A 111,533-nucleotide genomic window follows, 5' to 3' on the forward strand; every position below is an offset into this window, starting at 1 on the left:
TCGGCACTGGCATGGAAGAGACGGTTGCCCGTGACTCCGGGGCCGCCATTTCGGCGCGCCGCGGCGGCGTGGTCGACCAGATCGACGCGTCGCGCATCGTGATCCGCGCCACGGGCGACGTGAATGCGAGCGAGAGCGGCGTGGACATCTACACGCTGATGAAGTTCCAGCGCTCCAACCAGTCGACCTGCATCAACCAGCGTCCGCTGGTGAAGGTGGGCGACGTGGTCAACGCCGGCGACGTGATCGCCGACGGCCCGTCGACCGAGTTCGGCGAGCTGGCGCTGGGCCGCAACGTGCTGGTCGCGTTCATGCCCTGGAACGGCTACAATTATGAGGATTCCATCCTCATCAACGAGCGGATCGTGAAGGACGACGTGTTCACGTCGATCCATATCGACGAGTTCGAAGTGATGGCCCGCGATACCAAGCTGGGGCCGGAGGACATCACGCGCGACATCCCGAATGTCGGCGAGGAAGCACTGCGCAACCTCGACGAAGCGGGCATCGTGTATATCGGTGCAGAGGTCGAGCCGGGCGACATCCTGGTCGGCAAGATCACGCCGAAGGGCGAGAGCCCGATGACTCCGGAAGAGAAGCTGCTTCGCGCGATCTTCGGTGAAAAGGCCAGCGACGTGCGCGACACCTCGCTTCGCCTGCCGCCGGGCGTTGCCGGTACGATCGTGGACGTGCGCGTCTTCAATCGTCACGGCATCGACAAGGACGAGCGCGCGATGGCGATCGAGCGCGAAGAAATCGAGCGCCTGAAGAAGGACTCGGACGACGAGCGCAACATCCTCAACCGTGCGACCTGGTCGCGGCTTCGCGAGATGCTGCTGGGCCAGACCGCCACGGCAGCGCCCAAGGGCCTGAAAAAGGGTGTCGAGATCGACAGCGACCTGCTCGACAGCGTCGACCGCCACGAGTGGTGGAAGTTCGCGGTCGCCGACGACGCGGTTCAGAGCAATCTGGAAGCGGTGAAGGGCCAGTATGACGAGGCCGTGAAGCGCATCAAGGACAAGTTCGAGGACCGCCGCGAGAAGCTGGAGCGCGGTGACGAGCTGCCGCCGGGCGTGCTGAAGATGGTCAAGGTGTTCGTCGCGGTGAAGCGCAAGCTGCAGCCGGGCGACAAGATGGCCGGCCGTCACGGCAACAAGGGCATCATCAGCCGCATCCTGCCGCAGGAGGACATGCCGTTCCTGGAGGACGGTACCCCGGTCGATTTCGTGCTGAACCCGCTGGGCGTGCCTTCGCGCATGAACGTCGGCCAGATCTTCGAAACGCATCTGGGCTGGGCCGCACGTGGTCTTGGCCGCAAGATCGGCGACGCTCTGGACGCATGGCGTGCAGCCAATCCCAACCCGCAGGCCGGCGAACCGCCGGAAGCGGTGCGCGAGCTGTTGAACACCGTGTATGGCGAGAACTATGTCGACGAGATCGCGGCACGTTCCACCGAGCAGCTGGTCGACCTTGCGCAGAATGTCCGTTCGGGCGTTCCGATGGGTACGCCGGTGTTCGACGGTGCCGTCGAAGCCGACGTTTCGGCGATGCTGAAGCTGGCAGGGCTGGATGACTCAGGTCAGGTCGACCTGTTCGACGGCCGCACGGGTGACCGGTTCGACCGCAAGGTGACTGTCGGATACAAGTATGTGCTCAAGCTGCACCATCTGGTCGACGACAAGATCCACGCACGTTCGATCGGGCCGTACTCCCTCGTCACGCAGCAGCCGCTGGGTGGTAAGGCGCAGTTCGGTGGCCAGCGCTTCGGTGAAATGGAAGTGTGGGCGCTCCAGGCTTATGGCGCGGCGTACACCCTCCAGGAAATGCTGACGGTGAAGTCGGACGACGTGGTCGGCCGCACCAAGGTTTACGAAGCGATCGTCAAGGGCGACGACACCTTCGAGGCCGGCATCCCGGAGAGCTTCAACGTGCTCGTCAAGGAAATGCGCTCGCTGGGCCTGAACGTCGAATTGAAGAACTCGGAACTTGGGTTCGACAGCGACGGCGTGCAGATCGCGGCAGAGTAAGAGGAACCGGGGAGCAGCGGTTTACAAAACCGCCGCTCCCCGCCCCTCCTCGACCTGAGATTTATCCTCCCATGAGGAAATGACATGAACGAACTTACCAATTTCGCGAACCCGGTCGCCAAGCCGGAGACCTTTGACCAGATCCAGATCGGCATCGCGTCCCCGGATCGCATCCGTTCGTGGTCGTTCGGCGAGATCAAGAAGCCGGAAACCATCAACTACCGCACGTTCAAGCCCGAGCGTGACGGCCTGTTCTGCGCGCGCATCTTTGGTCCGATCAAGGATTACGAGTGCCTGTGCGGCAAGTACAAGCGGATGAAGTACAAGGGCATCGTCTGCGAAAAGTGCGGTGTCGAAGTCACGGTGTCGAAGGTGCGCCGCGAGCGCATGGGCCATATCGAACTGGCAGCGCCGGTTGCGCATATCTGGTTCCTGAAGTCGCTGCCGAGCCGCATCGGCCTGTTGCTCGACATGCAGTTGAAGCAGCTCGAGCGCGTGCTGTATTTCGAGAGCTACATCGTCACCGAGCCGGGCCTGACGCCGCTGGAGAAGTTCCAGCTGCTGACCGAGGACGAGCTGCTCGACGCGCAGGATGAATATGGCGAGGACGCGTTCTCGGCCGGCATCGGCGCCGAGGCGGTCAAGATCATGCTCATGGACCTCGACCTGGAAGGCGAGCGCAAGGAGCTGCTGGAAGAACTGGCGGTCACCAAGTCCGAGCTGAAGCCCAAGAAGATCATCAAGCGTCTGAAGGTCGTCGAGAGCTTCATCGATTCGGGCAACAAGCCCGAGTGGATGATCCTGGACGTCGTTCCGGTCATCCCGCCCGAGTTGCGCCCGCTGGTTCCCCTGGACGGCGGCCGCTTCGCGACCTCGGATCTGAACGATCTGTATCGCCGCGTGATCAACCGCAACAACCGCCTGAAGCGGCTGATGGAACTGCGCGCGCCGGACATCATCGTCCGCAACGAAAAGCGCATGCTGCAGGAAGCCGTCGACGCGCTGTTCGACAATGGCCGTCGCGGCCGCACGATCACGGGCGCCAACAAGCGTCCGCTCAAGTCGCTGTCCGACATGCTTAAGGGCAAGCAGGGCCGCTTCCGCCAGAACCTTCTGGGCAAGCGCGTCGACTATTCGGGCCGTTCGGTCATTGTGACCGGTCCTGAGCTCAAGCTGCACCAGTGCGGCCTGCCCAAGAAGATGGCGCTCGAGCTGTTCAAGCCGTTCATCTATGCCCGCCTGGACGCCAAGGGTCTGTCGATGACCCTGAAGCAGGCCAAGAAGTGGGTCGAGAAGGAGCGCAAGGAAGTCTGGGACATCCTGGACGAAGTGATCCGCGAGCATCCGGTTCTGCTGAACCGCGCGCCGACGCTTCACCGTCTTGGTATCCAGGCGTTCGAGCCGGTGCTGATCGAAGGCAAGGCGATCCAGCTGCACCCGCTGGTCTGCTCGGCATTCAATGCCGACTTCGACGGTGACCAGATGGCCGTCCACGTGCCGCTCTCGCTGGAAGCCCAGCTGGAAGCGCGCGTGCTGATGATGTCGACCAACAACATCCTGAGCCCCGCGAACGGCAAGCCAATCATCGTGCCGTCGCAGGACATGGTGCTGGGCCTTTATTATCTGTCGATGATGAAGGAGAACGAGCCGGGCCAGGGCATGCTGCTGGGCGACATGGCCGAAGTGCACCAGGCACTCGAGGCCGGCGCAGTGACGCTGCACACCAAGATCATCAGCCGCGTTCCGCAGACCGACGAGAACGGCAAGCAGTATCTGAAGCGCTACGAGACGACGCCTGGCCGCATGCTGCTGGGCGAGACGTTGCCGCAGTCGCACAAGGTGCCGTTCGAGACGGTCAACCGCCTTCTCACCAAGAAGGACGTGGGCGACGTGATCGACGAGGTCTATCGTCACACCGGCCAGAAGGAGACCGTGCTGTTCGCCGATGCGATCATGGCGCTGGGCTTCCGCCACGCGTTCAAGGCCGGCATCTCGTTCGGCAAGGACGACATGATCATCCCGGCATCCAAGGACGCGACGGTCGACGAGACCAAGGCCCTGGTGAAGGACTTCGAGCAGCAATATCAGGACGGTCTGATCACGCAGCAGGAGAAGTACAACAAGGTGATCGACGCCTGGAGCCGTTGCGGCGACCAGGTGGCGAACGCCATGATGGACGAGATCAAGTCGGTGAAGCATTTCGAGGACGGCCCCGATAAGGGCCGCGAGAAGCCGATCAACTCGATCTACATGATGGCGCACTCGGGTGCCCGTGGTTCGCAGGCCCAGATCAAGCAGCTGGCCGGCATGCGCGGCCTGATGGCCAAGCCGTCGGGCGAGATCATCGAGACGCCGATCATCTCGAACTTCAAGGAAGGTCTGACCGTTCTTGAATACTTCAACTCGACGCACGGCGCCCGCAAGGGTCTGGCCGACACCGCGCTCAAGACGGCGAACTCGGGCTACCTGACCCGCCGTCTGGTCGACGTGTCGCAGGACTGCGTCGTCATGGAAGAGGATTGCGGCACCGAGCGCATGCTCGAGATGAAGGCGATCGTGCAGGGCGGCTCGACCATCGCGTCGCTGGGCGAGCGCATTCTGGGCCGGACCACCGGCGAGGATGTGGTCGACAAGGACGGCACCGTCGTCATCCCGGCGGGCACGCTGCTCCACGAGGCGATGATCACGACGATCGAGGCGCTCAACGTGCCGGGCATGAAGATCCGCAGCCCGCTGGTGTGCGAAGCCAAGATCGGCGTGTGCGGCAAGTGCTATGGCCGTGACCTGGCCCGCGGTACGCCGGTGAACATCGGCGAAGCGGTGGGCGTCATCGCGGCGCAGTCGATCGGTGAGCCGGGCACGCAGTTGACCATGCGTACCTTCCACATCGGTGGTGCGGCACAGCTGAACGAGCAGTCGAACCTGGAAGCGCCGGTGGACGGCACGATCCAGTATCGCGACCTGCGCCTGATCACCGACCAGCGCGGCCGCCGCGTGGTGCTCAGCCGTTCGGGCGAGATCGCGATCGTCGACATGGACGGCCGCGAGCTCTCGGTCGACCGCATCCCTTATGGTGCGTACGTCACCGTCGATGATGGCCACATCATCAGCGCGGGCGACCGGATGGCGGAATGGGATCCGTTCACCATGCCGGTGATCACCGAAACCGGTGGTGTGGTGAAGTACCAGGACCTGATCGACGGCAAGACGCTGACCGAGCAGGCCGACGAAGCGACGGGCATCACCCAGCGCGTCGTTACCGAGAACCGCGGCGGCGCAGCCAAGAAGGAGGACCTTCGTCCCCGTCTGACGCTGACCGGCGATGCAGCAGGCGAAGCCGCCCGCTACATGCTCTCGGCTGGTGCGGTGCTCTCGGTCGAGGACGGTGCCACGGTGCAGGGCGGTGACGTTCTGGCCCGTGTGGCGCGCGAGTCCGCCAAGACCCGCGACATCACCGGCGGTCTGCCGCGCGTCGCCGAGCTGTTCGAGGCACGCATCCCGAAGGAAGCGGCGATCATCGCCAAGGTCTCGGGCCGCGTCGTGTTCGGCAAGGACTACAAGGCCAAGCGCAAGATCGGGATCATGCCCGAGGACGGCAGCGAGGTCGTAGAGTATCTGGTGCCCAAGTCGAAGGTGATCGACGTTCAGGAAGGCGACTACGTGAAGCGTGGCGACAACCTGATCGGTGGCTCGCCCAACCCGCACGACATCCTGGAGACGATGGGCGTCGAGCCGCTCGCCGAGTATCTGGTCGCCGAAATCCAGGAGGTCTATCGACTCCAGGGCGTGAAGATCAACGACAAGCACATCGAGGTGATCGTTCGCCAGATGCTGCAAAAGGTCGAGATCACCGACGGCGGCGACACCACGCTGCTGAAGGGCGAGCAGGTCGATCGCGACGAGATGAACGCCGAGAATGCGAAGCTTCAGGCCGGCCAGGCGCATGCCCAGGGCAAGCCGGTACTGCTGGGCATCACCAAGGCGTCGCTGCAGACCCGCAGCTTCATCTCGGCGGCGTCGTTCCAGGAGACCACCCGCGTCCTCACCGAGGCGGCGGTCCAGGGCAAGCAGGACACCCTGCTCGGCCTGAAGGAGAACGTGATCGTCGGTCGCCTGATCCCGGCCGGCACCGGTGCAGGCATGAACCGCCTGCGCGTCGCAGCCTCGTCGCGTGACGCCTCGCTCCGCGTCGCCCAGCGGGCAATGCAGGGTGCAGCGATCATCGCGCCGGATTCCGCCGAGCAGCAGCGTGCGGCCGAAAACGCCCGCACGCCGCGCGAGGACACCGGCACGGGTGACGATGCGCTGGCGAGCGTGGTCCCGAGCGGCCACGGCACCGACGCAGACGCCGGCGAGTATCTGAACGAGGAGTGAGACCCTCCCGTTCGGCGGCTCTGAAGCGCTGAACTGAACAACCGCCGTCCGGGGATGCCCGGGCGGCGGTTTTTCGTTGGTGCGGGTGGGTTGGTGTGGCCCGGTCCGGCACGGAGGCGCGCGACAGGCGGCTGAACGCCGTTATCCGGAAGACCGCTTGTGGGGCCGCCCGTGCCAACCGTCGATGGCGGCCCCGACAGCGGGGACTCAGGGGCAGGTGCGTGATGGCGGGCAGACATCGCCGCGCTTCTTGTTCAATCTTGGCTTGTGCCGGTGCCCTCTAGCGCCGGATGGCAGAAGAAGCGGGATTCCGGCTCGAGGCAGGGATGACGGGGAAATGGGAGCGCCCACGCCTCCCCAGCGGCCTTGAAGGGTCCCTTCCCTCAGCGAGACGCGCAGAAAGCGCGCCGTTCCGGACCGTAGCGACGGTTCGGCAGGGTCAGCGCGGCAGCGTGATGCGAGGAGAATAGTCAGCGAGTGTCATGAACACGCTGTCGACCTTCGTTACCAGCTTGCCCGCGGCTTCCGAGCTGGCGGCGACCGCGCGCCATTCGGGATCCTCGCCAAACGCCTTCCAACTCGCGTCGCGCGCCTGCCGGCTTGGATAGGCCAGCACATAGACCACCCGTCCTTCGGGCGCTTCGCCGGTCGGCTGTTCATTCCAATAGGCGACGTTGTGCATGCCATGCTTCGCGAAGAGCTTGAGCGTGTGCTCGCGGAAACGGGCATTGAGGGCGGAGAGCTTCCCGGGCGCGGGATAGTAGATGCGAAGTTCATAGACGGCGGTGCGGGGATCGAGCGCCGGAGCCGGGGCACTCGTCTGAGTTTGGGCCTGAGCCATCGCAGGGCTGACAGCCATCACGGCAGAACAAGCGGCAACCATCAAGCGCATTGGGCTCTCCCGATCAGAGGTGGAAACAATCCTATGTGCTTGGAAGCTGCCGCGCCAGCTGTTCCGGAGGGCGTAGATCGATGCCCCGCGGCCAATGCTCGGTGCCGTCTCCCCCCCCTGGCTGATACCAACGCGTGCGGTGTGCCCCCTCCTGAATGGTCCCCGTCGGTCGGTCCAGGGATTTCACCACCAGCTCACTGAAGGGGCAAACCGCGACGGGTGGGCGGAAAACCCGCCCATCGCGGCTGACGCCACGCGGCTCACATGTTGGCGGCGGTGGGGCGAACGATCACTTCGTTGATGTCCACGCCGTCAGGCTGTTCGAGCGCATAGCGGATCGCGCGAGCGATCGCGTCGGGCGTCAGCGACTTCTGCCGCCAGCTCTTGAGCGCGGAGGCAAGGTTGGGATCGGTGATGTCGTTGCCGAGCTCGGTTTCGACCACGCCAGGAGAGATAACGGTCGTGCGAATGTCATCATGCTCTTGCCGCAGCCCATCGGTGATCGCCCACACCGCGTACTTGGTCGCGCAGTAGACTGCGGCACTCGGCAGCACGAGATGCGCGGCGATCGAGGCGACGTTGACCACATGACCCGACCGCTGCGCGATGAAGCGCGGGAGCACTGCGGCGATCCCGTTGAGCACGCCGCGAATGTTCACGTCGATCATGCGTGTCCATTCGTCCTGCTTCAGCGCGGCCAATGGCGAAAGCGGCATGACACCGGCGTTGTTGATGAGCACGTCCACGCGCCCGAACCGTTCCTCGGCGGCAGCGGCAAAGGCCGCGAAGCTGTCCGCCTCGGTGACGTCCAGCGCCTGCCAAGCGACGTTCGGTCCGACTTCCGCCGCCAGCGCTTCCAGCCGGGCGGTACGGCGCGCGCCGATGAACAGGCGAGCGCCCGTGCCCGCCAGCTCGCGCACCGTGGCTTCGCCGATGCCGCTGGACGCGCCACTGATCAGTACGGTCTTGTTGATGACGTTCGACATGATGGTTCCTTTCCTGTCGCCCTTTGGGCTTGCGACAAATGGCGTCGGAACACGAAAAGGCGTCAGAGCAATTGCCCGGGATTCTTGCACGATCCTCCACAAAGCGGGTTTCAGCGCTTGCCGAATGCCCGCCTCCGGCCGACACGAGGAAGCATGGACAGGATCGATACACTCGCCGCACTGATCGGGCGCCACATACCCAAGACCGGGATGATCAGCACCGCCGTTGCCCGGCTGTCGCTGTTTCGCGCCGATGAGCCCACGGTTCCCCTGCCGGCGGTGTACGACGCTTCAGTTTGCCTGATCGCCCAGGGATCCAAGCGTGTCGCCTTGGGCGAACAGAGCTTGATCTATGATCCCGCGCACTATCTGCTGGTGTCGGTGGATCTGCCGCTGGTGGGCCATGTCACGCAGGCGAGCCGCGACGCACCCTATCTTTGCTGCAAGATCGATATCGACCAAGCGGCTTTGGCGGACCTGATCCTGGCCCAGGGAAACCGCGCCCCCAAGGCGGATCTGCCGCCACTTGCGGTGTATCGAAGCGACGACGATCTGATCGATGCCGCATGCCGGCTGATACGATTGCTCGACCGCCCAGACAGTATCGCCGCGCTCGCGCCGCTCATCGAGCGGGAAATCCTGTATCGGCTTCTCACCGGCCCGCACGGTCCGTCGCTACGCTACATGGCCGTAGCCGACAGTCACCTCAACCAAGTGAGCCGCGCCATTGCCACGATCCGCGGCGGCTTTCACCGGCAGTTGCGCATCGGCGATATCGCCGCAGCCGCGGGCATGAGCCCATCGTCACTGCACGAACATTTCAAGGCGGTGACCCGCATGACGCCGCTGGAGTATCAGAAGCAGTTGCGCCTTCAGGAGGCCCGCCGCCTGATGTTATCGGAAGGTGCAAGCGCGGGCACGGCAGGGTTCACCGTTGGCTATGACAGCCCGTCGCAGTTCAGCCGGGAATACTCCCGGCTGTTCGGCGCTCCACCACGGCGCGACATCGAGCGGTTGCAGGCCAGCGGCGATCTTCTCACGCCGCTGTGATCGCGGTCGGCGCGGGCCCCTGCGCGGCGCCGCTTAGCCCGGCGTGGGGGGCGACGGCCCTAATCCAAGTAACTGACTTTATGTGGAACCTGCGCTTTGCAGGACGGGTTCTAACGGCGACCAATATGGAGGTGAAGCGTGGCACAGAAGGGCGCAGGCGGTAATCCAGGCGCGATTACCACCAAGGGTGGCGACGGAGCGCGCGGCAGCCTTGGCACCGGGCGAGGCGGCGGATCCGACACCGGATCGAAGAAGACCGCGACGAAGAAGTCTCCCGGCGAGGGCGACAACGCCGGACAGAAGATCAACGGCGCGTAGCGCTACGCAGCTTCTGCATCGCACCGCGGCGGTTCGGCAGCCGGCCGAGATGTCCGGCGAGCCGAGCGCCGCTTTGCACGATCTGCGTTTTTGAGAACATGGCTTGATGTGATCGGTGTGCTTTGGCCACGATCCCTTGCGCGCACATGGTTCGGGGTGCGTGCCCCCCCAGGGAGAAAATAATGCCGCTTCAGGCCGTTCTGTTCGATCTTGATGGCACGCTGGTCGACAGCAACGAATATCATGTCGCGGCGTGGGAGACGGCGTTTCGGGACGCCGGCCATGCCATCCCCGCCGAGCGGATCCGCGAACAGATCGGCAAGGGCGGCGACAATCTGGTGCCGGCATTGCTGCCCGACCTGGATGAAGACGCCGTCGAGACACTTGGCAAGGCGGAGGGCGACATATTCCAAGGGCAGTATATCGAGCGCGTCCGCCCCTTCCCCGGCGCGCGCGACCTGATTGCCCGCGTCACCCAGGCGGGGCTGAAAGCCGTGCTGGCCTCTTCCGCCGGCGACGCCGATATCGAGCATTACACCAAGCTGCTGGACGCCGAGGAACTGATCGCGCTGAGCACCGGCAAGGACGATGTGAAACATTCCAAGCCGCACCCCGACATCTTTGCAGCCGCGGTGGAGAAGGCAGGCATCGCGGCTGCCGACTGCCTGGTGATCGGCGACACACCCTATGATGTGGAAGCCGCCAAGCAGTGCGGGATCGGCACGATCGGGCTGCTGTCGGGCGGGTTTTCGGAAAGCGACCTGCGCGCGGCAGGAGCAATCGCGATCTATCCCGATGCGGCGGCGCTGCTTGCCGGTTATGCGGAGTCGCCGCTGGCGCGCTGAAGGCGGAGGGCTTAAGCGCTGCGCCCATGATCCGTATTGCAGTGATTGGTGCCGGCGCGATCGGCGGCACGCTGGCCGCCTGGCTGGCGCAGCGCGACGCCCACGCCATAACCCTGTGCGTGCGATCGCCGTTAGACGAACTGGTGGTGGAGACCCCGGCCGGCACCATCCGCGCCGCCCCGCGGGTGCTGACCGATCCGGCGCGGGCCGAGCCGGTTGACTGGGTGTTGGCGGCAACCAAGACCTATGACTGTGCCGCCGCCGCGGCATGGCTGCCTGGGCTGATCGGGCCGGAGACCCGGCTGGCGGTGATCCAGAATGGGGTGGAGCATCTGTCGCGCTTTCCGCAGGTGCCGGGCGCGCGGACGGTGCCGGTGATTATCGACTTGCCCGCCGAGCGGACCGCGCCAGGGCGAATCGTCCAGCGGCGCGAGGGCAGCATCCTGGTGCCCGACAGCGACGCCGGGGCGGCGTTCGCGGCGCTGTTCGCGGGCACGATCATCGACGCGCAGACCACCCCCGACTGGCTGACCGCGGCGTGGCGCAAACTGGCGATCAACTGTTCGGGTATCGTCAGTGCGATCACGCGGCGCCCCGCCGAGGTGGCAAACGACGCCGGCGTGGCCGAGGTGATGCGGACACTGGTGCGCGAGTGCATCGCAGTGGGCCGGGCAGAGGGCGCGACGCTGCCCGACAGCCTGGCCGACAAGATCGTGGTGTGGACGACGCGGGCGCATCCGCAGTCGGTCAATTCGCTGCACGCCGACTTTGTGGCCGGACGACCGATGGAACTGGAGGCGCGCAACGGCGTGATCGTGCGGCTGGGGGCACGGCACGGAATCGACGCGCCGATGAACCGGGCGCTGGCGGCGCCGCTTGGGGCCGCGGCGGCGGCGGCTTAGAGCTGGACGATCTGGTTGCCGAGGCGGCGGGCTTCGGCGTGGTCGTGGGTGACGAGCAGGATCGGCAGGGACAGCGCGTCGCGGACGCGCTCGATCAAGCCCATGATTTCTTCGCGGCGGCCACGGTCGAGCGAAGATAAAGGCTCGTCCAGCAGCAGGAAGCGCGGGTTCGACAGGAGCGCGCGGCCGATCGCGACGCGGCGGGCTTCGCCGCCTGACAGCCCGCGCGGCCAGCGGTCGAGCAGTGGGTCGAGCCCCAGCAGCGCAACCGTGGTGTCCACGTCAATGGTGCCGGCGTCCTTACGGTAGCCGTAGAGCAGGTTGGCGCGCACGCGCATGTGCGGGAACAGCCGCGGCTCTTGGAAGACATAGCCGGCGCGGCGGCGTTCGGGGGCGATGTTCACGCGAGTGGCGGTGCTGAACAGCAGGTCCCCGCCGACGCGGACATGGCCGTGATCGGGCCTGCGCAGCCCGGCGATCATGTGGAGCACGCTGGTCTTGCCGACGCCCGAAGGACCGAACAGCACCGTCACCCCGGGCGCGGGCGGGATGACGCACGACACCAGCGCTTCACCGATGCGCGCGGTGACGTCGACGTCAAAGGACATGCAGGCCCCGGCTCGACCGGCGGGCGAGCAGTTCGGACAGGATCAGCGCGACGAGTGCCAGCACGACCGAAATCAACGCCAGGCGCAGGACCAGGGCCTCGCTCCCGGGAACCTGGAGCGCGGAATAGATGGCGAGCGGCAGCGTCTCGGTCTCACCCGGCACGTTTGAGACGAAGGTGATGGTCGCGCCGAACTCGCCGAGCGCACGGGCGAAGCCAAGGACGAGGCCGGCGATGATGCCGGGCAGGCTGAGCGGCAGAGTGAGCGTCCAGAAGACGCGCAGCCGCCCGGCCCCCAACGTGCGCGCAGCCTGTTCGAGGCGCGGCTCGACCGCTTCGATCGACAGGCGCATGGCGCGGACCATCAGCGGCAGCGCCATGACCGCGGCGGCGAGCGCGGCACCGGTCCAGCGGAACATCACGCTGACGCCGAACCAATCGGCCAGCCAGGCGCCAACGGGACCTGCAGGGGCGAAGGCGAGGAGGAGCAGCCAGCCGGTCACCACCGGCGGCACGACCAGCGGCAAGTGGACGATGCCGTCGATCAGCACCTTGCCGGGGAAGCGCCCGCGCGCGAGCAGATAGGCGATGGCGAACGCGACGGGCAGCGCCGCGAACACGGCGACGCCGGCGACCTTGAGCGACAAGGCGACGATGCCCCATTCCTCAGCGCTGAGCGCCGTCACAGCGGCTGGAAACCGAAGCGGGCGAAGATCGCCTTGCCTTCGCGCGACACCAGGAAGCGGCGCAGCGGCTCGGCATCGAGGCTGCGCGAGGCCTTCAGCCGGGCGACCGGATAGCGGATCGCCAGGTGGCTGTTCGCCGGGAACATGCGGAAGGCGCGGACGCGCCGGGAGGTGCGGGCGTCGGTGGCGTAGACGATGCCCCACTCCGCGGCGCCGCGTTCGACCAGCGCGAGGGCGGCGCGGACATTCTCGGCGCGGACCACGCGTGACTGCACGCTGTTCCACAGGCCGAGCCGCCCGAGCGCGGCCTTGCCGTATCTGCCGGCGGGCACGGCCTCCACATCCGCCATGGCGATGCGGCCCTGCGCCAGCACGCGCGCCAGCGGGACGTTCGCGGCGATGCGCGGCGCGCCGGCCGACTGCACCACGACCAGCCGGTTGCCGAGGAACGGCACACGGCTGCCGGGCATGAGCAGGCCGCGCTGCTGGACATAGTCCATCCAGGGTTCGTCGGCGGAAAGAAACAGATCGGCGGGCGCGCCCGAGGCGACCTGCCGCGCCAGCGCGGAGGAGCCGGCAAAGGACAGGATCGGGCGGGCATGCCCCTTGCGCGCCCAGGCATTGGCGGCGGCGTTCATCGATTCCTGAAGGCTGGCGGCGGCGAGCACCAGCGGCGCAGGCGCGACGGCACACGCGGGACGCGCGATGGCCAGGGCGCCGATGCCGGCAAGTAGGCTTCTGCGGTCGATCGACATGGCGATGCTATGGCCCACAGCTTGCGGACGGGGCAACCCGCCGCAGCCGATGAACCGGTGGCCCCGTGGCGGGTTGGGTGTGCGAACGGAGAGCCACATGACCGACTTGCAGACCCCGAACCCCAAGACCGCACTCGTTACCGGAGGATCGAGCGGGATCGGGCTGGAACTCGCCCGCTGCTTCGCCAAGGCGCATCGCCGGGTGATCATCGTCGGCAAGGACGAGGCAAAGCTGGCGCGCGCGGCCGACGACCTGCGCGGTAGCGGCGCGCACGAAGTGATCGCGTGGAGCATCGACCTTGCCGGCGAGGACGGCGGCGCCCGGCTGTTCGCCCGCGCGCAGGAGCATGGCGAGGCGATCGACTATCTGGCGCTGAATGCCGGATCGGGCGCGTGGGGCAAGTTCATCGGCGAGACCGACTGGAAGCTGGAGCTGGAAGGTATCCAGGTCAACAACATCTCGGTGGTGCAGGCGGCCAAGCTGTTCATCCCGGCGATGGTGCAGCGTGGCGAAGGCCGCGTGCTAATCACCTCTTCGGTGGTGGCGCTCGGCCCATCGGCCAAGCTGGCGGTATATTCGGCGACCAAGGCGTTCCTGTACGCCTTCGCCGAAGCGCTGCGCGAGGAGTTGCTGGGCACCGGCGTGAGCGTGACTGCGCTGATGCCCGACCTGACTCAGTCGGACTTCTTCGCACGGGCCAAGGTCGATCCGGATTCGATCACCGCAAAGGAGCCCAAGGCCGATCCCGCGCATGTCGCCGAGATCGGATATGAGGCGATGATGAAGGGCCGCGACCATGTCGTGGCGCCGCATCTCTCGGCGGCGAAGATGGCGGCGGCGTCATTGCTGCCGACCTGGCTCACGACGAAGTTCGCGCGGGCGGAGTAAGCTTCGGGACTCAAGCGGGAAGCACGTGCCACCGCCTGGCCGCGCCGATGGCCTGGCTGGCGAGCAGATCGGGAAGTTGGCGGAGCTTAGGGCGCGGGTGGCCTCGAGTGAAGCTCTGGTGGAGGGCGAGCGTGCCGGCGCGCATCGCAGTGCGAGTCAGGCGGTGCCAGATCTTGACCAGTTCGCCCTCCATATAGGCACGTTCGTCCGCGCTATAGGCATGCTGGGCGAGCAGCGCGTCGCGCAGACGGTTGAGCGTTTCGAACAGCAGGTCGAGGGTTGGGCGGTCGGGTACCGGTGCGCCGTTCATGACATGATGGACGAGCAGCCTGGCGATGTCGGGCGCGCCCTCCCCCAGCAGCGCGCGATGGCGGTCGCGCAGCACGTGCTCGGCATGCGCCACCATGGTGCTGGTATAAACTTGCGACGCGCCGCCGGGATGGACGCGGTACAGCATCAGCACCTCGTCGATCTGATCGATGCGCCCAAAGGCGCGCAGGCGCTGGTACAGGTCGAAATCCTCGACATACCGGCGCTCGGGGCGCTCGAAGGGATCGAGCCGGCGCGCAGCATCGGCCCGGAACATGACGGAGGACCAGGCGATCGGGTTGCGGATCAGCATCAGCCAGTCGATGCGGGCGCGGGTAAGCGGACGGGGCCATTGGCCCGGCTGGCGCTTGCCGGCGACCAGCAGGTCGGCGGCGGTGCTGACCAGCACGGTATCGGGATAGCGGTCGAGAAATTCGACCTGGCGGACGAAGCGCTCCGGCAGGCTCATATCGTCCTGGTCCAGGCCGGCGACATAGCGGCCGCGCACGTCGGCAAAGGCGCGGTTGCGCGCCGCCACCGGCCCGCCATTTTCGGGCGAGCGGATCACCCGGATGCGGGGATCGCCGAACCGTTCGAGCACATCAACGCTGTCATCGCCCGAGCAATCGTCGACGGCGATCAGCTCCCAATCGGTGAAGCTCTGGTCGGCGAGGCTTTGCAGGGTTTCGGGGAGATGGTCGGCGCCGTTATAGACCGCCATCACCACCGACACCGTCGGCACGCGCGTCACGCGACGGCCCGGGCGCCGGGCTGGAGCAGTTGTTCCACGATCATCTGGCCGATGTCGTTCTGCCAGAGCCACAGGCCGTTGGCCTTGCCGCTGAAACTGGCTTCGCCGCCAAGCTTGCCCTCAGGAACATGACCCGAGGCGAGGCCGATGCCGTACACGCCGGCAACCACCTTCCCGTCCGCGTCGAGCACCCGGCATTGCTGATCGACTAGCCGCGGCCTGCCGAGCGCGTCGGCGGCGAGCGCGATACGCGTGCCAGCAGCGTCGTACAGCGGCAGCGCGCGCGGACGGTAACCGAGCGCGCCGATCACTACATCGGCCTGCGCCAGTTCGGCGCGAATCGTCGCTTCGTCCACTTCACCGATCTGACGCAGTGCCATTCGTGGATCAGGCGCGCGGCCGCCGATGCCGAGCATGCGTAGCACCAATTCGCGCGCTTCGAGGCGAAAGCCACCAAGGCGATAGACGAAGCCGCTCAGCGGGCAGATGTCCTGCGGCCCGAAATCCGTAAAGCCATCGGCATGCGCCGCGTCCGCGGAGGGGTAGAAGGGCCGAAGCGGGCGGCGATGGTAGAGCGTGAGCGCACCCATGCCGAGCGGCAGCGCCGGCGCCGCCTTGAGGAGCAGGCAGGCGGCGGCGAGCGCGCTGGTGGAGCCGCCGACGATCGCGATGCGCGGCGCACGCTTGCCGGCGACACGTGCGCGGAGCTGGTCGAGCCCGCCGATGCGCAGGAAGTCGTCGCCCGGCATCAGCCGATCGCCGGCCAGATCGCCCAGGGCGGCGCCCGCGACCTGCTCGGCGCGCAATTCCTCGGACGATTGGTGGCCGCCAGTGGCGATCACCAGGCTGCGGGTGCGCATGCTGCGTTCCTGGCCGGTGACCAGGTTGCGAACGCGCGCGCTCCAGCAGCCATCGGCGGTCTGGCGCGCGTCGACCACTTCGCTGCGCGTCGCGACCACGCCGCCCTTGCCCGTGACGATGGCAGCGAGCTGTGCGCCCGTCGCTTCCAGAAAGGGCGTGGCGCGGGCGAGCGGAACGCCCAGCTTGCCGGCATAGCCCGCGACTTCGCGTCCCGCAGGATGCTGCGTGAGCGCGGCAAGGTCGGCATGTGTGCTGTCCTTAACCGCCGTCAGAAAGGTTTCGGCCGTGCTGTCGGAGGTGATCGCATAACTGCCAAGTTCGCCCCGGCCGAGTACGGGGTCGCGTTCGACAATCGCCAGGCCGCGCTCGGCGAGCGGCGCGAGCGCGCCCGACTTGCTGGCGGCGGTGAGCAGCGCGGTGCCGGCGGGCCCCCCGCCGACGATCAGTGCTTCGTGCACGAAGCTACCGCGGCGCTCACGCCCCAGGCCGTGCAGGCCGGAGCGCGCGCAGGCATGGATCAGCGCCTCACACACACGCTCGACATCGGCCTCCGTCATGCCGTCGGTCACGGGCAGCGACAGGATGCGCGCGACGATATCCTCAGTCACCGGCAGCGGCTCGCTCATGCTTTGCGCGCGGAACCAGGGCTGTTCGCCGAGGTGGGGGCTGAAATACTGGCCTGAGCCGATCCCTTCGGCCTCCAGCAGCGTCATGATAGCGCGGCGGTGGCCGGCAAAGGCGCGCGGCAGCAGCACCGACTGAAACTGCAGCGCCGGGCGGCTGCCGCGCAGATGCTGGAAGTCGAAGCCGTTCTCAGCCGCGAAGGCGCCGAGCCGCGCACGGTACACGCCATCTAGCCGCATGCGGTGCGCGGCCACCGCATCGAGCGCCTCCAGCCGTTCGGCGGCGAGCAGGCCCAGCACCTCGGGCAGCTTGGCATTGAGCCCCGGGCCTTCGGCCGAGCGGCTGCCGGCAAAACGAAATTGGTCATGCGGCGCAGGGCGTCAATCAGTGCGCAGTCGCCAGAATGGACCAGCCCGCCCTCTGCCGTCGCGAAGACCTTGGTCGCGTGCATCGAATAAACGATGGCGAACGGAGCGTCGGTGCCGAATTGACAACCCTGAGCGTCCAGCGCCCCTAGAGACGCGGCGGCGTCCACCACGACGCCGATGCCGCGTTGAGCATAATCGCGGTAGCGCGCGAGATCGATGCCCGCTCCGAAGGTGGCATAGGGAACGGTCACGGCGATGCGGTCGCCATAGCGATCGAACGCGCGGGCCTCGGCCTGCGCGCTGGAGGCCCAATCGAGCGGATCGATGTCGCACAACAACGGCGTCAGCCCAGCCCAAAGCGCGGCATGAGCCGTGGCGGCGAAGGTGAAGGCGGGAATCAGCGCGAAGGCGCCAGTGCCGGCGCGCGCGCCCGCGGCCTGACGGATGGCGATCATCAAGCCAAGCGTGGCATTGGCGACGGCGAGGCAGTCGCCCTTGCCTTCGAACAACCGCGCGGTCGCATCGGCTTCGAAACCGCGCACCACCGGGCCACCATTCGAATAGATGCCGCGGTCCTCAATCGCGCGAAGCTGCGCGGCCATGCCACTCAGCCCGGGCGGCCGGGGCGCAATCAACGGCAGCCGGTCCATCAACATCTCCCCAGCCGGACCGCCGATAACCGCGGTTCCAAGAGCCGGAGACTTGCCCGAAAGCGCCTTAAATTCCGTAAATGGACAACCGCAGGCGCGGGGACCTGCGGTTGGGTTCCATTTATTTGCGGGTCTTGGAGGCCTTGACCGGGGCCGTAGCCGCGACAGCTGCGTCGAACTCCGCCTGCGTCATGCTGACGAAGAGGCCATTTTCATTGGAGCCGATGCCGGCGATCGGCACGCTGACGCTGGCGCCGTTGGCCGTGGCGAGCACGACCTGATCGCCATTTACCTGCTTCACCGTCGCGAGGACCGCGCCCGCCGTTCCGTGCACTTCCGCGCCAGCGACGATCTTGGAGCGCATCTCCTGCGCGGCGGCGGCACCGGCCTGGGCAGCGGCGGCGTCGAGTTCGGTCTTGGTCATGCCGAGCGTCGGACCCTTGGGGCTGGTGCCGAAGCTGGTGAGCGGAATGGTGGCGCGATTGGTGCCGGTGAACACCACGGCATTGCCGCCGCTGATACCTTCGATCTTGCCAACCTCCGCACCCGAGCCGTCATAGACGGTGGAGCCAGTGGTGGGGGCAGTCTGAGCCGCAGGGGCCGCTGCGGGAGCGGGCGCAGCCGCCGGGGCGGGCGCGGTCTGCGCATGCGCTGCGGCGGGCAGCAGGGCGGCGCCCAGTGCGGCAACCGCAATCGATGCGAACTTCGTCATTCGGGGTCTCCTGACTGTTGGGTCTCCTACTTAGTGCCGAACGCGCGATTTTGTTTCACATGCAAGACGACTTGAGCCGCCGGCGGGACGGACCGCATCCTCACCAAGACTGCGCCCGGAGCGCGAGTCGAGGCGTTGTGCGGCGATGCAACCTTCCGCCACGCTTATCGAAAGCTTCGCCGTTCATCCCGCGCGGAACGAGAAGTTCCTCGCCTGGCGGCACGCCTATGGGGAGGCGATCGGGGAAGCGCCCGGGCATTGCGAGACGACGGGGCTGGAGCAGCCCGCCGGGCTCAACCACCTGGTGTCGCGGTTCGAAAGCGACGCCGCTCTGAAGGCGTGGATCAGCTCGGAAGCGTATCGGGCGATGGTGCGCGAGAGCGCTGCCTTTTCGGCCCGGCTGGTGCAGCATGGGACGGGCAACGCGCAGAGCTTCGCAATCCCGAGCGATGCCACGGCGCGCAAATGGAAGCGCTTCGTGGTCGTATGGGCTTCGGTGCTGCCGATCCTGCTGGTGCTCAACACGGCGGTGCGCACGCTGCTGCCGGGACTGCCGCCGCTTGTCCAGCTATGCGTCACCTCTCCCATCCTGACCGCGCTGCTGACCTGGGTGGTGCTTCCGCGGGTGCAGCGCTGGTCGAGCTATTGGACGCTACAGGGCGGAGACGGAAAACTGCGGCGGCATCCTGATTGAACGGGCGGCTTACCGACACCGATGTAAATAAAGGTGGCAGGCCCGCACGATATTCATCTAGACGACAGCATCGCGGTGGAACTTAGCCCCCGTATCGCGGTTCCCACGCGCGAGACGGATTGGGTAAGCCCCCGACCCAAAAAAAACCCGTGCCGGCTTCAGATCCGAAGCCGGTTCGCGGATAAAGGAGAGTACATGCTGGTATCGCTTGTAGCAGTGGCACTTGCGGCGGCCCCGCAGTCGGCGGAGTCGGTGCTTGGCCGGTGGAAGGCAGAGACGCGCAACGGGATCATCGAGATCCAGCGCTGCGGTTCGTCCATCTGTGGTCGCCTGTTGAGTTCGGACGCGCTGCGGACCAACCCCAATTTGAAGGACGCGAACAACAAGGACGCGAACCTGCGCAACCGCAACCTGCGCGGCCTGCAGATCCTGAGCGGTTTCAAGCAGAGCGGCGGCGCGTGGACCGGCGGCAAGATCTACAATGCCGAGGATGGCAAGACCTATACCGCCGACGTGACGCCCGCCGGCGCCAACGCGCTGAAGCTACGCGGGTGCGTGTTCAAGCCGTTCTGCAAGACGCAGACCTGGACACGCGTCCGCTAAGCGGCCCCGACGATCTTTTGTATTCAGAGTAAAAAGGGATCTCCCATGTTCAGTCGTACTACCCTGCTGGCGAGCGCGTCGGCAGCCATCGCCCTGTTCGGTTCGGCCAGTGTTGCGCAGGCCCAGGCCTTCTACCTGCAGGAACAGTCCACGCGTGCGGCCGGCCGTGCGTTCTCCGGCGAAGCGGCGGACACTGGCGCGGCGTCGCTGTGGTGGAACCCGGCGGCGATTGGCGGCGCGACCGAGGGCGACGCGGTGCTGTCCGCCACGCTGATCCTGCCGAAGGGCGATGTGCGCAACAATGGCACTGTGATCCGGCGCCGGCCCGACCAGCCATTCACGCCCGTGGGCGGCGAACAGGTTTCCAGCAACCCGATCAACAATGGCGTACTGCCGGCCGGCGCGATCGCCGTGCCGCTGAACGACCGCGTTGCGGTCGGCCTTGCCGTCACCTCACCGTTCAGCTTCACGACCGATTATAATGACGACAGCTGGGCGCGCTACAGCGCCGACCGTACCAAGCTGCTGACCATCGACATCCAGCCCTCGATCGCGGTGGCGGTGACTGACTGGCTGCGCGTCGGCGGTGGCGCCAACATCGAATATACCGATGCGAGCCTGAGTAACGCGCTGCCGAACCTGCTCCCTGGGCAGGCGGACGGTCGGCAGGAGCTCAAAGGCAATGGCTGGGACTTCGGCTGGACGGCCGGTTTCCAGATGCACAACGAGGTCGCGACGATCGGCTTCAGCTACAAGTCGGCGATCAAGCATACGCTGACTGGCGAGCTTGAGGTCAGTGGGCTTCAGGGTCCGCTGGCAGGGCAGAACCGGACGATCAACGACGCCGAGGCGAGCTTCTACACCCCGGCACAGGCGATCGTCGCCGGCCGCTTCAACGTCAGTGACAAGCTGACGCTGAACGCACAGGCGATCAATTACCAGTGGAGCAAGTTCGACGCGATCCGCCTGGGCGCGCCGCTGAACACCGCGATCCCTGAGAATTACCAGGACAGCTGGAGCCTGGCTGGCGGCTTCGACTATGCCGTGTCGCCGAGCTTCACTTTCCGCGCCGGCGTGCAGCATGCCACCACCCCGACCCGCGATGGCGAGCGTGATGCGCGCGTGCCGGATGCGGACCGCTGGAACTACGGTGTCGGCGCGTCCTATCAAGTGAACCAGCGCTTCGGCCTTGACCTGAGCGCCAACTATGTCGACTTCGAAGACGCGACAATCGACCGTTCAACTATCGGCAACGGCGGTGCGACAACGATCACGACCAACGGCACGCTGGAGAATGCACGCGCGATCGTGCTGTCGGCGGGTGGGCATATCCGCTTCTGATCGACCGGTTGTGTGAAATCGGGGGGCGGGACACACGCGTGTCTCGCCCCTTTTTCTTTGCTCCCTTCGCCCCAAGGGACGGAGAACGGGCTTAAAAGCGCCAGCGCTGGCCTTGTTCGGCGATGTGGAAGCGGACGCCCATGTCGTTGCCGGCGCCCAGTTCGGATAGAATCTGCGCCTGGGGCTGGGTGCCGCTCAGCGCGTATTTGATGTGGCCGATGATGATCGGCAGGTCCTTGAGGCTGCCCTTCCCCGCCAGCGCCTCCAGCTTGTGCAATTCGCCGAGCAGGTGCCGCGGGGTCAGATGACCGAACAGCTTGTCGTCGGGCCGGTCGTTGGCGAACGACACTTCGATAACGATCGCCTTGAGCTGCTTGGCGCGGACACGCCCGGCGACCGCGCTCCAGACGCGCTGGAGCTTGTCGGCATGCTCGACCGCATCGGGCCCGGTATCGCCGAAACATAGCATCGCGTCCCGGTCATGCTCGAGCAGGAACGCGGTCGATTCCATGCCGCCATGGGCAAGCGGAAACGGCGTGACCGTCATCGTCGTGCCGGCCAGCGGCGTCGGCGTGCCCGGCTTCAGGTCCACGACATGATATTTGCCCAGGCGCGGCTCAGCACCACGATCGGTGAAGTTGCTCCACGGACCGGGGCGGAAATAGCTGCGAGCGATCTCGGCATTGACCGAGGGCAGCGCATAGATCGGCTTGGCCGCGTCGTCAGGCGAAGCGATGATCAGCCCCGAGAGATGATCGAGATGCGGGTGGCTGATCAGATAGCCCTTGATGTCGTGCTTGAGCACATAGCCGACCCGGCTGAGCTCCTCGCCCGCCGAAACGCGTACATCCTTGAACGCGCCCTTGGCCTCCGCGACGCGTAGCCCCTGGACCAGCGTGCCGGCGTCGCAAGTGACGCCGCGCGGATCACCCTGAGGCCGGATGAGATAGCTGCTGAGATTGCCGTCCTCGATGCCGCCGCGGGCGCCAAGCACGACCATGTCGAAGCCGGAGGGCGCAGGCGCCGCCGCGGTGGCGAGCAGCGCCGCCAGCGCGAATGCGCGCATCCCTTATTCCTCGCCCATCCGCAGCGCGGCGATGAAAGCTTCCTGCGGGATCTGCACCGAGCCATACTCGCGCATCCGCTTCTTGCCTTCCTTCTGCTTTTCCAGAAGCTTGCGCTTGCGGCTGATGTCGCCGCCATAGCATTTCGCGGTCACGTCCTTGCGCAGTGCCGCGATGGTCTCGCGCGCGATCACCTTGCCGCCGATCGCCGCCTGAATCGGGATCTTGAACAAGTGGCGCGGGATCAAGTCCTTCAAGCGCTCGCACATGCCGCGGCCGCGCGCCTCGGCGGTGGAGGCGTGGACGATCATCGACAGCGCATCGACCGGTTCGTTGTTCACCAGGATGCTCATCTTCACGAGGTCGCCCTCGCGATGGCCGATCTGCTCATAATCGAAGCTGGCATAGCCGCGGCTGATCGACTTGAGACGATCGTAGAAGTCAAACACCACTTCGTTGAGCGGCAGTTCGTAGGTCAGCTGCGCGCGACCGCCGACATAGGTCAGATCGCGCTGGATGCCGCGGCGATCCTGGCAGAGCTTGAGGATCGAGCCGAGATATTCGTCGGGAACGTAGATCACCGCCTTGATCCAGGGCTCCTCGATCATCTCGATCCGGTTGGGATCGGGCATGTCGGCCGGGTTGTGCAGCTCGATCTCACGCGCCTCGGCCTCGCCCGCGGCCTTGGTCAGCTTGAGCTTGTACACCACCGAGGGCGCGGTGGTGATCAAGTCGAGATCATATTCGCGGGTCAAGCGCTCCTGGATGATCTCGAGGTGGAGCAGCCCGAGGAAGCCGCAGCGGAAGCCGAAGCCGAGCGCGGCCGAAGTTTCCATCTCGAACGAGAAGGACGCGTCGTTGAGGCGCAGCTTGGAAATCGATTCGCGCAGCTTCTCGAAGTCGGCGGCGTCAACGGGGAAGAGGCCGCAGAACACCACCGGCTGGACTTCCTTGAAGCCTTCCAGCGCTTGGGACGTCGGCCGCTTGGCGTCGGTCAGGGTGTCGCCGACGCGCGCTTGAGCGACTTCCTTGATCTGTGCCGTGATGAAGCCGATCTCGCCGGGCCCGAGATCAGGCAGCTGCTCGATCTTGGGCCGGAACGCGCCGACGCGGTCGATCAGGTGGGTGGTCCCGGCGGCCATGAACTTGATCTGCTGGCCCTTCTTGATCGTGCCATCGATCACGCGGACCAGGATCACGACGCCAAGATATGGGTCATACCAGCTGTCGACCAGCATCGCCTTTAAGGGCGCGTCGGGATCGCCCTTGGGCGCGGGGATGCGCTCAACGATGGCATCGAGGATCTCCTCGACTCCGATGCCGGACTTGGCGCTGGCGAGCACCGCGTTCGATGCGTCGATGCCGATGATTTCTTCGATCTCGTTGCGGACCTTTTCGGGTTCGGCGGAGGGAAGATCGATCTTGTTGATCACCGGGATGATCTCATGATCATGCTCGATCGATTGATAGACGTTGGCGAGCGTCTGCGCTTCCACACCCTGCGCGGCATCGACCACCAGCAGCGCGCCTTCGCAGGCGGCAAGGCTGCGGCTGACTTCATAGGCGAAGTCGACGTGACCGGGCGTATCCATCAGGTTTAGGACGTGCCCCTTCCATTCCAGGCGCACGGTCTGCGCCTTAATGGTGATGCCGCGTTCCTTCTCGATGTCCATGTTGTCGAGCACCTGGGCGCTCATCTCGCGCTCGGTCAGGCCGCCGGTGCGCTGGATCAGCCGGTCGGCCAGTGTCGACTTGCCGTGATCGATATGCGCGATGATCGAGAAGTTGCGGATCTTGGAGAGTTCGGTGGCCATGATCGCCGCGCGTTAGCAGGGCGGAGCGCCCGTGCGAAGGGGCTGTCAACCGCTTACGCAGAAACCCGGTGCGTCGTTCTCCCGAGCAGCATGGGCGGCGGGATCGAGGTACCACCGCATACAAGACGCCGTGGTTCCCCTCTTACGGTTGTCCCAGGGCCGGCTTCCCCTTTTCTCCCTCTGTGGGAGCCGGCCCATCCTTCCCCTGGAACCAGGCTCGCGCGCCGCGGATTGGCAGCGTGATGGCCACGCATTTCCGCATCGGCACCGCCGCCTGGGCGCTCCCCCGCACGGTGCGCGAGCACTTCCCCGAAGGCGCCAGCAACCTTGCCCGCTATGCCGGGCGGTTCGACGCGGTGGAGATCAATACCAGCTTCTATCGGCCGCACCGCCACGGCAGCTATGCACGCTGGGCAGCGGCAGTCGGCGAGGATTTTCGCTTTTCGGTGAAACTGCCCAAGGCGATCAGCCATGAGGCGAAGCTTAAGGACTGCGGCGCGCAGCTTGCCGAGTTCTTCGCACAGACAAGCGGGCTCGGCGTCAAGTTGGGCGCGGTTCTGCTTCAGTTGCCGCCCAAGCTTGCTTTCGATGCAGGTCTGGCGCTGCGATTCCTAAGGGATTTTCGCGAGGCATCGCACGTGCAACTGGTTTGCGAGCCTCGCCACCCCAGCTGGTTCGACCCCGATGCCGACGCGCTGCTGCGCGAACACCGAGTGGCGCGAGTCGCCGCCGACCCGGCTAGAGTACCGGAAGCGGCACGCCCCGGCGGATGGCGGGAGCTGGCCTATTTCCGGCTGCATGGCAGCCCGCGCACTTACTGGTCGAGCTATGAGCCCGCCGCGCTGGACGGCTGGGCGGCGGCGGCATGCGCGGCGGAAGCATCGCAGCGCTGGGTGATCTTCGACAACACCGCGAGCGGCGCGGCGACCGAGAACGCGCTGTCGCTGCTGGCGCAAAGCGAGGTCCGATGAACTCTGTCACGACGACGTCGTTTTTCCTTGATCGCGGCCTCACCCCCCGCTAGGGGCACCACCCTGCAATGTGTCGGGGCGTGGCGCAGTCTGGTAGCGCACTGGTCTCGGGGTCCAGGGGTCGTAGGTTCGAATCCTATCGCCCCGACCATTGCAGCGTTTTCGTGAACAGCATCGCTTTCGCTGCACGAGCATTCGGCCCCGATAATCCTTCCATTTTCCAAGTACCGATCTGGCTTAGCCAGGTATCCGGTCGCGATAGCGCGCAATCGATTTATCAATATGCCGGCGCGCCGCGCGCCCTGCCGCCGCGGCATTGCGCGCTTCGATCGCGGCGTAAATCGCCTTGTGATCGGCGTTGATCCGGCGGGCGTGCCGCTGGTGAGCCTTGGGATCGCTGTCTTGAAGATACAGCGTACGCGACGGCACCAGGCGCACGCCCAGGAATTGCGTGAAGCGTACGAAGTGCGGATTGCCGGTCGCCTGGGCGAGCGCAGCGTGAAAGCGGGCGTCAGCGGCGAGCGAGGTATCCACGTCGGTGCTGCCTTCCATCGCCTCCAAAGTCTCGCGGATCGCGGCCAGATCGGCATCGGTGCGCCGCGTTGCGGCAAGCTCCGCCATTTCCACTTCGAACCCGCGCCGCATTTCGAGCAGCATCAGCAGGTCACCGATTTCCGCAACCTCCGCCGCCGTCACCTGAAAGGCGCGGTATCGCGCATCATCGGCGACATACGCACCCGAGCCGCGGCGCGACACCAGCAGTCCGCGCGCGGCCAGCCGTGCGAATGCCTCACGCACCACCGTGCGGCTGACGCCCAGATCCTCCGTGACCGCCTTCTCGGTCGGAAATCGGGCGCCGGGCGGCATCGCGCCGCTTTCTATCTGCGCCTCGATGCGCCGCACCAGATCGTCGGCAAGCGACGCCGCCTTGGTGACCGCCATTGCTACACCGTCTCCCCTGCGGCTCGTGTTACCAACTCCACATCGTCCCGTCTTCGAGCCGGTTCACTGGAAGGAAGGCGCGTTTGTACGCGTACGTGCCGGCCAGCGCCTCATCCAGCTCGACGCCCAGGCCCGGAGCCTCACCCGGATGCATCAGGCCTCGTTCGAAGCGATAGGCGTGCGGGAATACCGCGTCGGTTTCCGGCGTGTGCCGCATATATTCCTGGATGCCAAAATTGGGCACCGACAGGCCGAAGTGCAGCGCCGCCGCCATGCTGACCGGGGACAGGTCGGTGGCGCCGTGGCAGCCGGTTCGCACCTGGTACAGATCGGCCAGGCTCGCGATGCGGCGCAAGTGCGTGATGCCGCCGGCATGCACCACGGTCGCGCGGATATAGTCGATCAGCTGTTCTTCGATCAGCTGCTTGGCGTCCCACACCGAATTGAAAACTTCGCCCACCGCCAGCGGCGTAGTGGTGTGCTGGCGGATCAGGCGGAACCCGGCCTGGTTCTCGGCCGGCGTCGCATCCTCCAACCAGAAAAGCCGGTAGGGCTCCAGATCCTTGCCCAGTCGCCCGGCCTCGATCGGAGTCAGGCGATGGTGCACGTCGTGGAGCAGATGCACGTCCCACCCGAGCACCTCGCGCCCGCGCTCGAACAGCTTGGGCGCGTGGCGCAGATATTTGGAGGTGGACCAAAGCGTCTCGTCGGGGACGGAACCCTTGGCCGGCTCGTAGTAGAAGCGCTCGCCCGATACGCCATAGGTGGCGGCCAATCCGGGAACGCCTGACTGGAGCCGGACCGCCTTGTATCCCTGATCCACATATTCCTGCGCGCGATCGAGGGTCTCCTCGATATCGGTGCCGTTGGCATGGCCATAAACCATGCACCCCTCACGCGATGCGCCACCGAGCAGCTGATACACCGGCAATCCGGCGATCTTCCCCTTGATGTCCCACAGCGCCGTGTCGACCGCCGCGACGGCGGACATCGTCACCGGCCCGCGGCGCCAATATGCGCCCTTGTAGAGATACTGCCAGATGTCCTCGATCTGGTGCGCGTCGCGCCCGATCAGGCACGGAATGACGTGATCGGTCAGGTAGCTCGCCACCGCCAGCTCGCGCCCGTTCAGGGTGGCGTCGCCCAGGCCGTACACGCCCTCGTCGGTTTCGATCTTCAGCGTGACGAAGTTCCGCCCGGGACAGGTTACGATGACACGCGCGGCGCGGATCTTGGGCATATTCATCCTCTCTCTATCGGCAGCGTTTTCGGGTTGTGTGACAACTCGGGCGGCTGCGCTGGCGACAGGAACGAAATCCGGCTGCCGCTGTCAAGCGCGATTGGGGCGCTTCGCGCCCAGCCAGCATGCTGCCTTTCGATTTGCAAAACATATGCCGATGCGTGGCAATCACTCCCGAATAACTATGGGTACGCGGCCCGATTGCCTGCCCCGTGAAGACACGCTGCGCCCGACTTCCCGGCAACGGCGATGTGCTTCGTGGAGGAGTACCCACTCCCAGGGTAAAGGTGCCCAATGCCCCACCCGGCGCGCGCACGGTGCAGGCGTCGCATACTCCCTCATGACGTCCCTTTCCTCGTGCCTGGGAGCCAGAGACGTTCGCGCAGGAACCTCCAGCGACACGCGCCGACCCTCCGGAAGAGGCATCGCGCGGCGTTCACGATACCGGCCTATCAAGCTTTACTCCGCGGCATGCTCGCGGCACGTCGATGGGACGCCTTCCGAACTCTGTAACCGGGCAGCCTTCTGCGAATGAGTCGCATCGACAGGCTATTGCAACTCATTATCTCTTCGCTGACGTTGGAAGCGCCGGTGCGCCCGGCGGCACGGCTGCGTTGCGCCACCGCTCCACTGGAACGGCCTCGGCGGCGCCCTCAGCGCTCCTTCGGCGCTGGATCAAAGTCGCGCCCTGCTGGCTGGTTCCGCCGATCGTCGCACGGGTCCGCACCCAAAAGGTATTCGAGCGGAAGCTAGCGCCCCACGGCATGGTGACGTTCTGGTCGGTAAGGTCCTTCAGCGTCAGGAAGCCCTGACGTTTGCGCACCGCCACCAGCCGCTCTGCCACTACCGGATCACGGAACAGGATGCGCAGCATTTCCCCGTCCGCGGCATTGAGGTTCAGCGATGTCTCGCCCGGCAGCGCCGTCACCAACCGCTCCATCCGCTCGGCCACCTTCGCGTCCACGCCGGCCATGCGCAGTGGCCGGAGATCGGTCACAGGTCCACGCAATCGCACATATGCTATCGCGGCGATCATCTGCTCCTCGGTGAGCCCGACTTCCCGGGCAATCGTCTGAAACAGGATCAGCGACGCCGCATCGCCACGCCGCACGGCATTGATGTTGTACCGGCCTTCGGCGTCAGCGATGGCGAGATCGAAGGTGCCGCCTTCGATCGGCGCGCCGGCTTCGGACAGCTTTGCCCACGCCTCGCCGACATGATCGACATCGGGCGAGACCTGCGCATCGCGACGCAATGCCACCAATGCCGACAGTTCGCCGCCTCGCACCACGGCGAGCGCGCGCGACGCCTCCCGTGTCCGCAAGCCGCGGTCGAGCGCGATCTCTTCCCGGCTGATCATCAGCAGCACCAACCCACTGGCGATCGCGACGAACATCAGCACGTTGATCAGAATCAACCCGGCTTCGTCGCCACGGCGCTTCATGGTTGTTGCGCCTCCTCGGCGCGCACCGGGAGTGCGATCACGCGCCGAACCTGCGACGAGCTGCCACCGGGGCCAGCCACCTGCATCTCCAATGCGATCGCGCGGGGCCAGCGTGCCCTCTCTTCCGCGTTTAACGGCCAGCGCTCGACCCAGGCACCATCCCAGAACCGCCAGCGTGCGGCGGATACCCCGCTCAGCACGCGCTGCGGCATCGGACCCAGGCCGCGTATCAGCGTGCCGCCGGTGACTGCATAGCGCAGAGGAACCGACGGCCCGCCCATGCCAGGCGCGGCCCGCGTGAAGGACAGGTTGCTCCCCCCGCCACTGATATCGCCGCCCGCCAGCTGATCCAGGTCGCTCGTGACGACGAACAAGGCGCGCTGAAGGTCGGCAAGCCGGTCGAGCCTGGTTTCGGTGCGCCCCTGCACCTTGATGATGCCATCCACCAGCGCCAGCCCCGCCACGGCGATCAGGGCGAACAGCCCCAGCGAGATCATCAACTCAATCAACGTGAAGCCGGCCTCGCCCTCAGACTTCCGCTCGCCCAAGGCACGCATGATGAAGTCAGGCGCCGGAGCTGGCGGCGACCGGTTCGTATCCGTGCGGCCGCCCGACCAGGATCGCGAAATCGCGCGCGACCGAGCCATCGGTACGAAAGCGGACCGGCCCGGTGACGCAGCGAAAGCCCTTGCTGTCGAGCAAGCCGGTGAAGCCGAGCGTTCCGGCAGCGCGCATCGCATTGGCGATGCCAGCGGCATCATACGCCAGCGCGGCGATGGTTCCCGGCTCGCCACCGTTGCGCGCGGTGAAGGCGCTGGCAAAGGTGCCGAAGGATTGCGGATCGGGACTGGCGATCCAGGCGTCCTGCAAGGCCTCAAGCGCCTCAGGACGGTAATCGAGCCCTTGCAGGGTGGCGAGCAATTGGATGCCGCTGCCCTTCAGATTGCGCGCCGCCGCCAGCACCGCCTCGCCGCTGCCGGGCAACAGCACAGCATCGGGCGCGTCGCCGGGTGTCGGCAGGGGCTGGCCGGCGCGGATCTCCAGCACGCGCACTCGCATGCCGAGTTCGCCTTCCAGCTTGCCCGCCGCCAGTGCGGACGCGGCGCTCCACCCGCTGCCATCGTCGATCACCGCGACCGATTTCACGCCGCGCGACCGGGCATAGCGCAGGATCGCACTGGTCACCTGGGCCGCGGTGATGCCGAAGATGAAGGTGCCGGGTGCACGCAGCACCGTGTCGTTGCTGAAGGCGATGATCGGCACACGGCCAGCAACGGTGCTCGTGACAGCCGGCACTTCCTCCGCACCCAACGGCCCTAGGAAGAGTGCCGGCCGGCGCTTCAGCGCAGTGGCAGCTGCCGCTGCGGCACCCGCTGCAGTGCCGGTGGTGTCGAAGCTCTCAACAAAGCTGCCGTTTTCCGCGAGCAACGCCGCTTGACGCATGCTAAGGCCCAGCCGCGCTCGCGGTCCGGTGAGCGGGACCAGCAGGGCGATGGGACGTTTGTCCTTCTTCGCGGCTGCATGCGCGAAAGAGGGAAGCACGACCGATGCCGCTGATGCGACCAGGCCTGATTGCAGCAACCTCAGCAGGGATCGCCGGTCGGTTACCGATTCCGGATACGGGGCGTGTGGCACGGCGTCCCATTATCGTGTTCGCCGGCATCGGGATAGTAGCCTATGCGCTCGCAATGCTGGCCACCATGCCGGCCAGCGTGGTGCTGAAGAACCGGCCCTGGCGCACCGGCGTCGCCGGCACCGTGTGGAACGGCGAAGTGGGTGTGGCCGGCGGGTCCAAGTTCGAATGGCAGATGGCCCCGCTCCGCTCGCTGACTTCATTTGGTTTCGCCGCGGATTGGAAGGCGACGGGCCCGGATACCGATCTGGGCGGGCGCATGCTGATGCATCCCGGCGGACGCACGGTGCTCGACAAGATGAGCGGTACGGCCGATGGGCGTTTGCTTCAGGCGGTTCAGCCCAATCTTCCTTTCACCTGCGATCTGACGATGCAGATCGACATGGACCGGATCGCCGTTGGCGGTGGCAGCCAGATGCTGGCCGGCAAGGCGGCCAGCGATCCAGGCAGTTGCCGCCCCAAGACCGGCAGCGCCGCGGCATCCCCATTGCCGCCGCTGCTTCTGACCGCCGAACCAATCGGCAATCGTACGACCATCCGCATCGCTCCGGCCACGCAGCGCCGTCAAATCCTGGTACAGGCCGAGCTTTCCGAAGGCGGAACGCTGGATCTTTCGGTCACGCCGGAAGGCGCGGCGATGATGCCGTTCCTGGGCCTGCCACCTGGCGTACGCATCCAGGGCGCGCTCTGACCTTTGATCAGGTAAGGTCAGGCCGGCTTTTGGGCAGCCAGTCGGGTTCTGTTACAAACGGTGCCACCACACAGGGCGAGAGTGCCTGTAACGCAGCCTCGTCCTTGAACACGATGCTCCCGCGCTTGCGGTCGATCATGCCTTCGTGCTGAAGCCGAGTCAGCGTGCGGCTGGCATGGACCGACGTCATGCCGAGCAGGTCGGCGATCTGACCCTGTTTGAGCGGGCAGTCGAATCCGTCGACGTCCGCCATCCCCGCCGCCTGCAACCGGCCGCGCAGGTCCAGCAGAAACCACGCCATGCGTTCCATCGCCGAGGCTTGGCCAAGGATCGCCTTTTCCTGCATCAGCGCGACGCGCTCCTTCTGCACGCTCAGCAGGAAGGTCGCGGCGAAGCGGGGCGACCTTTCGATCAACTGGCCCAGGACGCGGTGCGGCACCGGGGCGACCGCGATCTCGGTGAACGCTTCCAGCGTCTCCGCCGCGGCGCTGAGGCTCATGCTGGGCGAGCCGAGCACATCGCCGGGCAAGTGAATCTTCATGAACTGACGGCGCCCGTCCACAAGGCTCATTGACGAGCCGACCCACCCTTTGGCGAGGAAGTAAACGCAAGTGGCCGGCTCACCTTGCTTGCGGATCTTGGCGCCGGCGGGATAGCGGATCTGCTCCCCTGCCCAGTTATCCAGCATGTCCGCATCGCCTGCACACAGCTTTGCAAATTCTTCCAGCCGGTGCAGCGACATCTTTGGCAACGGTCTCTCCCTATCCCGCTTTTGGGCGCTGCTAATACATTGCCGGGCAGAGCGAAAAGAGAGATTCTGAGGACCGGGGAAGCAGAAGTTTAGAGAGCCAGGCGCGGCAGCTACATCCCGACAAGATTATTGAGATTGATTATCGGGAGCAGAATCGCAAGCACCATCATCAGCACCAGTCCTCCCATCACCAGCAGCACCAGCGGTTCGACGAGCGATACCAGGGTTGACACCAACGCGTCGAGTTCGCGCTCGAGTTCGTCCGACGCACGGCCGAGCGCCGGCGCAAGGCGCCCGCTGGATTCCCCGGACGCGACGATGGCCACCAGCATGCTTGGAAAGACCTGCGCCTCCTGCATCGCCGCGCGCAGGCTGATGCCTTCGCGTACCCGAGTGGCCACCCCGAACGCCTTGGCGCGCACCCAGTGATTCGGCGTCACCGCGGCAGCCGCGTGCAGCGCCTCGACCAGCGGCACCGCGCTGCCGACCAGCGTAGCCAGGCTGCCGGCAAAGCGCGCCGCGTTGAGTTGCCGGCTGAAGCGGCGGAACGGGCGATGTTCGGAAAAGAAACGGTGCACGCGCAGTTTGTTGGCCGGCACCCTCCCCCACCGCAGAAAGCCGAAAATACCCAACGCCAATGCCAGCAGGAAATAAAGCCCGAACTGCTGGATGAACCAACTGATCGCGATGAGGGCGCGGGTGAGCAGCGGCAAATCCGCGCCGCGCGACACGAACACCTTCACGATGTCCGGCACGACATAGACCATCAGCAGCACCATCATGCCAACCGACACCAGCGCGAGCAGCGCCGGGTAAAGCAAGGCAAGCTGAAGCTTTTGACCATTGGCCTGCCGGTTCTCGACGAACTCGGCGAGGTGGTTGAGCACGTCCGGCAACCGCCCTGAAGCTTCGCCGGCGGCAACCGAAGCGCGATAGAATTCGGGAAAGGCCTTAGGATGCTGCGACAGCGCCGCGGCGAAGCTTCGCCCGTCGAGGATCGCACTGCGGACATCGACCATCAGCGTGTTCACCGCCGGCTGCTCGGATTGGGCCGCCACCAGGCGCAACGCCTCTTCGACAGGGATGTCGGAGCCGACCAGCGTGGCAATCTGGCGCGTGGCCGTGGCGAGCGCGCGTGCCGACACGCGATTGCGATTGAAGCCGGGAAGCTGGATCGAGCCCGGTTTGGCATTACGGTCTGCGGCAGCCTCCACCGAGAGCGGCAGCAGCGCCTGCTGGCGCAGTGCCGCGCGAGCAGCAGCGGGCGACGACGCTTCAATGATCCCGCGCTTGTTGCGGCCCGCGCGGTCGGCGGCGCGATAGGCGTAGGCGGGCATCTATAATCCTCCTCGAGCACCGCTCGGGGGAGATTGTGAAAACAGCCTCACGCCTCATCCCTAACGACGCGCGCGACTTCGTCCACGGTGGTCATCCCAGCCCGCACCTTCGCCACGCCGTCGTCCAGCAGGCTGGGATTGTTCTTGCGCGCGATCCGCTCCAGCTCCGCCTCGGACGCACCGTCATGGATCAGCTTCTGAAGCTTCTCGTCCACGGCCACGACTTCGTACAGGCCGGCACGACCGCGATAACCTTCGCCATGACATTCGTCGCAGCCGAGCGACCGGCGCAACCGTTTGCCCGGCTTGAGCGCACCGCCAAGCAGGAGCGAATCCGCCTCGGTCGCGGTGTCTTCCCAGCTGCAGGTCGGGCAAAGCTTGCGGACCAGCCGCTGGGCGACAAGCCCGACCACCATCGGCGCGAGCAGGTAGCGCTCGACCCCCATGTCGATCAGTCGCGTCACCGATCCCACCGCGCTGTTGGTGTGCAATGTCGACAGCACGAAGTGGCCGGTCATCGCCGAACGGACCGCCACCTGCGCGGTCTCGTGGTCGCGGATTTCGCCCACCATGATCACGTCGGGATCCTGGCGAAGGATCGCGCGCAGGCCGCGTGCGAACGTCATATCGGTGCGTGGATTGACTTGGGTTTGGGCGACGCCCGCCAGCTCATATTCGATCGGATCCTCGACCGTCATGACGTTGCGCTTGCGGTCGTTCAGCCGAGTAAGCGCTGTGTAGAGCGTCGTTGTCTTGCCAGAACCGGTCGGACCGGTGACGAGCAAGATGCCATGTGGACGCTCGAGTAGGCGCCCAAAGACGTCGCGGTCGCGCTCGCTCATGCCCAGGCCGCTCAGATCTAGGCGCAGCGATCCCTTTTCGAGCAAACGCAGCACTACGCGTTCGCCGTGCTGGGTGGGGATGGTGGAGACGCGCGCATCGACATCATGGCCGCCGATGCGCAGGGTCACGCGGCCGTCCTGCGGCACGCGCCGCTCGGCGATGTCAAGCTTGGCCATCACCTTGATCCGGCTGACCAGAAGCGGCGCGAGCGCGCGCGGCGGCTCGATCATGTCGCGCAACACGCCGTCGATGCGGAAGCGTACCACCAGCCGCTTTTCCTGCGTCTCGATATGGACGTCCGACGCACCTTCCTTGACCGCTTCGAGCAGCAGCGCGTTGATCAGGCGGATCACCGGTGCATCGTCGCGGGTGTCCAACAGATCGTCTACCGATGCCGCGCTGTCGGCCAGCGCGGCCAGGTCCATGTCGCCCAGGTCGAAATCGGCAGCCGCACCGGCCCGATCGCTGAAGGTCTGGCTGAGCGCAGCGTCGAATGCCTCGTCGGTCACCGCCACAAGCGGGGCTCCCGGCGCGATCCGTTGCACTTCAAGCAACCCGTCAAGGCCCGCACCCGCGCGGTGCACGCACTCGATGCCCGCGGACCCTTGCCGCAGCAGCACACCGTGCTTGCGTGCGAAGCTGTACGGGACGGTGCGCGGCGCGGGCGCGTCCTCGATCATGATCAAGGTCTCGCTCACCCGACAAACTCCACGCTCGCCGAGACCCGCCCAGCCGCAGGACGCCGCTGGATCGACAGCCCCCGCACGCGCAAATTGCTCGTCGCGCTCAGGTCGGCAAGCCATGCCATCAGCGTGTCGTAGCTGGCGTCCGCCACCGTCACGCGTACACCGCCGGGCATTGCCTGGGGCGCGACAGCAAGCCCGAAGCCCGACGCTGACGCACTCACCACCTGCGCCGGCGGCCCCTGACGCCGCTGCGTGCGCGCCGTGGTGAGCGTTCCCGCCGCCCGGATGCGCGCTGTCAGCGTTTCATACGTTCGGATATCCGCCACCGCCTCGGCCCGGGCCGCTTGAAGCGGCTTCACCACGCCAAAGATCAGCACCACGCCCGCGAGCAGCAGGGCGAGCACGCTCAACAGCACCCGCTCACGCCGGCTCAACGCGCTCCACCAGGCGTCGGCGCGCATCAGCGCCGCGTCGAGTGTCGGCAGATAGGTTACGATCACTCTCATGCCGGCCTCGCCGTGATGCGGATGGCCCCGTCCGGCGACTGCGTGACCTGGGCGGGGACCCGCGCCGCGCGCAGCGCCGCGTCGATCCTCCCGACCAGTCCGGCTTCGCCACGCTCCACGTCCATCGTCAATGTGTTCGCCTGAAAACCGACGGTCCTGACGGTAAGGCTGCTCGCGATCGGCCCCAGCGCGCCGGACACGCGCGAGAGCAGCGGCAGGAACAGATCGGGCGCAGCTTCGGCTCCGCTCGGCAGCATGTCGGCCACGCTGGCGGCGAAATCGCCCGATAGGTTGACGCCAGGAGCAGCGAGGGCCGCAGCAGCACGCGTTTCGTCGGCACGCCGCCCGGCGATGGTCTGTAGCATCAGCGTGTCGGCTGCGGCGATCACGACATGCGCCGCGGCTCCCAGCGCAACGATCCAGCCCGTCCGGCGCCACACGTTGGGCAACGACGCACGCCGCCGTGCGTAGAGCCCCTGACGAAGATCGAGCGCGGGCTGAAGCAGCCGCGTTGCCAGGGGCTCCGAAGCCAATCCCGCATCCGCCTGCGCCATATCCTCGGGCATTGGCGCGCCATAGGCGGTGACCGGCGGACGTCCCGCCGCTTCCCACGCGGCCCGCAGCACCGGCGCGGGGCAGGCGAAGCCCGAACCGTCGCCCGAGCGCACCACCGCGCGCTCGGCGCCGAGGTCGACTGCCCACTGCCCTTCCCCCGGCCGCGGCAGCGCCAGCGCGTCGGGCACCATCGCGGCATGGCCCAGCCCGGCATCCTCCGCCGCCTCGACCCAGGCCGCCATCAGGTCGTGCCGCACCACGCCCACCAGATAGCGCTTCGGCGCGATCTCCGCGCCCAACGCCAGATGCACCGATTCGGCCGGCTCGGCGAGTTGCTCCTCGACAGCAAAGGGCAATGCTTCCAACCGCTTGGCGCGTGTGGAGAGCGGCAGGTCGACGGCAAGCAGCCGTACCTGCTCGGTGGACACGAGGACGGTTGCGGGTCCCCCCGGCTCGGCTATGATCAGCCGGCCGCCCGCGAGCGTCCAAACGCCCGCCGCGGGGGCGTCCGTCTGGTCGGGTGCACCAATTGGTCGGGCAGCTTGTGTCACATTTGCTTCATGGGAAGGACGCATGGGGCGGGGATGCGCATAGAATTGAAACAGTTTAGTGACATCGCACCACCGGAGCCGTCGCGCAAGCGCCGTGCCGTGCCAAATGGCGAAGCCGGTCTGACCTTGATCGAAATGCTGATCGTGCTGGTGATCATCGCCGTCGTGGCGGGGCTGATCACCATGAACGTGATCGGCCGCCCGGATGAAGCGAAGGCGACCACCACCAAGGGCAACATCTCCTCGATCGAAGGCGCGCTAAAGATGTACCGCCTCGACAATGGCGATTACCCCACCACCGAGCAGGGGCTCAAGGCGCTGGTCGAAAAGCCCACCGCCCCGCCGGTGCCCGGCAACTGGGCGCAGGGCGGCTACCTATCCGCGCCGCCACTCGACGGCTGGGAACGGCCCTATGCCTATAGCTCGGATGGCATGAGTTTCACGATCCGATCGCTCGGCAAGGATGCCAAGCCTGGTGGCGACGGCGTCAACACCGACCTCGAGGGCAAGGGCTGATCCCATGCGGGGGGGCGTCAGCATAGGCAAAGGGCATGCCGAAGCCGGCATGACTCTGATCGAGATGCTGATCGTGCTGGTCATCATTGGCGTTGCGGCCGGGGCGGTGACGCTCGGCATCGGCGCCGCGACCCGCGCGCCCACCGTCGAGACGGAAGCGCGGCGCCTGGCAATGCGGCTTCAGGCCGCTGCCGACGATGCCATGCTGGGCGACCGGATCATCGCCTTCACCGCTGAAAAGCACGGCTACGGCTTTGCCACGATGGGAGCCGACGGGCGTATGATTGCCCGCACCGACGACGCCCTCGCCTTTCACCGCCTGCCCTCTGGGATCGTCGTGACACTCAACGTGCGCCCGCCGGTAATGCTGGGCGTTGACGGCGCCGGGCGGCCGCTTACGGCGGTGATCGAGCGGGGCGATCAGCGCTGGCGCGTCAGCTACGATGGGCTGACCGCCAGCGCCGTTCCGGCGCCGCGCGCATGAACGACGAGGGTTTTTCGCTGATCGAGGCGCTGGTGGCACTCGCCGTGCTGGCCATCGCCACAGTGGGACTGATGCGCACGGTGGAGTCGCACATCGATTCAACGCGCGGTCTCGAGCGGCGCAGCGCCGCCATGTGGGCGGCGGAGAACCGGCTGGCCGAAATGGAAGCCGGCATCTCGGGCATGAGTGAGCAGGTGCCGATGCTGGGTCAGCAGTGGCGCGTAGCGGTCGAGCGCCGCCGCACCGACGATCCCGAGATTCAGCGGGTGCGCGTCAACGTCTTTGCGCAGAACGAGCGCTCGCCCCTTGCATCGCTCGACGGCTTCGTGGACGGTCGCCGGCGATGATCCCTGCCCTTAGCCTTACTCCGCGCCAAGCCCGTACGCTGCTCGACATCCTTACCGGCGCGATGGTGGTGTCGGTCGCCTTCGCGCTTGCCGGGCTGACCTGGCGGATCGCTGGACATGCCGGCACGGGGGCGATCACCGTGCCATCGGGCCGCAGCGGCCCCGCCGCCATGCCCGACATCGCCCCTGCCCTTGCACTCGCCCCGTTCGGCAAGGCGTCCGCCACCGAGGCTGCGCAGGCCACTAGCATGCCGTTGGAGTTGAAGGGCGTCGTTGCCGCCATCCCGGCCTCGCTGTCGACCGCCTTCATCGCCGTCAGTGGCCAGCCGGCCGCGCCCTTCCATGTCGGAGAGGCCGTAAACGGCGCCACCATCCAGGCGATCCTGCGCGACCGAGTGATCCTGTCAACCGGCGGGCGCAGCGAGTACCTAGCCTTTCCCGATCCGACTTTATCGCCCGAACAGCGTCAGGCTGCCGCAGCCCAGGGCCCGCAACCTGGCGCCGCCGCGCCTGCCGCGCCCGGCGGCACCGCCGCGCCGTCCGCCCCGCCCGCCGCGGGCACTGCCGCGCTGTTGCAGCGCTTCGACGCCAGCCCGGTCAATGGCGGCTATCGCATCGGCGACAACGGCCCGCCGGGCATGGTGCCGGGCGATGTCATCCAATCGGTCAACGGCACGTCGCTGTCCGACCAGACCGCCGCCAACGCCGCTTTTGCCGGCGCCCAGGCGAGCGGCTCCGCCCAGATCCAGATCCTCCGCGACGGTAAGCGCATCACGCTCACCGTTCCGCTGCGTTAAAGAGAACCCCAAGTGTCCAAGCTCCGTTCCACTCTCGCCGCACTCGCGCTCGCCGGCACTGCGCTGGACGCCATGGCGGCAGTCGCGCAGACCGCCGAAACCGAAGCGGCCGACGTCGTGATCAACATGCGCGGTGTGGAGATCGCCGACGTGGCCGACCAGATCTCCCGCATCACCGGGCGCACCCTGATTCTCGATCCCGCAGTGAAGGGCGCAGTGACCGTCACCTCCGCCACGCCGCTGACCAAGGCGGGCGTGTGGGAGCTGTTCCAGTCGGTGCTGCGCGCCAACGGCTTCTCCGCCGTCCGCTCCGGACGCGCGTGGCGCGTGGTGCCTGCCGCCAACGCTGTGCGGGATGGTGGCGTGCCGAGCCGCGCCGCCGGGGGTCAGGAACTGGTTACCCGCATGGTGCGGCTGTCCAACGTGCCCTCCGCCGACGTCGCCCGTGTCGTCCGCCCGCTGGTGGCGACTTTCGGCAGCGTCGAGCCGCTGACCGCGCCCAACGCCATCGTCGTCACCGACTATGCCGACAACGTCCGCCGGGTGGAGGCGATTGCCCGCCAATTGGATGGCGGCAGCGGCCAGAGCTTCGCGACCATCGGCCTGCGCAACGGCAATGCCGGCGATGTTGCCCAATCGCTCCAGACCGTGCTCGGCGATGCACAGGGTGGCACCGGCGCGCGCGTCGCCGCCGATCTACGCTCCAACACTGTCATCATCCGCGGCACCCCCGCGGCCGTCGCCGAGGCACGCCGCATAGCCGTATCGCTCGACCAGCCGGGCGGCGCTACGCCGATCACGCGCATGTTCCGCCTGAACTATGCCGATGCCGAGTCCGTCACCGACGTGCTGCGCGGCGTGCTCGGCCAGGGCGAAAGTGCCGACAATCCAGTGGCTCGCAGCCTGTCGGGCGGCAATTCCAATCCGTTCATGCGGCAGAACCCGTCGCAGATCCTATCCGCTTTGCCGAACAGCTCGGCGGCGACTAGCGGCGGGCTCGGCGCTGCCGCCGCGGCCGGGGGGCTTGGCGGCGGTTTGGGGGGGGGGCTTGGCGTACAGGCCCAGCCTCAGATGAGCAGCGAGCCGGGGCAGCGTCCGCAGGGCTTTTCCACCCCGGAGCTGACCGTGCAGCCCGCGCCCGAGCTGAACGCGGTGGTGGTGCGGGGGACGCCCACCGCGATCAACTCGATCGAAGGGCTGATCACCGACCTCGATGTGCGCCGTCCTCAGGTTATCATCGAAGCTGCGATCGCAGAGATTACCGGTGACGATGCCGAGGCGCTTTCCGTCCAGCTTGGCGCTGCGGGCGCAGTACTCAACCGCGACGGGGCCGGCACATCGTTTGGTGGCCAGGCCGGAGTGTCGCTTGGGAACCTTCTAACCTCGCTCGGCGTGCCGGCGGGTGCCCTGCTCACCGGCGGCTTTGCGGGCAACGTGTCACTGGGCGATGATTTCTCCATTCTGGTCCAGGCGCTCGGCGCCTCAACGCGCGCGAACTTGTTGTCTACGCCGCAGATCACCACCCTCGATAACGTCGTCGGCGAGATCGTCGTCGGCCAGAATGTGCCGTTCGTGACCGGCTCGATCCTGACCAATTCCAGCGACGTGAACCCGTATACCACGATCGAGCGCAAGGATGTCGGTATTACCCTGCGCATTCTGCCGCGGGTTAACGCCGGCGACACGATCCGGCTTCAGGTCAATCAGGAAGCCTCGTCGATCGCCAACGTGTCCGTCTCTGGCGCGTCCGACCTCATCACCAATCGTCGTGCAATCAACACCTCGGTCTTGGCCGACAATGGCGAGACGATCGTGCTCGGCGGTCTCATCAGCGACGATTATCAGGACTCGCGCCAGCAGGTGCCGATCCTGGGCGACCTGCCGATCGTCGGCGAGCTGTTTAAGAGCCGGCGCGAGCAGCACCAGAAGCGCACGCTGTTCATCTTCCTCAAGCCGACGATCCTGCGCGACACCGCCGATGCCAGCGCCGCGACCAAGGACCGCTACAACCGCCTCCGCGCCGACGAGATCGAGAACAACCGCCGCTCCAGCCTGTTGCTCGCCCCGCCGACGCCCAGGCTGACGGTGGAGATCGACGGGATCTACTGAGGCGCCGCTCAGCCGGCGGGCAGCGGGACGCGCGCCTGCTGGCTGCCGCGCGTGAAGAAGGCGGCATCGATCGCCAGTGATGCCAATTGCCAGCCATCCACGCTTTCGCCGACGCGCAGCGTTCGTGTTGCGCCATCGGCGCCCTTGACGAGCGCCACGGCGTCTTCCCCAAGCCTGCCGACTATACCGACAAGCTGCGGCGCATCCGCCGGCAAGGCCGTGTCCGCCTGCTCGGCAGGGGTGGCGAATAGCGGCCGTTCGTACACGGCCTGGAGTGCAGGCGGCGCTGCCGGCGCCAGCGGCGACAGCGGCTGGCCCGTCGCTGCAATGGGCGAGCGTCCACCGGGCAACAACAAGGCGACGGGCATCAGGATCGCGAACGCTCCAGCGCTCAGCAACGGCCACCATGTGCGGGGAATCTTCACTGCCATGGCGCGACGACTTCTCCGGACAGCCGCACGCCGCCGCCGGCGGCCGGCTCGACTCGCCAGCTTCGCAACCGCATCAGCGGGCGCTCGCGCTCCAGCGCGTCGGCAAAGGCCAGGACCGCCTTTTCGGCGCCGGAAGCCCGCAGCCGCACCGCCGCGACGCCGTGGGGCATCGGGACCGCCCCGACGGTCTCCACCAATATGCCGCCGGCCTTGGACAGCCGGTTCACGCGGGTGAGCACCGCAGCGCGCGCAGCCGCTTCATCCGCCGCCGGGATCGCCGCTGCGGGCGCCACGATGGGCGTCACCACATCGGGCCGCTGCGCCTCGGCGGCAAGCCGGGTGTGCGCCGTGCGCGCCGCGCGCAACGTCTCCAACGCGTCCGACACGGTGGGGCTCAGGACCAGCAACGCGGCCGCTCCGAGCGCAGCACCGATCGCAATGGGCGGCAGAGTCATTCCGTCTGCCCCCGATACGACACGATCATCGCCGCATCGCTTCGCTGCTGTCCGATCTCCCGCAACACGGCCAAGGTGGGCACCCGGCGCAGCGCCCCGCGCAGCGCGTCGGGGTCCGGCGTACGCAGTTCCAGCCGCAGCGCGCCGTCCCCTCCCCGTTCGGCCCGCACGATGCTAGCATCCTTCGGCAATCCGCGGGCCAGCGTATCCAGCGTCGCCGCAAGTGTCGGGCTGTTGACGAGCGGCGCAAGCAGGTCGCGCGCCTGCTCCGAGGCAACCTGCCGCGCGACGCGCGGCGCCAGCGCTGTCTCAAGCCGATCCGCTTGTGCGCGCTCGCGTCCCGCCAGCACATGCGCGCCGGTGATCGTCAGCACCGGAGCGGCCGCAATCAGGGCTGCCAAGCCCGCGGCCTCCCTCCACCGCCGCGACGTCGTCGCCGTCGCCGGTGGCGGTCCAGCGCCCCGCAGGGTCCGCAGCACCGTGCCCGCCAGGCTCTCGCCCGGCGGAGGCAGATCATCCTTGTCAGGCTCCCCGGCTCGCATCGCCGCCGCTTACGCGCTGTGCGGCTTTAGCGCAAAGCGTCACATTCACGTCTTGAAAGCGTCACCCGGATGCAACCACAATCACATCATGTCGTAATTCTGCCCTCCCAAGAGCGGGTTAGACCGGGTCGCATTTGACTCGGCGTCCTGGGGGACCGATTCCATGAACGACCTGACCGAGACGCCTTTCGGCTATACCGATGGCGACGTCGACACCAACACCAGCACCGAGATCACGCTGAACGAACTGGCCGACCGCCGCCTTTCCCGCCGCCAGACGCTACGCGGCGGATCGGCGATCGTCGCCGCCACGCTCGGTGCGTCAGCGCTTGCCGCATGCGACAGCAACGACGGCAATGAGAGCGACAACAACGCGGCTCCGACCGTCAACGCCGGCGCGGCGATCACCACCAGCGCGGGCCGCCTGGTCACGCTGAGCGGTGACGCCAGCGACGACAAGGGCGTGGAAGCCCTGTCATGGACCCAGACAGCTCCCACCGGCACGCCGGTCACGCTGTCAAACCCGACCAGCAAGACGCCGACCTTCATCGCGCCTGCCGTTGCCGCCGCGACCACCTTCACTTTCCAGCTGGCCGCCGCCGACGCGCAGGGCCGCACCTCCACCGGCGTCGCGACCGTGACGGTCAATCCCGCGACGCTGGGCTTTACCGCCGTGCCGAAGAACCTGCTCGACGTCGTGAGCGTGCCCGCCGGCTACACCGTTCAGGTTATCAACCGGGTGGGCGATCCAATCGCCGCGAATGTGCCCGCATACAAGAACGACGGCACCGACACGAACTTCGCCCAGCGCATCGGCGACCAACACGACGCTTTGCAGTGGTTCGGCCTAAGCAGCACCGGCACCCGCGATGCGAACAGCTCGACGCGCGGCCTGATCGTGCAGAATCACGAAAACATCGTTCAAGAGAATTTGCATCCGGCTGGCACCAGCTTTGGCGGCGTTCGTCCCGAAGCAGACGCGCTCAAGGAAATCGAAGCGCACGGCGTCAGCATCACCGAGGTAACTGAAGGCGCCAACCGCACCTGGACCACCGTTCAGGGTAGCAGCTTCAACCGCCGCCTGACCCCGAACACGCCGATGGTCTTCAACGGTCCTGCGCGTGGTTCGGACCTGCTCAAGACCGCCTACTCTCCCCTGGGCACCAGCGGCCGCGGCACGATCAACAACTGCGCCAATGGCGTGACCCCCTGGGGCTCTGCGCTAACCTGCGAAGAGAATTGGGCCGGGTATTTCCGCCGCTTTGCCGACGGCACGCGCACTGCCAAGGAACTCGCGTCGCTCAGCCGCTATGGCATCAGTGATCGCGCCAACGGCAATTACGGCTGGTCGACCGTGGTCCCCAGCGACCCCGCCGACACCCGCTTCCGCCGCTGGGATGCGCGCGCGACGGGCAGCTCGGCGACCACCGACTTCCGCAACGAACCCAACCAGTTCGGCTGGGTCGTCGAGTTCGATCCCTACACCCCGAACTCGGTCCCGCGGAAGCGCACCACGCTCGGCCGTCTTGGCCATGAAGGCGCATGGCCGGGGCGTTTCCAGGCTGGCAAGAAGCCTGCCTGGTACACTGGCGACGACTCGGGGGGCGAGCATCTCTACAAGTTCGTCTCGGCGACGGCCTGGGTCGAGGCCGATGCCAACGCCACCGACCGCTTGGCGATGGGCGACAAGTATCTCGACACCGGCACGCTGTACGTGGCCAAGTTCAATGCCGATGGCACCGGCGCGTGGCTGCCGCTGGTCTATGGCCAGAACGGTATCGACTCGACCTACGCCGCCTACCCGTTCGCGGATCAGGCTGACGTGCTGATCAACGCCCGCCTCGCCGCGACCGTTGTCGGCGCCACGCCGATGGACCGTCCGGAATGGACGGCCGTCAATCCACAGACCGGCGAAGTCTATCTGACACTTACCAACAATGGCGGCCGCGCGCTGGCAAACACCGATGCGGCCAATCCGCGCTCGTACACCGATCCGCGAGTCGACAGCGCGCGTTCGTCGAGTGGAAACGCCAATGGCCATGTCATCCGCCTGCGCGAGGACGGCGACACCACCGAAGCCACCACGTTCAAGTGGGATATCTATCTGTTCGGTGCCGGCTCGGATCTCGATCCCGCCAACATCAACGTGTCGGGGCTGACTGCGGATCAGGACTTCTCCAGCCCCGATGGCCTGTGGTTCGCCCGCAACACCAACCCCTCGGGCCAGGTCAAGCCGCTACTGTGGCTGCAGACCGATGACGGCGCCTACACCGACGTCACCAACTGCATGATGCTGGCGGCGATCCCGGGCACCGTCGGCGACGGCGGCGCGCGGACCATCACCAACACCGCCGCGAACGGCGCCACCGCCGCCCAGGCGACCCGCGTCGGCGCGGCACCGACAGCGGCGACGCTGAAGCGGTTCCTGGTGGGCCCTGTCGGCTGTGAAATCACGGGCGTGGACAGCACCCCGGATGGCCGGACCCTGTTCGTCGGCATTCAGCATCCCGACGGGCATTGGCCGGATAGCCAGGCGACCGGCACCGCCACGGCGCGTCCGCGCTCGGCGACGGTGGTGATCACCAAAAACGACGGCGGCGTGGTCGGGCTCTGAGCCCTGCCACCTTGGCTGAACTGAAGGAGGAGAGGTTCCGGTTGGAACCTCCCTTTTTGCTTGGCGGAAGGTCCGCGAGCGCAGGGTGGAGCGTTGGCCCCCACTCCCGCTTTTGCGGGAGGGAGTTAGAAAAGCCTTGGGCCTTGCGTTAGCGGTCCGATCGGCTGACGATATTTGCAGTGCCGTCTGGCGTGACCGTGATCATATGGCTGCCGCCGCCTGAACAGTCCGCGCGCCACAATGGCCGTCCGTCCTGATCCTCAAGCCGCTGCGAGGTCTTCACTGCCTGACACGGCAGCTTCGCATCCAGGATCGCACGGATGAACACGACATTGCGCTGGCGTTCGGGCAAGGCGGCGACCCGCGCGCCGACATCCTCTCCCGAACTGTTGACGTTTACGTTGGCCACGGCATTCGCGGCAGGCTCCTGCGTGCCTTCACTCTGACACCCAGCCAGGGCAAGCGCGGCCCCTGCCATCCATAGATATTGCTTCATTTCGATCTCCCAATGCCTTGCACTGGCAATGCCAAAGCCGCCGCCAAGGTTCCGGGCAAGCCGCAGCCCGCCCGGACCGCCTTAGTGCTGGTACGCCTTGGGCAACGCGCCTTCGCGCGGGTTCCAATAACGATCGCGCAGGCGAGTCTGGCGGCTAGTCATCGGCTGCTCGACGCCGTCGATGAACACCTGCACCGCCGAGGTTCCGATCTCGAGCGGATCGCCGTCCCAGATCACCACGTCACCGCGCCGGCCCGCCCGCAACGAGCCGAACTCGTCGCCCATGCCCAGCGCCTCGGCCGGGCGGGAGGTGATCGTTGCGAACGCCTCGCCCCAGTTCAGTCCACTCGCGCCAGGAATCTTGCCCAGCGCCACCAGGTTGCCGGCATATTGCTTTTCCCAGCGTGCCTGGCGGGCTTCGTCCTGGTTAATCGTGCCGATGCCGACCAGCACGCCCGCCGCCTTCATCCGGCCGATATTGGACTGGGTGGCAGCCAGCTGCTCAAACGAAGACGGCAGGTCGGCCACCGCCGACGCGATCACCGGCACCCCCGCCGCGGCGATCTCACGCGCCACGGTCCAGCCTTCAGTGGCGCCGACCAGCACCAGCTTGAGCCCGGGCACTTCGCGCTTGAGCTGGAGCAGCACCAGGATGTCGGACGCCCGCTCGACATGCGCCAGGAGCAGGGTGCGGCCCTGCACCACCGGCACCAGTGCCTCAGCATCGGCACGGGTCAGCAATGCTTCCTTGCCGCGCGCGTTGAAGCCGGCAGGGCTGCGGATATAATCGCGCACTTCGAACAGCGTGTTCTTGAGCAATGCATAGGCCGCGGAACGGCTGCCCCCGGCAGCACGCGCCCCGGCCTCGCCCCATTCCATGAACTGAAAGGCGCGTGGGCGCGTGACGGCGTCCATGTCGGCGGCGGTGTCGATCACCGCACCCTGCCCCGCAAAGATCGATCCGCTGCTGTTATCCGGCGCAACTACGGCGCGGGTGACACCTTCCAGCCGATTGATCGCCAGCGGCGTGCTTTTCGGGTTCACCGCCGGGGCGACGTCGAGTGCCGCGTCAAAGGGCGAACCGCTTGCCGCGGTGTCGTTGGTCGCCTCAACGCCGTCGACTTCGACGATGCCCATGCGCGTGAAGCCAGCGAAGATCCCGGGCGACACCCAGCGCCCGCCCGCGTCGATCACACGCACACCCGCAGGCACGGCCACGCCGCTGCCGGCGCCAACAACGCGTCCGCCGCGCACGACGACCGTGCCACCCTCGACCGGGGCGGACCCGTCGCCGATCACGAGTTTGGCGTTGGTGATCACGACGTCCTTCGCGCTAGCGGGCGCCGCCAGACCGATCACCGCTGCTGCGGAAAGAAGCAGCGTCTTCATCACTTCACATCCCCTTCGCCCGGCTGGCCCAGCTCAAAGTCCGATACGGGGCGGAGCTTCGGATTGCTGGCGTCATACAGCAGCGCGCCATCGACCCACACCATCTGCGGGCGGGTGTAGACGCTGAACGGATTGCCGTTCCACAGCACCGCGTCCGCCATTTTGCCCGGCTTCAGGCTGCCGGTCTGGCGGTCGATGCCCAGCGCCTTGGCCGGGTTAATCGCGAGCCAGCGCCACGCCTGCGCTTCGGAGATGTCATAGCCGGCCTTGATCCCCGACATGCGCGCCTTGGCAACTTCCTGGTTGAGGCGCTGAATGCCGTTCTCGTCGTCCGAATGGATCATCGCGCAAGTGCCTTGCTTCTCCAAAATGGCAAGGTTCTCGTTCACTGCGTCATAGGCTTCCATCTTGAAGCCGTACCAGTCGGCCCACACCGCCGCGCAGGCGCCGTTTTCCTTGAGCAGGTCGGCGATCTTGTACGCCTCCACCGCGTGGTGGAACGCGGTCACCTTGTACCCGAATTCCTTGGCCATATCCATGACGTTGGCCATCTCGTCGGCGCGGTAGCAGTGATTCTGGATAAGGATCTCACCGTCCAGCACGCCGCGCAGCGTGTCCATGGCGATGTCGCGGCCCGGCATCTCGCCGCCTTTGTCCTCATATTTGTCCCAGCGGCGCTTATACTCGGCGGCGCGCGCCCAGGTCTGGCGGTCGACTGCCATGTTGCCCATCCGGGTCGCCGGCTGGCGCCCCTTCGAGCCATACACGCGCTTGGGGTTCTCGCCGCACGCCATCTTCAGGCCATAAGGCGCACCGGGGAACTTCATCGCCTGCATCGTGCGCGCATAGACATTCTTGAGCACGACCGAGCGCCCACCGAAAAGATTGGCGGAGCCCGGCAGGACTTGCAATGTAGTGACGCCGCCATTGGTCAACGCGCGGCTGAAGCCGGGGTCCTGCGGCCACACGCTATGCTCGGCCCACACATCGGCGGTTACCGGCGACGTGGCTTCGTTGCCGTCGGACAGCGCCGGAACGCCAGGCGAAGGATAGTCGCCCAAATGGCTGTGGATGTCGATCACGCCTGGGGTCAGATACTTGCCCCGCCCGTCGATCACCGTCACATCGGCGTCGCGGGGCAGGTTTTGCCCCACCGCGACGATCTTGGTATCGCGGAACAGCACGGATCCGCCGTCGATACGCCCGCCCTCGCCGTCGAGGATCGTGACGTTGGTGACCAGCGTCGCTGCGCCGGGATAGGCATGGTAGGTCGATGGATAGGGATCGTGCGAATACCCCTTGCCCCGCCCTGGAGCGCGTGCCTGCTCGCTTGAAGCCTGCGGCTTCGTGTCGGCGCTGGTACATCCCGCCAGTGCCACCAGGCTGGCGCCCATCAGCAACGCTTTGATCAAGATACTTGTCCCCAATGATCCGGCCCGCCCTCTTGGGCTTGCTCGATTGATCGCCGGGTTCCTGCGGCATTGCAAGCATGGTTGCCGTCCGGCAGAAATTCGTCAGACAATTAATGGCCTTAGAAAATCTTCTCTGGAATTCTACGGAGTTTCACACATAATGTTAACCAATGTAGTTGCTCATGACAGACCTCGCGATCCTGTGCAGGGGCAGGTGACTTGCGTGTGAACGGTATTGAAATGATCCCGGCGCAGCAGCCGGGAACGAAGAACAGGCCGATTGCCGCGTTGCTTGCTGGCATCGCCGCTATCTGCGCAGCTACGTCTTTTTGCGGCTGGCTTTTCGAGGTCAGGCAACTGCAAACCTTCGGGTTCGACACGTTTCCGATCCGTCCGTTGACCAGTGTCGGCTATGTAGGTGTCAGCCTCGGGCTACTCGCCTCGATCTGCGACCGGCAGCGCGCGGCGACCTTGCTCTGGATCCTCCCGATCGTCGTCGCGGCATCGTACATCGCGGAAACTTTGACGGGTAGCGCCTGGAGCCTGGCCCGATTGATCGGCGAGATCCCGCCGCTCGGCTCGGACCATGGCTACATACCGCGACCGCGCTTGATCAGTGCGGGCATTCTCTTGCTGCTCACGATTTCGGCGTTCGGGTCGCGGATCAGGGGCTGGTTTTCCGCCGAAGCGGTCGGGCTGATCGCAACGGGGGTGCTTTGCTTATCCATGGCTGCCGGCATGATGATCTTGTTCGCCGAGCCGACGCACAAGGTGCCTCAGGTGCTGATCGCCTCCATGCCATCCGCATTCATGGGGATTATCCTCTCGATCACGCTGATCCTCCTCAATGCCGATCTGGCAATTGTGCGCGCGGTCGCGAGGCGCCGTGGCAATTGGTGGATGCTGGCGTTCCTGCCTGCCGCCTTGCTGCTGCCGATCATACCCTCGGTGCTCGAATTGTTCTTTTGGAGCCGCAACGGCATGTCGGCCGCAGCGACCGAGGCGCTGGTCACGCTGTGCAATATGCTGATCGTCGGGATGATAACGTTCTGGGCGATCACACGGATATCGCGTGCTCAGGCCCATGCGCTCGAACTGTCGGATGCGGTGGATTCGGCTACGGTAGCGATCACCACCGCCGACGGAAGGATCGCCTATTGGTCGGGAGGCTGCGAGCGGCTCTATGGATGGACCGCAGCCGAAGCGCGCGGGCAATACAAGTATCTACTGCTGCGGTCGGTTTGCCCGATCTACTCGGTCGAATCCCGTCAATCCGATGGTCACATCCAGGAGTTGATCGAGCTCCACCGCGATGGCCGGGAAGTGTCCGTGGTCGAACGCGGCGTCAATGTCAGCGGTCCGGGACGCGAACCGGTCATCGCGCTCAAGCTCACGGACACCACCGAGCGTCAAAAAGCGATGGAAGCGTTGCGCGACAGCGAGGAACGCCTTGCCGCCGCTTCGCTCGCGCATGAACTGGGCGTGTTCGAATGGGATGTGAAAACCGGACGTATCGAATGGTCGCTCGGCACCGAACAGCGGCTGGGGCTTCGGCCCGGCAGCATCAGCAGCTTTGAAAGCTGGCGCGCGCAGGTCGACCCGTCGGACGTCCAGACTAGTCTCGAAATCATCGCGCGTGCCGTGCAGACCCGCGCGGACCGCTTCAGCTTCCGCTACCGCTTCATCCAGCCCAATGGCGGGGTTCGCGCGGTGGAGGGATCGTCCCGCGCCTTTTATGACGAGCAGGGCAACCTCGTCCGCACGATCGGTGTCATCCTCGACATCACCCAACGCGATGAACATGATTCGGAATTGCGCCGACGCGAAGCCCAACTGCGCTCCATTCTCCAGACCGTTCCCGATGCGATGGTGGTCATCGACAACAACGCCCTGATTCAGCAGTTCAGCGCCGCTGCGGAGCGCCTCTGGGGTTATCGCGCCGAAGATGTGCTGGGCCGCTCCGCAACGATCCTTGTGCCGGAAAACGTGCGTGAAACGCACATGACCGTTCTCCGCCGTTTCCTGGAACATGGTGAAGGGGTGATCGGCGACATTCACACCAGCACGGCGGAATCGGCGGAAGGCCGCTGCTTTCCTATCGAGATCCGCACAGGCGTCGCGCGGATCGATACGCAATTCTTGTTGACGATGTTCGTACGCGACATGAGCGAACGGCTCGCAACGCAGGAACGTCTGAGCGATCTCAGCGCCGAAATCGCGCACGTATCGCGGCAAAGCGCGATGAGCGAACTGGCTGCCGATCTGGCGCATGAACTCAACCAGCCGCTCAGTGCCACCTCCAATTACCTCTCCGCCGCGCGCATGCTCCTGGAGCGTGGGGAGCAGGGGGAAAAGGTGATCGAACTGCTCCGCACCGCCGTCGATCAAACCCAACGGGCAGGCGAGATCATCCGACGCCTGCGCGCCTTCATGGCGCGCGGCGAGGTCGAGATGCGCGCGGAATCGATCGAACGGACCGTGCGCGATGCCGCCGATCTGGTGCAGGTGGGCACGACGCATTTCAACATCCGCACCGCCTTCCAGCTTGATCCGCAGGTCAGGTTCGTCTTCGCCGACCGCATCCAAGTGCAGCAGGTGCTGGTGAACCTCATCCGGAATGCGATGCAAGCGCTGCGCGGCTGCGATCGCCCGGACCGCATCATCACCATAAGTTCGCGGAAACTGGACGACCAGACGGTCGAAATAGCTGTTGCCGATAATGGTCCCGGCATGCCTGCACAGGTGCTGGAAACCATCTTCACGCGTTTCACGACCACAAAAGGCGGACGCGGCGGAATGGGTATTGGCCTTTCGATCAGCAAGCGTATCATCGAAGCCCATGGCGGCTCGCTCAGCGCTGCCAACCAACCAGAAGGGGGCGCGATTTTCCGTTTCACTTTGCCGATGATCGAAGGGGGTCACGATTAAATGACAAGAACAGTATATATCGTGGACGACGACGATGCAGTCCGCGCATCGCTGCACACACTGCTTTCCATCCGCAACGACCTACTGATCCGCAGCTACCGGTCCGGCGATGCATTTCTTCAGGAAGTGAACGACCTCGACCCTGGCATCGTCCTGCTCGATTTCCACATGCCGGGCGCAACCGGTCTGGACGTGCTGACCACCATGAACAAGGATCCGAAATTCGTCGCCATTGTGCTGACGGGTCAGGGGAATGTCGGCCTGGCGGTGCAGGCTATGAAGGCCGGGGCGCTCGACTTTGTCGAAAAGCCCTATGAAGCCGACGTGCTGATGCAACTGCTGGATACGGCGTTCGCGCGGCTGGAACAGGGCAGCGAAGCCGCCGCCCGGGTCAACGCCGCCGAAGCGAAGATCGCAAAGCTTTCGCCCCGCGAAACCGATGTGCTCAAGGGCTTGATCGAAGGGCGCTCGAACAAGATAATTGCCTATGAACTCGATATCAGCCCGCGGACGGTGGAGATCTATCGCGCGAACCTGATGGAGAAGCTTGAAGTCCGCAGCCTGTCCGAAGCGCTGCGTATCGCCTTCGCTGCGGGACTGTTCCCGAACAGCTGAAAAGGACCTCCACCTCTCTCCGCCGCACAACATAGGAGAGAGGTGGTCATCGCCTGCGCTGCGCAAGCACTGCAGTGCACCAGCGCAGTTATGCAGGTCTGCAGGCGCCTCGTCCGACTTAGGTATAAGTCCCTAAATCGTCACATTTACGAGGGCGTTCCGACCCACTCTGAGGTTCCACGCTATAATGACTTGGTTAAGGGCTCATAGCCGCATCACGGCTGCCCGGAACCTATTCACTACAGCGGACCTCACCCATGCTTGAGATGATCAATAACTGGCGGCTGGAAAAGAAACTCGTAGTCGCCTTCACCGTCATCGGGCTTCTGATGGCGGGCGTCGCCGGCGCCGGCATTTACGTCATGTCGGAACTTGGAGCCATTGCGACGCGCCACGTAGAGCGCGGAGTCGCAGGTACGGAAACGCTTGGGAGGTTGATGTCGCACCTGCGCGAACATCGCATCATCGTCATCTCGCAGCTGACGCCCACAAACGATGGGGATCGCCAGAAGTATGTTGACCGCTACGCAGCCAACAAGGAAGCGATCAAGAAGGCAGTCGCGGACTACGAGCCGCTGGCCGGAGAGTTCCTGCCGGAGCTGAAGGCGATCGACGCGGACATCGCCAAGCTCGAAGACGTCAACGAACAGGTTTTCAAGCTGACGCTCAGCCAGGGCATGGCTGTGGCGCTTCCCTACTCCAAATCTGAAGGCAAGGATGCGTCCAGCACCGTGCTCAAGCAAGCCGAAGCGCTGATTGCCCTGCAGCAAAAGCGCTCCACAGCTGCAAATGATGCCGGTCAGGCCTTCGCGTCCAAGGCATTCTGGGCGGTTCTGATCTTGTCCGCGATGGGGCTCCTGGCACTCGCGGCCATCTGGAAGCTCATCGTGAAGACCGTGTCGTCCCCCCTGACCGACGTGTCGAAGGCCACGTCTGTGCTCGCCGCTGGTGGGACCGCCGAAGTGCCTCACCGCAATCGCGCCGACGAACTGGGCGAGGTGGCCAAGGCAGTTGAGCTTTTCCGCGTCGCAGCGGTGGAGCGGGCCGAGGCGGACCGAGTCGCGGCTGAAGCACAGCGGATCGTCACGTCGACGTTGCGCGACGGCTTGTCGTCGCTCAGCCAAGGTGACCTCACCGCTCAGATCAAGGCCGATTACCCGGCGGACTATGCCGAGCTGAAGACCAACTTCAATGAAGCGCTGTCCAGCCTGCGCGGCCTGATCGGATCGGTGAGCGAGAGCGCCATCGCGATCCGCACCGGCTCAGGGGAGATTGCCCAGGCCTCCGAGGACCTGGCGCGCCGCACCGAAGCCAACGCCGCCAGCCTTGAGGAGACCTCTGCGGCGGTGACGCAGATGGACGGCCGCCTCAAGGCCACTGCCGACGCCGCCAACCGCACCGTGGTGCGCGCCGACGGCGCGATCTCCACCGTGGAAGGCGGCCGCACGATCGCCGACGAAGCGGTGCAGGCGATGGCGCGCGTCGCCGACGGCGCCAAGGGCATCGACAGCGTGATCGAAGGGCTCGACAAGATCGCCTTCCAGACGCGCGTTCTCGCCATGAACGCCGCGGTCGAAGCAGGCCGCGCGGGTGAGGCGGGCCGCGGCTTCGCGGTCGTCGCGGACCTGGTGTCGGCACTCGCCATGCGCTCGGAGGAAGAAGCCGCTCGCGCCCGCGATCAGCTCACCGCCACCCAGACTGACATCGTTTCCGCGGTGGAAATGGTGCAGAAGGTCGACGGCGCGCTCGCCAACATCTCGGGCGACGTCGCCGAGGTCCACAGCCTACTCGGCCAGATGGCAGCCGACAATCAGGCGCAGTCCACGGCGATCAGTCAGATCAGCGTGGCGATCGGCACCATGGATCAGTCGACACAGCAGAACGCTGCCATGGTCGAGCAGACCTCCGCCGCTGCCCGCAACCTGACCAGCGAAGTGGCGACGCTCGCCGAACAGGCCGCCAAGTTCGATGTCGGAGCAGCCGCGGCACCCAGGTCGTTCCGCCCGGCAGCGCCTCAGCCGCGCACCAAGAGCGCTGGCTACACCTCGCCGGTGAAGCCGCTGCCAGTGTCGATCTCGGCACAGGCGGAGGACGACTGGGCCTCCTTCTAAGCTCTTTCCGTTCACCCAAGAAGGGCGTCGCGGCATCCCCGCGGCGCCCTTTTCTGCATCCGCCGTTGATCGGCGCAAGCGATCTCAGTCAGCAATGAAATGTTTCAGATGTTTGTCTGCTTCTCAATCTCTGGGGTTCTAAAATCCATCTAAGGAGGGTGCCGGGCTGCCGAAGAACATTTCCCTACGTAAAAATACGGTGGCCGTTGCTCTCCCCTATAATGCCGCATCGGGTCCCGCCCAGATAGGTTGATCCAAATCAAAGGGTTGCCACGGCGCAGGGCGAACAAAGGACGATTATAATGCACTGGTTTAGAACCGACGCCCCTATACGCCAAAAGATGCTGATCGTGTTCCAGACCATGATTGGCTTCATGGTGGCGATTCAGGCGTCGAGCTTTCTCGGCTGGGTGGGGCAAGCGATCAGCGTCGCACTGATCCTGACCGCCATCTATCTCGCTCACCAGTTCCGCAATGCGGTGTGCGATCCCTATGTCACCACCGTGGTACGCATGGAGGGGCTTGCCGCGGGCGACCTCAACAGCCCTATTCTCTTCAACGACTATAAGGATTGTGTCGGCCGGCTTAGCCGGGGCATGGTCGGCTTTCGCGACGCCGCAGTGGCACAACGTCGTTCGGGCGAGGAGCAGGCCGAAGTGGTCCGCATTCTGGGAGAAAGCTTCTCGCGTCTGACGCAGGGCGATCTGACCGCGGACGTCACCGCCGACGTGCCGCCAGCCTATGCCGAGCTCAAGGACAATTTCAACGAAGCGCTGGCAAGTCTGCGCACGCTGATCGGCTCGGTGAGCGAGAGCGCGATGGCGATCCGCACCGGCTCGGGCGAGATCGCCCAGGCGTCGGAAGACCTGGCGCGCCGCACCGAAGCCAATGCCGCCAGCCTGGAGCAGACCTCCGCCGCTATTACCCAGATGGACGGTCGATTGAAGGCCACGGCGGAAGCCGCCACCCGCACCGTGCACCGCGCCGATGATGCCATCGCCACCGTCGATGGCGGCCGTGCGATCGCCGACGAAGCGGTGCAGGCGATGGCGCGCGTGGCCGACGGCGCCAAGGGCATCGACAGCGTGATCGAGGGGCTCGACAAGATCGCCTTCCAGACCCGCGTTCTCGCGATGAACGCCGCGGTCGAAGCAGGCCGCGCCGGCGAGGCGGGTCGTGGCTTCGCGGTCGTCGCCGATCTGGTGTCGGCCCTCGCGATGCGCTCGGAAGAAGAAGCCGCCCGCGCCCGCGATCAGCTCACCGCCACCCAGACCGACATCGTTTCCGCGGTGGAAATGGTGCAAAAGGTCGACGGCGCGCTCGCCAACATCTCGGGCGACGTCGCCGAGGTCCACAGCCTGCTCGGTCAGATGGCGGCCGACAACCGCGCCCAATCGAGCGCCATCGGCGAAATCAGCGTCGCGATCGGTACCATGGATCAGGCCACCCAACAGAATGCCGCCATGGTCGAACAGACCTCGGCCGCTGCCCGCAACCTCACCAGCGAAGTGGTGACGCTCGCCGACCAGACCGGCAAGTTCGAGGTCGGGCACAGCCGCCCCGCCCCGCTCCTTCTCGCCACAATCGGCGCCGCTTCGTGCGAAGAAGAACTATGTCTCGCCGGTGAAGCCCCTGCCCGCCGCGCGCGTGACGCAGGATGATTGGGCAAGCTTCTGACCTGCCACCCTCGCTAAACGCAAGAGGGCGTCACGAGCGATCGTGGCGCCCTTTTGCTGTCAGGCTGATCCGCCACGGCAATCAGCAAGTCGCTTGAGACGAACAGGAATGCGCGCTTCTCACGTGCGGCAAGCAAAAAAGGGGCGCCAGCGATATCCGCTGCGCCCCCTTTCTGTTCGGCCTTGCAGGATCAGGCGGCCAGACGCTGGACCTTCAGCCCGTCCATGACGGTACGGTTCAACGCGATCAGTTCGCCGATCGGTTCGCGGCCAGCCATCACGTCGCTGGTGAAGCGCTGCACCCACAGGCCCAGCGAGATGATCGACGCGCGCAGTTCGACGGGCAGGCTGTTCCCCTCGGCGCCGCAATCCGTCATGAACGCCGTCCACATCTCACGATTGCGGTGGAGCGGGTTGATCAGCTGGGCTCCCTTGAGACCTGCGGATTCCGCGTCCATCATTTCACCGGTAATCTGGCTGAGCAGCCGGTGCTCCGCCGCACGCGGCGTTTCGGCCCGGCTGCGGGCCGCCTGATAGGCAGTAATGGTCATGCTGGCTCCTTTGATGACCCGCTCATTCTAGAACGAAATCACAGGATCGGTCGGGTTCCTTCCTATAAGATTCATGCGTTCACCAATGCGGGCGCGCTTTCAGGGAACCGGCATTTGCCCGACATCATCCTTCCGCACGATCTTCCCACCGCGCTTGATGGTCGCGACGGGCTGAAGCTGCTATCGCTGGATTGCTTCGACACGCTGCTGTGGCGCGACTGCCACGCGCCCAAGGACCTGTTCGGCACGCTGCCCAACACCACGGTGACACAGCGCCAATGGGCCGAGCAGCGCGCTCGGGCTGGCGCCGAGTTGCGCCACGGCCGCGAAGAGGTCACCATCGCGGAAATCTACCGCGAGCTGCTGCCCAACGGCAGCGCGGACGACCGGAATGCGGCGATCCGCCACGAGCTCGACGCCGAAGCCGCGCATTGCTTCGCCTTTGGACCGACAGTCAAGTTGATGCAGGCGGCCAAGCACCGCGGCATGCAAGTCATCATCGTCTCGGACACCTATCTCGACGCGGACCGGCTGCGCGATCTGATCGCCACGGCGGCGGGCGAAGAAGTCGCCAGCCTGATCGACCGGATCTTCTGCTCGTCGGCCTATGGCAAGCCGAAGAGCATGGGTCTGTATGGCGAGGTGTTGAAGGCGCTGAACGTTCGCCCGCAAACAATCCTGCACATCGGCGACAACTTTCGTGCCGACGTTACGGGCGTTTCACCCTTCGGCGTTCATACGCTCCATCTCAAGCAATTTGACCAAGACACAGAACAGCGCCTGCGCCTGGAATCTGCGGTCAACGCCATGCTGCACCCGGTGCAGACCGGTCTCGCCGCCACGCACCAGCCGCACCGCGCAACCTTGTCGGCGGTCGAGCCCACCATCCAGGACCCGGCCGAAGCGTTCGGCTTCGCCACACTCGGACCCGTGCTTCACGGCTATGACCGCTGGCTGGCCGCAGAGGCCGCAGAACTTGCCGCCAGGAACGGGGGCAAGATCCACCACGTATTCCTGATGCGCGATGGGTATCTGCCGCAGCTGGTGCATCAAGCGAGCGGCGGCGACGCCGGCCACGCGGTCGAGATCAGCCGCTTCACGGCCACCGCTGCTTCCTTCGTCGATGGCGAAGCAGTCGAGCGCTACATCCAGATCGAGGAAGAAAGCGAGCCCCGCGTCGTCGCCAAGCAGTTGCTGCTGGCACCTGCCGAAATCGACACGGTCCTCGGGAAGTCGCCGAGCGGCAAGGGTGCGTATGCCGCGCTTGCTCGCGCCGTCCGCACGCCCGCACGCCTGCGCCGTATCACGAACGCTTCTGCGGCGTTCGCTGACCGGCTGATTGCGCATGTCCGCCGCACCGTCGATCCCGCGCCCGGCGACACGCTGATGCTGGTTGACCTCGGCTACAACGGATCAGTTCAGAACGACATCGAACCGCTTCTGCGAGAGCGGCTGGGGGTGCATGTCGCGGGCCGCTACTTGCTGCTGCGCGAACAGTTCCGTGCGGGCTTGGACAAAAAGGGCTTCATCGGCCACGATCAGTATGACGGTAGTACGCTGGAGGCGCTATGCACCAACGTTGCCGTGCTCGAACAGCTGTGCACCGTCGCGCAGGGCTCGGTGGTCGATTACCAACCCGATGGCACGCCGATCCGCAAGGGCAACAGCATCAAGGCGCGCCAAAGCGCGCTGCGCGAGCGTATCCAGGCCGGCTGTGTCCGCTTCAGTCGGTCCCAAGCGAGCATGACGATCCGCCGCGCCGCGCCGCACGAGGCTCAGATGTGGCGCCGCGCCGCTGCGGCCGTACTCGGTCGACTCATGTATCTGCCGATGGCGCAGGAGCTGGCGGTACTGCGCGAGTTCGAGCATGACGTGAACCTGGGCGTCGACGATACCGTGGCGCTGTTCGATCATGCGATCGCGCACCGTGGCCTGCGCCGTCGCGGCCTGTTCTACATGAAGGGTGCCGACCGCATGTACCTGCCCGCCGAACTCCACGGCGAAGGCTTGGCGCTCAAGCTCAGCCTGTTGACGCACAAGCGCTTCGGCCTGGGATTGAAGCATGCTGACTTCGTCGACCGCACCCTCTCGCTGCCGGTGATCGTCGCCGACGGACGTGACGTCTCCACCAGCACCGTGAACGCTACTCCAACGCATGACGGCTATTACCTCGCGGCCATCCCGGTCGGTGATTGCCGCCTGTCCATTGGACTTCAGTTCGGCAAGCTGTTCGATTGGGTACAGGTCGAGAGCGCGGTATTCGTGCCGGCATCACACTTCGGCGACAAGCGGGGCCCCGGGTCGGAAGAAGTCGATGGCCTGCCCTCGCTGGATGGCATGGAGCAGACCGCGCCGCACTTGTTCCGCTGCGCCGATGCGAGCGCCTTCATGATGGTTCCGCCGCCGCCCCGCCGCGACGACCGGCAGATGCTCCTGGCCGTCACCTTCCGCCCCATCGCCCCGCGTCAGGCACCGCCCGCCGCGGCCGCCCATACCCTAGCCCACGCTTCGGGAGTTTCCGCATGAGCCTGTTGATCCATTCCATGTCCGAGTTTTCCGACATCATCCTAGGCACGCTGCACGCCGCCGAAGCGCGCGCGATCACGGAAATCGGCGCCGAATTCGGCGGCATGTCGCAACAGCTAGCCGCCTATGCCCAAGTGCTCGGCGGCAGCCTGACCAGCATCGATCCCGCGCCGAAGCCCGAGTTTCTCGATTGGGTCGCCTCCGCTCCGGCCGTGCGCCACATCGCCGGAACCAGCCTTGAGGTGATGGCCGACTGCCGCGATGTCGATGCCTGGGTGATCGACGGCGACCATAATTATTACACGGTCTCCAACGAGCTTCGCATAGCCGATGAACTGTCGCGCCGCGACGGCAAGCCGCTTCTGCTCATCCTGCACGACATCAGCTGGCCCTGCGCCCGCCGCGACAGCTACTACGCGCCCGAACGTATTCCTGCCGACCATCGTCATCCGTACAGCTTCGATGGTGGCGTCACCATCGGCGACCCCGGCTGCGCGGACGGGCGCGGGTTCCGTGGCATGGGCCAGTTCGCCTGGGCCACCCATGAAGGCGGCCCACGCAACGGGGTCCTGACCGCGGTCGAGGATTTCCTCGCGCAAGCCGATACGCAGGCGCGTCCGCTGTCGTTCGCCAACATCCCCGCGGTGTTCGGCCTGGGCATTGTGTTCGATGCGTCCGCCCCTTGGGCCGCGGAGGTGACCCGCGTGGTGGAGCCTTATCACAACAACAGCCTGCTCGCCTCGCTCGAGCTCAACCGCCTCCAGAACTATCTGGCGGTGATCGACGCGCAGGATCGCCTCGCCGCGTAACTTTAATGGCCGGGAACCCGCCAGCAGGTGGGACCCGTCCTATAATTGACCAAGCACCATGCACTTAGAACAGGTATCGCCATGCTGAACGGCGTCGGTTTCATTATCATCCTCGTCTGCGTCTTTGGCAGCTTCATGATGGCTGGCGGCAAGATGGACATCATCGTCCACGCCCTGCCGCACGAGCTCATGGCGATCGGCGGCGCCTCCATCGGCGCGTTCGTCGTCTCGAACTCGATGGCGACGGTGAAGAAGGCTGGCGGCGGCATCATGCGGTCCTTCAAGGGCAGCAAGTGGAAGGCGCAGGACTATAAGGACCTGCTCACCATGATGTTCGGCATCCTGTCGACCTTCAAGAAGGGCGGCGCCACCGCGCTCGAGCCGCATCTCGACAAGCCTGAGGAAAGCAGCCTCTTTACGCCCTATCCGCGGCTGCTCAAGGATCATCACCTGATCGAATTCACCTGCGATTACCTGCGCATGATGACGGTCAATTTCGAGGATCCGCACCAACTCGAAGCGGCGATGGACGCCGACATCGAAAAGCATCATCATGAAGAGGCCGGTCCGCAGCACGCGCTGCAGATCATGGCCGACGGCCTGCCCGCAGTGGGAATCGTGGCCGCGGTGCTCGGCGTCATCAAGACGATGGGCTCGATCGATCAGCCAACCGAGATCCTCGGTGCCATGATCGGCGGCGCGCTTGTCGGTACCTTTCTGGGCATCCTTCTCAGCTACTGCCTTGTGGGTCCGCTCGCGGCGAAGCTGCTCGAAACGATCGAACAGGACTCCAAGCCCTTCTTCATCGTGAAGACCGCGATTGTCGCTTACGCCCAGAACCAGCCGGTTCAGGTCGCGATCGAGATCGCCCGCCGCATGACGCCGTCGGCCTACGCACCGACCTTCCAGCAACTAGAAACTGCACTCGACGAGGCGAAAAATGGACTCAACCCTGCCACTGCATGACGCAGCACATGACGGGGCGGTGCGCCTGCCGGCGCACGGCACCACCGTTACCGCCGAAGATCTGCGCGTGGGCCTCGTCCTCGCCGCCGACCGCAACGACGCGATCGAGGTTGATGCCTCGGACGTGGAGAGCGTCGGTCAGGCCGTGCTCCAGCTCCTCGTCGCAGCCCGCAACGAAGCCTCGGCCGCCGGCCAGGACTTCCGCATCGTAAACCCCAGCCAAGCCTTTGTCGAACGCGTGACAAGCTGCCACCTGGCGCACGCAGTCGGCCTCGAAACCGGAGACGCCCTGTGAGCAAGTTGATCCTTACCGTCGATGACTCCGCGAGCATGCGCATGCTGCTCAAGACGTCGTTGACCGCGCAGGGCTACCGCATCGAAGCGGCGAACGACGGCCAGCACGGCCTGGAGCGCATGCACGAGGTCAAGCCCGACCTGCTGATCACCGACATCAACATGCCCAAGATGGACGGCTTTGAGCTGATCGAGGCGGTACGCGCCGAGGGCCAGTTCCGCGGCACCCCAATCCTCGTCCTCTCGACCGAATTCTCGGACGAGAAGAAGCAGCGCGCCCGCTCGGCCGGCGCCACCGGCTGGATCACCAAGCCGTTCGAAGCCACCAAGCTGGGGGCGGCCATCCGTCGCGTGTGCCCATGAGCGACGAACTCGACGAAATCCAGGCGATCTTCTTCGAAGAATGCACTGAAGGCCTGGTTACCGCGGAGCAGGGCCTGTCGGCCATGCAGGGCGGCGACGTGTCGGCCGAGACCATCGCCGGCGTGTTCCGCGCGGTGCACTCGATCAAGGGCGGCGCCGGTGCGTTCGGCCATGCCGACCTGACAGCCTTCGCGCACAAGTTCGAGAACGTGCTGGACGAAGTCCGCGGCGGCAAGATAGCCCCGACGCCCGGCGTCGTGAAGGTGATGCTCGCCTCGTTCGACCTGCTGTCCGACCACGTCGAAGCCGCCAAAGGTCTGGCCGGACGTCCCAACGACGCCGCCGCGCTTGCCGCACTCGAAAAGGTGCTGGTGGAACGCGGTGCCGGCGACGGTGCTCCCGCAGCCGCCCCGGTTGCGGCGCCAGCCGCTGCGCCCGCTCCTGCCCCGGCAGCGGCCGAGGACGATTTCGGATTCACCCCCGTGCTCGTCTCGCTCGACGACTTCGAGGCGCCGTCTAGCGCTTCAAGCGACGGCGCGTGGGTTATCCGCTTCAAGCCTTCCCAGGCCGCACTCGCCAATGCCGGCGAGCCGCTGCTGATCATCCGCGAACTCGAGACGCTCGGCGCGACCATCGAGGCGGTCGACGTCACGACCGTCCCGCCGCTGCGCGATCTTGACCCCGAGAACGCATATTTCACTTGGACGCTCAGCATGCCCGCCGACGTTCCCGAGAACGACATCCGCGACTGTTTCGATTTCGTCGCCCCGGATTCGGTGATCGAGATTGAGCGCGCACGCACGGAGTCCGCCGCCGACCCTTTTGATTTCGCGCCCATTTCGGCTCCCGCTGCCGAGGCGGACGAGATGGGCTTCGTTCCCGTCTCCGCTTTGATCGAAAATTTCGACGCGAACATCGACCAAGTCGTTCAGGCGATCGCCAATGCCGGCGCCGCGCTGGCGGCGGCACCCCCGCCTGCCCCGGCCACCGAAGCCGCTGCCACGCCCAAGGCCGTGGAAGCCGCGCAGACGATCCGCGTCGATCTTGCCAAGCTTGATCTGCTCTTGAACCTCGTCGGCGAGCTGGTGATCCGCAACTCGATCCTGGCCGACCGGCTCTCGCCGGCCGATCGCCAGCGCGTGGAACTGCCCGAACTCGCCCGCCTGACGCGTCAGATCCAGGACAACGTCATGTCGCTGCGCGCCCAGCCGATCAAGCAGGCCTTCAGCCGCGTGCCGCGCATGCTGCGCGACCTCTCGGTCGAAACCGGCAAGACGATCAACCTGGAAACGAGCGGTGAAACCACCGAAGTCGATAAGGGCGTGATCGAGAAGATCGGCGATCCCCTCACCCACATGATCCGCAACGCCGCGGATCACGGGCTGGAAAGCGCCCAAGAGCGTATCGCTGCAGGCAAGGAGCCGGCCGGCACGATCTGGCTGTCCGCCGAGCAGAAGGGTGCCCGCATCTTTGTGCGCGTCCGCGACAACGGCCGCGGCATCAATCGCGAACGCGTCCGCGCCAAGGCGATCGAAAAGGGCATCATCAGCGCCGACGCGCAGCTGACCAACGAAGAGATCGATCAGCTGATCTGCGCGCCCGGCTTCTCGACCGCGGAAACCATCTCGAACATTTCCGGCCGCGGCGTCGGCATGGATGTGGTGCGCTCCAACGTCGAAGCGCTCGGCGGCCGTATCGAGATCACCTCGGTTCCTGGCGAAGGCACCACCTTCACGATGGTTCTGCCGCTGACCCTTGCGATCCTGGACGGCATGATCGTCCGCCTCGCCAGCCAGCGGTTCGTGCTGCCGCTCACCCATGTGCTCGAAACCGTTCAGCCCGAGCCGGGCCAGGTCAAGCGCACCTCGCCCGACACCGAAGTGATCGACATGCGCGGCGAATATGTGCCGGTAAAGCGTGCCGTCGACATCTTCGGCCTCAACGACGATCGCGCGATCGAGGAATCGCTGGTGGTGATCGTCGAGAGCGAGGGCCATGGCAAGGTCGGCCTCGTCGTCGATACCATCGATGATCGCCGTGAAGTGGTGATCAAGAGCCTTGACCAGAACCTGCATCCGATCCGCGGTCTGGGTGGCGCGACCATCCTGGGCGATGGCTCGATCGCGCTCATTCTCGACATCGAGGCGCTCGTCGCCGCCTCCGCTACTCGCTTCACGCCAAAAGGACTGGCAGCATGAACACCGAAACCACCAACACCGATTGCAAGATCGTCACTTTCATCCTGGGTCACCAGACCTTCGGCATCGACATGACCGCGCTGATCGAGATTCGTGAGTGGGAAAACCCCACTCCGCTTCCCAACGTACCTGGTTTCATCAAGGGTGTGACAAACCTGCGCGGCAACGTGATCCCGGTCGTGGGCCTGGCCGAGCGCCTGGGCTGGGAGCCCAGCGCGATCCATGCCCGCTCGTGCATCCTGGTCGTGAATATCCTGGGCAAGCAGGCCGGCTTTCTGGTCGATGAAGTCAATGACATCGTCGCCATCAACCGGTCCGAGATCCAGCCGGCTCCGGAAGTCGAGACGATCGAATCCAGTGTGATCGACGGCCTGGTCCGCATCACCACCCGTGCCAAGGACGGCACCCGGGACGAGAACGGCACCATGGTGCTGCTGCTCGACCTCGATGCGCTGAGCCTCACCAAGCATCTGGATCTCGCAGCATGAACGCAGCCGGCAGCGCCGGTCTGGCGCTCGCCGGCTCCTCCGGCAGCGCAGCGGCCCATAATGCAGAGCTGACTCCGCGTGACTTCGCCGCGATCGCAGCGATCATGCACAGCGATGCACGCATCGAGCTGATCCCGGCCAAGACCACGTTGGTGCAGTCGCGCCTGGCGCGTCGCCTGCGCGAGCATGGTCTGGCCCGGTTCTCCGAATATGTCGCAATGGTGCAGTCCAACCCCGAGGAACGGCACGCAATGGTGGTGGCGCTCACCACCAACCACACGCACTTCTTTCGCGAGCCCCATCACTTCGACCATTTCCGCGAAACGGTTTTGCCCGTGCTCAAGCGCAAGCAGGGTCCGATCCGCATCTGGTCGGCAGGATGCTCGTCGGGCGAGGAAGTCTACACCATCGCCATGTGCCTGCTCGGCAAGGACCGCAGTTCGGCGTCGTGGCTGCGCAGTGCCGATGTGCGCCTGCTCGCCACCGACATCGCGCCGCATGTGGTGGAATCGGTCCAGCGCGGCTTCTATGCCGACAACGTCGCGTCGGGCGTGCCCGAACCGTATCGCAGCGCGTGGATGCGCCCCGCCCAGGGCGGCTTCATGATGGCCGACGAGGCACGGCAGATGGTCACGGCAAAGGTGCTCAACCTGTTCCAGCCGACCTGGCCGCTCAAGGCGCAGTATGACGTGATCTTCTGCCGCAACGTGATGATCTACTTCGCCGATCCGGCAAAGGAAGAACTCGAGGCACGCTTCGTGGATCAGCTGGCCCCTGGCGGTCACTTGTATATCGGTCACTCCGAACGCCTGATCGGCGCGGCGGCGGCGAAGATGCAGTCGTGCGGCCACACCATCTATGCCAAGCCGGAGGGCCGAGGATGAGACCCGTCCGTACGCTGATCGTTGACGACAGTGCCTCGATGCGCGCGACGCTGAAGCGAATGCTGTCCGCCGACCCGGAGATCGAGGTTGTCGGTGCCGCCAACGATCCCTTCGCCGCGCGCGACATGATCAAGACGCTCCACCCCGACGTGCTGACGCTCGACGTCGAGATGCCGGGAATGGACGGGCTGTCGTTCCTGGAACGCATCATGCGCCTGCGCCCCATGCCGGTGGTGATGTGCTCCACGCTCACTGCCCGAGGTGCCGAAGTCACGATCGAGGCGCTGCGCCTGGGTGCGGTCGACTATGTCACCAAGCCCAGTGGGACGCCCGACGATATCGAGCGCGACGCCGTGCTGCTGTGCGAAAAGGTCAAGAGTGCCGGCCGTTCCGCCGTGCGATCGGGCCCGCAGCGCATTGCCGATCAGCCGGCACTCGCCGGCGGCGGCGCGGGCAAGCTGATCGCGATCGGCTCGTCCACCGGCGGTGTCGAAGCGCTGTTCTCGGTACTGCCCGCTTTGCCTGCGGATTGCCCGCCGGTGCTGATCGTCCAGCACATGCCGGCAAGCTTCACCAAGAGCTTTGCCGACCGTCTGAACGGCGATTGTCGCGTTCATGTAACGGAAGCTGCGCACGGCATGCAGGTACAGCCAGGAACCGTCTATATTGCTCCTGGAGGGGAAACCCACATGGAGCTGGCTGGCGGGGTCGCGGGCCGCATCATGTTGCGGCCCGGCTCGCCGGTAACGGGACACCGTCCTTCGGTGGATGTACTGTTCCGCTCGATAGTGCCGCTGGGTGCAGCCGGGGTCGGAGTGATCCTGACCGGCATGGGCTCGGACGGAGCCGAAGGATTGCTGGCCATGCGGCGCGCAGGCGCGCGCACGCTGAGTCAGAGCCGCGACACCTGTGTCGTGTGGGGCATGCCCCGTGCGGCCAAGGAAGCCGGCGCGGTGGAAAAGGAAGTTGGTCTGTCTGGCATGCCCGAGGCGATCCTCAAGGCATGCCGCGAAACGAGTAAGGTTGGGAGCGTCTGATGCCTGCTGCTGCAGCAATCAAGGTAATGGTCGTGGACGACCAGACCAGTATGCGTGCGATGATCCGTCGCGCCTTGCAGGACCTGGGCTTCAAGGATGTCCGTGACAAGCCCGGCGCCATCGAGGCGCTGGAATCGATCAAGAGCGACCGGGTGCACCTGGTCATCTCGGACTTCAACATGCCCGACATGGACGGCCTCCAGTTCCTGGAAGCTGTGCGCAAGGATCCGGTGATCGGCAAGACCGTGTTCATCATGCTGACGGGTTCGGCCGACAAGGAGATCGTCCAGAAGGCCGCGGCTCTCGGCGTCAACAACTACGTCGTGAAGCCGTTCGCCCCTGCCGCCCTGAAGGAAAAGATCGAGCGCGTCTTTGGCGAGCTGACCTGATGCGCCGCGTGTCGATCGTTCAGGGTGAGAATGCGATCGTCGCTGAGCCGGAGGTCCTGATCTCCACGCTTCTCGGCAGCTGCGTTGCCGCCTGCCTCTATGACCCCGTCGCCAAGCTGGGTGGGATGAACCACTTCCTGCTGGGCGAGCCTGGGGCGGATCACCGCGTCGGCATGAACGAGATGTCGCGTTACGGGCTGCATGCTATGGAGTTGCTCATCAACGGCATGATGGCGCGTGGCGCGATGCGGAGCCGGTTGCGCGCTCATCTCTATGGCGGTGGCAACATCGTCTCCGGGCTGGGCTCGATCGGCTCTTCCAATGCCGCTTTCGCCCGCCGTTTCATGGCGGATGAAGGCATCGAGGTCGCGCATAGCGACCTTGGCGGAACCTCGGCGCGCAAGGTGGAATTCCTGGCGTATGACGGGCGCAGCCGCTGCAGCCGGGTTGCCGACCGCGTGCCTGAGCTTCCGCCCATTCCCGTATCCCTGCCGTCGTCCGTCGGCGAGTTGGAGCTTTTCTGATGTCGTGCCTGCCCGTCCCAGCCGATACCGTCCAGGCCGAGCCGCTTGTCGGTTACGATCCCTATGCGGACGCGCTGCACAGCGTGATTGCCGGCGAACTGCGGGAAATGCGTGACATGCTCGAAAAGCTGGCCGAAGTGCTCGTCGCGGACGAACAGTTCGCCCATGCGCATATCGAGCAGCTCCAGTCGTTCGATTACCTGATCCAGCACACCGATGAATGCGCGAGCCTGCTCGAGCGGGTTATCGAGGGCCAGGATACTCTGAGCGCGATCAGCGGCGTGCGTCTTGCGGAGGTCCAGGCCCGCCTGCGCGACGCACTCAGCAGCCAATGGCGTGGATTCACCGATGAAGAATGAACGCCCGATCATCATCAAGAGGGTCAAGAAGGTCGCTGGCGGCCATCATGGCGGCGCCTGGAAGGTCGCCTATGCCGACTTCGTGACCGCGATGATGGCGTTTTTCATGCTGCTCTGGTTGATTTCGAACCCGGACAAGGAACGGCTGAAGGGCCTTGCCCAATATTTCTCGCCCAGCGTGGGCGACGGCACGCCCGCCACCCCGGTGTTAGGCTCGTCGGCGGGCATGGGCGGCCAGGCGCGCAACGCGTCGACGGACCGGAGCAAGGCGACGGGCACGCCCACCAGCGCGGCGGCAACCGCCGGCTCGGCGCGCGGCGGCACCGCCAACGTGCCCGCATCGATGCGCGTCATGGCGTCGGAGCTTCAGGTGGCGCTCGACGCCGTCAGCCAGGAGCAGGGCAAGAACACCCAGATCGAATCCACCAAGGACGGTCTGCGCATCACCCTGATGGACACCGACAAGCAGTCGATGTTCCGCTCCAATACGGCCGAGATGAACCCGTTCGCGCGCGGCCTGCTCGCAAAGGTGGCGGAGCGCCTCGCAACGTCGGGCGCGCAGCTCGCGATCGAAGGGCATACCGACGGCGCTGGCGGTCAGAGCGACATGAACTGGCGCTTGTCGGGCGAACGCGCGCTTGCCGCCCGCTCGGCGCTCGTGGCGCTCGGCATCACGCCGGACCGCTTCGCCGAAGTGGTCGCGATGGGCGCTACCAAGCCGGTCTACCCCGACCAGCCGGACCGGCCTGAGAACCGCCGCATCACCGTGCTGGTCAAGGCCGAAGCGTCCGCCCTTCCCTCCGACAGCAGCTTCCAGTTCTAAAGGCATGACGATGAAGAAGGTTTTGTTCCTCCTCGCCACGATGCTCGCGGGCCTAGGTGCTGGTGGCGGCGCGGCCTATGCGACGGTCAGCATCCTGGGCCCGGCCAAGCCCGGCGCGCATGGCGCGGAGGCCGCGGGCGACGCCACCCCGCTCAGCTTCGTTGACGGCGGCAAGATCATGGCGCCGCTCGTCTTCGCCGATGGGCGCCTGTCGGGCTATGTCCAGTTCCAGATCCAGCTTGAGGTGCCGGCCGACAAGGCCGATTCCGTTACGGCGCGCTTGCCCTTGCTGCTGCATGCGATCAACATGCGCACGTTCAAGACGCCGATGGCGGCTGGTCCCGACGGCCAGCTTCCCGACGTGGAAGCGTTCCGCAAGGTCGTGATGGCCTCGGCGCCCGAAGCGTTCGGCGCCGGTGTCATCAACAAGGTGGCGATCACGGCGGCGACGCCTGCGTGACACTCGGTTTTAGTAGTAGTTAGGAGTACCTGGTCGTGAGATCCGACATCGCCGCCCCTCAGAACATGGAAGCTGCCGGTGACTGCCCAGCAACCGTTGAGCGGGCCGAGCGCATCGTCACGACGCTGCTGATCGGCAAGTTGCTCTCGGCCAATGGTCCGGATCAGCTTTGCCGCATTCGCAACATCTCGGCCACCGGCATGCTGATCGAGACGCACCGCCCATTGGGCTTCGGCTCCTGGCTCGCGGTGGAGCTGCGCAGCGGGGAGAAGCTTCAGGGCACGGTTGCCTGGAGCGGCACCGGCCGCGCCGGCGTGCAGTTCTTGACCCCTATCCAGGTCGACCGCATCTTGGCCGAGGCCAAGCAGAGCGCGGCGCCGACGCGGCTGCGCGCCGTGCAGCAGCCGCGCGCACCCCGCTTCGATGTACAGTGTCCGGCCAGCATCAGCAGCAATGGCCGCTATATCGATGTCATGCTCGAAAACGTGTCGCAAAGCGGTGCGTGCGTCTCCATGAGCCGTCCGCCCAAGCGCGATACCGAGGTGATCCTGTCGATCCCCGGCCTCCCCAGCCGCCGGTGCACCACGCGCTGGAGCGACGACAAGGCCGCGGGCCTGCTGTTTTTAGAGGTGATCCCCTATCACGAGCTCGACGCCTGGCTCGAGCATGTCGACGCCTTGTAAAATCCTCCCCGTAAGGGGGGAGGTAGCAGGCGCAGCCTGACCGAGGCGGAGGACTCCGCCACTGATGAATAGCTTACCGCCATCTCTGATGGCTTCGGCGCCACCTTCCGCTTGCGGGGAAGAATGCATAAACAAAGAAACCCCGCCGCATCGCGACGGGGTTTCTTTGTTTTCTCGGTCGCTTCGAACGTCGCTACGTCGCGAAGCTCTTGACCAGCGACCCCGCAACCAGCGCCCATCCATCGACCAGCACGAAGAAGATGATCTTCATCGGCAACGATATCGTCGGCGGCGGCAACATCATCATGCCCATCGCCATCAGCACCGCCGAAACCGCCAGGTCGATCACCAGGAACGGCAGCAGCAGCAGAAAGCCGATCTCGAACGCGCGCCGCAGTTCGGAAATCATGAACGCCGGCGCCAACGTCGTCAGCGGAGTGGCCGCGCGCGTCTCGATCGGCTTGCCCGCCATTTCGGCGAACAGCTTGAGATCGGTATCGCGCACCTGGCCCAGCATGAACTGGCGGAACGGCTCGGCGGTCCGCTCGAACGCCTGGGTCTCGGTGATCTGATTCTTGGTATAAGGCTCGACACCCTGGCTCCAAGACTTCTCAAAGGTCGGCGCCATCACGAAAAATGACAGGAACAGCGCCAGGCTGATGATAACCGGGTTTGGCGGCACGCCCTGCGCACCGATGCCGGCGCGGAGCAAGGACAGTGCCACCACCATGCGAGTGAAGCTGGTGACCGTCATCAGCAGGCCCGGCGCCAGGCTGAGCACGGTCAGCATCAGCACCAGCTGGATAGCCTTGGCTGACATTGCGCCGTCCGCGCCTGCCGCTGCGCCTAGATTGATGGTGGCGCCCTGCGCCTGCGCGTGCGCTGCCACCGGCAGCATCACGAGCAGCGCGGCCGCCCCAAGCAACTTACGCATTCAGTGCCTCGCGAACCGCGCGGCGGTTCCACCGGGCAGTGTCGCGCGGGCGGCGGGTGCGCTTCGCTGCGGGATTGGCGGCTTCCGCTTTGGCCTTGCGGCGCTCGGACAGGTCGACGACCTCGGCCAGCTCTGCGGCGGGCGCTTCCACCACGACGTTGTCCTGCTCGGTTGCCAGGGGCTCGACGGCGATCACCGCGTCCTGCACCTCCGCCACGTCGTCCTCGACAGGCTTGGGCAGCTTGATCAGCTTTGCGAAGTTGGCTGCAAAGGCTGGCAGTTCCGGCATAGCCAGCTTGACCGGCTCGGGCGCGGGCTGCGCGGGCGGCGCGATGATGCCGGTTTCCAGCGTAGCGCTGCCCTCGGGGCCGATCAGCACCAGATGCTCATGTCCGTCCCGGCGGATCAGCGCCACTGACCGCTTCTGGTCCAGCGACAGCCGCTCCACCAGTTCGACGCGCTTGCGGCTGGTGGCCGACACGCGGCCCGGCAGTTTGATGTCGTACCGCTTCACCATCCACAGCGCGCCCGCAAGCATGCCCAGGACGAGGCCCAGCGCACCCAGGGTACGCAGCATCGACAAGATATCCATCAGTGGCGCTGCTTCTTCACGAGGTCGGAAATTTCCAGCGACATCTGGTCGCCATCGACCAGGATGCGGCCTGTGGCGACCAGTTCGCCGTTGACATAGACAAGGCTGGGATCGTCCTGGCCGCAATCCAGGGCAATCATTGCCCCGCGGCTCATCTGCAGGATCTGCCGGATCGGCACTTCGGCGGAGCCGAGCACGATCGACAGGTCCACCATAATTCCATCGAGTACGGACATGCGCTCACCTTTCCCGGACTTTATAGGAAGGATTTTCCGGGGCCTGCGCGGCGGGGCGGCAAAAATTGCCTAGGGAGTTTCACGGGAGCGCGGTGGTGCCGCGGCGCATCCCCACTCCGCACCGGGAGAGGGTCTGGGAAAAGGGAGGTGTTCCCCCTACAAAATCATCGCTCCAAAGGCGCACTCTCACCCTCTTCTTCAGAAAGCACCCCGTCCCCGTACAACCCCGGAGGACCTTTTTTCCGCCCATCCGCCCACCCCCGGCAATTCTTGCCTACAATGGGAGGGAATGGCCGCTCATGGCCCTGGAGCTTATACGAATGGACTTGAAGGCTTCGCTCGGCGTTTCCGCATCCGGCCTGCGTGCGCAGTCGCTGCGCATGCGTGTCATTGCGGAGAACCTGGCCAACCAGGACTCCGTCGCGAACACCGCCGGGGGTGATCCCTATCGCCGCCGCGTCGCCAGCTTCTCAGCCGAGGTGGATCGTGCGACGGGCGCCACCGGCGTCAAGATCAAGTCGATCGAAAACGACAAGTCCGATTTCACTCGCGTGTACCAGCCCGGCCACCCAGCGGCGGACGGCGAGGGCTATGTGCTCAAGCCCAACGTCAACTCGCTGGTAGAAACCGCCGACATGAAGGCGGCCCAGCGTAGCTACGAAGCCAATCTCAATGCCATCGAGGCCGCAAAGAGCCTGACGATGCGCACCATCGACCTTCTCAAGTAACACCTCCTTTCCAAAGGAATATTCTACATGTCCATCGGCGCACTTGATGCGGCGTCGGCCTATGGCCGCGTCCAAGGCCTGGGCTCTGCCCTTGGCTCCTCCTCCGCCCCTAAGATCGGCGGCAGCGACAATGGCGGGGGCTTCGGCTCCATGGTCGAAAGTCTGGTCACGGGCACCGCGCAACAGATGCGCACCGCCGAACACGCTTCGGCCATGCAGGTTGCCGGCAAGGGCGACCTGATCGACGTGGTCACTGCGATCGGCGCTGCCGAGACCGCGCTCGATACCATGGTGGCAGTGCGCGACCGCGTGGTCGGCGCTTACACCGACATCATGCGCATGCAGATCTGATGTCGTCGTCGCAGGTCATCGAACTCACCGAGGCGACGTTGATGCTGGTGCTCACCGTGTGTGGGCCCCTGCTACTGACGTCGCTGATCGTCGGCGTCTTCATCGGCCTGTTCCAGGCACTCACTCAGATCCAGGAAACCACCCTCACCTTCGTGCCCAAGCTGATGGCGATGGGTTTGGTCTTCCTGCTCATGCTGCCTACGATGGGGCAGGCGCTGAACGGCTTCATGCTGAAGCTCAGCGACCTGATCATCACCGGATGATCATACCCGCCGACCTGGAGCTTCAGGTCACCGCCTTCTTCATCGTGTTCGCGCGTGTCGGCGCGGTGCTGATGCTGCTGCCGCTTTACGGCGAGGATGCGATTCCCGGCCGTATTCGGCTGATGATCGCGTTCGCGATGTCGGCGGCGCTTTACGGCATGCTCGGCGCACCGGCGCGTGCGCTGGTGGAGGGTGGCGCGGTGCTTCCCGCGGTGCTGGTCACCGAACTCATGACCGGTCTCGCGATGGGCATGATCGTCAAGATCCTGTTCTACGCGATCTCCATGGCCGGCTCGATCATCAGCCTTCAGATCGGCTTTTCCTCGGCAGTGATCTTCGATCCTTCGCAGAGCGGCCAGGTGCCGATCCTGTCCAAGATGGCGACCATGGCCGCGGTGCTCGTGTGCATGGCGCTTCAGGTCCATCATCTCTGGATCGGCGCGATCGTCCACAGCTATCAAAGCTTTCCCGTCGGCGGCCTGCCTCCGATGCATGACTTCGCCGAGCTGGCTGTGGCGGCGGTCGGCCGCTCGATGACGCTGGCGATCAGCCTCGCCGCACCCTTCCTCGTATACGGCATCGTCTTCAACGTGGCGCTGGGCCTGGCGGCGCGCGTGGCCCCGGCGATCCAGGTCTTCTTCATCGCCCAGCCGCTCAACCTGCTGCTCGGCATCAGCCTGCTCGCCGCGACGATCGGCACGATCCTCACCGTCTTCGCCCAGTCGATGGGTGACGCCATGCAAGGGAGCTGGTGATGGCCGGCGGTGGCGACGATGAGGACAAGACACACGATCCTACAGACAAGAAGCTGGAGGACGCCCGCAAAAAGGGCGACGTACCGATGGCGCCCGAGATGCGCCACGCCGCGATGTTCGTGGCGATGCTGGTCGTCATGGGGGGCCTGGGCGCCTACACCCTGCAACTGATGGGCGGCGTGTTCGTCCGGCTATGGGGCAGCGCGGAGGACTTCCGCATGGATCCCGCCGGCGCGCAGAGCGTCGCCACAGGCCTTTTGGGCACGGTGGCCTCGGCGATGCTGCCCGTCATGGCGGCATTGTTCGGCCTGGGCCTTTTAGGCGGCGTCCTTCAGGGAAGACCGATGATCGCGTGGAGCCGGGTCAAGCCGAAATGGTCCAAGCTCAATCCGGCCAGTGGTTTCGCCCGCATGTTCGGCAAGCAGTCGCTGATGGAATTCGGCAAGACGTTGGTCAAGCTGTGCCTTGTCGTCGGCATCGCCGCGACCATCGCCTGGCCCCATGCCGCTGGCATCGATCGGCTGGTCGGCGCCGACCTGAACTCGGTTGGTGCGGCGATCAACGACATCGTTGACGCGATGCTACGCCCGATCGCAATGCTGGTCGGTGCGCTCGCGCTGTTCGACTTCGTCTGGCAGCGCCGCGCCTTCATGAAGCGCATGAAAATGAGCCTTCAGGAAATCAAGGACGAGTATAAGCAGTCCGAAGGTGACCCGAAGATCAAGGGCAAGATCCGCCAGCTCCAGATGAAGCGTTCGCGCAGCCGCATGATGGCGAACGTGCCAAAGGCAAGCGTAGTGATCACCAACCCGACCCATTATGCGATCGCGCTTCAATATGATCACGGCGCCATGGCTGCGCCGGTGGTGGTGGCAAAGGGCGTCGACGCGCTTGCACTCAAGATTCGTGAGATCGCCGGTGGGCATCATATTCCGCTGGTGGAAAATCGCCCTCTCGCCCGTGCGCTGTACGCCAGCGCCGAGATCGATCAGCCGATCCCGGTCGAACATTATGCCGCGGTGGCTGAAGTCATCAGCTACGTGCTGCGGATTTCAAAGAAGAGCTGATCCGCCGCGCAGGCCTATACCACTACCCGGCGGAGGCCAGGGCCCAGTTGCCATGTCCTTTGCAAAGACAGGATGCATCTGCACGGCGTCAAGACTGGCCCCGGCCTTCGCTGGGGAACCACTCAACCATTCAGCTTTCGTAGCACCGGAACCGAGCCCGGAATCCGTGCCCTCAAGCCTCGACGTCGTACTTCGCCAGCTCCACCCGCACGCGCAGGTCGATATCCGCAAGAATCTGCGCCAGCACCGGCTCGTCGGGCGTATCGAGCGTCTGCGACCACTGCGCGATCTCCCGCAGGCGCTCGACGCTGGGCACACCCACCAGCACTTCCTTGTGGAGATGGTCGAGCATCTCGACCCCGCGCTCGGCCTGGGCGGCAAGTCTCCGGCGACGATCCATCATCGGATCGGCAGCGGCAAGCGTCACCAGCATGGCGACGTTGGGCACCGGGTTGGTGACGTTGGTCTGCTGCTGAAGCGGGAGCGGCGCTGCGGCGGGCGCCTTCTCTTCGCGCGTCACCGAGAAGCTTTCCGCAGCCTTGGGCAACGCAGCCAGCAGGCTGTGCGCCATCAGTTGAGGGATATTCTCGATCCGCACGAAATACAGGTCCTTTGAGCCGCACCGGCCCATCCTTGTCCTATAAGAAGGTTACGGAAGTTTTTCCACTTTCCGAGGGGATTCATGAAGCGTCTGGCCGCACCGTTCCTGCTCCTGATGGCGACCGCCGGCTTTGTGCCGCACGCGGCCGCGCAGACGCGGATCAAGGACATTGTCGACGTCGAGAACGTCCGGGAGAACCAACTGGTCGGCTACGGCCTGGTGGTCGGCCTTGCCGGCACCGGCGACCGCCTGCGCAACACGCCCTTCACCGAGGAATCAATGCAGGCGATGCTCGAGCGCATGGGCGTGAACGTCCGCGGCACGGACATGAAGACGCAGAATGTCGCCGCCGTCTCGATCACCGCCACCATGCCTCCCTTCGCGCGCTCGGGCTCGCGGATCGATGTCCAGGTCGCCGCACTCGGCGACGCGTCCAGCCTCCAGGGCGGCACGCTGATCGCCTCGTCGCTGCGCGCACTCGACGGTGAAATCTACGCCGTCGCCCAGGGCAATGTCGCCGTGTCGGGCTTCAAGGGCCAGGGTGCCGCCGCCAGCGTCAGCCGCGGCGTCACCACCTCGGCCCGCATCGCCGGCGGCGGCATCATCGAGCGCGAAGTGCCCTATGCCCTCGCCTCGGCTACCAGCCTGAAGCTCGCGCTCAAGAACCCGGACTTCGCCACGGCCAGCCGCATCGCGGGCGCGATCAACAATCGGTTCGGCGGCACCGCCAAGGTGCTCGATCCCGGCACGGTGGAAGTCGCGCCAGGCGGCGGCTTTGGCGGCAATGTCATCGATTTGGTCACCCAGGTCGGCGACTTGCCGATCAAGGTCGACCAGCCTGCGCGCGTCGTGATCAACGAAGCCTCCGGCACCGTAGTCATGAACAGCGAAGTCAAGATCAGCCCAGTGGCGATCGCGCAGGGCGGGTTGACCATCACCGTCACCGAAACGCCGCAGGTCTCTCAGCCCGCGCCCTTCTCGGACGGTCAGACCACGGTCGTGCCGCGCACCCAGGTGCAGGTCGACGACGGCAGCGGCGCCAGCCTTGCCATGGTCAACGGCGCCTCGCTGCAGTCGCTGGTCAGCGGGCTCAACACGCTCGGCGTTTCCCCGCGAGACCTGATCACCATCCTTCAGGCGATCAAGACGTCCGGCGCGCTCCAGGCGGAAATCGAGGTACAGTGATGAACGACATCTCTCCTGTCTCCCTGCCCGCCGCGCCGGCCAAGCCGATGCCCAAGGTGGACGCCAAGAACCAGCAGACCGCGAAGGATTTCGAGGCCGTGTTCCTTGGCCAGATGACGCAGCTGATGATGTCCAGCGTCCAACAGGACGGCGACTTCAACGGCGGTGCGGGCGAAGAGATGTTCCGCGGCATCCTGGCCGAAAAGCTGGGAACCGAAATCGCAAAGCGCGGCGGGATCGGCCTTGCCCCCGTTGTCCTAGATCAAATCATCAAGCTTCAGGGTAAATGATGACCGAGCACCTCCTCGACGCCATGGTTTCGCTCACTTCGCTGATGGAGGAGGAGAGCGAGCAGCTGGCCCGCTCACCCTATCTTCCGGTATTGTCCGAAATCGCCAATGCCAAGCTGCGCCTCACCGGTCGCATCGAAGCCGAGGTCGCGCGGCTCAAGCGCGGCAATCAGAATTGGATGGCAGCCCTGGACGAGGAAGCGCGTACGCAGCTCGCCGACGTCACCCGCCTCCTGCTCGACGCGTCGGAGGTCAACAAGAAGGTCCTGTCTCGTCAGATCGAGTTGTCGTCCGAGATGATGGCCGCGATCGCCAAGGAGGCGAAGCGCCTGACCGGCACGCGCAACATCACTTATGGCGCATGCGGCGGGATGGGCGGCATGGACGCTCCGGCCCCGATCTCGATCAACGCGCGGCTGTAAACGCCCTCGCCCGCACGAAGCAAATGGCCCCGCCCTCACCCGAGGTGCGGGGTCATTTCGTTTTCACGTGAGCCGAAGCAAGCCCCTCGTCATACACGAGGGGACGCATCCGGGCGTCCACGGCAGATTTCGGCGCCAGCCGGGGTCTCGCCAAGCGCGGATATGTCGATGTCGGTTTGTGCGTGCGGCACTGCCGCAGCCCCCTGAAGACCGGGCGGCAAGAGGGATCGGCCGCCCGGCCGAAGTCCCGTAAAGTGCGACCCTCGGGGCTCTGGGCCCTATCTGGCACGCCTCGCTCGATCGGGAACTACGCAGTTTCCCTGATTGGTCCCGGATCGGGTCAACCAGGGAGCAGTCGGCGTCAGCTGCGGCCGATCGCGGACTTCATCATCTGCATCTGCTTGCGATACAGGTTGGTCATCGCGGTGAAGTCCGCCTGGACCTCGCCCATCTTGAGCAACTGGTCTTCCAGCGTGACGTTGTTGCCGTCGGGCTTGGTCTCGCTGATGTCCTTGTCGAAGATGATGCCGGCATTCACCGGCTGAACGGCCCCCAGGCTCTTCATCCGCCCGGTCAGCTCGACCTTGGGCTTCTGGATCATGCCGCTGCCGCCGACCAGGCCGGCAAAGCTCGGCTGCTCGACCTCGCGGGCTTTGTAGCCCGGCGTCTCGCTGTTGGCGATGTTGGTCGCGATCACCCGCTGGCGATCCGACAGATTCTGCATCCGCTCGCGAATGCCGGCAAGGATGGGAGGCGTGCTCATGCGTGTCAGAATCCGTAGCTGGTGGTGGCGGGGCTGGAGAGACGATTAAGCGCGGCTTGGTAATTCGCCAGCTGCGCGCTTTCACGCGCCGTAGACGCGCCGCCGCTCCCGGTGTTCTTGACGCCGTCGACCAAAGCCGCCTTGGTATCGTCCCAATAGAGCGAGCGATATGCGGTCTGCGACATGGAAAGGGCCGAGCCGATCTTGGACAAGGCGACCTTGGCATTATCCAGCGTCGAGAGGCTCAGCGCGCTGTTCAGGCCCAAACCGAAATTTCCGCCGGGCCGGACCTTCACGTCATCACTGCCGACCGTGGCCTGCTTGGCTATGCGCTGCGGCTCGATGCCCAGCTTGGCCAGCGCATCCTGGTTCGCTCTGCCGCTGATCAGCTCCAGTTCGTGGCCGGCCTTCATGGTGATGCGCAGCTGCTGCGTGCCATTGACCGTCACTGCCGTGACCGTGCCCTTGGATGCGCCCAGCGTGCTCTGAATGCGCGTGGCGATCGCCTTCAGCGTATCGCCCGCCTGGATCTCCACTCGGCGAAGAGCCCCGTCATCGGCGCGCATCGAGAAGAAATCGCCGGCCCGCAACGTCGTCTGGCTCGCAACTTTCTGCGACGCTTCGGCATTGATGACGCCCCGCGGCAGCCCAAGTGCCGATACCGCGCTCGCACCGCCCCGATCGGCCGCGATCCGCACAGGCTCGGTCCGGATCAGCGGCTGTCCGAACTGCTTGGTGCTCGCGATCGCGCCTGTCGCCGTATCGATTCGGGTGACGAACCCGTCGGTAGGACCGGTCCGCGTGCCCGCCAGATCGCCGGTGGTGCGACCGCCGGCATAGAGCGCGCCGTTCATGAACGCGAGACTGTCGATCTGGTCGTCCGCTGCCGTGCCGACATAGGTAACGCTGGCATTGCCCAGCCCCGCATCGATGCGCGCGACAAAGCCGTCGCGCCCGTCGCTCTTGGCATTGGCTTGTGTGCCCTGCACAGCGGCGCTCGTCGCGCCGCCAACGGCAATGCTGCCGTCCTCGGCCACGGCGATCGCGCGCACATCCGCCGTGCCCAGGCTGATGCTGCCCAGGTCGGTGGAAAGCGCGTTCGCCTGGAACTTCATCACCGACGCGACGCCGTTCGTGGACACGACCGCCAGCAGGTTACCGTCCTGACCGACCGCCAACGCGTTGATGGAGTCCGCCCCCGCACCGGCGATCGTGCGCTGCTCGGCGACCTTGCCGTTGCTGCCGATCCGCGCGACGAATGCGTCGCCGCCATTGGCCGCGGTGCGTCCCGCGACAAAGACCGACCCGTCAGCTCCCACCGTGACGGCCTTGGCCGCATCGGCGCCGCCGGAACGGAGAACGGTTGCGAATTGCTCGTCGCCGTTCGCGGCATATTTGGCGACCACCATGTTGGCATCGGCAGAGGTGATGCCATTGAAGCTGCCGGTCACGTTACCCGCCACGACGATGCTGCCATCGGAACCGACCGAGACTGCGGCACCCGAGGAAGCGCCATTGGCACCCAGGCTTCGCTGCCACACCACCTTGCCTGTGCTGTCCATCTTGGTCAGGTACAAATTGTTGTCGCCGTCGGACCGGTTCGTGCCCAGATCGCCGCTGGTCGTACCGACCACATAGGTGTTGCCTTGCGCATCGGTAGTGGCTGCCGCCGCATCCGTGCTGGCATAGGCGTTGCTGGTCTTGGTGGTGGTCGTCGTCACCTTACCGGCGGAATCAGTCGACGCGGTGGTGACCGTCGTCGTCTTGCCGGAGAGTTCATTCTGCGCGGTTGTCTGCCGATCAAGCGCGGCGATGTTGCCCATCGAGATTTGGACGTTGCCACTTGCCGGATCGTTCAGTCGAAACACGCGCGCGGCGGTCGGGGCGTCCAATGGCGTCTGCCCAGCGGCGACTACCAACGAGTCCTTGGCATCCACTTGCTCCAGGCTAACCTTTTCCAGGCTCAGCGGGGTCTTGAGCGTGATGCCCCATTTGCCATCGCTGGTCTTCTCCGCGACAAAGCTCGCTGACCAGCGCTTCTCCGGCTCGCCCGCGGCGTCGGTCTTGGGCGTGCCGTCTGGATTGTAGACCAACGACGCTTTGATCGCCGCGTTCAGCTGATCGACCACCGAATTGATCGTGGGCGGCTGCGTGCCCTGCGAAAGGTCGACGCTGAGCGTCTCGGTCGAGGTGCCGCGCGTCAGGTTGATCTTGAACTGTTCCTGGCCTGTCAGCCCGGGAACGGCTTCCGTGCGCGTCTTGACGATGCCTTTTCCATCCGCTTCGTAAGGCGACCCGGTGACGAGCTTGGTGGAAGATACAGTGGTGCTGCTGTTCCCGAAGGACAGGTTTACCAAGTCCGATGGCGCTGAGCCGATGAAGCCCTGAAGGTCCGCTAGTCCCTTGGCAAAGGCTTTCTGATACTGCGTGCGTTGCGCGTCGGAGGTCTTGGTCGAGCTCGCCGCCTCGGCAAGCACACGCAGCTTGTCCAGCGCTTTGAACGCCGTGAAGCTCGTCGCCACGTCGTCGGTCAGAATCACGCCCGCGCTGTCGGTGGTGGCCTTGTCGATGATGGTCTTGGAACCGAGGACCGCGCTCAGCTGCGCGGAGATCGACTTGCCGGTCGTTGGATCCTTCCACGGAGGTGTGGTCGTCTGCGCGGCGAACAGCGCCTTAGCGGTGCGCACCGCTTTGCTGTCGAACGCGATGGGCGCGAAACTGGTCATTGAGTTCGTGCCTGTAAGCAGGCTCAGCCCGACCAGACTTCCCGATAAATTAACCGACATCGCGACCCCGCATCCGCATCACCCTCCTATAATAGAGGGACATGTGACCCGCCATGTGCGGCCACGACCATTAATTTTGCGTGAGGGTCCCCGACCATGAGCCTGATGGCGCCGATTGCCGAACCGCCCGAACTCAAGCGTTTCAGCGGCCCGCAGCGCGCGGCCGCACTGATGCTGGCGCTCGGCAAGGAACATGGTGCGCCGATCTGGGAGCAGCTGTCGACCGAAGAGATCAAGGAGCTCTCGTCGAACATCGCTGGCCTTGGCCGCGTGCCATCTACGGTGGTCGAGCATCTGCTGATCCAGTTCACGGGCGAAGTCGCCTCGATGGCCTCGATGCACGGCAGCTATGAAACCACCGAGCGCCTGCTCGGCGGAATTCTGCCCAACGAAAAGGTCCGTGAGATCATGGAGGACATTCGTGGTCCTTCCGGCCGCACCATGTGGGACAAGCTGTCGAACGTCAGCGAAAGCGTCCTCGCAGGCGCACTGAAGCACGAATATCCGCAGACGGTCGCGGTGATCCTTTCCAAGCTGCGCCCGGATCACGCCGCGCGCGTGCTGGCAGAGCTTCCGCGCGAGTTCTCGGTCGACGTCATCATGCGCATGCTGCGCATGGAGACCGTCCAGAAGGATGTGATCAACCAGGTCGAACAAACGCTCAAGAGCGAGTTCATGACCAACCTGTCGCGTTCGCAGAAGCGGGACCCGCACGAGGCCATGGCCGAGCTGTTCAACTCGCTCGACCGCTCGACCGAGGAAGCGATGCTCACGGCGCTCGACAATAAGGCGCCCGAAAGCGCCGAGCGCATCCGCGCCCTCATGTTCACCTTCGAGGATCTGGCCGGCCTGCTGCCCGCCGCCGTCGCGGTGATCGTCCGCAACGCCGACAAGCGCGAAATGGCGCTGGCGCTCAAGGGTGCGCCCGAGGAGCTCAAGAAGCTGTTCTTCGGCGCGATGACCGAACGTGCGGCAAAGCTGATGCGCGAGGACATGTCTGCGATGGGTCCGGTCCGTGCCCGCGATTGCGAAGAAGCACAGTCGACACTGGTGCGCCTGGCCAAGAACCTGGCCGACCGCGGCGAGATCCTGCTGGTCGATCCCAAGTCCGACGACGCGATGATCATCTAAGGAATGGCGACCATGACCTTCCAGACCGTTGAGCGTTTCGCTTTCGACCGCATCTTCTCGCTTGGCGCCGAGGATGCGAACGCCGCCCCCGCGCCCGACCTCGATCTGGAGGTAAGCGCACTCAAGGCCGAGATCGCGCTGATGAAGGCCGATCACGAAGCCCAGGTCGCGCTCGCCCGCGCCGAAGGGTTCGAAGCCGGGCTGCAACAGGCCCGAGCCGAACGCGACGTGGCGCTGCTCAGCGCGGTGGATGCGCTCCAGGCCGGTATCGAAGCGCTCGACGAGCGCTTCGCTGAGGTATCGGAGCGCGTCACCGGCGAAGCCGCCGAGATCGCGCTGGCCGCAGCCGACATGATCGCCGGCCGCGCGCTGGAAACGGCGCCCGCCGACACCATCGACCAGGCGATTGGCCGCGTGCTCGGCACCGTCGCCCGCGGAACCGAGCTGGAGATCCGCGTCCATCCCGACCTGATCGAGATGGTCGAGACCAAAATCGCCGAACGTCAATCCAAGGACCGCCGTCGCCTCGCCCTCACTGTGATCGGCGACGTGACTCTCTCCCCGGGCGACGCGATGATCGGCTGGGACCAGGGAGGGCTCTCGCTCGACGCCGGCGCCCGCCGCCAGGCCGTGCAGGCCGAACTCGCCGCTCTTCTTCCCAGCGCTGCCGACGCCATCAACTAAGCACCCGCAAACCCGGAGGTCACCGCCACAAGCGTACGCTTGGGCCGGTGACCTGTTTTGCGTCGAAGCGTGAAGAACGCCCTCCGTATCTTCACTAGGCAAAAAATTCCCACCCGGCACAAACTGCCGCCCGCCACCCTCCTATAAGTTAACCGAGGGGCATTTCCGCCCCATGGTCCACTTGGCGGGGCGGTTTTGGAAGCGATCAAGAAACTAGTCGGGCAGATTGGCCCGCAGCGGCTGATGATAATGGGAGGCGTCGCGTTCGCGCTGCTCGCCGCCCTGACCTTCATGGCCACCCGCGGCTCGGCTCCCCAGCTCGGCTACCTCTACACCGACCTCGATCCTTCGGCGGCGGCGACCATCACCGAGAAGCTCAAGGCACAGAACGTGGAATACACGCTCTCGGCCGACGGCACGTCGATCATGGCGCCGCAGGACAAGTTGGCCGAACTGCGCATGAGCATGGCCGGCGAGAAGCTGGGCGGAAAGATCGGCTATGAGGTCCTCGACGAGGAACAGCCCTTCGGCGTCTCGGCCAGCCGCGCCAAGATGAACGAGACCCGCGCCGTCGAGGGCGAGCTCTCCAAGTCGATCCAGACCATCCAGGACGTCAGCGCCGCGCGCGTCCACATCGTCATGCCCGAGCGCGCGATGTTCGCGAACGAGAGCCGCAAGGCCACCGCCGCCGTCACCGTCAAGACCAAGGGTCACCTCTCGTCCGAGAGCGTCGCCTCGATCCGCTATCTCGTCTCCTCCTCGGTGCCTGAGCTTTCGCCCGAAGCGGTGTCGGTGGTCGACCAGACCGGCGCCCTGCTCGCTCGCGCCGGTGATGCCAGCACCGCCGGTGCCGGCGATGCCGACGAGCGCCAGGCCGCCGTCGAGACCAAGCTTCGCCAGGAAGTGGAATCGCTGCTCGAGCCGATCGTCGGCCAGGGTAAGGTCCGCGCCGAAGTGTCGGCCCAGATCGACCGTGATCAGACCCGCGAGGAAGCCAATGTCTTCGATCCCGACAAGCAGGTGATCTCGCGCCAGGTCACCGTCGAGAGCGGCGACCAGAACCAGGAGAATGACGCGGCACCCGGCCTCGCCACGGTCGGCGCCCAGCTGCCCGAAGCGCAGGGCCAGGCCAACAATGCGCCCGGCGCCTCCAAGAATTCGCGTTCGAACCAGAATTCCGAAGACACCACCTACGACAACAGCTCGACCAAGACCGTCACGCTGCGCACCCCAGGCAAGATCACCCGCCTCTCGGTCGCGGTGATGGTCGATGGCGGCGAAAAGGGCCTGCCCCAGCAACAGATGCAGCGCCTCCAGCGCCTGGTCGAGAATGCAGTCGGCATGGACTCCGAACGCGGCGACAGCGTGGTCGTGGAAAGCATGCGCTTCACCGGCGACGACAGCTTGGCGGACAAGGACACCGGCTTCTTCTCCACTCTCCCGATGGACAAGATCTGGGGCCTCATCCAGATCCTCGTGATCGGCGCGATTGGCCTGATGGCGATCCGCATGCTGAAGCCCAAGGCCGCCGCGCCCGAACTGCCCGCCCTTGTGGCTGCAGATGGCGGCCAGCTCTCTGCCCAGTCACCCGAGATGCTGGCCCTGGCCGAGCGTGCCGCCGATGGCGACGCCGACGCGATGAAGCAGCTCGAAGCGATGGGCAGCGAACAGCAGCCCCTGCTCGATCAGGAAATCGCCCTCGCTCAGGTAGACGGGCGCATCAAACTCTCCGCGCTCAAGCGCATCGGCGACGCCATCACTGCAAGCCCGCCCGAAGCGGCTTCCGTGATCCGCCAATGGATGAATGCATAAGGACATGGCCATGAACACCGAACCCCATGACATCATCCCCAGCGACGCCTCCGATCCGGCCGGTCCCGTGTTCGAGGACTTCACCGGCGGCGCTGCAGACCATGCCGCTGCGCAAGGTTCCGAAGCACTCGAAGCCGTCCATGACGTGCCCGTAAAGGTTCAGGCGGTGCTCGGCCGCGCCCGCATGCCGGTCGGCGAACTGCTCCAGCTCGGCTCAGGCACGGTGGTCGAGCTTGATCGCCGCGTCGGTGAGCCGGTGGACATCTTCGTCAACGATCGCCTGATCGCCCGCGGCGAAGTGGTGCTGATCGACAACGCGCTAGGCGTCACCCTCACCGAAATCGTGCGGCAGGACCGTTGATGTCGGCCATCCGCATGTTGTTGGTTGGCGTACCCGGCAGCGAGTTTCGGCTTGCCGCCGAACTCGCCCGCGGCTCGGGCGCCGACGTCACCATGGCCGACACGGCTGACCAGGCGCTTGAAATGCTCCGCGCCGAGGGTGCCGACCTGGTCATGATCGATGTCGAGACCGACGTGCCCGGCTTCATGGCGCGTCTGCGCGCCGAACGCTTCCCGGTGCCGGTGCTGGCCTGCGGGATCGAAGCGCCGGCTGAGCGTGCCGTCGCCGCCATCCGCGCCGGTGCCCGCGACTATGTCCCCCTGCCCCCACAGCGCGATCTGATCGCCGCCGCCATAGCCTCGGTGGTGACGCGCAAGCCCTCCAGCAGCATCGGCGCCCATCCCGCGGTGGCCCGCGCCATGGCACTTGCCGGCGCGGTCGCCCCGACCGGCGCGCCAGTGCTTGTGACGGGTGAGAAGGGCAGCGGCAAGGAAACCATGGCCCGCGCCATCCATGACGCGTCCGGGCGGGGCGACCCGCTGCTGGTCGCCGAATGCGCCGGCGTCGCCGCCGAGGTGCTCGAATCCGATCTGTTCGGCCACGAAGCCGGCGCCTTCCCCGCTGCCGCGGCACGCCGCATCGGCCGCCTGGAGCAGGCCGGCACTGGTAGCATCATCCTGCGCGAAGTGGGTGCGCTTGCCCCCACCACTCAGGCCCGCTTGCTCGCCGCGATCATCGAAGGCCGCTTCACGCGGATCGGTGGCACCGAGCCGGTGCCGTTCCGCGCGCGTCTGATCGCCACCACCAGCATGGACCTGGAAGACGCCGTCGAAAGCGGCAGCTTCCGCGCCGACTTGCTCGTCCGGCTAGGGCTGGTCCGCGTCGCCGTGCCGTCCCTGCGCGAACGCGGCGACGACGTGATCCAGTTGGCCAGGCACCTGGCCGAACGCCTCGCCCACAATGACGGCGTGCTCGTCCGCCCGTTCAGCGACGCCGCGCTGGCATTGCTCGCCGGTTATCCTTGGCCGGGCAACATCCGCGAGCTTGAGGATTGCGTGCATCGCGCAGTGCTGCTCGCTGCAGGTACGGAGATCGACGCCGGGGACTTCGTCCTTTCGGACGGCACGCGCCTGATCGACCTTGAACAGAGCGAACCGAACCGCTTTCAGATCGAGAGCCTGGTCGGCCGCACGGTGGAAGAAGTCGAGCGCGAGCTGATCCTGCACACGCTGGTGCGCTGCCAGGGCAACCGCACTTCGGCCTCGAACATCCTGGGCATTTCGGTGCGCACCATGCGCAACAAGCTGCGGACGTTCATCGAAGCCGGCATCGCCGTCTCGCCTGCGATCTGATGGTGGAGGGGCCCTCTCCTTCCCATCTCCCTCTCCCGCCTGCGGGAAAGGGCCGGGGTGAGGGTCAGTCTACCACAGGCGACACGCTCAAGATCACTCCACACACCCTCACCCAACCCTCTCCCGCAAGCGGGAGAAGGCTAGAAGGCTCGAACCGCTGATGCCTCCCGCGATCAACACTCTCTTCCAGCGCATGGGCCTGAACCGCGACCTAGCGCTCGCCGGCGCGGTCATCGCGATCATCGCGATGCTGATCCTGCCGATCCCGGGCTGGCTGCTGGATATGGGCCTGGCGCTCTCGATCACCGTGTCGGTCATGATCCTCATGACCTCGCTGTTCATCGAAAAGCCGCTGGAACTGTCGGCCTTCCCGACGATCCTGCTGGTCGCGACGATGCTGCGCCTTGGTTTGAACCTCGCCTCCACCCGCCTGATCCTGACTCATGGCCATGAAGGCCCCGACGCCGCCGGCGGCGTGATCGGGGCGTTCGGCGAGTTCCTGATGGGCGGCGACGTCATCATCGGCCTCACCATCTTCATGATCCTGATCGTGATCAACTTCGTGGTGATCACAAAGGGTGCGGGTCGTATTGCAGAAGTGGCAGCACGCTTCAGCCTCGATTCGATGCCCGGCAAGCAGATGGCGATCGACGCCGATCTGTCCGCAGGCATGATCGACGAGACCCAGGCCAAGGAACGCCGCGCCGAAGTCGAGGCCGAAAGCGGCTTCTACGGTTCGATGGACGGTGCCTCGAAGTTCGTGAAAGGCGACGCGGTCGCCGGGCTGCTCATCACTGCCGTCAACGTCATCGTCGGCTTGCTCGTCGGCGTCACTTCGCACGGTCTTCCGATCGGCGAGGCTTTCCACACCTACACCGTACTCACTGCCGGCGATGGCCTGGTCAGCCAGATTCCGGCGCTGATCATCTCGATCGCCGCGGGCCTGCTCGTCTCCAAGGGCGGCATCGCGGGCAAGACCGGCGCGGCGCTCGGCGACCAGCTCGGCCGCTATCCCAAGGCGTTCGGCATGGTCTCGTTCCTGATGGGTGCGCTCGCGCTCATGCCGGGGCTGCCCTTCATCCCCTTCGCCGCTTTCTCCGGCGCTGCCGGCTACGCCGCCTGGAAGATGAGCAAGAAGGCCGAAGCCAAGCAGGTCATGGAACGCGTCACCGCCGCCCAGGAACAGGCCGCGGTCGCGTCGGCGATCGTCGAGCAGCCCATCTCCGAAACGCTCGCGATCGACGCGGTGCGCATCGAGATCGGCTACGCCCTCCTGCCGATGATCAATGAAGCCGAGCGTGAGCCGCGGCTCGACGATCAGGTCCGCGCGCTGCGCCGTCAGATGGCGACCGATTTCGGCTTCGTGCTGCCTTCGGTGCGCATCATCGACAATATGGGCCTCCAGCCCAACGAATACGTCATCACCATCAAGGAGACGGAGGCCGCACGCGGCAACATCCGCCTCGACAAGCTGCTGCTGATCAATCCCGGCGGTGCCCCTGTCGGCCTGCCAGGCGAAACGACCCGCGAGCCGGTATTCGGCCTGCCCGCCTTGTGGATCGATCGCGAGCTTCGCGACGAAGCCGGCTTCCGCGGCCTGACCGTGGTCGAATGCGGCACGATCATCACCACGCACCTGACCGAACTGGTCAAGGACAACATCGCCGACTTGCTTTCCTACACCGAAACGCAGAAGCTGCTGACCGAAGTCCACAAGGACTCGGAAAAGCTCGTCGCCGACATCATCCCGTCCAAAGTCTCGATCTCCAGCGTCCAGCGCATCCTTCAGAACCTGCTGTCGGAAGGCATCTCGATCCGCGATGTCCCCACGATCCTGGAAGGCATCGCCGAAGCCGCGCCGCTGACCAACAACCTGACCCAGATGACCGAACATGTCCGCTCGCGTCTGGCCCGCCAGATCAGCGCCAGCCAGGTCCGCGGCGACGCCATCCCGGTGGTCACGCTGTCACCGGAATGGGACCAGGCATTCGCGGAATCGATCCTTGGTTCGGGCGACGAGCGTCAGCTGGCGATGGCGCCGTCGATGCTCCAGAAGTTCATCGCCTCGACCCGCGAGACCTATGACCGGCTGGCGCAGGATGGCGAGATCCCCTGCCTGCTCACCAGCCCGTCGATCCGCCCATTCGTCCGCTCGATCATTGAGCGCGTGCGCCCGGCGACCGTGGTGATGTCGCAGAACGAGATCCATGCCCGCGCCCGAATTCGCGCGCTCGGCACCATCGGGTGATTACTCTCCTATAATGATCAACGTGGTCCCTTGAGGGGCCGGGCAAGAGGCGCCTGAATGCAGATCAACGCTTTCGGTTTTCCGCTTGGGACCAGCATCGCCGGCGGCAACGCCGCGGGTGCGCCGGCCCTGGGTTTTCTTCAGGCGCTAGGCGTCGCCGGCGCGGGTCAGGCCGTTGCACCGACGGGCGGCGTCGCCATCATGCCGGCTACCAGCCTGGGCGACATGGGTCAGACCATCGGTCTCATGGCCGGCGCGCAGCCGGGCACGGGCGTCAACGATGCGCGGCTGCCCGCCGCAGCCTTTTCCGTTTCAAGCGCGCCTAGCCCACTCTTGCCGCAGGGCAACGCGCTGGCCAGCCCCACGACGCTTTCCGCGACGCCAACCGCGCCCACGCTGGCAGCGGATACGGCGAATGCGGCGGATGTGGCGCATGTGACCGTCCTTCCCGCAGCACAGCCTGCGCCTGAAAAGCCGATCCTAGCGTCGCTACAGACGACCACCTCCTTGTCGGGCCTGCTCGCAACTGCGGTGCGACCAGTGGCCGAGGCGCCTGCCGCACCGCCTGCCGCGCCGCCTGCCGCACCGCCTGCCGCACCGCCTGCCGCGCCGCTTGCCGCCGGTACTGCCACGCCCGTGAAACCCGGGTCAGCCCAACCCGTCATCGCCGATGCGGCTCTAGCCCCGGCACCGGCGCAGGTGCCGCTCGACGACAGCGACGCTGTCCTTGCGGCAAATCCGCAGCCCGTTGCCGTGGAAGAGCCCGCAACGCCGGCCAAGGGCAAACCCGCCAAGCCTGCGGATCAGGAAACCGATTCGTTCCTCCCAGCCGAGGGAGCCCCTCAGCCCCTCGTCGCCGCGCCTGTCGCTCCTCATCTCGCGCCGCAGCAGGTGACCGCACAACCGCCGGCCGCGCAGAAGCAGGCTGAGACCCAGCTTCAGGCCGCTGGCCGCCAGCCGCGTGCCCCCGGCACCCAGACCGCTGGTACCGAGGCGCTCCGCAAGCCCGGCGCCGAAACGGCGCAGTTGGACAGCGGAGCCCAGTCGCAGCTCGGCGACGCGGTCGGCGGTGACTTCGCCCGCGCCGTGCAGGCCGCAGCGGGCGACAATAGCGCATTCGCGCAGGACGGGGGCCAGCCCCACGAGCAGCAAGCGAAGTTCGAAGGCACCGCCGCTGCGGTGTCGCAACCCGCCCACACCGCGCCGAGCACCGGCACCACGGCTGCCGCGCCCGCCGCGCCGCTCGCGCAAGAGCCGGTCGTCGCCACGCGCGCCGGTCAGTTTGGCCATGCCATGGGCGTGGAGATCGCGCGCAAGGTCGAAGCCGGGGAGGAAACGCTGCGCGTCCGCCTCAACCCAGACAATCTGGGCCGCATCGAAGTGACGCTTGCCTTTGACGACGGCGCGCTGAAGGCGACCGTGCGCGCGGAGAGCCAGCGTGCGCTCGACTTGCTGCGCCAGGACATGCCCGATCTCGCCCGCACGCTTGACCAGGCCGGCGTCCGCACCGACGCGCAGAGCTTCCGCTTCGAAACGCGTGCCGACACCGGCAGCGGCCAGCAACAAGGGGGCAATCAGCAGCAGCGCGGGCACAACCCGCAGCAGCAGCACGCCCAAGCCGACGATCTCGAACCCGCTCCTGCGTATCGCGCGATCCGCGCCGATGGGCAGGTCGACCTTCTCGCCTGAGGACTGACCATGACGACCGTGAACACCAACGCCGCCGCGATCACCGACGCCAAGACCCAGGCCGCGTCGACGAAGCTCAGCGCCGACTATGACATGTTCCTGAAGCTGCTGACCGCGCAGATGCAGAACCAGGATCCGCTCGATCCGATGGACACCGCGCAATACACCCAGCAGCTGGTGCAATATTCGCAGGTCGAACAGTCGATCGAGCAGACCTCGACGCTCAAGACCATGCTCGCCACCATGGGGACGCAGAACCTGACCCAGGCTTCGTCGCTGATCGGCCGCGCGGTCGAGACCGACAGCGCCACCGCCGGCCTCGCGACCGGCTCGCCCGCCCAGTGGGTGTGGGACGCCCCGCGCAACGCCGCCACCATCACCGCCACGATCAGGGACGACAAGGGCAAGGTCGTCGACACCCGCGACGTCAAGGCCGGCGCCGCCAGCGGCACCTTTGAATGGGACGGCAAGACCAGCGCGGGCAAGGAACTGGCCGGCGGCAACTACACCGTGTCGCTCGACGGTGTCGACGCCTCGGGCAACAAGGTCGCGGTAACGCCGCACGCAGTGGGCAAGGTCAGCGACGTTCAGCTCGAAGGCAACAACGTGCTGGTCACGATCAACGGCATGCAGATCTCTTCCGGCCGGCTCGTCCGCATCGGCTGAACCCTGCCGCCTTTCCGGCTTCCAGGCGCCGGCGGCATGCTCTTGGGGCACGCCGCCGGCGCTTTGCGTTGAGGGGGTTCCCGAAACGGCCCCGGGGCAAACCCGTAGCGGGCATCTGCTGAGCCTGCCGGGCGGTCGCGGGCCTACCGCCTTGCTATAATGAAAGAAGAGAAGCGGGCGGGCCGGTTCATCCCCTCTACGGACCGCCCGCTTCTCCCCCTATCCGTGTTTTTCCCTAGGCACGGCTGTACAAGCGTAGCGCAGGCCGGTTGTTCGCAACCGGCCTGCTTTCGTTTGCGGGTCGCCGATGGGCGCCCTTCTCCCGCGCAGCACGCACGAAAAAGGGCCGCGCAGTTCCCTGCCGGCCCCTTTCAGATCGCAGCTCTCAAGCGGGCGTCAGTGCACTCGCGCCTCCGCGCGGCGGCCCAGCTCGCGGGCATGCGCGCTCACCAGGCACAGCTCGGCATAGAGCCGGTCCCAGAACGGTGCTGGGATATCCAGTGGCATCTCGCCGCCTTGCTTCAGCCCCAGGCAGGCGGCCGGCTGGAGCGCCAGCGCGAAGCGCGTGCCGAACGTCCCATCCACCTGCTCTTCGGGCAGCGCGTGCGGCACGGCGAGCCTGGCGGACATGATATAGCCCGAAAGCACTTCGACCCCATAACCGTCTAGCAGCACGCGCGGTTGGCCGTTCACGTCGGGCCGTTCCAGGACGATCAGCGCGCCCCGGGGATGCTCCTCCACGCTCACCCGCAGGCGGCTGCCGAACGCATCGGTAATTTCACGAATTCGAGGGAACAAGTGTAACACTCCTGTCTCCCTTCCTTATAGAAGAATAAACCATCGCCCGTGCCGCTGCGGCGAACAAAAAAAGAAGGCCGGGATGTTTCCATCCCGGCCTCCAGATAGTCAGGGCCGTAAATCCAGACGGGAAGCCTGGTCTTAACGGAACAGCGACGTGATGGTCTGCGGCGCCTGGTTGGCGATCGACAGAGCCTGGACACCCAGCTGCTGCTTGACCTGCAGAGCCTGCAGACGAGCAGATTCCTTGGCCAGATCGGCATCCACCAGGTTGCCGATGCCGCCTTCGATGGCGTCCGACAGCTTGCTCACGAAGCTCGACTGACCGTCGATCTTGCGCGAAGCCGAGCCGAGCACGCTCAGCTTGGTGTTGACCACCTTCTGCTGCGCGTCGAGGTTGTTGACCATCGTCTTCGCGGTCGCTGCGTCCGTGAACGTTGCGCCGAGAGCGGTGACAACAGCACCGAAGTCCTGGTTCGCAACCGTCAGGGGCGAGGCAGTCGTGTCAGTCGACTGCAGCGCGCTGACGCTGCCGCCGCTGGCCTTCAGCAGGTTGGTTCCGTTGAACTCGGAGGAGTCGATGACCGTATTGATCTGCTCCTTGAGTGCATCGAAATCCTTGCCGATGGCCGTACGGCTGTCGGCATCCAGGCCCGCGTCGGAAGCTTCCGTCGCCTTCGCCTTCATCTGGTTCATCAGGTCCGAGATCTGCTCGGCACCGGCGACTGCGACGTCAGTCGTGCTCTTGGCACGGCTGAGCGACGAAGACACCGCCTTCAGGCCGCCAACGTCGCCACGGAGGGTCTGGGCGATCGTGAACGATGCCGAGTCATCCTTGGTCGACGCAACGCTCAGGCCGGTGTTGATGCGGCTCTGAACCTGCGACAGGCCCTTGTTGGTGTCGTTGAGGCTCTGGAGAGCCGCCATTGCACCGGTGTTCGTGTTGACAGAGAAACCCATGATAATCTTCCTTCTAGGATAAGAACCGCTTCTGCGGTCCGGGTCGGAAGCGCCGACCCTCGACTTGATGCGTCTGCACCTTGCCCTTCCATCATGGGAAGAAATTCATGACCAACCAAATAATCTCGAAAATTTAGATGGTTACCATAAAGTAAACATGCCCGGCTTGTGCTTTGTTACTGTTCCAGCATGGAAAAATCCTCCCCCAAAGGGCGTAGGGATCATGCGCAGCATGGTGGAGGGGCAGGCGCCACAAGCATGCGGGTCACGCGCCTGCCTCTCACCAGCGTCCCGGTCCCCTCGCCTTCCAGAAGAGGATCGCCAGATTGCTCAGCCGGGAGACCACAAACAAAAAGCCCGCCCGGGTCTCCCCGGGCGGGCTTTCCTGTCAGCAGGAGCTGAAAATCAGAACGGAAACAGCGCGTCGTAAATCTGCTGCCCCCAGCGCGCCTGCTGCGCGTCGGTCAGCTGGCCCTTGCCACCATAGATCACGCGTGCCTCGGCGATCTGGCTGTGCTGGATCGAATTGTCGCGGGCGATGTCCTCGGGCCGGATGATGCCCGTGACGATCAGCTCGCGCATCTCGAAGTTCACGCGCACTTCCTGGCGGCCCTTGATCATCAGGTTGCCGTTCGGCAGCACCTGGGTGACGATCGCGGCCATCGTCATGTTGATCGTCTCGGATCGGTTGGTGGATCCGCCACCGGCATATTTCGATCCCGAATTGGTCTCGAACACCTTGCCCGCATCGGCGCCCAGCACGTCGGCGACCGGCTTGATGCCCAGCAGATTGCCCAGCCCGCCATTTTCAGAGCCGCCCCGCGTGCGCGACGTCGTGTTGCCCAGATCGGCCTTGTCCTGGATGTTGATCTTGATCTTCAGGATGTCGCCCTGCTCGCGCGCGCGCTGGTCGCGGAAGAACGCGCCCGCGCCGGTGCGGAACAGCGATGCGCTCGCCTGCTGCTGGGGCGCTGGGCCGGCGATCTGCGCGCCCATGGCACCTGGGCGGCGCGCGCGGTCGGCCGGTGCCGCCAGCGACGCCTCCAGTTCGGGCGTGTCGATCGGCGACATTTCGGACAGCTTCGGCGCCTTGCCGACCTGCTTCAAACGGCCCGCGGCACCGCAGCCCGACAATGTGGCGCCCAGCGCCACGACGAGAATGATCTTGCGCATAAACGAACTCCTTACGGTGCGGAGACCCGGACGACGCCGGATCCATCCACCATGCCATCGAGCGTGCGGCTCGTGCTGTTGGTCACCACGCGGACCATGTCGCCCTTTCCGCCTCCGGTCAGCGCCCGGCCCGATGCGGTGATCAGCAGCGTGCCGCTGGCCAGCTTGATCGTCACCGGCTCGCCGCGGCGGACCAGCTGCGGGGTCATCACGTCGGTGCGGCGCACGATCGTGCCCGGCGCCAGGTTGCGCGTGGCTTCCATGCCCGCGGCATCCTCGATGCCCAGCGCCCCGCGTGCCGCGGCGACGGTACGGCCCTCCATCGTGAAGTCGCCCGCTTCCAGCCGGTCGCCCTTGGACACGGCATGGCCGAGCACCGCGACCTGCACGTCCTCGGCGGGTCCCGCCAGCAGCGCGAGTGCCAGGAACAGGCTCATCAGCGCAGCTGGCTGGTGGTGGCCAGCATCTCGTCTGCCGTCTTCACGACGCGGCTGTTCATTTCATAGGCGCGCTGCGCGGTGATCAAGTTGGTGATCTCGGCAACCGGATTGACGTTGGATGCCTCGACAAAGCCCTGCATCAGCGTGCCCATGCCGGGCTCGCCCGGTGCGGCGACGGTCGGATTGCCCGATGCCGCGGTTTCCAGGAACAGGTTCCCGCCCTTCGCTTCCAGGCCACCTTCGTTCATGAACGTCGCGAGTTCCAGCTGGCCCAGCTGCTGCGGCTGCGCGTCGCCGGCGATAACCGCCTGGACCTGGCCCGACTTGGATACCGTCACGTCGACCACATTCTGCGGCACGGTGATGTCCGGCAGCACGCGGAAGCCGTCATTGGTTACCAGCTCGCCCTGGTCAGAAACGCCGAACGAACCGTCGCGGGTATAGCCAGTGGTGCCGTCGGGCAGCTCGATCTGGAAATAGCCATGGCCCTGGATCGCCAGGTCATAGCGGTTGTCGGTCTGCTGGGTCGCACCCTGCTCGTTGATGCGATAGACTGCGGCGGTCTTCACGCCGGAACCGATCTGGATGCCGGTCGGCACGTTGGTGGTGGCGCTCGACGCCGAACCCGGACGCACGACCTGCTCGTACAGAAGGTCCTGGAACTCCGCGCGCTGGCGCTTGAAGCCAGTGGTGTTCATGTTGGCAATGTTGTTCGAGATGACGTCGACATTGGTCTGCTGTGCGAGCATGCCGGTGCCGGCGATGGAGAGCGTACGCATGGGTCTGTTTCCTCTGATTTAGTGCGCGTCAGCCGACGCGGCTAAGCTTGTCGATTGCCGACTTGCGCATGTCGGCCATGCTGTCGGCCAGGCTCTTGCTGGTCTGGTAGGCGCGCAGGATCTCGACCATGTCGGTCGTTTCCTGGATGGCGTTGACGTTGGATCCTTCGATGCCGCCGCCGCGGATCCGGGTCTCGGCGGACGGCAGTTCGCGGCCGCCCTGGCCACGCAACAGACCGTCGCCGCGCGGGTCGAGCTGCGCTTCGTCGAACGAGGTCACAGCGAGCCGGCCCAGCGGGCCGGTGCGCCCGTTGATCGTGCCGTCCAGGCCGATGGACAGGTTGGGGGCCTCTTCGGGCGGGATCGTGATCGGCTTGCCGCCCTCGCCCAGCACCTTGTTGCCGCTGGAGGTGGCGAGCTCGCCGGTGGGCAGCATCTTGAGCAGACCGGCACGCGTATAGGCAGTCGTGCCGTCCGGCGCCTCGACGCTCAGATAACCCTTACCTTCGATCATCACGTCCAGCGCGTTGCCTGTCGGCTGGAACGTGCCTTGGGTGGCGTCGTGCACGGCGCCGTAATCCAGCACGAACGACGTCTTGTTCGCGGGCTTTATGACGCTGTCGGTCTTCTCGACATATTCACGGAACACCGGCTGCTCGCGCTTGAAACCGGCCGTATTCATGTTCGCGAGATTGTTCGCGGCAACATCCATACGGCGGCGGAGCGCCTGTTCCTGGCTCAGCAATACATAAGAGGAGATGTCCACCGGACCGTCCTTCACTTTTTTGTCGCTAGGCAGAAATTGCCGGGTGACGCCTCTATAATAGGAAGAAATCGGGCGGCTCGGTCGCCGGAACGCAGATTTTCTAGAGGACCCAGGAATGTCGTCTGCCGAGATCGTCGAAGAAGGTGCCACGCCGGCACCCACTAAGAAGTCCAAGAAGAAGCTCATCATCATCGGTTCTGCCGCGGCCGTGCTTCTGCTCGGCGGCGGCGGCGGCGCGGCGATGATGCTCTCGGGTGGCGACGCCAAGGCCGAAGCTTCGGCTGAAAGCGGCCATGGTGAAGAAGCCGCTGCGGAAGAGTCTGCCGAGGGCGATCATGGCGGCGGCGAAGGCAAGGATGCCTTTGTCGACGTGCCCGCGATGGTTGTGAACCTGCGCTCGCCCGACGGCGCCGCGCGCTTCCTCAAGGTTCATCTGATGCTGGTGCCCGGTCCCAAGAGCGACGTGGAGGCACTCAAGGCAAAGCTGCCGCTGATCCTCGACGCCTATCAGCCGTTCCTGCGCGAACTTCGGCCCGAAGATCTGGCCGGTTCGGCGGCGGTGTTCCGCATCAAGGAAGAGATGCTGTCGCGCGCCAACCAGGCGGTCGGCGCCGGGGTGGTCAAGGACGTGCTGATTCAGGATCTGGTGCAGCAATGATCGATCTCGACGATTTCGACCTTCCCGAACCGCCGATGCCGCCGATGGGCGGCGACGGCGATATCGGGTTCGACCAGGCTGACATTGATGCGCTGTTCGGCGATCTCGGTGGCCCGGTGGAAAAGAAGAAGGGCCTGCGCGCCGTCATCGAATCCAAGGTCATCAGCCAAGAGCGTCTGCCGATGCTCGAAGTGGTCTGCGACCGCGTGGTACGTGCCTTTGCCAGCTCGATGCGCAACCTGACCTCGGACGCGATCGACGTCAGCCTCGAGGAAGTGACCTCCATCCGCTTCGGCGACTTCATGAACCGCATCATGCTGCCTTCGATGGTCGGCGTGTTCCAGGTCAAGGAGTGGGAGAATTACGGCCTCATCACCGTTAACTCGGGCCTGATCTATTCGGTGGTCGATGCGCTGCTCGGCGGTCGCGGCGGTAGCGGCAGCGCCCCGGTCGTGATCGACGGCCGCGCTTTCACGACGATCGAGACGGCGCTGGTGTCGCGCATGCTGGAACTGGCGCTGTCGGACTTTGCCGAAGCGTTCACGCCGATCGAGCCGGTGACGATGGAGCTGGAGCGGGTGGAATCCAATCCGCGCTTCGCCGCGATCGCCGGCACCTCGAACATCTGCGCCGTGGCCACCTTCCGCGTCGACATGGAAGGCCGTGGCGGCGAGTTCTCGCTGCTCTTCCCTTATGCCACGCTTGAGCCGGTACGCCACAAGCTGCTGCAACGCTTCATGGGTGAGAAGTCCGGGCGCGACAGCATCTGGGAAGCGCACATGGCCGCTGAGATCCGCAAGACCCAGGTCATCGTCGACGTGGTGCTCGGTGAAAAGGCCATGCCACTCGCCGAATTGAAGGCGCTGGAGGTCGGCCAGACCATCGCGCTGCACAAGAGCCCCGACGACCCTCTCGATCTGGCCTGTGGTGGCGTGAAGCTCGCCCAGACCCAGATCGGCCAGCGCCGCGGCAAGGTCGCCGTGCGCCTCATCACTGACGTTTCCAAGGAAAGGATGCCCGCATGAGCTTCGCGCTTCTCGCCAACGCGCTCACCATGATCTTCTGCATGGCCGTGCTCGTGCAGAGCGTCCGGATGATGCGGAGCCTGCGCACCGTCAAGGATGGCGCCCTGACCGAAACCGTCAACGCGCTTGAAAAGGCCACTGCCGGCGCGCGCGCCGTGCTGGCCGACATGAAGTCGACGCTCGGCACCGATTGCGCCCAGCATGCCCGCCTGGTCGAGCAGGCGCGCGATCTGCGCGACGAGCTGTCCGACATGATCGGCATCGCAGACGGCGCGTGTGAGCGCATCGTCAACGCCGTCGGCCTCGCCAACGCCCAGCGCCCGACTACCGAAGTCGACGCCGACGCCGACGCCGAAGCAAAGGCCGACGCCGAAGCAGAGCACGTCTGATGGCACGCCCCTCCCTCCTCCTGATGACCGCCGCCGCTTCTGCGCTCGCGGTCGTCGCCAACGCTGCCAGCATCGCGGCGCCCGACGCGCAGAACGCGCCCAAGACCCGCCTCGGCAATTCGATCGAGCAGGACCTGAGTGCCAGCGACGCCGCGGCGGCGCGCCGCAAGCGCGGTCTGGATCTGCGCGAACAGGCTGCCAAGGCTGCCGAGGCGCGGCTTCAGGCCGACATGGCGGCGCGTCAGCAGCAGCAGGCCGCCACGACGCAGACCGCCGCCAATGGTGGCCCTGCCGAGGCGCCCGACGCGCAGTTCGACGAACTCGCCCGCATCTATCAGGCGATGAAGCCTGCAAAGGCTGCGCTCGTGTTCGAACAGCTGGAGATGGAAGTGCAGATGAAGGTCGCGCAGCGCATGCGCGAGCGTTCCACGGCACTGATCCTGGCGGCGATGACTCCCAAGGGCGCCGCTGCGCTTTCCATGGCGCTCGCGCGCCGCAGCGCTGGTCGACCGCAAGTCGCGGCAGCCGGGCCCAAGCCAGTCCCGAAAGCGCGCTAAGCCTTTCTGACAACAACGAAAAAAGGCCGGAGCATCCACTCCGGCCTTTGTTGTTTTCCGCGTCGACCAGATAGTGGCTTCAACCCGCCGAAGCCGACACCTCGACGATGAGCACCTTTGCGATGCCCGGGTTGGCTACCTTGATCGCAGCCGTCAGGTCATGATCCAGCCGCTCGGCGTCCACCGCCCGCAGACCCGACGCGTTCAACCGCGCAAACTCCAGCCCCGCAGCGACCGTCGCCTGGCGCAGCATGGGCATCTCCGCGGTGGCCTTGGCCGCAGCCTCGGCATTCGCGGCTTCCAGCACCAGCTTGAACTTGAGCGAACCGCTTACCCGATCGGCGTCGATGATCGGCACGATGACCTGCTCCATCGTCACTAGGTTGAGGCCCTCGGCACTGCCGCCGCCGCCGCCCGAAGCCTGGGCATCGCCGCCCGGCAGCGGCAACACCGCCGACGAAGCCAGCGCCAGCGCTGCCATGGTTCCGTTACGCACACGAATCTCCTGTGAACCCGGCAGCCATTCAGACCGCCAATCCTCTATAATAGGAGAAACTGTTAGCAGGTGTTTCCTTGAGCTTTGATCAACGCCCCGGAAAAATGCGCGTGGTCTCGGACAGCAGCAGCGGTCCGCAGATGCGTCGCACCGATGATTCCTCCGGTGCGCTATCTACTGCGCCTGCCGCTCTGCCGGTGCCCGAGAAGCCGGCGGGGCTGCCCATTCTGGGCGCCGCGCTGTTCGTGATCGCCTGCGCGGTCGGCGGGGCCGTCGTCGCGATTGTCCGTCCGCTGGGACTCGGCTGATGCGCACTGCCCTGCTCGCACTCAGCGCCTCCGCCGCTTCCGTTGCCCCTGCGCCGGTCGGCGGGCTGCCGCCCTTCGCCGCCGAACTCGCCGAGGCTCCACCGATTACCGGCGGTGCCGGCTGGCATGGCCCCGTCGGCGATCAGGCCTGGAACCTGCTCGCCACCGCCGCCCCCAGCAAGCGCCAGGCGGCGCGCTGGAGCTTCGCGCTTGGCCTGCTCGCCAAGGAACGTGGCGCCGAAGCGATCGGCGTGCTCGACGTGATGGCAAAGTCCGATGAGGACTTGAAGCTCGTGCTTCCTTATCAGCTCGCCCGCGGCGTCGCCCTGACGCTGCTCGGCCGCAACATCGAAGCGGTCGAAGCCATGGGCAACCCAGACCTCGCCGGCAATCCCGAAGCCTGCGCTTGGCGCCTACGCGCACTCGCGGCCAATGGCTCAGCGGCCGCTGCGGTCGGCCAGATCAACTGTGCCCTGCCCGCCATCAACGGCCGCACGCCCAATGATCGCGCGCCCTTCGTACTTGCCGCCGCCCGCGCCGCGATCGACACCGGACAGCCCCAGCCCGCTCTTGCCTGGCTCAAGCTCTTCAGCGAGCAAAACCCAGATGCCAATCTGCTGCGCGGCCGCGCGCTGGTCGCCGCGGGCGAACTCGACAGCGGCAAGCTCAGCCTTGAGCGCGCCAAGCGGAGCGGATCGCCAGAGGTCCAGGCCGAAGCCGATCTCGCACTGACGCAGTCCCAGTTCGCCGCGCACAAGATCAACGCGGCAACGGCGCAGAAGCAGCTCGATGGCTTGCGGTATCGCTGGCGCGGTGGCCAGGTGGAGGAACAGGCGCTGCGCTTGTCCTTCAAGCTCGCCGGCGACGCAAACGATCTGGGTGGTCAGCTACGCGCCGGCGCGACCTTGTTCCGCTATTACAAGCTCGGCAAGGAAGCCGCCCCGATGCTGGCGACCGTTCAACGCCAGATGGCCGCAATCCTCGCCCCCGGCAGCGGCGTTCCGCTTGCCGATGCTGCGGGTCTTTATTGGGATTACCGTGAATTGGCGCCGGGGGGCGCCGAAGGCGACCTGCTCGTGCTCCATCTGGCTGACCGGCTTCAGGAGGGGGGCCTTTACGGCCGTGCCGCCGAACTGCTGCAATATCAGCTGACCCAGCGTGCGCAGGATGTCGCGCAGGGCCCGCTTTCAGTAAAGGTCGCCTCGCTTCAAATCCTTGCCGGCCGTCCGGACCGTGCGCTTAAGATCCTCCAAGAGACCGAACAGCCCAGCTATACCGAAGGCATGCGGCAAGACCGCAAGCGAATGGAAGCGGTTGCGCTGCATAAGCTCGGCCGCGACGCAGCCGCCATGGCCGCGCTTGAAGGTGTGCCCGGTGGCGCTTCAGTCAAGGCCGAGCTGCATTGGCGGGCGAAGGATTGGGGCGGCTTCGTCACTGAAAACGAAGCCGCGCTGCCTGCACCGCAGGGAATGAACCAGCCTCAACAAGCTGCAGTGCTGCGTCAAGCCGTCGCGCTGGGCATGATCGGCGACGAGGCTAGGCTGCAAAAGCTGCGCGCGCGGTATTTCGGCGCGTTCAAGCCGCTGCCAAGCGGCCAGGCGTTCGATGTCCTCACCGGCAAGCTCAGCAACATCGATCCCGCAACGCTCAGCGCGGCGATGGGTGCGATCCCGGACGCAAGCCCGGCAGGGTCGCTCGCCGACCTGCTCGACGCCGCCACCTGATCCACCCTCCAATTACTTCAGGTACAAAAAAGCCCCGCGAAAGCGGGGCTTTTTCGTTGCATGCTCAGGTGCTCAGCGCAGGTAGTTCACCAGACTGAGCCCACTCAGCTGCGAGAACACCGAATAGCTCGCCTCAAGAACGGTCTTCTGCTGGGCGAGATCGATCGCAACCTGCCCCAGGTCCGCGTCTTCATTGCTTTCGATCACCGCGCTCAGCAGCACGGCACGCTCATCGTTGCGCTTGGCCAGCGTCTCGACCTGTGCCTGCTTGCGGCCATTCTCGGCGTTCACGCTCCGAGTAGATGCCAGCCCCTTGTCGAGCTGATCCATCGCGGTCTTCAGCGCGGTGATCTGGCCTGCGGTCGGCTCCTCGGAGAAAGGCCCCGCCTGTGCCAACGTACGAAACGCATCATATAGATCCTTGCCGGCCGCGCTCGCGGAGATCCCGTAGGTGATGTCCACGCCATCGGCGATACGCGCCGTGGAACGCACCTCGTCATCCTGGAACGCAGCGGCGCCATCCGCTGCAGCCACGTCGGCCAGTGTTTGGGGCTTGAAAGGACTCCCGTTCGTCTGCGCTCCGCCGAACAACGGTGCGCCACCTTCGGAGAGGTTCAGGGCGCTGCGATATTGGTGGAACGCCGACTGAACCGCTTCCTGCAGACCATCGGCCTTGCCGGTACCGATCGCGCTCAAGATGCTCGTACGCAGATCCCCTGCGGCCGTGTCGATCGCCTCCAGGCTCCCCTGGTACAGCGAAAGGGTGGTGTCGACGCGCTTGGAGACGGTGGCCTGTGCCTGCTGCCGGGACAGCATGCTGTGCGCGGAAAGGTTGCGAACGGTCTCAGTGCCCAAGTCGGCGAACGTCGTCGCCTTTTTGCCCGTAGAAAGCTGGGCCTGAGTGATCGCCAGCTTCTCCTGCGAACGCTGAATGGCGCTGGACATAGTGCGCTGAAGCGGAATGGTAGCAACGCGTGCCATCGATATCTATCCTTGTCAGACCATGTTCAACAGGGTGTCGTACATCTCGCTGGCCGTCGAAATGACACGTGCGGCGGCGGAATAGCTGTTCTGCAACACCACCATCTGAGCGAGTTCCTCGTCGATGTTAACGCCAGCGAAGCTGTCCCGCCGGTTCACTGCATCGTCCATGCGCGCGGCAGAGTCGGTCAGCCTGGAGTCCGCCTGGCTTGCCTCCAAGCCGACGCGGCCCAGAAACAGGCTGGAGAAACGCTCCAGCGTGGCGGTACCACCCTTGCCGAAATCCACCGCTGCATCGAGCTGGTTGACGAAGGCGGTGGCGTTCCGGAGGTCGCCTGCCCCCAACGCCTTGGTGCCGACGGCAGCGTTGGTCTGCAGTTGAGCAAGCGGCAATCGGCCCGGGCTAGACAGGATGTCCGCGCGAACTTGGCTGTCGCTAAGCCCGGAGCTCGCGCCAGTCACGCTCATCAGCGAGGAAAACGTTCGGCCCGTGTCGAAGCGGTTGGTGGAGTCCGCGGGAACGGACAGGTTGGCACCTGCCGACCCGGTGCCCGGCTGGAATTGCAACCGGCCCTTGTCGTCCAGTGCGAAGTCACCGAAGTCGCCAAGCGGGCTGGCGTTCAGATCATCGACCAGATCGCCGAACGTTCCGCCCGCAGCGGGCTCCAGCGTGTGATTGGCGAGCACGCGGCCCATGGCGTCACGCAGTACCATCTGCGTCGTCTCACCCGCGGCAAAGCCATGCTTGTCGCCGAGCGCGAAGCCTGAGGGCACCAGCGAGCTGCTGTCGCTGCGGATCATGTCGTTCAAGCCGAAGAACTGCGACACGCCGACGTCGCCGCGGGCGCTGGGCGAGGTGGCGTCCTGCCCGATGGCCACGCCATTGCCGCTGCCGTTCGCAGTGATCTTCAGCTTGCCGTCGACAAAGCTGGCGGTCGCAGCGCCGCCCACTCCGGTTGCGCTGCCGCCCAGGCCAATGTTGATGGCCGAAACCATGTCATCGATGGTGGCGTTGGGTCCAAGGGCGTCGAAGTCGATGCGCTTCGAGGCGACCAGCGTACCGTCCGACTTTGTCACAGCGAAGGTCGCGGCCCCGGTGAAGCCGAGGCGGTCGCCGCCGACCAGGCCGGTCTGCCGGCCATCCAGGCTTGCGGGCGGCGGCACGGTCGATCCGGCATTCGCCACCTTGTTCAACGACTGCGCCAAGCCGCCGAAGAGCGTCCCCAGCTGGTCGGTGAAAGCCGGCAGGGCGCGGTCGCGCAAATCGATCAACCCGCCCAGTTTGCCGCCAATCGCGGCGCCGTCGATCTTGTCGCCGCTCGCCACGCCAGGGCTGCCGTCCGCGTTCGCAAATCGAATTTCGATGCTGGGGTAGGTAGGTTGCGACGTGCCGCCGCCGGCGGTTGGATAAGAAAGCTGACGCAGCTTCTTGTCGAGCAGCGGCTGGCCAGTGGTGGTTTCGATCGAAACGCGGCCGTCGGGCTGTTCACGGACGGTCACCGCCATCAGGCCGCTCAGTTCCTGGATCGCGTTCATCCGCTGGTCCGCAGCACCGCCGGCATCCTTGCCGAGCCCGGTTGCCGAGGCAACGGTGCCGTTCAGATCGTGGATGCGCGACAGCAGCGAATTGATCTTATCGACCGAATAGCCGACTTCTGCCTCCACGTCGCCGCGCAAGCCCGCGACGTCCTCCTGCATCTGCTGCATGGACGTGATCGCGTCCTGCACATCCGCGTTGAAGACGGCGGTCGTCTGCTCGGATGCCTGAGAACCCGTCATTGCAATCGCGGACTTCGAGATCGAGTCGAGGCGCGCGGGCAGACCCGTGGAAGAACCGGGCTGGCCAAGCAGCGCCTGAAGCCGGTCGAGATAAGTTGAGCTCGCCTCCGCGCGGCCGTAATCACCCGCCCGGCGGTAAACCGTAGCTTCCAGGAACTTGTCAGCGACGCGGGTGGGTTGCCCCACCACGACGCCGTTGACCTGCCCGGACGTCACCCCGGCGGACAGGTCGACGCGCTGGCGCGCGTAACCCGTCACGCCGACATTGGCGATGTTGTTCGAAACAGCGCGCAACCCGGCCTGTGCCGCAGCAAGGCCTGAAGTTGCGGAGCTGAGTATGTCGTTGAGCGCCATCGCCAATCCGTCTCGCTCTAAAAGATTAACGCTTCAGGTCGCTCACTTCGCGGAGCATGTCGTCCACGGTGGTGATGATCTTGGACGACGCGCTGTAGGCGCGCTGGAAGCGGATCATGTTGGTGAACTCGCTGGCGAGGTCGACCGTCGATGCTTCCAGCGAGCTGGAGGCGATATCGCCCGCGCCCAACGAACCCGGCTCGTTCAGCGTGACGCCGCCCGAAGCCTTGCTGACCGTGTAGGCGTTGCCCGACAGGCGGGTAAGGCCGTCCGGGTTTTGGAAGGTCGCGATCGGCAGCTGGAACACCTCGCGGGTGCTGCCATCGTCGAAGATCGCGTTGACGCGGCCCGACTTGCTGACGTCCACGCTCACCAGGTTGCCCAACAGGCCGCCATTGACGTTGGACGACACGACCGACGAGACGCCACCGAACTGCGTGATGCCGTCGATGCCGCCAGGCGTGGGAGTCGCCGCCGTCGGATCACCCGGCGTGCCGAACTGGAGGCTGATGTATTCGGCGTCGGCGTTTGCATTCACCCAATTCGGCTTGATCTGAACCCCGCCGGTTGCGGCGTCTTGGTCGAGCCCCGTGATCGACTTCAAGCTGCCGTCGCCGTTGAACACCATAGTGCCGGTCGCGATCTGGGTCGGCGTAGCATCCGGCGAGCTGATCGTGACCGTCCAGTTATTAGGGGCGGTCTTGGTGAAGGTAGTGGTGAGCGTGTGTGCTCCGCCCTGCGAGTCATACACTTCGAAGGGGCGCGTGAATGTGCCCTCGGGCGTTCCGACGACTGCGTCCGTCTGAAGGTTTGCGCGCATCTGCAGGCGGGTGGTCGGCGAAGCGGTACCCACCAGATCGCTCACGCGAACCGGCTCCAGCTGGTCCAGGCTGCCGGTGTTCTGGTACGAACCCGAATTGTCGATGCGCCAGCCCTGAAGATACAGGCCCGACGAGTTGCGCAGAAAACCTTCTTCGTCCTGCTTGAACGATCCAGCGCGCGTGAACGACACCGAGCTGTCATCGCCGGTGCCGGTGCGGGTCACGAAGAAGCCGCCGCCGTCGATGGCGAGGTCGGTCGAGCTGCCCGAGGCCTGCAGCAGGCCCTGCTTGGAAACCAGTGCGGTGGGCGCAGCGGCCACGCCGCCTGCGGAATAATTGGCCTTTGCCCGGCCATCGGTCACCAGCGTGCGGAACTGGGCTTCGACGCCCTTATATCCGACGGTGTTGATGTTGGTGATGTTGTCGGCGACGGTTGCCATCGCGGCCGACTGTGCACTCAGACCGGACACACCGGCATAAAGAGCGGAATATAGGCTCAAGTTTTTGCACTCCTGACGATCGCCCGCCGTTCCCGCGAGCCATGGTCAGCATAATAGGACGCAGAACGGGTCGACCCAACGAAGCGCGAAATTTGGCTGAATAATAGGCCACCGCTTCCGGATGATTGCGGGGAGTAGGCAAATTTTGCCGCCCGATCGCATCACCGTGCGCACATGCTCCTATAATACTCGCAACACCCAGGAAAAGGTTTGTTCCCATGCTCCGCATCACGCTTCGCGATGGAGAAAAAGCGATCATCAACGGCGCGGTCATCCGCGCGGTCGGCCGCACGCAGTTCGCGGTCGAGAACCAGGTTTCGATCCTGCGCGGACGCGAAGTGATGCGTCCCGAGGAAGCGACCACCCCGGCGCGCCAGCTTTATTTCGCCGCCATGCTCGCTTATATCGATCCGGACAATCGCCAGTCGCATCAGGACACGGTGGTCACGCTGCTCGGTCTGCTGGTCTCCCGCTTTGCTTCCGACGCGGCACGCTCGGCATGCATCGCCTTCGCGCAGGACATCGCGCAGGGCGAATATTACAAGGCACTGTCTGCCGCGCGCGATCTGATCGCGTTCGAAAGCGAAGCCGACGAAGCCGCCCAGGCCGCCTGAGGCTAGACGCTCGTGCAGACGCTCGCCAGCGCAGCCCGCGCCATTCGTGACATGGTGCCCGACCGTCGGTTCGGGCGCGTTGTCGCGGTACGCGGTGCCTTGATCGAAGTCGAAGGCCTCACCGGCGTCGCCCAGATCGGCAGCCGGGTCGAGATCTTCGGCGCGAACGGCAAGGTCGAGGCCGAAGTGACGGCGCTCGACCGCGAAGTGGCGCTCTGCCTTCCCTTTACCGATCCCCAGGGCGTGGGCCTTGGCGCGCGCGCGGATCTCGCCGCCGGCCAGTTCAGCGTCCGCCCCTCCTCCGCCTGGCTCGGCCGCATGATCGATGGCCTTGGCCGCCCGGTTGACGGCTTGGGCCCGCTGCCCAACGGCGCCGATCCCCAGCCGATCAAGGCCTCGCCCCCCGCCGCCTCCAGCCGCGGCCGCGTCGGCCAGCGCATCGAAACTGGCGTGCGCACGCTCGACCTGTTCGTGCCGCTTTGCCTGGGGCAGCGTCTCGGCCTGTTCGCAGGTTCGGGCGTAGGCAAGTCGGTGCTGCTCTCCATGCTCGCCCGCTGGACCAATTGCGACGTGGCGGTGATCGGCCTGATCGGCGAACGCGGCCGCGAAGTGCAGGAATTCATCGAGGACGATCTGGGTCCAGAGGGCATGGCCCGCTCGGTCGTCGTCGTCGCCACCTCTGACGAGCCTGCGCTGATGCGCCGCCAAGCGGCGTGGACGACCATGGCGGTCGCCGAGCATTTCCGCGACCAGGGCCTGAATGTCCTCTGCCTGATGGACTCGGTCACGCGCTTTGCCATGGCCCAGCGTGAGATCGGCCTGGCATCAGGCGAGCCCCCGGCGACCAAGGGCTATACCCCCACGGTCTTCGCCGAATTGCCCCGCCTGCTGGAACGTGCCGGACCCGGCGGTCCCGGATCGGGCATGATCACCGGCCTGTTCACCGTGCTGGTCGATGGCGACGATCACAACGAACCGGTCGCCGACGCGGTTCGCGGAATCCTCGACGGACACGTCGTGATGCGCCGTGCCATTGCCGAACGTGGCCGCTACCCGGCTATCGACGTGCTCAAGTCGGTGTCGCGCACCCTGCCGCACTGCATGAACGACGATCAGAACGCGACGCGCCTCGCCGCGCGAAAGCTGATGTCGACCTTTTCCGACATGGAGGAAATGGTCCGGCTCGGCGCCTACAAGGCCGGGTCATCCGAAGAAGTCGATCGCGCCGTCGCCCTCGCGCCGCAGATCGAGCAACTCATCAACCAGGGTAAGCACGACCCGGGCAATGCTGATGCAGCCTTTGCCGCGCTTGCCGAAATCGTGGCCGCCCAATGACGCCTTTTGATACCGCCCTTCGCGTACATCGCCGGGAAGTCGACGCCCTGAAGGCATCGATCAGCACCGAGGTCGACCGCATCGCCACGCTCGACACGCAGACCCGCGCGCATGAAGCGACGCTGCGCGAAGAACGCGCACTCGCTTACGCCATGCCCTTTGCAAGTGACGCCTACACCGCGCGCATGAAGGCTGAGCGTATTCGCCTGAACGATGCCGCGAACCACGCACAGATCCGCCTTGGCGCGCTGCGTGACCAAACGGTCGAAGTTTATGGCACGATGCGCGCGATCGAAGGTGCCGCCGAACGGTATCAGGACGATGCCGATCGCACCGCCGCGGTCGCCGAACAGGGCGCGATCGACGATATCGCCGCCGCGAAGTTCCTCGCCGCGCGTCGGAAGGTCCGCGGTCGATGATCGCCCGCACCGAACTCGCGAATCTCACGCCCGCCCAGCGCGCCAACGTCATCTTCACCGAAGCGCAGTCGGCGCTCTCGAACCGGCTATGGCGCGCCGCACTGGGCGATGGCGACAGCAAGGGTGACCGCGACGGCGCATCGCTGACCGGCAACCGTATGAACATGGATTCGCTGCTTGGTCTGCTGGGCGGTGACGCCGGCGCGCTGAGCGGGCCGATGGCCGGTGGCGCGGCGCCGCATTGCGCATGCCAGTGCGCCTGTTCCTGCCACACACAGGCCGCTCAGCCCCAAGAGGCTTCCTTCAAGAGTGCCGGTGGCTTTGGCGGCGGATCCAGGCGTGACGACGCGCATCAGCGCAGCCTTGCCGAACCAGCGGCCATACTCTCCGCGCCGGTGGCCGGGGTCGCAAGCGGTGGCCTGCAACTTGGCACCAACGCCCGCTATGCTGGCGTCTTCGCGCTTGCAGAATCGCGCACCGGCATCCCCGCCTCCGCCTTGGCAGCGATTGTCGATGCCGAAGCAGCCAAGGGTTCGGACGGCGCCTGGAACACGCATTCGCGCAATCCGCGCTCCAGCGCCGCCGGGCTCGGCCAGTTCCTCAGCGGCACGTGGCAGGACCTTGCCCAAACGCCGGGTACTTGGCTCAACAGCCACGCCGCTGAACGCGGCTGGCTCGACGGCCGGGGCCGAGTCCAGGTGGCGGCACGCGCCGAACTCCTCGCGCTTCGGTATGATGCGCAGGCATCGATCCTCGGCGTCGCTGATCTCGCCAAGAGCAACCTCAATCGGCTCGAGCAGGCCGGCGTTCGCGTCCAGAACGATGCCGAAACCCTCGCCAAGGCCGCCTATCTGGGCCACCATCTGGGTCTCGGCGACGCCAAGAAGTTTCTGGCGGGCGGGATCGAAGGTGGCCGCGCACGCATGCTGCTGGGCGCGCAGATCGGCAGTTCGGCAGCCGAACAGCGAATCGCCAGCACTGGCGATGCGACACAGGCACACCGCCAATGGCTGCTAGGCTTCATCGAGCGGAAAATTCGGCCCGAACAATTCGCCGCCGCCTGATTTTTCTTCCTATAATGAAACTTGTAAACGCCCTGCGGCCTTGAAAAATCAAGGTAGACTCGGCGTTAATCATCTGTTTGACGGATCTTTTTTCGCCACCGGGAATTGCCCTTACGGGTTTCCACCTAAGCGCGGGTTTATCAGTCCTTTAACTAGTTAACGGCATTTGTCCCCTTGTGAACAGAGCGCGGACGCGTTCGGCACAAACAGGGAAGCCAGCCAGATGTCGAAGACCACGATCGCGCTCGAAGCCGCCGTTGCCGTTGTTATCGAGAACACGCCCAAGGACGTGCCGCAGACCAACCGTCAGCGCGTCTATGTCGACCGTGCCTTCGCTCAGATCCTCAAGCTGATCGCCCCGCGCATCCGCCACTTCGTCCGCCAATATGGCCTGGTCGCGCACTTCGACGATGCCGAGCAGTGCTGCGCCATCGCCGTGCACCGCGCCATCGAAGCATATGACCCCGCCAAGGCGCAGTTCACCACCTTCGTGAACTGGCAGATCCGCGGCGAGCTGCAGAGCCTGCGCTTCCGCCTGATGACCGATCAGCGCCCCTCGGCCAAGAAGGTCGAAGCCACCACGGTGTCGCTCTCCGCGCTCGCCACCGGTCCCGATGGCGAGGAAATCTCGCCTGAAGCGATGATCGTCGACGAGGACGCACTGGAGCGCACGGAATCGGCAGCCTCCGATTATCTCGCCGATGGCGCCATTTCCTCGCTGATCGACGCTTATGTCGATCACCTGCGCAAGGTCGGCATTGAGGCGCTTGCCCGCCGCCCCCGTCCGAAGCGTCAGGAAGCAGCGCTGCGCCGCGAAGGCCCGCGCCTCAAGACCGCCACACACGGCATCGATCCCGCCGAGCTGGAGAAGCTCGAAGCCAAGCTCGAGCGCGACCGTGAAATCGTCGCCCGGCGCGTGTTCCAGACCTCGACTCTCGATGATCTGTCGCTGGAGACGGGCGTGACCAAGGAGCGCGTCCGCCAGATCACCAAGCGCGCCGCCAAGACCATCGCCGAGATCGCCGCCGCCGACCCGCGCTTCGCCGTCATGGCCGAACACGACTGTCCCGCGCCCAAGCGTCGCATTACCGCGGCTGCTGCCGCAACGCTGCTGCCGAACGCGAGCCTGCCGCACAACCGCCTCGCCACCGTCCGCGCAGTGGACGCGAGCGAGCTGAGTGCCGCGGTAGCCGGTGCGGCGACGAGCGTTGACGGTGTCGAACTGGCATTCGCCATTTCCGCGTCCAGCGCGGTGGTGCACTGAGACTGATTAATTGATCGATTGCACGGATCGGCCCGTTCCCGATCTATAATGTGCTCAGGCCTTGGGGAGCCCTGATGCACAACGAAACTGACATGGCCATTGTGACACATGGGTGGACGCCGATGCCCCGCCCGAACCGGCATCTCACTGCGATGGCCAAAGCTGTAGCCCGCCTTGCCCGCCCGCTGCTTCCCGACGAATCCGGACTGCTCATGGGGCTTGAATTGAATGCGTCCGACAGCTTGCGCCTTATCTGGTGGAAACGGGATGATCTCTCCGTGGTAGCGCAGATTAATGCGCAGCCCGAGGGATTCTGCCCCGCGGACACCGAAGAAGGTGCGCTTCAGGAAGCGGCATTCGACCTTCTCGAATATCTCGGCGGCCGCTGGCCGAACCCGCCCGAAACGTTGGGCGTGATCACCGACGGCACCGGTGTCGCCTTCAGCTCCGACCATCCCCAACCCTCCGCATCCGGATGGCTGATGCGCCATGTCGGTGGCGCCGCCCCGCTGCTGGCCATCGTGCCGCTCGATTCGCAGGGCTCGTGCGCGCTGCTGGCCTGTCCGGCGACTGGCGGCTTTCACTAAGCACAGCCCCTTCCGCGGCCCTGCGCGGACGCGTAAGGCCAGACCCATGGGCAAGTTGATCGTAATCGAGGGCGCGGACGGCGTCGGCAAGAACACCGCCGCGTTGGGCCTGTGCGATGCGCTGAACGCTTCCGGACGATCCGCGGTGGTGATCGGCTTTCCCCGCTACGGCGAAACGGTTGCCGGCGTGACCATCGGCCGCTTCCTGGCCGGCGAAATGCCGGTCCCCGTCACCGCCGAAGCTGCCGCGGTGCTTTATGCGCTCGACCGGCGGGAATGGCTGCCGCGGATCATCGAAGCGCGCGACACGCATGATGTGGTGATCTTCGACCGCTACATCGCCTCCAACATGGCCTATCAGGGCGCACGCGTGGAAGCGGCGGCTTCCCGCCCGTTGATGGACTGGATCGCCCGGCTTGAGGTCGAACAATTCGCCCTGCCGAGGCCCGACCTCTCCCTCTATCTGGACACGCCATGGGAGCTCGCGCGGGAGTTGATCCTCCAAAAGGCGCAGCGCAGCTACACCGATCGCAGCTTCGACGAATATGAAGCCGACATCGCGCTTCAGCAGCGCGTGCGCGCGAATTACGAGGCGATCGTCGCCGCCGGATTGCTCGGACCGTGGCGCGTGGTCCAGACGAGCACGGACGGCGCCATGCGTCCGCGGGAAGCCATCGTTCGCGAAATCATCGCTCATATTTGAAAGCGCGCGTACCGGACCGCGCCGGTGCAACTTGACAGCGCAAGGCCGGCGGCAGCATGGTACCGCTATCAAGAACACGGAACATAGGTGAGGATCTTGGAAGCATCGACCGCCGCTGCACTGCTGCCTGACGATCACGCCCAGGCGTTGCTTGTCGGCCGAGTCCTCCTCGACGCCGGCCCTACCCCCGTGCTGGTGCGCGACGGCAAGCTTCATGATGTCTCCGCCACCGCCCCCACCGTCGCCGACCTGCTCGAGCGCGACGATATCGCGTTGATCGACGGGCCGGTGATCGGCGCGGCCGAAGCACTCGGCACCCCCGGCGGCCTTCAGCTGCTCGCCCCCATCGACTTGCAGGTGGTGAAGGCCTGCGGCGTCACCTTCGCGCTGTCTGCCATCGAGCGCGTCATCGAGGAACGCGCCCGCGGCGACGCCGACAAGGCCGCCGAGATTCGCGGCGACCTGGAAGCCAGGGTCGGTTCGGGCATCCGCTCGGTCGTTCCCGGCAGTGACGAGGCCGCCAGCCTCAAGGCCGCGCTGATCGACGCCGGCATGTGGTCGCAATATCTTGAAGTCGCGATCGGCCCCGACGCGGAAGTCTTCACCAAGGCGCCCGTTCTCTCCGCCATCGGCTGGGGCGGCGACATCGGCATCCGCTCCGACAGCCACTGGAACAACCCCGAACCCGAAGTGGTCCTGATCGTCGACCGCACCGGCACGCCCAAGGGCGCGGCGCTTGGCAACGACGTGAATTTGCGCGATTTCGAAGGCCGCAGCGCGCTGCTGCTCGGCAAGGCCAAGGACAACAACGCGTCGACCAGCATTGGCCCGTTCATCCGCCTGTTCGACGACCGTTTCACCATGGACGATGTCCGCGCGGCGGTGGTCGACCTCCACATCACCGGTCCAGAGGGCTACACCCTCACCGGCACCAACAAGATGAGCGAGATCAGCCGCGATCCCACCGAACTGGTCCGCCAGGCGCTCAGCGAGCATCAATACCCCGACGGCTTCGCGCTGTTCCTCGGCACTCTCTTTGCCCCGGTGCAGGACCGCGATCATCCCGGCCGCGGCTTCACGCACAAGGACGGCGACATCGTCCGCATCTCCACGCCAAAGCTCGGCACGCTGGTCAACCGCGTGACCACGTCCAAGGCCGCCGCTCCCTGGGACTTCGGCATCCGCGACCTGATGCGCAATCTCGCGCAGCGCGGCCTCCTCGCTTGAACACAAGGCACTTCACCGACATGTCCCCAGCCGATCTCCAAGCCGCGCCGCTCCCGCGCGCGCTGCGCGCCGTCTATCCTAGCCTCAAGGGCAAGCGCGTGCTCATCACCGGTGGCGGCTCCGGGATCGGTGCGGGCCTGGTCGAGGGTTTCGCGGCGCAGGGCGCCCGCGTCACCTTCTTCGACATCGCCGAACAGGACTCGCACACTCTTGTCCAGAGCCTATCCGGCGCCGAGCACGCCCCGGCCTTCGAGCGTGTCGACCTTACCGATATTCCCGCGCTTCAGGGCACGATCCAGCGCCTGATCGACGCCGATGGCGCGTTCGACATCCTCATCAACAATGCCGGCAACGACGATCGCCACACGA

The 111,533-nt window shown here is 65.6% G+C and carries 112 protein-coding genes and 1 tRNA gene (2 of these 113 running past the window's edge); 69 read left to right on the forward strand and 44 right to left on the reverse strand.

Annotated elements, in window-relative coordinates; translation table 11 throughout:
• Together rpoB and rpoC are read left to right on the forward strand one after the other, a co-directional pair.
• Positions 1-2,027, forward strand: the 3' portion of a protein-coding gene (gene rpoB / locus FHT02_RS09395) for a DNA-directed RNA polymerase subunit beta (RefSeq protein ID WP_184086786.1). Its footprint begins 2,158 nt before the window's first position; only the last 2,027 of its 4,185 coding nucleotides appear in the window; the start codon falls outside the window, past its left edge; it ends in the stop codon at positions 2,025-2,027.
• 84 nt (positions 2,028-2,111) lie between these two features.
• Positions 2,112-6,401 (forward strand): DNA-directed RNA polymerase subunit beta', encoded by a 4,290-nt coding sequence (rpoC, locus tag FHT02_RS09400; protein WP_184086788.1) that lies wholly within the window; start codon positions 2,112-2,114, stop codon positions 6,399-6,401.
• A 439-nt stretch (positions 6,402-6,840) separates the two neighbouring features.
• Here the strand turns inward: rpoC and FHT02_RS09405 are convergent, their stop codons facing one another.
• Entirely contained in the window at positions 6,841-7,242 is a 402-nt protein-coding gene (locus tag FHT02_RS09405; RefSeq protein WP_246352284.1) for an NIPSNAP family protein, read from the reverse strand.
• Positions 7,243-7,553: 311 nt separating this feature from the next.
• The gene (locus FHT02_RS09410; RefSeq protein WP_184086792.1) at positions 7,554-8,279 is read right to left on the reverse strand and encodes an SDR family oxidoreductase; all 726 of its coding nucleotides are present in this window, start codon (positions 8,277-8,279) and stop codon (positions 7,554-7,556) included.
• A 153-nt stretch (positions 8,280-8,432) separates the two neighbouring features.
• Here FHT02_RS09410 and FHT02_RS09415 point away from each other — a divergent pair, with 153 nt between their 5' ends.
• The 4 genes from FHT02_RS09415 to FHT02_RS09430 all read left to right on the forward strand — a co-directional run bounded on the left by FHT02_RS09415 (position 8,433) and on the right by FHT02_RS09430 (position 11,394).
• Positions 8,433-9,329, forward strand: coding sequence for an AraC family transcriptional regulator (locus FHT02_RS09415; protein ID WP_184086794.1), 897 nt, complete (start codon positions 8,433-8,435; stop codon positions 9,327-9,329).
• 138 nt (positions 9,330-9,467) lie between these two features.
• Positions 9,468-9,647: a hypothetical protein gene (locus FHT02_RS09420; RefSeq protein WP_184086796.1), complete on the forward strand. Its 180-nt coding sequence runs from the start codon at positions 9,468-9,470 to the stop codon at positions 9,645-9,647.
• A gap of 182 nt (positions 9,648-9,829) precedes the next feature.
• Positions 9,830-10,492 (forward strand): HAD family hydrolase, encoded by a 663-nt coding sequence (locus FHT02_RS09425; RefSeq protein WP_184086798.1) that lies wholly within the window; start codon positions 9,830-9,832, stop codon positions 10,490-10,492.
• 26 nt (positions 10,493-10,518) lie between these two features.
• Entirely contained in the window at positions 10,519-11,394 is an 876-nt protein-coding gene (locus tag FHT02_RS09430; RefSeq protein ID WP_184086800.1) for a 2-dehydropantoate 2-reductase, read from the forward strand.
• Here the strand turns inward: FHT02_RS09430 and FHT02_RS09435 are convergent.
• From FHT02_RS09435 to modA, 3 genes are read right to left on the reverse strand one after another with little or no spacing between them, the layout of a single operon-like run.
• A complete protein-coding gene (locus FHT02_RS09435; protein ID WP_184086802.1) occupies positions 11,391-12,002 on the reverse strand; it encodes an ATP-binding cassette domain-containing protein in 612 nt (203 codons plus the stop codon). The two genes, FHT02_RS09430 and FHT02_RS09435, sit on opposite strands and share 4 nt — an antisense overlap.
• Positions 11,992-12,687, reverse strand: coding sequence for a molybdate ABC transporter permease subunit (modB, locus tag FHT02_RS09440; RefSeq protein WP_184086804.1), 696 nt, complete (start codon positions 12,685-12,687; stop codon positions 11,992-11,994). Before modB ends, FHT02_RS09435 begins: the two co-directional genes overlap by 11 nt.
• Entirely contained in the window at positions 12,684-13,442 is a 759-nt protein-coding gene (modA, locus tag FHT02_RS09445) for a molybdate ABC transporter substrate-binding protein (protein ID WP_184086806.1), read from the reverse strand. Before modA ends, modB begins: the two co-directional genes overlap by 4 nt.
• Positions 13,443-13,539: 97 nt before the next feature.
• Here modA and FHT02_RS09450 point away from each other — a divergent pair, with 97 nt between their 5' ends.
• Entirely contained in the window at positions 13,540-14,331 is a 792-nt protein-coding gene (locus FHT02_RS09450) for an SDR family NAD(P)-dependent oxidoreductase (RefSeq protein ID WP_184086808.1), read from the forward strand.
• Positions 14,332-14,341: 10 nt separating this feature from the next.
• On the opposite strand, the gene FHT02_RS09455 is transcribed toward FHT02_RS09450, so the two are convergent.
• The 4 genes from FHT02_RS09455 to FHT02_RS09465 all read right to left on the reverse strand — a co-directional run bounded on the left by FHT02_RS09455 (position 14,342) and on the right by FHT02_RS09465 (position 18,606).
• Positions 14,342-15,391, reverse strand: a complete 1,050-nt coding sequence (locus tag FHT02_RS09455; RefSeq protein WP_184086810.1) for a glycosyltransferase — start codon at positions 15,389-15,391, stop codon at positions 14,342-14,344.
• Complete coding sequence (locus FHT02_RS21890) at positions 15,388-17,175, reverse strand: DegT/DnrJ/EryC1/StrS family aminotransferase (protein WP_343056885.1); 1,788 nt, start codon at positions 17,173-17,175, stop codon at positions 15,388-15,390. The genes FHT02_RS09455 and FHT02_RS21890 overlap by 4 nt, the downstream gene beginning before the upstream one ends.
• Entirely contained in the window at positions 17,106-17,894 is a 789-nt protein-coding gene (locus FHT02_RS22035) for a DegT/DnrJ/EryC1/StrS family aminotransferase (protein WP_343056886.1), read from the reverse strand. Before FHT02_RS22035 ends, FHT02_RS21890 begins: the two co-directional genes overlap by 70 nt.
• A gap of 121 nt (positions 17,895-18,015) precedes the next feature.
• On the reverse strand, positions 18,016-18,606 hold the full coding sequence (locus FHT02_RS09465; RefSeq protein WP_184086812.1) for a hypothetical protein: 591 nt from the start codon (positions 18,604-18,606) through the stop codon (positions 18,016-18,018).
• 145 nt (positions 18,607-18,751) lie between these two features.
• Here FHT02_RS09465 and FHT02_RS09470 point away from each other — a divergent pair, with 145 nt between their 5' ends.
• From FHT02_RS09470 to FHT02_RS09480, 3 genes are all read left to right on the forward strand, one after another.
• Complete coding sequence (locus FHT02_RS09470; RefSeq protein ID WP_184086814.1) at positions 18,752-19,300, forward strand: putative antibiotic biosynthesis monooxygenase; 549 nt, start codon at positions 18,752-18,754, stop codon at positions 19,298-19,300.
• A 195-nt stretch (positions 19,301-19,495) separates the two neighbouring features.
• Positions 19,496-19,903, forward strand: a complete 408-nt coding sequence (locus FHT02_RS09475; RefSeq protein WP_184086816.1) for a DUF2147 domain-containing protein — start codon at positions 19,496-19,498, stop codon at positions 19,901-19,903.
• A gap of 45 nt (positions 19,904-19,948) precedes the next feature.
• On the forward strand, positions 19,949-21,244 hold the full coding sequence (locus FHT02_RS09480) for an OmpP1/FadL family transporter (RefSeq protein ID WP_184086818.1): 1,296 nt from the start codon (positions 19,949-19,951) through the stop codon (positions 21,242-21,244).
• 91 nt (positions 21,245-21,335) lie between these two features.
• Here FHT02_RS09480 and FHT02_RS09485 read toward each other — a convergent pair whose 3' ends face one another.
• Together FHT02_RS09485 and lepA are read right to left on the reverse strand one after the other, a co-directional pair.
• Positions 21,336-22,310 carry an MBL fold metallo-hydrolase gene (locus FHT02_RS09485; protein WP_184086820.1) on the reverse strand — a complete coding sequence of 325 codons (975 nt, stop codon included), beginning with the start codon at positions 22,308-22,310 and terminating at the stop codon, positions 21,336-21,338.
• A 3-nt stretch (positions 22,311-22,313) separates the two neighbouring features.
• The gene (gene lepA / locus FHT02_RS09490; RefSeq protein ID WP_184086822.1) at positions 22,314-24,122 is read right to left on the reverse strand and encodes a translation elongation factor 4; all 1,809 of its coding nucleotides are present in this window, start codon (positions 24,120-24,122) and stop codon (positions 22,314-22,316) included.
• Between the two features lie 242 nt (positions 24,123-24,364).
• On the opposite strand from lepA, the gene FHT02_RS09495 reads away from it, so the two are divergent.
• Positions 24,365-25,093, forward strand: a complete 729-nt coding sequence (locus FHT02_RS09495) for a DUF72 domain-containing protein (protein WP_184086824.1) — start codon at positions 24,365-24,367, stop codon at positions 25,091-25,093.
• A 74-nt stretch (positions 25,094-25,167) separates the two neighbouring features.
• Positions 25,168-25,244 (forward strand) — tRNA-Pro (locus FHT02_RS09500).
• An 86-nt stretch (positions 25,245-25,330) separates the two neighbouring features.
• Here the strand turns inward: FHT02_RS09500 and FHT02_RS09505 are convergent.
• The 5 genes from FHT02_RS09505 to FHT02_RS09525 all read right to left on the reverse strand — a co-directional run bounded on the left by FHT02_RS09505 (position 25,331) and on the right by FHT02_RS09525 (position 30,354).
• Positions 25,331-26,035 carry a FadR/GntR family transcriptional regulator gene (locus FHT02_RS09505; protein ID WP_184086826.1) on the reverse strand — a complete coding sequence of 235 codons (705 nt, stop codon included), beginning with the start codon at positions 26,033-26,035 and terminating at the stop codon, positions 25,331-25,333.
• A gap of 28 nt (positions 26,036-26,063) precedes the next feature.
• The gene (manD, locus tag FHT02_RS09510; RefSeq protein ID WP_184086828.1) at positions 26,064-27,275 is read right to left on the reverse strand and encodes a D-mannonate dehydratase ManD; all 1,212 of its coding nucleotides are present in this window, start codon (positions 27,273-27,275) and stop codon (positions 26,064-26,066) included.
• A gap of 562 nt (positions 27,276-27,837) precedes the next feature.
• Entirely contained in the window at positions 27,838-28,719 is an 882-nt protein-coding gene (locus tag FHT02_RS09515) for a type II secretion system minor pseudopilin (RefSeq protein ID WP_184086830.1), read from the reverse strand.
• Positions 28,716-29,276 carry a type II secretion system protein GspJ gene (locus tag FHT02_RS09520; protein WP_184086832.1) on the reverse strand — a complete coding sequence of 187 codons (561 nt, stop codon included), beginning with the start codon at positions 29,274-29,276 and terminating at the stop codon, positions 28,716-28,718. Before FHT02_RS09520 ends, FHT02_RS09515 begins: the two co-directional genes overlap by 4 nt.
• Positions 29,277-29,283: 7 nt before the next feature.
• Complete coding sequence (locus tag FHT02_RS09525; RefSeq protein WP_184086834.1) at positions 29,284-30,354, reverse strand: ABC transporter substrate-binding protein; 1,071 nt, start codon at positions 30,352-30,354, stop codon at positions 29,284-29,286.
• Here FHT02_RS09525 and FHT02_RS09530 point away from each other — a divergent pair.
• A complete protein-coding gene (locus FHT02_RS09530; protein WP_343056887.1) occupies positions 30,348-31,043 on the forward strand; it encodes a hypothetical protein in 696 nt (231 codons plus the stop codon). The genes FHT02_RS09525 and FHT02_RS09530 overlap by 7 nt on opposite strands.
• A gap of 7 nt (positions 31,044-31,050) precedes the next feature.
• Here FHT02_RS09530 and FHT02_RS09535 read toward each other — a convergent pair whose 3' ends face one another.
• From FHT02_RS09535 to gspL, 5 genes are all read right to left on the reverse strand, one after another.
• Positions 31,051-31,785 carry a Crp/Fnr family transcriptional regulator gene (locus FHT02_RS09535; RefSeq protein WP_246352318.1) on the reverse strand — a complete coding sequence of 245 codons (735 nt, stop codon included), beginning with the start codon at positions 31,783-31,785 and terminating at the stop codon, positions 31,051-31,053.
• Between the two features lie 119 nt (positions 31,786-31,904).
• Positions 31,905-33,131, reverse strand: a complete 1,227-nt coding sequence (gspF, locus tag FHT02_RS09540; protein WP_184086838.1) for a type II secretion system inner membrane protein GspF — start codon at positions 33,129-33,131, stop codon at positions 31,905-31,907.
• 47 nt (positions 33,132-33,178) lie between these two features.
• On the reverse strand, positions 33,179-34,654 hold the full coding sequence (locus tag FHT02_RS09545) for a GspE/PulE family protein (RefSeq protein WP_184087094.1): 1,476 nt from the start codon (positions 34,652-34,654) through the stop codon (positions 33,179-33,181).
• 14 nt (positions 34,655-34,668) lie between these two features.
• Positions 34,669-35,166 (reverse strand): type II secretion system protein GspM, encoded by a 498-nt coding sequence (gspM, locus tag FHT02_RS09550; protein WP_184086840.1) that lies wholly within the window; start codon positions 35,164-35,166, stop codon positions 34,669-34,671.
• Entirely contained in the window at positions 35,163-36,272 is a 1,110-nt protein-coding gene (gene gspL, locus FHT02_RS09555) for a type II secretion system protein GspL (RefSeq protein WP_343056888.1), read from the reverse strand. Before gspL ends, gspM begins: the two co-directional genes overlap by 4 nt.
• A 45-nt stretch (positions 36,273-36,317) precedes the next feature.
• Between gspL and gspG the strand changes: the two genes are divergently transcribed.
• From gspG to gspD, 5 genes are read left to right on the forward strand one after another with little or no spacing between them, the layout of a single operon-like run.
• On the forward strand, positions 36,318-36,788 hold the full coding sequence (gspG, locus tag FHT02_RS09560) for a type II secretion system major pseudopilin GspG (RefSeq protein ID WP_246352286.1): 471 nt from the start codon (positions 36,318-36,320) through the stop codon (positions 36,786-36,788).
• 4 nt (positions 36,789-36,792) lie between these two features.
• Complete coding sequence (locus FHT02_RS09565) at positions 36,793-37,272, forward strand: prepilin-type N-terminal cleavage/methylation domain-containing protein (RefSeq protein ID WP_281393123.1); 480 nt, start codon at positions 36,793-36,795, stop codon at positions 37,270-37,272.
• Positions 37,269-37,619, forward strand: a complete 351-nt coding sequence (gspI, locus tag FHT02_RS09570; protein WP_184086848.1) for a type II secretion system minor pseudopilin GspI — start codon at positions 37,269-37,271, stop codon at positions 37,617-37,619. Before FHT02_RS09565 ends, gspI begins: the two co-directional genes overlap by 4 nt.
• Entirely contained in the window at positions 37,616-38,416 is an 801-nt protein-coding gene (locus FHT02_RS09575; RefSeq protein WP_221239391.1) for a type II secretion system protein N, read from the forward strand. Before gspI ends, FHT02_RS09575 begins: the two co-directional genes overlap by 4 nt.
• A 12-nt stretch (positions 38,417-38,428) precedes the next feature.
• Complete coding sequence (gene gspD, locus FHT02_RS09580; RefSeq protein ID WP_343056889.1) at positions 38,429-40,525, forward strand: type II secretion system secretin GspD; 2,097 nt, start codon at positions 38,429-38,431, stop codon at positions 40,523-40,525.
• A gap of 8 nt (positions 40,526-40,533) precedes the next feature.
• Here the strand turns inward: gspD and FHT02_RS09585 are convergent, their stop codons facing one another.
• From FHT02_RS09585 to FHT02_RS09595, 3 genes are read right to left on the reverse strand one after another with little or no spacing between them, the layout of a single operon-like run.
• Positions 40,534-40,950 (reverse strand): hypothetical protein, encoded by a 417-nt coding sequence (locus FHT02_RS09585; RefSeq protein ID WP_343056890.1) that lies wholly within the window; start codon positions 40,948-40,950, stop codon positions 40,534-40,536.
• The gene (locus FHT02_RS09590) at positions 40,947-41,411 is read right to left on the reverse strand and encodes a hypothetical protein (RefSeq protein ID WP_184086852.1); all 465 of its coding nucleotides are present in this window, start codon (positions 41,409-41,411) and stop codon (positions 40,947-40,949) included. The genes FHT02_RS09585 and FHT02_RS09590 overlap by 4 nt, the downstream gene beginning before the upstream one ends.
• Complete coding sequence (locus FHT02_RS09595; protein ID WP_184086854.1) at positions 41,408-41,812, reverse strand: hypothetical protein; 405 nt, start codon at positions 41,810-41,812, stop codon at positions 41,408-41,410. Before FHT02_RS09595 ends, FHT02_RS09590 begins: the two co-directional genes overlap by 4 nt.
• Positions 41,813-42,116: 304 nt before the next feature.
• On the opposite strand from FHT02_RS09595, the gene FHT02_RS09600 reads away from it, so the two are divergent.
• Positions 42,117-44,567 carry a PhoX family protein gene (locus FHT02_RS09600; RefSeq protein WP_184086856.1) on the forward strand — a complete coding sequence of 817 codons (2,451 nt, stop codon included), beginning with the start codon at positions 42,117-42,119 and terminating at the stop codon, positions 44,565-44,567.
• Positions 44,568-44,715: 148 nt separating this feature from the next.
• Here FHT02_RS09600 and FHT02_RS09605 read toward each other — a convergent pair whose 3' ends face one another.
• From FHT02_RS09605 to FHT02_RS09615, 3 genes are all read right to left on the reverse strand, one after another.
• Complete coding sequence (locus FHT02_RS09605) at positions 44,716-45,063, reverse strand: hypothetical protein (RefSeq protein ID WP_184086857.1); 348 nt, start codon at positions 45,061-45,063, stop codon at positions 44,716-44,718.
• Between the two features lie 81 nt (positions 45,064-45,144).
• The gene (locus FHT02_RS09610) at positions 45,145-46,452 is read right to left on the reverse strand and encodes an amidohydrolase family protein (protein ID WP_184086859.1); all 1,308 of its coding nucleotides are present in this window, start codon (positions 46,450-46,452) and stop codon (positions 45,145-45,147) included.
• Positions 46,452-47,846: an amidohydrolase gene (locus FHT02_RS09615; protein WP_184087100.1), complete on the reverse strand. Its 1,395-nt coding sequence runs from the start codon at positions 47,844-47,846 to the stop codon at positions 46,452-46,454. Before FHT02_RS09615 ends, FHT02_RS09610 begins: the two co-directional genes overlap by 1 nt.
• Before the next feature lie 243 nt (positions 47,847-48,089).
• On the opposite strand from FHT02_RS09615, the gene FHT02_RS09620 reads away from it, so the two are divergent.
• The 4 genes from FHT02_RS09620 (at position 48,090) to FHT02_RS09635 (ending at position 55,179) form a co-directional block, all read left to right on the forward strand.
• Positions 48,090-50,792 (forward strand): PAS domain-containing sensor histidine kinase, encoded by a 2,703-nt coding sequence (locus FHT02_RS09620; RefSeq protein WP_343056891.1) that lies wholly within the window; start codon positions 48,090-48,092, stop codon positions 50,790-50,792.
• Entirely contained in the window at positions 50,793-51,407 is a 615-nt protein-coding gene (locus FHT02_RS09625; protein WP_184086861.1) for a response regulator transcription factor, read from the forward strand.
• 257 nt (positions 51,408-51,664) lie between these two features.
• Positions 51,665-53,518: a HAMP domain-containing methyl-accepting chemotaxis protein gene (locus FHT02_RS09630; protein ID WP_184086863.1), complete on the forward strand. Its 1,854-nt coding sequence runs from the start codon at positions 51,665-51,667 to the stop codon at positions 53,516-53,518.
• A gap of 302 nt (positions 53,519-53,820) precedes the next feature.
• Positions 53,821-55,179 carry a methyl-accepting chemotaxis protein gene (locus FHT02_RS09635; protein ID WP_184086865.1) on the forward strand — a complete coding sequence of 453 codons (1,359 nt, stop codon included), beginning with the start codon at positions 53,821-53,823 and terminating at the stop codon, positions 55,177-55,179.
• A 206-nt stretch (positions 55,180-55,385) separates the two neighbouring features.
• Here the strand turns inward: FHT02_RS09635 and flaF are convergent, their stop codons facing one another.
• Positions 55,386-55,745, reverse strand: a complete 360-nt coding sequence (flaF, locus tag FHT02_RS09640; RefSeq protein ID WP_184086867.1) for a flagellar biosynthesis regulator FlaF — start codon at positions 55,743-55,745, stop codon at positions 55,386-55,388.
• Between the two features lie 114 nt (positions 55,746-55,859).
• On the opposite strand from flaF, the gene FHT02_RS09645 reads away from it, so the two are divergent.
• From FHT02_RS09645 to FHT02_RS09715, 15 genes are all read left to right on the forward strand, one after another.
• Complete coding sequence (locus tag FHT02_RS09645; RefSeq protein ID WP_184086869.1) at positions 55,860-58,271, forward strand: HAD family hydrolase; 2,412 nt, start codon at positions 55,860-55,862, stop codon at positions 58,269-58,271.
• Positions 58,268-59,080 (forward strand): class I SAM-dependent methyltransferase, encoded by an 813-nt coding sequence (locus FHT02_RS09650; RefSeq protein ID WP_184086871.1) that lies wholly within the window; start codon positions 58,268-58,270, stop codon positions 59,078-59,080. The genes FHT02_RS09645 and FHT02_RS09650 overlap by 4 nt, the downstream gene beginning before the upstream one ends.
• A gap of 81 nt (positions 59,081-59,161) precedes the next feature.
• Positions 59,162-60,046, forward strand: coding sequence for a flagellar motor stator protein MotA (motA, locus tag FHT02_RS09655; RefSeq protein ID WP_184086873.1), 885 nt, complete (start codon positions 59,162-59,164; stop codon positions 60,044-60,046).
• The gene (locus tag FHT02_RS09660) at positions 60,021-60,341 is read left to right on the forward strand and encodes an STAS domain-containing protein (protein WP_184086875.1); all 321 of its coding nucleotides are present in this window, start codon (positions 60,021-60,023) and stop codon (positions 60,339-60,341) included. Before motA ends, FHT02_RS09660 begins: the two co-directional genes overlap by 26 nt.
• The gene (locus tag FHT02_RS09665; protein WP_184086877.1) at positions 60,338-60,703 is read left to right on the forward strand and encodes a response regulator; all 366 of its coding nucleotides are present in this window, start codon (positions 60,338-60,340) and stop codon (positions 60,701-60,703) included. The genes FHT02_RS09660 and FHT02_RS09665 overlap by 4 nt, the downstream gene beginning before the upstream one ends.
• Entirely contained in the window at positions 60,700-62,901 is a 2,202-nt protein-coding gene (locus tag FHT02_RS09670) for a chemotaxis protein CheA (RefSeq protein WP_184086879.1), read from the forward strand. Before FHT02_RS09665 ends, FHT02_RS09670 begins: the two co-directional genes overlap by 4 nt.
• Positions 62,898-63,389, forward strand: a complete 492-nt coding sequence (locus tag FHT02_RS09675; RefSeq protein WP_184086881.1) for a chemotaxis protein CheW — start codon at positions 62,898-62,900, stop codon at positions 63,387-63,389. Before FHT02_RS09670 ends, FHT02_RS09675 begins: the two co-directional genes overlap by 4 nt.
• Positions 63,386-64,273, forward strand: a complete 888-nt coding sequence (locus FHT02_RS09680) for a CheR family methyltransferase (RefSeq protein WP_184086883.1) — start codon at positions 63,386-63,388, stop codon at positions 64,271-64,273. Before FHT02_RS09675 ends, FHT02_RS09680 begins: the two co-directional genes overlap by 4 nt.
• Entirely contained in the window at positions 64,270-65,310 is a 1,041-nt protein-coding gene (locus tag FHT02_RS09685; protein ID WP_184086885.1) for a protein-glutamate methylesterase/protein-glutamine glutaminase, read from the forward strand. The genes FHT02_RS09680 and FHT02_RS09685 overlap by 4 nt, the downstream gene beginning before the upstream one ends.
• Positions 65,310-65,699 (forward strand): response regulator, encoded by a 390-nt coding sequence (locus FHT02_RS09690; RefSeq protein WP_184086886.1) that lies wholly within the window; start codon positions 65,310-65,312, stop codon positions 65,697-65,699. The genes FHT02_RS09685 and FHT02_RS09690 overlap by 1 nt, the downstream gene beginning before the upstream one ends.
• The gene (locus FHT02_RS09695) at positions 65,699-66,223 is read left to right on the forward strand and encodes a chemotaxis protein CheD (RefSeq protein WP_184086888.1); all 525 of its coding nucleotides are present in this window, start codon (positions 65,699-65,701) and stop codon (positions 66,221-66,223) included. The genes FHT02_RS09690 and FHT02_RS09695 overlap by 1 nt, the downstream gene beginning before the upstream one ends.
• The gene (locus FHT02_RS09700) at positions 66,223-66,582 is read left to right on the forward strand and encodes a hypothetical protein (RefSeq protein WP_184086890.1); all 360 of its coding nucleotides are present in this window, start codon (positions 66,223-66,225) and stop codon (positions 66,580-66,582) included. The genes FHT02_RS09695 and FHT02_RS09700 overlap by 1 nt, the downstream gene beginning before the upstream one ends.
• Positions 66,572-67,405, forward strand: a complete 834-nt coding sequence (locus FHT02_RS09705) for a flagellar motor protein MotB (protein WP_184086892.1) — start codon at positions 66,572-66,574, stop codon at positions 67,403-67,405. The genes FHT02_RS09700 and FHT02_RS09705 overlap by 11 nt, the downstream gene beginning before the upstream one ends.
• A 10-nt stretch (positions 67,406-67,415) precedes the next feature.
• Complete coding sequence (locus FHT02_RS09710) at positions 67,416-67,865, forward strand: hypothetical protein (protein WP_184086894.1); 450 nt, start codon at positions 67,416-67,418, stop codon at positions 67,863-67,865.
• Between the two features lie 35 nt (positions 67,866-67,900).
• The gene (locus FHT02_RS09715; protein ID WP_184086896.1) at positions 67,901-68,548 is read left to right on the forward strand and encodes a PilZ domain-containing protein; all 648 of its coding nucleotides are present in this window, start codon (positions 67,901-67,903) and stop codon (positions 68,546-68,548) included.
• A gap of 193 nt (positions 68,549-68,741) precedes the next feature.
• On the opposite strand, the gene fliP is transcribed toward FHT02_RS09715, so the two are convergent.
• From fliP to FHT02_RS09730, 3 genes are read right to left on the reverse strand one after another with little or no spacing between them, the layout of a single operon-like run.
• Positions 68,742-69,482, reverse strand: a complete 741-nt coding sequence (fliP, locus tag FHT02_RS09720; RefSeq protein WP_184086898.1) for a flagellar type III secretion system pore protein FliP — start codon at positions 69,480-69,482, stop codon at positions 68,742-68,744.
• The gene (locus FHT02_RS09725; RefSeq protein WP_184086900.1) at positions 69,475-70,074 is read right to left on the reverse strand and encodes a FliO/MopB family protein; all 600 of its coding nucleotides are present in this window, start codon (positions 70,072-70,074) and stop codon (positions 69,475-69,477) included. Before FHT02_RS09725 ends, fliP begins: the two co-directional genes overlap by 8 nt.
• Positions 70,074-70,310: a FliM/FliN family flagellar motor switch protein gene (locus FHT02_RS09730; RefSeq protein WP_184086902.1), complete on the reverse strand. Its 237-nt coding sequence runs from the start codon at positions 70,308-70,310 to the stop codon at positions 70,074-70,076. The genes FHT02_RS09725 and FHT02_RS09730 overlap by 1 nt, the downstream gene beginning before the upstream one ends.
• Positions 70,311-70,630: 320 nt before the next feature.
• Here FHT02_RS09730 and flgC point away from each other — a divergent pair, with 320 nt between their 5' ends.
• Genes flgC through flhB form a run of 5 tightly spaced genes read left to right on the forward strand, consistent with a single transcriptional unit; the run spans position 70,631 to position 73,474 of the window.
• Positions 70,631-71,038, forward strand: a complete 408-nt coding sequence (flgC, locus tag FHT02_RS09735; RefSeq protein WP_184086904.1) for a flagellar basal body rod protein FlgC — start codon at positions 70,631-70,633, stop codon at positions 71,036-71,038.
• Between the two features lie 27 nt (positions 71,039-71,065).
• On the forward strand, positions 71,066-71,389 hold the full coding sequence (gene fliE / locus FHT02_RS09740; protein ID WP_184086906.1) for a flagellar hook-basal body complex protein FliE: 324 nt from the start codon (positions 71,066-71,068) through the stop codon (positions 71,387-71,389).
• Positions 71,389-71,652, forward strand: a complete 264-nt coding sequence (locus FHT02_RS09745; protein ID WP_184086908.1) for a flagellar biosynthetic protein FliQ — start codon at positions 71,389-71,391, stop codon at positions 71,650-71,652. Before fliE ends, FHT02_RS09745 begins: the two co-directional genes overlap by 1 nt.
• Positions 71,649-72,407: a flagellar biosynthetic protein FliR gene (fliR, locus tag FHT02_RS09750; protein WP_184086910.1), complete on the forward strand. Its 759-nt coding sequence runs from the start codon at positions 71,649-71,651 to the stop codon at positions 72,405-72,407. Before FHT02_RS09745 ends, fliR begins: the two co-directional genes overlap by 4 nt.
• Positions 72,407-73,474, forward strand: a complete 1,068-nt coding sequence (flhB, locus tag FHT02_RS09755; protein ID WP_184086912.1) for a flagellar biosynthesis protein FlhB — start codon at positions 72,407-72,409, stop codon at positions 73,472-73,474. Before fliR ends, flhB begins: the two co-directional genes overlap by 1 nt.
• A 172-nt stretch (positions 73,475-73,646) precedes the next feature.
• Here the strand turns inward: flhB and FHT02_RS09760 are convergent, their stop codons facing one another.
• A complete protein-coding gene (locus tag FHT02_RS09760) occupies positions 73,647-74,105 on the reverse strand; it encodes a flagellar assembly protein FliX (RefSeq protein WP_246352287.1) in 459 nt (152 codons plus the stop codon).
• A 51-nt stretch (positions 74,106-74,156) separates the two neighbouring features.
• On the opposite strand from FHT02_RS09760, the gene FHT02_RS09765 reads away from it, so the two are divergent.
• Genes FHT02_RS09765 through FHT02_RS09775 form a run of 3 tightly spaced genes read left to right on the forward strand, consistent with a single transcriptional unit; the run spans position 74,157 to position 75,972 of the window.
• Positions 74,157-75,260 (forward strand): flagellar basal body P-ring protein FlgI, encoded by a 1,104-nt coding sequence (locus FHT02_RS09765; RefSeq protein ID WP_184086914.1) that lies wholly within the window; start codon positions 74,157-74,159, stop codon positions 75,258-75,260.
• The gene (locus FHT02_RS09770) at positions 75,260-75,550 is read left to right on the forward strand and encodes a rod-binding protein (RefSeq protein ID WP_184086916.1); all 291 of its coding nucleotides are present in this window, start codon (positions 75,260-75,262) and stop codon (positions 75,548-75,550) included. The genes FHT02_RS09765 and FHT02_RS09770 overlap by 1 nt, the downstream gene beginning before the upstream one ends.
• Entirely contained in the window at positions 75,550-75,972 is a 423-nt protein-coding gene (locus FHT02_RS09775; RefSeq protein WP_184086918.1) for a flagellar protein FlgN, read from the forward strand. Before FHT02_RS09770 ends, FHT02_RS09775 begins: the two co-directional genes overlap by 1 nt.
• 361 nt (positions 75,973-76,333) lie before the next feature.
• On the opposite strand, the gene FHT02_RS09780 is transcribed toward FHT02_RS09775, so the two are convergent.
• Both FHT02_RS09780 and FHT02_RS09785 read right to left on the reverse strand, forming a co-directional pair.
• A complete protein-coding gene (locus FHT02_RS09780; protein WP_184086920.1) occupies positions 76,334-76,735 on the reverse strand; it encodes a flagellar basal body protein in 402 nt (133 codons plus the stop codon).
• A 5-nt stretch (positions 76,736-76,740) separates the two neighbouring features.
• Positions 76,741-79,461: an NHL repeat-containing protein gene (locus FHT02_RS09785; protein WP_246352288.1), complete on the reverse strand. Its 2,721-nt coding sequence runs from the start codon at positions 79,459-79,461 to the stop codon at positions 76,741-76,743.
• Positions 79,462-79,617: 156 nt separating this feature from the next.
• Between FHT02_RS09785 and FHT02_RS09790 the strand changes: the two genes are divergently transcribed.
• The 8 genes from FHT02_RS09790 (at position 79,618) to FHT02_RS09825 (ending at position 89,443) form a co-directional block, all read left to right on the forward strand.
• A complete protein-coding gene (locus tag FHT02_RS09790) occupies positions 79,618-80,652 on the forward strand; it encodes a flagellar motor switch protein FliG (protein ID WP_184086924.1) in 1,035 nt (344 codons plus the stop codon).
• Positions 80,653-80,664: 12 nt separating this feature from the next.
• Positions 80,665-81,336 carry a FliH/SctL family protein gene (locus tag FHT02_RS09795; RefSeq protein ID WP_184086926.1) on the forward strand — a complete coding sequence of 224 codons (672 nt, stop codon included), beginning with the start codon at positions 80,665-80,667 and terminating at the stop codon, positions 81,334-81,336.
• Positions 81,337-81,579: 243 nt separating this feature from the next.
• The gene (fliF, locus tag FHT02_RS09800; RefSeq protein ID WP_221239392.1) at positions 81,580-83,148 is read left to right on the forward strand and encodes a flagellar basal-body MS-ring/collar protein FliF; all 1,569 of its coding nucleotides are present in this window, start codon (positions 81,580-81,582) and stop codon (positions 83,146-83,148) included.
• Positions 83,149-83,158: 10 nt separating this feature from the next.
• Positions 83,159-83,509 carry a flagellar motor switch protein FliN gene (fliN, locus tag FHT02_RS09805; protein WP_184086929.1) on the forward strand — a complete coding sequence of 117 codons (351 nt, stop codon included), beginning with the start codon at positions 83,159-83,161 and terminating at the stop codon, positions 83,507-83,509.
• Positions 83,509-84,840, forward strand: coding sequence for a sigma-54-dependent transcriptional regulator (locus tag FHT02_RS09810; protein WP_246352289.1), 1,332 nt, complete (start codon positions 83,509-83,511; stop codon positions 84,838-84,840). The genes fliN and FHT02_RS09810 overlap by 1 nt, the downstream gene beginning before the upstream one ends.
• Positions 84,841-85,000: 160 nt before the next feature.
• Positions 85,001-87,088: a flagellar biosynthesis protein FlhA gene (flhA, locus tag FHT02_RS09815; protein WP_184086931.1), complete on the forward strand. Its 2,088-nt coding sequence runs from the start codon at positions 85,001-85,003 to the stop codon at positions 87,086-87,088.
• A gap of 57 nt (positions 87,089-87,145) precedes the next feature.
• Positions 87,146-88,777, forward strand: a complete 1,632-nt coding sequence (locus tag FHT02_RS09820) for a flagellar hook-length control protein FliK (protein ID WP_184086933.1) — start codon at positions 87,146-87,148, stop codon at positions 88,775-88,777.
• Positions 88,778-88,786: 9 nt separating this feature from the next.
• A complete protein-coding gene (locus tag FHT02_RS09825; protein ID WP_184086935.1) occupies positions 88,787-89,443 on the forward strand; it encodes a flagellar hook assembly protein FlgD in 657 nt (218 codons plus the stop codon).
• Between the two features lie 396 nt (positions 89,444-89,839).
• On the opposite strand, the gene FHT02_RS09830 is transcribed toward FHT02_RS09825, so the two are convergent.
• The 6 genes from FHT02_RS09830 to FHT02_RS09855 form a co-directional block, all read right to left on the reverse strand.
• Complete coding sequence (locus FHT02_RS09830; RefSeq protein WP_343056894.1) at positions 89,840-90,250, reverse strand: hypothetical protein; 411 nt, start codon at positions 90,248-90,250, stop codon at positions 89,840-89,842.
• A gap of 132 nt (positions 90,251-90,382) precedes the next feature.
• Positions 90,383-91,201 carry a flagellin gene (locus tag FHT02_RS09835; RefSeq protein ID WP_184086937.1) on the reverse strand — a complete coding sequence of 273 codons (819 nt, stop codon included), beginning with the start codon at positions 91,199-91,201 and terminating at the stop codon, positions 90,383-90,385.
• Positions 91,202-91,606: 405 nt separating this feature from the next.
• Positions 91,607-92,374: a flagellar basal body L-ring protein FlgH gene (flgH, locus tag FHT02_RS09840; protein ID WP_184086939.1), complete on the reverse strand. Its 768-nt coding sequence runs from the start codon at positions 92,372-92,374 to the stop codon at positions 91,607-91,609.
• 11 nt (positions 92,375-92,385) lie between these two features.
• The gene (gene flgA / locus FHT02_RS09845) at positions 92,386-92,811 is read right to left on the reverse strand and encodes a flagellar basal body P-ring formation chaperone FlgA (protein ID WP_184086941.1); all 426 of its coding nucleotides are present in this window, start codon (positions 92,809-92,811) and stop codon (positions 92,386-92,388) included.
• On the reverse strand, positions 92,811-93,593 hold the full coding sequence (flgG, locus tag FHT02_RS09850) for a flagellar basal-body rod protein FlgG (protein WP_184086943.1): 783 nt from the start codon (positions 93,591-93,593) through the stop codon (positions 92,811-92,813). Before flgG ends, flgA begins: the two co-directional genes overlap by 1 nt.
• Positions 93,594-93,621: 28 nt before the next feature.
• Positions 93,622-94,359 (reverse strand): flagellar hook-basal body complex protein, encoded by a 738-nt coding sequence (locus FHT02_RS09855; RefSeq protein WP_184087110.1) that lies wholly within the window; start codon positions 94,357-94,359, stop codon positions 93,622-93,624.
• A 115-nt stretch (positions 94,360-94,474) separates the two neighbouring features.
• Between FHT02_RS09855 and FHT02_RS09860 the strand changes: the two genes are divergently transcribed.
• The 4 genes from FHT02_RS09860 to FHT02_RS09875 are packed head-to-tail and all read left to right on the forward strand — an operon-like array spanning position 94,475 to position 96,988.
• Positions 94,475-95,017 carry a flagellar basal body-associated FliL family protein gene (locus FHT02_RS09860; protein ID WP_184086945.1) on the forward strand — a complete coding sequence of 181 codons (543 nt, stop codon included), beginning with the start codon at positions 94,475-94,477 and terminating at the stop codon, positions 95,015-95,017.
• On the forward strand, positions 95,014-96,042 hold the full coding sequence (gene fliM, locus FHT02_RS09865) for a flagellar motor switch protein FliM (RefSeq protein WP_184086947.1): 1,029 nt from the start codon (positions 95,014-95,016) through the stop codon (positions 96,040-96,042). Before FHT02_RS09860 ends, fliM begins: the two co-directional genes overlap by 4 nt.
• Positions 96,039-96,431, forward strand: a complete 393-nt coding sequence (locus tag FHT02_RS09870; protein WP_221239393.1) for a DUF6468 domain-containing protein — start codon at positions 96,039-96,041, stop codon at positions 96,429-96,431. Before fliM ends, FHT02_RS09870 begins: the two co-directional genes overlap by 4 nt.
• A complete protein-coding gene (locus FHT02_RS09875; RefSeq protein ID WP_184086949.1) occupies positions 96,431-96,988 on the forward strand; it encodes a MotE family protein in 558 nt (185 codons plus the stop codon). Before FHT02_RS09870 ends, FHT02_RS09875 begins: the two co-directional genes overlap by 1 nt.
• A 79-nt stretch (positions 96,989-97,067) precedes the next feature.
• Here the strand turns inward: FHT02_RS09875 and FHT02_RS09880 are convergent, their stop codons facing one another.
• On the reverse strand, positions 97,068-97,484 hold the full coding sequence (locus FHT02_RS09880) for a hypothetical protein (protein WP_343056895.1): 417 nt from the start codon (positions 97,482-97,484) through the stop codon (positions 97,068-97,070).
• A gap of 140 nt (positions 97,485-97,624) precedes the next feature.
• Here FHT02_RS09880 and FHT02_RS09885 point away from each other — a divergent pair, with 140 nt between their 5' ends.
• The gene (locus tag FHT02_RS09885) at positions 97,625-97,792 is read left to right on the forward strand and encodes a hypothetical protein (RefSeq protein WP_184086951.1); all 168 of its coding nucleotides are present in this window, start codon (positions 97,625-97,627) and stop codon (positions 97,790-97,792) included.
• A complete protein-coding gene (locus FHT02_RS09890; protein ID WP_184086953.1) occupies positions 97,792-99,516 on the forward strand; it encodes a hypothetical protein in 1,725 nt (574 codons plus the stop codon). The genes FHT02_RS09885 and FHT02_RS09890 overlap by 1 nt, the downstream gene beginning before the upstream one ends.
• Before the next feature lie 72 nt (positions 99,517-99,588).
• Here the strand turns inward: FHT02_RS09890 and FHT02_RS09895 are convergent, their stop codons facing one another.
• From FHT02_RS09895 to flgE, 3 genes are read right to left on the reverse strand one after another with little or no spacing between them, the layout of a single operon-like run.
• Positions 99,589-100,497, reverse strand: coding sequence for a flagellin (locus FHT02_RS09895; RefSeq protein ID WP_184086955.1), 909 nt, complete (start codon positions 100,495-100,497; stop codon positions 99,589-99,591).
• Between the two features lie 15 nt (positions 100,498-100,512).
• A complete protein-coding gene (gene flgK / locus FHT02_RS09900; RefSeq protein WP_184086957.1) occupies positions 100,513-102,630 on the reverse strand; it encodes a flagellar hook-associated protein FlgK in 2,118 nt (705 codons plus the stop codon).
• 25 nt (positions 102,631-102,655) lie between these two features.
• Entirely contained in the window at positions 102,656-103,951 is a 1,296-nt protein-coding gene (gene flgE / locus FHT02_RS09905) for a flagellar hook protein FlgE (RefSeq protein ID WP_184086959.1), read from the reverse strand.
• A 218-nt stretch (positions 103,952-104,169) separates the two neighbouring features.
• Between flgE and FHT02_RS09910 the strand changes: the two genes are divergently transcribed.
• The 9 genes from FHT02_RS09910 to xylB form a co-directional block, all read left to right on the forward strand.
• Complete coding sequence (locus FHT02_RS09910; RefSeq protein WP_184086961.1) at positions 104,170-104,565, forward strand: flagellar biosynthesis repressor FlbT; 396 nt, start codon at positions 104,170-104,172, stop codon at positions 104,563-104,565.
• Positions 104,566-104,577: 12 nt separating this feature from the next.
• The gene (gene fliI, locus FHT02_RS09915; RefSeq protein WP_184086963.1) at positions 104,578-105,900 is read left to right on the forward strand and encodes a flagellar protein export ATPase FliI; all 1,323 of its coding nucleotides are present in this window, start codon (positions 104,578-104,580) and stop codon (positions 105,898-105,900) included.
• The gene (locus tag FHT02_RS09920; protein WP_184086965.1) at positions 105,897-106,319 is read left to right on the forward strand and encodes a hypothetical protein; all 423 of its coding nucleotides are present in this window, start codon (positions 105,897-105,899) and stop codon (positions 106,317-106,319) included. The genes fliI and FHT02_RS09920 overlap by 4 nt, the downstream gene beginning before the upstream one ends.
• Positions 106,316-107,383 carry a peptidoglycan-binding protein gene (locus FHT02_RS09925; RefSeq protein ID WP_184086968.1) on the forward strand — a complete coding sequence of 356 codons (1,068 nt, stop codon included), beginning with the start codon at positions 106,316-106,318 and terminating at the stop codon, positions 107,381-107,383. Before FHT02_RS09920 ends, FHT02_RS09925 begins: the two co-directional genes overlap by 4 nt.
• A gap of 223 nt (positions 107,384-107,606) precedes the next feature.
• Positions 107,607-108,647 (forward strand): sigma factor-like helix-turn-helix DNA-binding protein, encoded by a 1,041-nt coding sequence (locus tag FHT02_RS09930; protein WP_184086970.1) that lies wholly within the window; start codon positions 107,607-107,609, stop codon positions 108,645-108,647.
• A 74-nt stretch (positions 108,648-108,721) separates the two neighbouring features.
• Positions 108,722-109,234 carry a hypothetical protein gene (locus FHT02_RS09935; RefSeq protein WP_246352290.1) on the forward strand — a complete coding sequence of 171 codons (513 nt, stop codon included), beginning with the start codon at positions 108,722-108,724 and terminating at the stop codon, positions 109,232-109,234.
• A 46-nt stretch (positions 109,235-109,280) separates the two neighbouring features.
• A complete protein-coding gene (locus FHT02_RS09940; protein WP_184086972.1) occupies positions 109,281-109,937 on the forward strand; it encodes a dTMP kinase in 657 nt (218 codons plus the stop codon).
• A gap of 93 nt (positions 109,938-110,030) precedes the next feature.
• A complete protein-coding gene (locus FHT02_RS09945) occupies positions 110,031-111,164 on the forward strand; it encodes a fumarylacetoacetate hydrolase family protein (protein WP_343056904.1) in 1,134 nt (377 codons plus the stop codon).
• Positions 111,165-111,184: 20 nt separating this feature from the next.
• Positions 111,185-111,533: the start of a D-xylose 1-dehydrogenase gene (gene xylB, locus FHT02_RS09950; RefSeq protein ID WP_184086974.1), read on the forward strand. The gene runs 449 nt beyond the window's last position; the window shows 349 of its 798 coding nt (coding positions 1-349); it begins with the start codon at positions 111,185-111,187; its stop codon lies beyond the right edge, outside the window.

Origin of the sequence: Sphingomonas xinjiangensis (genome assembly GCF_014199255.1) — a bacterium.
Taxonomy (GTDB): domain Bacteria; phylum Pseudomonadota; class Alphaproteobacteria; order Sphingomonadales; family Sphingomonadaceae; genus Sphingomonas; species Sphingomonas xinjiangensis.

Excerpts from the sequence above, each read along its gene's own strand:
- rpoC (WP_184086788.1), top strand. The coding sequence starts at position 2,112 with ATGAACGAACTTACCAATTTCGCGAACCCGGTCGCCAAGCCGGAGACC.
- FHT02_RS09405 (WP_246352284.1), bottom strand. The coding sequence starts at position 7,242 with ATGGCTCAGGCCCAAACTCAGACGAGTGCCCCGGCTCCGGCGCTCGAT.
- FHT02_RS09410 (WP_184086792.1), bottom strand. The coding sequence starts at position 8,279 with ATGTCGAACGTCATCAACAAGACCGTACTGATCAGTGGCGCGTCCAGC.
- FHT02_RS09415 (WP_184086794.1), top strand. The coding sequence starts at position 8,433 with ATGGACAGGATCGATACACTCGCCGCACTGATCGGGCGCCACATACCC.
- FHT02_RS09425 (WP_184086798.1), top strand. The coding sequence starts at position 9,830 with ATGCCGCTTCAGGCCGTTCTGTTCGATCTTGATGGCACGCTGGTCGAC.
- FHT02_RS09430 (WP_184086800.1), top strand. The coding sequence starts at position 10,519 with ATGATCCGTATTGCAGTGATTGGTGCCGGCGCGATCGGCGGCACGCTG.
- FHT02_RS09435 (WP_184086802.1), bottom strand. The coding sequence starts at position 12,002 with ATGTCCTTTGACGTCGACGTCACCGCGCGCATCGGTGAAGCGCTGGTG.
- modA (WP_184086806.1), bottom strand. The coding sequence starts at position 13,442 with ATGTCGATCGACCGCAGAAGCCTACTTGCCGGCATCGGCGCCCTGGCC.
- FHT02_RS09450 (WP_184086808.1), top strand. The coding sequence starts at position 13,540 with ATGACCGACTTGCAGACCCCGAACCCCAAGACCGCACTCGTTACCGGA.
- FHT02_RS22035 (WP_343056886.1), bottom strand. The coding sequence starts at position 17,894 with ATGGACCGGCTGCCGTTGATTGCGCCCCGGCCGCCCGGGCTGAGTGGC.
- FHT02_RS09465 (WP_184086812.1), bottom strand. The coding sequence starts at position 18,606 with ATGACGAAGTTCGCATCGATTGCGGTTGCCGCACTGGGCGCCGCCCTG.
- FHT02_RS09470 (WP_184086814.1), top strand. The coding sequence starts at position 18,752 with ATGCAACCTTCCGCCACGCTTATCGAAAGCTTCGCCGTTCATCCCGCG.
- FHT02_RS09475 (WP_184086816.1), top strand. The coding sequence starts at position 19,496 with ATGCTGGTATCGCTTGTAGCAGTGGCACTTGCGGCGGCCCCGCAGTCG.
- FHT02_RS09480 (WP_184086818.1), top strand. The coding sequence starts at position 19,949 with ATGTTCAGTCGTACTACCCTGCTGGCGAGCGCGTCGGCAGCCATCGCC.
- FHT02_RS09485 (WP_184086820.1), bottom strand. The coding sequence starts at position 22,310 with ATGCGCGCATTCGCGCTGGCGGCGCTGCTCGCCACCGCGGCGGCGCCT.
- lepA (WP_184086822.1), bottom strand. The coding sequence starts at position 24,122 with ATGGCCACCGAACTCTCCAAGATCCGCAACTTCTCGATCATCGCGCAT.
- FHT02_RS09495 (WP_184086824.1), top strand. The coding sequence starts at position 24,365 with ATGGCCACGCATTTCCGCATCGGCACCGCCGCCTGGGCGCTCCCCCGC.
- FHT02_RS09505 (WP_184086826.1), bottom strand. The coding sequence starts at position 26,035 with ATGGCGGTCACCAAGGCGGCGTCGCTTGCCGACGATCTGGTGCGGCGC.
- manD (WP_184086828.1), bottom strand. The coding sequence starts at position 27,275 with ATGCCCAAGATCCGCGCCGCGCGTGTCATCGTAACCTGTCCCGGGCGG.
- FHT02_RS09515 (WP_184086830.1), bottom strand. The coding sequence starts at position 28,719 with ATGAAGCGCCGTGGCGACGAAGCCGGGTTGATTCTGATCAACGTGCTG.
- FHT02_RS09520 (WP_184086832.1), bottom strand. The coding sequence starts at position 29,276 with ATGCGTGCCTTGGGCGAGCGGAAGTCTGAGGGCGAGGCCGGCTTCACG.
- FHT02_RS09535 (WP_246352318.1), bottom strand. The coding sequence starts at position 31,785 with ATGTCGCTGCACCGGCTGGAAGAATTTGCAAAGCTGTGTGCAGGCGAT.
- gspF (WP_184086838.1), bottom strand. The coding sequence starts at position 33,131 with ATGCCCGCCTACGCCTATCGCGCCGCCGACCGCGCGGGCCGCAACAAG.
- FHT02_RS09545 (WP_184087094.1), bottom strand. The coding sequence starts at position 34,654 with ATGATCGAGGACGCGCCCGCGCCGCGCACCGTCCCGTACAGCTTCGCA.
- gspM (WP_184086840.1), bottom strand. The coding sequence starts at position 35,166 with ATGAGAGTGATCGTAACCTATCTGCCGACACTCGACGCGGCGCTGATG.
- FHT02_RS09565 (WP_281393123.1), top strand. The coding sequence starts at position 36,793 with ATGCGGGGGGGCGTCAGCATAGGCAAAGGGCATGCCGAAGCCGGCATG.
- gspI (WP_184086848.1), top strand. The coding sequence starts at position 37,269 with ATGAACGACGAGGGTTTTTCGCTGATCGAGGCGCTGGTGGCACTCGCC.
- FHT02_RS09575 (WP_221239391.1), top strand. The coding sequence starts at position 37,616 with ATGATCCCTGCCCTTAGCCTTACTCCGCGCCAAGCCCGTACGCTGCTC.
- FHT02_RS09590 (WP_184086852.1), bottom strand. The coding sequence starts at position 41,411 with ATGACTCTGCCGCCCATTGCGATCGGTGCTGCGCTCGGAGCGGCCGCG.
- FHT02_RS09600 (WP_184086856.1), top strand. The coding sequence starts at position 42,117 with ATGAACGACCTGACCGAGACGCCTTTCGGCTATACCGATGGCGACGTC.
- FHT02_RS09605 (WP_184086857.1), bottom strand. The coding sequence starts at position 45,063 with ATGAAGCAATATCTATGGATGGCAGGGGCCGCGCTTGCCCTGGCTGGG.
- FHT02_RS09610 (WP_184086859.1), bottom strand. The coding sequence starts at position 46,452 with ATGAAGACGCTGCTTCTTTCCGCAGCAGCGGTGATCGGTCTGGCGGCG.
- FHT02_RS09615 (WP_184087100.1), bottom strand. The coding sequence starts at position 47,846 with ATGGGCGCCAGCCTGGTGGCACTGGCGGGATGTACCAGCGCCGACACG.
- FHT02_RS09625 (WP_184086861.1), top strand. The coding sequence starts at position 50,793 with ATGACAAGAACAGTATATATCGTGGACGACGACGATGCAGTCCGCGCA.
- FHT02_RS09630 (WP_184086863.1), top strand. The coding sequence starts at position 51,665 with ATGCTTGAGATGATCAATAACTGGCGGCTGGAAAAGAAACTCGTAGTC.
- FHT02_RS09635 (WP_184086865.1), top strand. The coding sequence starts at position 53,821 with ATGCACTGGTTTAGAACCGACGCCCCTATACGCCAAAAGATGCTGATC.
- flaF (WP_184086867.1), bottom strand. The coding sequence starts at position 55,745 with ATGACCATTACTGCCTATCAGGCGGCCCGCAGCCGGGCCGAAACGCCG.
- FHT02_RS09650 (WP_184086871.1), top strand. The coding sequence starts at position 58,268 with ATGAGCCTGTTGATCCATTCCATGTCCGAGTTTTCCGACATCATCCTA.
- motA (WP_184086873.1), top strand. The coding sequence starts at position 59,162 with ATGCTGAACGGCGTCGGTTTCATTATCATCCTCGTCTGCGTCTTTGGC.
- FHT02_RS09660 (WP_184086875.1), top strand. The coding sequence starts at position 60,021 with ATGGACTCAACCCTGCCACTGCATGACGCAGCACATGACGGGGCGGTG.
- FHT02_RS09670 (WP_184086879.1), top strand. The coding sequence starts at position 60,700 with ATGAGCGACGAACTCGACGAAATCCAGGCGATCTTCTTCGAAGAATGC.
- FHT02_RS09675 (WP_184086881.1), top strand. The coding sequence starts at position 62,898 with ATGAACACCGAAACCACCAACACCGATTGCAAGATCGTCACTTTCATC.
- FHT02_RS09680 (WP_184086883.1), top strand. The coding sequence starts at position 63,386 with ATGAACGCAGCCGGCAGCGCCGGTCTGGCGCTCGCCGGCTCCTCCGGC.
- FHT02_RS09685 (WP_184086885.1), top strand. The coding sequence starts at position 64,270 with ATGAGACCCGTCCGTACGCTGATCGTTGACGACAGTGCCTCGATGCGC.
- FHT02_RS09690 (WP_184086886.1), top strand. The coding sequence starts at position 65,310 with ATGCCTGCTGCTGCAGCAATCAAGGTAATGGTCGTGGACGACCAGACC.
- FHT02_RS09695 (WP_184086888.1), top strand. The coding sequence starts at position 65,699 with ATGCGCCGCGTGTCGATCGTTCAGGGTGAGAATGCGATCGTCGCTGAG.
- FHT02_RS09700 (WP_184086890.1), top strand. The coding sequence starts at position 66,223 with ATGTCGTGCCTGCCCGTCCCAGCCGATACCGTCCAGGCCGAGCCGCTT.
- FHT02_RS09705 (WP_184086892.1), top strand. The coding sequence starts at position 66,572 with ATGAAGAATGAACGCCCGATCATCATCAAGAGGGTCAAGAAGGTCGCT.
- FHT02_RS09710 (WP_184086894.1), top strand. The coding sequence starts at position 67,416 with ATGAAGAAGGTTTTGTTCCTCCTCGCCACGATGCTCGCGGGCCTAGGT.
- fliP (WP_184086898.1), bottom strand. The coding sequence starts at position 69,482 with ATGCGTAAGTTGCTTGGGGCGGCCGCGCTGCTCGTGATGCTGCCGGTG.
- FHT02_RS09725 (WP_184086900.1), bottom strand. The coding sequence starts at position 70,074 with ATGGATATCTTGTCGATGCTGCGTACCCTGGGTGCGCTGGGCCTCGTC.
- FHT02_RS09730 (WP_184086902.1), bottom strand. The coding sequence starts at position 70,310 with ATGTCCGTACTCGATGGAATTATGGTGGACCTGTCGATCGTGCTCGGC.
- flgC (WP_184086904.1), top strand. The coding sequence starts at position 70,631 with ATGGACTTGAAGGCTTCGCTCGGCGTTTCCGCATCCGGCCTGCGTGCG.
- fliE (WP_184086906.1), top strand. The coding sequence starts at position 71,066 with ATGTCCATCGGCGCACTTGATGCGGCGTCGGCCTATGGCCGCGTCCAA.
- FHT02_RS09745 (WP_184086908.1), top strand. The coding sequence starts at position 71,389 with ATGTCGTCGTCGCAGGTCATCGAACTCACCGAGGCGACGTTGATGCTG.
- fliR (WP_184086910.1), top strand. The coding sequence starts at position 71,649 with ATGATCATACCCGCCGACCTGGAGCTTCAGGTCACCGCCTTCTTCATC.
- flhB (WP_184086912.1), top strand. The coding sequence starts at position 72,407 with ATGGCCGGCGGTGGCGACGATGAGGACAAGACACACGATCCTACAGAC.
- FHT02_RS09760 (WP_246352287.1), bottom strand. The coding sequence starts at position 74,105 with ATGGGCCGGTGCGGCTCAAAGGACCTGTATTTCGTGCGGATCGAGAAT.
- FHT02_RS09765 (WP_184086914.1), top strand. The coding sequence starts at position 74,157 with ATGAAGCGTCTGGCCGCACCGTTCCTGCTCCTGATGGCGACCGCCGGC.
- FHT02_RS09770 (WP_184086916.1), top strand. The coding sequence starts at position 75,260 with ATGAACGACATCTCTCCTGTCTCCCTGCCCGCCGCGCCGGCCAAGCCG.
- FHT02_RS09775 (WP_184086918.1), top strand. The coding sequence starts at position 75,550 with ATGACCGAGCACCTCCTCGACGCCATGGTTTCGCTCACTTCGCTGATG.
- FHT02_RS09780 (WP_184086920.1), bottom strand. The coding sequence starts at position 76,735 with ATGAGCACGCCTCCCATCCTTGCCGGCATTCGCGAGCGGATGCAGAAT.
- FHT02_RS09785 (WP_246352288.1), bottom strand. The coding sequence starts at position 79,461 with ATGACCAGTTTCGCGCCCATCGCGTTCGACAGCAAAGCGGTGCGCACC.
- FHT02_RS09790 (WP_184086924.1), top strand. The coding sequence starts at position 79,618 with ATGAGCCTGATGGCGCCGATTGCCGAACCGCCCGAACTCAAGCGTTTC.
- FHT02_RS09795 (WP_184086926.1), top strand. The coding sequence starts at position 80,665 with ATGACCTTCCAGACCGTTGAGCGTTTCGCTTTCGACCGCATCTTCTCG.
- fliF (WP_221239392.1), top strand. The coding sequence starts at position 81,580 with ATGATAATGGGAGGCGTCGCGTTCGCGCTGCTCGCCGCCCTGACCTTC.
- fliN (WP_184086929.1), top strand. The coding sequence starts at position 83,159 with ATGAACACCGAACCCCATGACATCATCCCCAGCGACGCCTCCGATCCG.
- FHT02_RS09810 (WP_246352289.1), top strand. The coding sequence starts at position 83,509 with ATGTCGGCCATCCGCATGTTGTTGGTTGGCGTACCCGGCAGCGAGTTT.
- flhA (WP_184086931.1), top strand. The coding sequence starts at position 85,001 with ATGCCTCCCGCGATCAACACTCTCTTCCAGCGCATGGGCCTGAACCGC.
- FHT02_RS09820 (WP_184086933.1), top strand. The coding sequence starts at position 87,146 with ATGCAGATCAACGCTTTCGGTTTTCCGCTTGGGACCAGCATCGCCGGC.
- FHT02_RS09825 (WP_184086935.1), top strand. The coding sequence starts at position 88,787 with ATGACGACCGTGAACACCAACGCCGCCGCGATCACCGACGCCAAGACC.
- FHT02_RS09835 (WP_184086937.1), bottom strand. The coding sequence starts at position 91,201 with ATGGGTTTCTCTGTCAACACGAACACCGGTGCAATGGCGGCTCTCCAG.
- flgH (WP_184086939.1), bottom strand. The coding sequence starts at position 92,374 with ATGCGCAAGATCATTCTCGTCGTGGCGCTGGGCGCCACATTGTCGGGC.
- flgA (WP_184086941.1), bottom strand. The coding sequence starts at position 92,811 with ATGAGCCTGTTCCTGGCACTCGCGCTGCTGGCGGGACCCGCCGAGGAC.
- flgG (WP_184086943.1), bottom strand. The coding sequence starts at position 93,593 with ATGCGTACGCTCTCCATCGCCGGCACCGGCATGCTCGCACAGCAGACC.
- FHT02_RS09860 (WP_184086945.1), top strand. The coding sequence starts at position 94,475 with ATGTCGTCTGCCGAGATCGTCGAAGAAGGTGCCACGCCGGCACCCACT.
- fliM (WP_184086947.1), top strand. The coding sequence starts at position 95,014 with ATGATCGATCTCGACGATTTCGACCTTCCCGAACCGCCGATGCCGCCG.
- FHT02_RS09870 (WP_221239393.1), top strand. The coding sequence starts at position 96,039 with ATGAGCTTCGCGCTTCTCGCCAACGCGCTCACCATGATCTTCTGCATG.
- FHT02_RS09875 (WP_184086949.1), top strand. The coding sequence starts at position 96,431 with ATGGCACGCCCCTCCCTCCTCCTGATGACCGCCGCCGCTTCTGCGCTC.
- FHT02_RS09885 (WP_184086951.1), top strand. The coding sequence starts at position 97,625 with ATGCGTCGCACCGATGATTCCTCCGGTGCGCTATCTACTGCGCCTGCC.
- FHT02_RS09890 (WP_184086953.1), top strand. The coding sequence starts at position 97,792 with ATGCGCACTGCCCTGCTCGCACTCAGCGCCTCCGCCGCTTCCGTTGCC.
- FHT02_RS09895 (WP_184086955.1), bottom strand. The coding sequence starts at position 100,497 with ATGGCACGCGTTGCTACCATTCCGCTTCAGCGCACTATGTCCAGCGCC.
- flgK (WP_184086957.1), bottom strand. The coding sequence starts at position 102,630 with ATGGCGCTCAACGACATACTCAGCTCCGCAACTTCAGGCCTTGCTGCG.
- FHT02_RS09910 (WP_184086961.1), top strand. The coding sequence starts at position 104,170 with ATGCTCCGCATCACGCTTCGCGATGGAGAAAAAGCGATCATCAACGGC.
- FHT02_RS09920 (WP_184086965.1), top strand. The coding sequence starts at position 105,897 with ATGACGCCTTTTGATACCGCCCTTCGCGTACATCGCCGGGAAGTCGAC.
- FHT02_RS09925 (WP_184086968.1), top strand. The coding sequence starts at position 106,316 with ATGATCGCCCGCACCGAACTCGCGAATCTCACGCCCGCCCAGCGCGCC.
- FHT02_RS09930 (WP_184086970.1), top strand. The coding sequence starts at position 107,607 with ATGTCGAAGACCACGATCGCGCTCGAAGCCGCCGTTGCCGTTGTTATC.
- FHT02_RS09935 (WP_246352290.1), top strand. The coding sequence starts at position 108,722 with ATGCACAACGAAACTGACATGGCCATTGTGACACATGGGTGGACGCCG.
- FHT02_RS09940 (WP_184086972.1), top strand. The coding sequence starts at position 109,281 with ATGGGCAAGTTGATCGTAATCGAGGGCGCGGACGGCGTCGGCAAGAAC.